The 115343-nt window shown below is 57.6% G+C and carries 88 protein-coding genes and 6 pseudogenes (2 of these 94 running past the window's edge); 61 read left to right on the forward strand and 33 right to left on the reverse strand.

Features of this window, described 5'->3' with window-relative positions; genetic code table 11:
* Positions 1-1594, reverse strand: the 5' end (the start) of a protein-coding gene (locus ACR3E4_RS21030) for a PA14 domain-containing protein (protein WP_480531361.1). 3218 nt of this gene lie to the left of the window's left edge; the window shows 1594 of its 4812 coding nt (coding positions 1-1594); its start codon is at positions 1592-1594; the stop codon falls past the left edge of the window.
* Positions 1595-2326: 732 nt separating this feature from the next.
* Between ACR3E4_RS21030 and ACR3E4_RS21035 the strand changes: the two genes are divergently transcribed.
* Positions 2327-3118, forward strand: a complete 792-nt coding sequence (locus tag ACR3E4_RS21035) for a WecB/TagA/CpsF family glycosyltransferase (protein WP_480531363.1) — start codon at positions 2327-2329, stop codon at positions 3116-3118.
* Between the two features lie 67 nt (positions 3119-3185).
* On the opposite strand, the gene ACR3E4_RS21040 is transcribed toward ACR3E4_RS21035, so the two are convergent.
* The 3 genes from ACR3E4_RS21040 to ACR3E4_RS21050 all read right to left on the reverse strand — a co-directional run bounded on the left by ACR3E4_RS21040 (position 3186) and on the right by ACR3E4_RS21050 (position 6517).
* Entirely contained in the window at positions 3186-3908 is a 723-nt protein-coding gene (locus ACR3E4_RS21040; protein ID WP_480531365.1) for a CpsD/CapB family tyrosine-protein kinase, read from the reverse strand.
* A gap of 129 nt (positions 3909-4037) precedes the next feature.
* Positions 4038-5594 carry a GumC family protein gene (locus ACR3E4_RS21045; RefSeq protein ID WP_480531367.1) on the reverse strand — a complete coding sequence of 519 codons (1557 nt, stop codon included), beginning with the start codon at positions 5592-5594 and terminating at the stop codon, positions 4038-4040.
* Complete coding sequence (locus tag ACR3E4_RS21050; protein WP_480531369.1) at positions 5591-6517, reverse strand: ExeA family protein; 927 nt, start codon at positions 6515-6517, stop codon at positions 5591-5593. The genes ACR3E4_RS21045 and ACR3E4_RS21050 overlap by 4 nt, the downstream gene beginning before the upstream one ends.
* An 829-nt stretch (positions 6518-7346) precedes the next feature.
* Here ACR3E4_RS21050 and ACR3E4_RS21055 point away from each other — a divergent pair.
* From ACR3E4_RS21055 to ACR3E4_RS21160, 22 genes and pseudogenes are all read left to right on the forward strand, one after another.
* Positions 7347-8312, forward strand: coding sequence for an NAD-dependent epimerase/dehydratase family protein (locus ACR3E4_RS21055; RefSeq protein ID WP_480531371.1), 966 nt, complete (start codon positions 7347-7349; stop codon positions 8310-8312).
* A gap of 3 nt (positions 8313-8315) precedes the next feature.
* Positions 8316-9158 (forward strand): sugar phosphate isomerase/epimerase family protein, encoded by an 843-nt coding sequence (locus tag ACR3E4_RS21060; protein WP_480531373.1) that lies wholly within the window; start codon positions 8316-8318, stop codon positions 9156-9158.
* The gene (locus ACR3E4_RS21065) at positions 9155-10207 is read left to right on the forward strand and encodes a hypothetical protein (RefSeq protein WP_480531375.1); all 1053 of its coding nucleotides are present in this window, start codon (positions 9155-9157) and stop codon (positions 10205-10207) included. The genes ACR3E4_RS21060 and ACR3E4_RS21065 overlap by 4 nt, the downstream gene beginning before the upstream one ends.
* Positions 10204-11379, forward strand: coding sequence for an FAD-dependent oxidoreductase (locus ACR3E4_RS21070; protein ID WP_480531377.1), 1176 nt, complete (start codon positions 10204-10206; stop codon positions 11377-11379). The genes ACR3E4_RS21065 and ACR3E4_RS21070 overlap by 4 nt, the downstream gene beginning before the upstream one ends.
* Positions 11360-11779 carry a GtrA family protein gene (locus tag ACR3E4_RS21075; RefSeq protein WP_480531379.1) on the forward strand — a complete coding sequence of 140 codons (420 nt, stop codon included), beginning with the start codon at positions 11360-11362 and terminating at the stop codon, positions 11777-11779. The genes ACR3E4_RS21070 and ACR3E4_RS21075 overlap by 20 nt, the downstream gene beginning before the upstream one ends.
* A 4-nt stretch (positions 11780-11783) precedes the next feature.
* Positions 11784-12620: a glycosyltransferase family 2 protein gene (locus ACR3E4_RS21080; protein ID WP_480531381.1), complete on the forward strand. Its 837-nt coding sequence runs from the start codon at positions 11784-11786 to the stop codon at positions 12618-12620.
* Between the two features lie 185 nt (positions 12621-12805).
* Complete coding sequence (gene xrtD / locus ACR3E4_RS21085; protein WP_480531383.1) at positions 12806-14458, forward strand: VPLPA-CTERM-specific exosortase XrtD; 1653 nt, start codon at positions 12806-12808, stop codon at positions 14456-14458.
* 82 nt (positions 14459-14540) lie between these two features.
* Positions 14541-15107: a dTDP-4-dehydrorhamnose 3,5-epimerase gene (gene rfbC / locus ACR3E4_RS21090; RefSeq protein WP_480531385.1), complete on the forward strand. Its 567-nt coding sequence runs from the start codon at positions 14541-14543 to the stop codon at positions 15105-15107.
* The gene (rfbB, locus tag ACR3E4_RS21095; RefSeq protein ID WP_480531387.1) at positions 15107-16147 is read left to right on the forward strand and encodes a dTDP-glucose 4,6-dehydratase; all 1041 of its coding nucleotides are present in this window, start codon (positions 15107-15109) and stop codon (positions 16145-16147) included. Before rfbC ends, rfbB begins: the two co-directional genes overlap by 1 nt.
* Positions 16144-17007 carry a dTDP-4-dehydrorhamnose reductase gene (rfbD, locus tag ACR3E4_RS21100; RefSeq protein ID WP_480531389.1) on the forward strand — a complete coding sequence of 288 codons (864 nt, stop codon included), beginning with the start codon at positions 16144-16146 and terminating at the stop codon, positions 17005-17007. Before rfbB ends, rfbD begins: the two co-directional genes overlap by 4 nt.
* Before the next feature lie 18 nt (positions 17008-17025).
* The gene (gene rfbA / locus ACR3E4_RS21105) at positions 17026-17892 is read left to right on the forward strand and encodes a glucose-1-phosphate thymidylyltransferase RfbA (RefSeq protein ID WP_480531391.1); all 867 of its coding nucleotides are present in this window, start codon (positions 17026-17028) and stop codon (positions 17890-17892) included.
* A gap of 248 nt (positions 17893-18140) precedes the next feature.
* A complete protein-coding gene (locus tag ACR3E4_RS21110) occupies positions 18141-18779 on the forward strand; it encodes a hypothetical protein (protein ID WP_480531393.1) in 639 nt (212 codons plus the stop codon).
* A 535-nt stretch (positions 18780-19314) separates the two neighbouring features.
* Positions 19315-19905, forward strand: coding sequence for a sugar transferase (locus ACR3E4_RS21115; RefSeq protein ID WP_480567221.1), 591 nt, complete (start codon positions 19315-19317; stop codon positions 19903-19905).
* Positions 19906-20199: 294 nt separating this feature from the next.
* The gene (locus ACR3E4_RS21120) at positions 20200-26646 is read left to right on the forward strand and encodes a type I polyketide synthase (protein WP_480531395.1); all 6447 of its coding nucleotides are present in this window, start codon (positions 20200-20202) and stop codon (positions 26644-26646) included.
* Between the two features lie 2 nt (positions 26647-26648).
* On the forward strand, positions 26649-27659 hold the full coding sequence (locus tag ACR3E4_RS21125) for a glycosyltransferase family 2 protein (RefSeq protein ID WP_480531397.1): 1011 nt from the start codon (positions 26649-26651) through the stop codon (positions 27657-27659).
* A 2-nt stretch (positions 27660-27661) separates the two neighbouring features.
* The gene (locus tag ACR3E4_RS21130) at positions 27662-32278 is read left to right on the forward strand and encodes a MupA/Atu3671 family FMN-dependent luciferase-like monooxygenase (protein WP_480531399.1); all 4617 of its coding nucleotides are present in this window, start codon (positions 27662-27664) and stop codon (positions 32276-32278) included.
* Positions 32279-32340: 62 nt separating this feature from the next.
* Positions 32341-32979, forward strand: coding sequence for a 4'-phosphopantetheinyl transferase family protein (locus tag ACR3E4_RS21135; protein WP_480531401.1), 639 nt, complete (start codon positions 32341-32343; stop codon positions 32977-32979).
* A complete protein-coding gene (locus ACR3E4_RS21140) occupies positions 32976-33908 on the forward strand; it encodes a hypothetical protein (protein ID WP_480531403.1) in 933 nt (310 codons plus the stop codon). The genes ACR3E4_RS21135 and ACR3E4_RS21140 overlap by 4 nt, the downstream gene beginning before the upstream one ends.
* A gap of 139 nt (positions 33909-34047) precedes the next feature.
* Positions 34048-35526: a hypothetical protein gene (locus tag ACR3E4_RS21145; RefSeq protein ID WP_480531405.1), complete on the forward strand. Its 1479-nt coding sequence runs from the start codon at positions 34048-34050 to the stop codon at positions 35524-35526.
* A 145-nt stretch (positions 35527-35671) separates the two neighbouring features.
* The gene (locus tag ACR3E4_RS21150) at positions 35672-37024 is read left to right on the forward strand and encodes an ISNCY family transposase (RefSeq protein WP_480536674.1); all 1353 of its coding nucleotides are present in this window, start codon (positions 35672-35674) and stop codon (positions 37022-37024) included.
* 575 nt (positions 37025-37599) lie between these two features.
* Positions 37600-38357, forward strand: a protein-coding gene (locus ACR3E4_RS21155) for an IS5 family transposase (RefSeq protein WP_480536684.1) whose coding sequence is annotated in 2 segments (ribosomal slippage) — positions 37600-37924 and positions 37924-38357 — 759 coding nt in all. Because the reading frame shifts where the segments join, the coding sequence is not laid out codon by codon here.
* A 13-nt stretch (positions 38358-38370) separates the two neighbouring features.
* Positions 38371-39468, forward strand: a pseudogene (locus ACR3E4_RS21160) (IS3 family transposase).
* Positions 39469-39752: 284 nt separating this feature from the next.
* Here the strand turns inward: ACR3E4_RS21160 and ACR3E4_RS21165 are convergent.
* Complete coding sequence (locus tag ACR3E4_RS21165; RefSeq protein WP_480536435.1) at positions 39753-40592, reverse strand: 2OG-Fe(II) oxygenase; 840 nt, start codon at positions 40590-40592, stop codon at positions 39753-39755.
* 390 nt (positions 40593-40982) lie between these two features.
* On the opposite strand from ACR3E4_RS21165, the gene ACR3E4_RS21170 reads away from it, so the two are divergent.
* The 4 genes from ACR3E4_RS21170 to ACR3E4_RS21185 all read left to right on the forward strand — a co-directional run bounded on the left by ACR3E4_RS21170 (position 40983) and on the right by ACR3E4_RS21185 (position 45413).
* Positions 40983-42119: a Gfo/Idh/MocA family protein gene (locus ACR3E4_RS21170; RefSeq protein ID WP_480536436.1), complete on the forward strand. Its 1137-nt coding sequence runs from the start codon at positions 40983-40985 to the stop codon at positions 42117-42119.
* A 3-nt stretch (positions 42120-42122) separates the two neighbouring features.
* Complete coding sequence (locus tag ACR3E4_RS21175; protein WP_480536438.1) at positions 42123-42947, forward strand: glycosyltransferase family 2 protein; 825 nt, start codon at positions 42123-42125, stop codon at positions 42945-42947.
* Positions 42948-43041: 94 nt separating this feature from the next.
* Positions 43042-44643 (forward strand): GMC oxidoreductase, encoded by a 1602-nt coding sequence (locus ACR3E4_RS21180; RefSeq protein WP_480536439.1) that lies wholly within the window; start codon positions 43042-43044, stop codon positions 44641-44643.
* On the forward strand, positions 44640-45413 hold the full coding sequence (locus tag ACR3E4_RS21185; RefSeq protein ID WP_480536441.1) for an SDR family oxidoreductase: 774 nt from the start codon (positions 44640-44642) through the stop codon (positions 45411-45413). The genes ACR3E4_RS21180 and ACR3E4_RS21185 overlap by 4 nt, the downstream gene beginning before the upstream one ends.
* Before the next feature lie 53 nt (positions 45414-45466).
* Here ACR3E4_RS21185 and ACR3E4_RS21190 read toward each other — a convergent pair whose 3' ends face one another.
* Together ACR3E4_RS21190 and ACR3E4_RS21195 are read right to left on the reverse strand one after the other, a co-directional pair.
* Positions 45467-46708 carry a glycosyltransferase family 4 protein gene (locus tag ACR3E4_RS21190; protein WP_480536443.1) on the reverse strand — a complete coding sequence of 414 codons (1242 nt, stop codon included), beginning with the start codon at positions 46706-46708 and terminating at the stop codon, positions 45467-45469.
* Positions 46701-46847, reverse strand: a complete 147-nt coding sequence (locus ACR3E4_RS21195; RefSeq protein ID WP_480536444.1) for a hypothetical protein — start codon at positions 46845-46847, stop codon at positions 46701-46703. Before ACR3E4_RS21195 ends, ACR3E4_RS21190 begins: the two co-directional genes overlap by 8 nt.
* Before the next feature lie 212 nt (positions 46848-47059).
* Between ACR3E4_RS21195 and galE the strand changes: the two genes are divergently transcribed.
* Positions 47060-48061, forward strand: a complete 1002-nt coding sequence (gene galE / locus ACR3E4_RS21200; RefSeq protein ID WP_480536446.1) for a UDP-glucose 4-epimerase GalE — start codon at positions 47060-47062, stop codon at positions 48059-48061.
* A gap of 47 nt (positions 48062-48108) precedes the next feature.
* Here the strand turns inward: galE and ACR3E4_RS21205 are convergent, their stop codons facing one another.
* From ACR3E4_RS21205 to ACR3E4_RS21225, 5 genes are read right to left on the reverse strand one after another with little or no spacing between them, the layout of a single operon-like run.
* A complete protein-coding gene (locus ACR3E4_RS21205; RefSeq protein ID WP_480536447.1) occupies positions 48109-49509 on the reverse strand; it encodes an oligosaccharide flippase family protein in 1401 nt (466 codons plus the stop codon).
* Positions 49510-49542: 33 nt separating this feature from the next.
* The gene (locus ACR3E4_RS21210; protein ID WP_480536448.1) at positions 49543-51651 is read right to left on the reverse strand and encodes an NAD-dependent epimerase/dehydratase family protein; all 2109 of its coding nucleotides are present in this window, start codon (positions 51649-51651) and stop codon (positions 49543-49545) included.
* Positions 51652-51671: 20 nt separating this feature from the next.
* Positions 51672-52661 carry a glycosyltransferase family 2 protein gene (locus tag ACR3E4_RS21215; RefSeq protein ID WP_480536449.1) on the reverse strand — a complete coding sequence of 330 codons (990 nt, stop codon included), beginning with the start codon at positions 52659-52661 and terminating at the stop codon, positions 51672-51674.
* The gene (locus ACR3E4_RS21220; RefSeq protein ID WP_480536450.1) at positions 52651-53892 is read right to left on the reverse strand and encodes a glycosyltransferase; all 1242 of its coding nucleotides are present in this window, start codon (positions 53890-53892) and stop codon (positions 52651-52653) included. The genes ACR3E4_RS21215 and ACR3E4_RS21220 overlap by 11 nt, the downstream gene beginning before the upstream one ends.
* Entirely contained in the window at positions 53889-54893 is a 1005-nt protein-coding gene (locus ACR3E4_RS21225) for an NAD-dependent epimerase/dehydratase family protein (protein WP_480536451.1), read from the reverse strand. Before ACR3E4_RS21225 ends, ACR3E4_RS21220 begins: the two co-directional genes overlap by 4 nt.
* Before the next feature lie 364 nt (positions 54894-55257).
* Here ACR3E4_RS21225 and ACR3E4_RS21230 point away from each other — a divergent pair, with 364 nt between their 5' ends.
* A complete protein-coding gene (locus ACR3E4_RS21230) occupies positions 55258-57687 on the forward strand; it encodes a tetratricopeptide repeat protein (protein ID WP_480536452.1) in 2430 nt (809 codons plus the stop codon).
* An 18-nt stretch (positions 57688-57705) separates the two neighbouring features.
* Here ACR3E4_RS21230 and ACR3E4_RS21235 read toward each other — a convergent pair whose 3' ends face one another.
* Entirely contained in the window at positions 57706-57918 is a 213-nt protein-coding gene (locus ACR3E4_RS21235; RefSeq protein WP_480536453.1) for a hypothetical protein, read from the reverse strand.
* Positions 57919-58202: 284 nt separating this feature from the next.
* On the opposite strand from ACR3E4_RS21235, the gene ACR3E4_RS21240 reads away from it, so the two are divergent.
* Genes ACR3E4_RS21240 through ACR3E4_RS21250 form a run of 3 tightly spaced genes read left to right on the forward strand, consistent with a single transcriptional unit; the run spans position 58203 to position 61422 of the window.
* Positions 58203-58802 (forward strand): polysaccharide biosynthesis/export family protein, encoded by a 600-nt coding sequence (locus tag ACR3E4_RS21240; RefSeq protein ID WP_480536454.1) that lies wholly within the window; start codon positions 58203-58205, stop codon positions 58800-58802.
* A 19-nt stretch (positions 58803-58821) separates the two neighbouring features.
* The gene (locus tag ACR3E4_RS21245; protein ID WP_480536455.1) at positions 58822-60234 is read left to right on the forward strand and encodes a porin family protein; all 1413 of its coding nucleotides are present in this window, start codon (positions 58822-58824) and stop codon (positions 60232-60234) included.
* 30 nt (positions 60235-60264) lie between these two features.
* Positions 60265-61422: a hypothetical protein gene (locus tag ACR3E4_RS21250; RefSeq protein WP_480536456.1), complete on the forward strand. Its 1158-nt coding sequence runs from the start codon at positions 60265-60267 to the stop codon at positions 61420-61422.
* Between the two features lie 106 nt (positions 61423-61528).
* Here the strand turns inward: ACR3E4_RS21250 and ACR3E4_RS21255 are convergent, their stop codons facing one another.
* The 3 genes and pseudogenes from ACR3E4_RS21255 to ACR3E4_RS21265 form a co-directional block, all read right to left on the reverse strand.
* Positions 61529-62374, reverse strand: coding sequence for a hypothetical protein (locus ACR3E4_RS21255; protein ID WP_480536457.1), 846 nt, complete (start codon positions 62372-62374; stop codon positions 61529-61531).
* Between the two features lie 318 nt (positions 62375-62692).
* A pseudogene (locus tag ACR3E4_RS21260) lies at positions 62693-63792 on the reverse strand (IS3 family transposase).
* A 359-nt stretch (positions 63793-64151) separates the two neighbouring features.
* On the reverse strand, positions 64152-65837 hold the full coding sequence (locus tag ACR3E4_RS21265; RefSeq protein WP_480536664.1) for a hypothetical protein: 1686 nt from the start codon (positions 65835-65837) through the stop codon (positions 64152-64154).
* A gap of 525 nt (positions 65838-66362) precedes the next feature.
* On the opposite strand from ACR3E4_RS21265, the pseudogene ACR3E4_RS21270 reads away from it, so the two are divergent.
* From ACR3E4_RS21270 to ACR3E4_RS21290, 5 genes and pseudogenes are all read left to right on the forward strand, one after another.
* Positions 66363-67462, forward strand: a pseudogene (locus ACR3E4_RS21270) (IS3 family transposase).
* A 190-nt stretch (positions 67463-67652) separates the two neighbouring features.
* The gene (locus tag ACR3E4_RS21275) at positions 67653-69083 is read left to right on the forward strand and encodes a UbiA family prenyltransferase (RefSeq protein ID WP_480536030.1); all 1431 of its coding nucleotides are present in this window, start codon (positions 67653-67655) and stop codon (positions 69081-69083) included.
* A complete protein-coding gene (locus ACR3E4_RS21280) occupies positions 69080-69508 on the forward strand; it encodes a GtrA family protein (RefSeq protein ID WP_480536029.1) in 429 nt (142 codons plus the stop codon). The genes ACR3E4_RS21275 and ACR3E4_RS21280 overlap by 4 nt, the downstream gene beginning before the upstream one ends.
* Entirely contained in the window at positions 69505-70830 is a 1326-nt protein-coding gene (locus ACR3E4_RS21285; protein WP_480536028.1) for an FAD-binding oxidoreductase, read from the forward strand. Before ACR3E4_RS21280 ends, ACR3E4_RS21285 begins: the two co-directional genes overlap by 4 nt.
* The gene (locus ACR3E4_RS21290; protein ID WP_480536026.1) at positions 70827-71564 is read left to right on the forward strand and encodes an SDR family oxidoreductase; all 738 of its coding nucleotides are present in this window, start codon (positions 70827-70829) and stop codon (positions 71562-71564) included. The genes ACR3E4_RS21285 and ACR3E4_RS21290 overlap by 4 nt, the downstream gene beginning before the upstream one ends.
* 18 nt (positions 71565-71582) lie before the next feature.
* Here the strand turns inward: ACR3E4_RS21290 and ACR3E4_RS21295 are convergent, their stop codons facing one another.
* The 3 genes from ACR3E4_RS21295 to ACR3E4_RS21305 all read right to left on the reverse strand — a co-directional run bounded on the left by ACR3E4_RS21295 (position 71583) and on the right by ACR3E4_RS21305 (position 75512).
* Positions 71583-73220 carry a hypothetical protein gene (locus ACR3E4_RS21295; protein WP_480536025.1) on the reverse strand — a complete coding sequence of 546 codons (1638 nt, stop codon included), beginning with the start codon at positions 73218-73220 and terminating at the stop codon, positions 71583-71585.
* 115 nt (positions 73221-73335) lie between these two features.
* Positions 73336-74778, reverse strand: coding sequence for a sensor histidine kinase (locus ACR3E4_RS21300; RefSeq protein ID WP_480536023.1), 1443 nt, complete (start codon positions 74776-74778; stop codon positions 73336-73338).
* A complete protein-coding gene (locus ACR3E4_RS21305; RefSeq protein WP_480536021.1) occupies positions 74775-75512 on the reverse strand; it encodes a response regulator transcription factor in 738 nt (245 codons plus the stop codon). Before ACR3E4_RS21305 ends, ACR3E4_RS21300 begins: the two co-directional genes overlap by 4 nt.
* 219 nt (positions 75513-75731) lie before the next feature.
* On the opposite strand from ACR3E4_RS21305, the gene ACR3E4_RS21310 reads away from it, so the two are divergent.
* The 4 genes from ACR3E4_RS21310 to ACR3E4_RS21325 are packed head-to-tail and all read left to right on the forward strand — an operon-like array spanning position 75732 to position 79901.
* Positions 75732-76976: an ABC transporter substrate-binding protein gene (locus tag ACR3E4_RS21310; protein WP_480536020.1), complete on the forward strand. Its 1245-nt coding sequence runs from the start codon at positions 75732-75734 to the stop codon at positions 76974-76976.
* A 57-nt stretch (positions 76977-77033) separates the two neighbouring features.
* On the forward strand, positions 77034-77906 hold the full coding sequence (locus ACR3E4_RS21315) for a carbohydrate ABC transporter permease (protein WP_170622510.1): 873 nt from the start codon (positions 77034-77036) through the stop codon (positions 77904-77906).
* The gene (locus ACR3E4_RS21320) at positions 77899-78798 is read left to right on the forward strand and encodes a carbohydrate ABC transporter permease (RefSeq protein WP_480536019.1); all 900 of its coding nucleotides are present in this window, start codon (positions 77899-77901) and stop codon (positions 78796-78798) included. Before ACR3E4_RS21315 ends, ACR3E4_RS21320 begins: the two co-directional genes overlap by 8 nt.
* Positions 78799-78803: 5 nt before the next feature.
* The gene (locus ACR3E4_RS21325; RefSeq protein WP_480536018.1) at positions 78804-79901 is read left to right on the forward strand and encodes an ABC transporter ATP-binding protein; all 1098 of its coding nucleotides are present in this window, start codon (positions 78804-78806) and stop codon (positions 79899-79901) included.
* Positions 79902-80051: 150 nt separating this feature from the next.
* Here ACR3E4_RS21325 and ACR3E4_RS21330 read toward each other — a convergent pair whose 3' ends face one another.
* On the reverse strand, positions 80052-82841 hold the full coding sequence (locus ACR3E4_RS21330; protein WP_480536017.1) for a bifunctional aconitate hydratase 2/2-methylisocitrate dehydratase: 2790 nt from the start codon (positions 82839-82841) through the stop codon (positions 80052-80054).
* A gap of 343 nt (positions 82842-83184) precedes the next feature.
* On the opposite strand from ACR3E4_RS21330, the gene nadA reads away from it, so the two are divergent.
* The 3 genes from nadA to nadC are packed head-to-tail and all read left to right on the forward strand — an operon-like array spanning position 83185 to position 86656.
* Complete coding sequence (gene nadA / locus ACR3E4_RS21335; RefSeq protein ID WP_480536016.1) at positions 83185-84237, forward strand: quinolinate synthase NadA; 1053 nt, start codon at positions 83185-83187, stop codon at positions 84235-84237.
* 8 nt (positions 84238-84245) lie between these two features.
* On the forward strand, positions 84246-85811 hold the full coding sequence (locus tag ACR3E4_RS21340) for an L-aspartate oxidase (protein WP_480536014.1): 1566 nt from the start codon (positions 84246-84248) through the stop codon (positions 85809-85811).
* Entirely contained in the window at positions 85808-86656 is an 849-nt protein-coding gene (gene nadC, locus ACR3E4_RS21345; RefSeq protein WP_480536013.1) for a carboxylating nicotinate-nucleotide diphosphorylase, read from the forward strand. Before ACR3E4_RS21340 ends, nadC begins: the two co-directional genes overlap by 4 nt.
* 85 nt (positions 86657-86741) lie before the next feature.
* On the opposite strand, the gene ACR3E4_RS21350 is transcribed toward nadC, so the two are convergent.
* From ACR3E4_RS21350 to ACR3E4_RS21410, 13 genes and pseudogenes are all read right to left on the reverse strand, one after another.
* Positions 86742-87995, reverse strand: a complete 1254-nt coding sequence (locus tag ACR3E4_RS21350; protein WP_480536012.1) for an NAD(P)/FAD-dependent oxidoreductase — start codon at positions 87993-87995, stop codon at positions 86742-86744.
* Positions 87996-88065: 70 nt separating this feature from the next.
* A complete protein-coding gene (locus ACR3E4_RS21355) occupies positions 88066-88827 on the reverse strand; it encodes an ABC transporter substrate-binding protein (protein ID WP_480567229.1) in 762 nt (253 codons plus the stop codon).
* Positions 88737-89297, reverse strand: a complete 561-nt coding sequence (locus tag ACR3E4_RS21360) for an ABC transporter substrate-binding protein (RefSeq protein ID WP_480567231.1) — start codon at positions 89295-89297, stop codon at positions 88737-88739. Before ACR3E4_RS21360 ends, ACR3E4_RS21355 begins: the two co-directional genes overlap by 91 nt.
* 22 nt (positions 89298-89319) lie before the next feature.
* Complete coding sequence (locus ACR3E4_RS21365; protein ID WP_480536009.1) at positions 89320-89871, reverse strand: carboxymuconolactone decarboxylase family protein; 552 nt, start codon at positions 89869-89871, stop codon at positions 89320-89322.
* Positions 89868-90776 carry a branched-chain amino acid ABC transporter permease gene (locus ACR3E4_RS21370; protein ID WP_480536007.1) on the reverse strand — a complete coding sequence of 303 codons (909 nt, stop codon included), beginning with the start codon at positions 90774-90776 and terminating at the stop codon, positions 89868-89870. Before ACR3E4_RS21370 ends, ACR3E4_RS21365 begins: the two co-directional genes overlap by 4 nt.
* Positions 90773-91633 carry a branched-chain amino acid ABC transporter permease gene (locus tag ACR3E4_RS21375; protein ID WP_480536006.1) on the reverse strand — a complete coding sequence of 287 codons (861 nt, stop codon included), beginning with the start codon at positions 91631-91633 and terminating at the stop codon, positions 90773-90775. Before ACR3E4_RS21375 ends, ACR3E4_RS21370 begins: the two co-directional genes overlap by 4 nt.
* Complete coding sequence (locus ACR3E4_RS21380; RefSeq protein ID WP_480567233.1) at positions 91633-91848, reverse strand: hypothetical protein; 216 nt, start codon at positions 91846-91848, stop codon at positions 91633-91635. The genes ACR3E4_RS21375 and ACR3E4_RS21380 overlap by 1 nt, the downstream gene beginning before the upstream one ends.
* Positions 91833-92381 (reverse strand): ABC transporter ATP-binding protein, encoded by a 549-nt coding sequence (locus tag ACR3E4_RS21385; RefSeq protein WP_480567235.1) that lies wholly within the window; start codon positions 92379-92381, stop codon positions 91833-91835. Before ACR3E4_RS21385 ends, ACR3E4_RS21380 begins: the two co-directional genes overlap by 16 nt.
* Positions 92381-93208: an ABC transporter ATP-binding protein gene (locus ACR3E4_RS21390; RefSeq protein ID WP_480567261.1), complete on the reverse strand. Its 828-nt coding sequence runs from the start codon at positions 93206-93208 to the stop codon at positions 92381-92383. Before ACR3E4_RS21390 ends, ACR3E4_RS21385 begins: the two co-directional genes overlap by 1 nt.
* Complete coding sequence (locus ACR3E4_RS21395) at positions 93130-94677, reverse strand: sulfatase-like hydrolase/transferase (RefSeq protein ID WP_480536004.1); 1548 nt, start codon at positions 94675-94677, stop codon at positions 93130-93132. The genes ACR3E4_RS21390 and ACR3E4_RS21395 overlap by 79 nt, the downstream gene beginning before the upstream one ends.
* Positions 94678-94694: 17 nt before the next feature.
* Positions 94695-95312, reverse strand: coding sequence for a TetR/AcrR family transcriptional regulator (locus ACR3E4_RS21400; protein ID WP_480567237.1), 618 nt, complete (start codon positions 95310-95312; stop codon positions 94695-94697).
* Between the two features lie 237 nt (positions 95313-95549).
* Positions 95550-96266 carry a LysR substrate-binding domain-containing protein gene (locus tag ACR3E4_RS21405; protein ID WP_480567238.1) on the reverse strand — a complete coding sequence of 239 codons (717 nt, stop codon included), beginning with the start codon at positions 96264-96266 and terminating at the stop codon, positions 95550-95552.
* A 9-nt stretch (positions 96267-96275) separates the two neighbouring features.
* Positions 96276-96332 (reverse strand): annotated as a pseudogene (locus tag ACR3E4_RS21410) (hypothetical protein); the annotation flags it as partial.
* 185 nt (positions 96333-96517) lie between these two features.
* On the opposite strand from ACR3E4_RS21410, the pseudogene ACR3E4_RS21415 reads away from it, so the two are divergent.
* The 17 genes and pseudogenes from ACR3E4_RS21415 to ACR3E4_RS21495 form a co-directional block, all read left to right on the forward strand.
* A pseudogene (locus tag ACR3E4_RS21415) lies at positions 96518-98061 on the forward strand (trimethylamine methyltransferase family protein).
* Positions 98058-99347, forward strand: coding sequence for an aspartate aminotransferase family protein (locus tag ACR3E4_RS21420; RefSeq protein WP_480535998.1), 1290 nt, complete (start codon positions 98058-98060; stop codon positions 99345-99347). The pseudogene ACR3E4_RS21415 and the gene ACR3E4_RS21420 overlap by 4 nt, the downstream one beginning before the upstream one ends.
* Positions 99344-101743 (forward strand): GcvT family protein, encoded by a 2400-nt coding sequence (locus ACR3E4_RS21425; protein ID WP_480535997.1) that lies wholly within the window; start codon positions 99344-99346, stop codon positions 101741-101743. Before ACR3E4_RS21420 ends, ACR3E4_RS21425 begins: the two co-directional genes overlap by 4 nt.
* Complete coding sequence (locus tag ACR3E4_RS21430; RefSeq protein ID WP_480567241.1) at positions 101743-102396, forward strand: NAD(P)/FAD-dependent oxidoreductase; 654 nt, start codon at positions 101743-101745, stop codon at positions 102394-102396. Before ACR3E4_RS21425 ends, ACR3E4_RS21430 begins: the two co-directional genes overlap by 1 nt.
* 11 nt (positions 102397-102407) lie before the next feature.
* On the forward strand, positions 102408-104153 hold the full coding sequence (locus tag ACR3E4_RS21435) for a glycine cleavage T C-terminal barrel domain-containing protein (RefSeq protein ID WP_480567243.1): 1746 nt from the start codon (positions 102408-102410) through the stop codon (positions 104151-104153).
* Between the two features lie 4 nt (positions 104154-104157).
* Positions 104158-105831, forward strand: a complete 1674-nt coding sequence (locus ACR3E4_RS21440; RefSeq protein WP_480535994.1) for a thiamine pyrophosphate-binding protein — start codon at positions 104158-104160, stop codon at positions 105829-105831.
* Positions 105832-105922: 91 nt separating this feature from the next.
* A complete protein-coding gene (gene tcuA / locus ACR3E4_RS21445) occupies positions 105923-107308 on the forward strand; it encodes an FAD-dependent tricarballylate dehydrogenase TcuA (RefSeq protein ID WP_480567275.1) in 1386 nt (461 codons plus the stop codon).
* Positions 107309-107510: 202 nt separating this feature from the next.
* Entirely contained in the window at positions 107511-108347 is an 837-nt protein-coding gene (locus ACR3E4_RS21450; RefSeq protein ID WP_480535991.1) for a transporter substrate-binding domain-containing protein, read from the forward strand.
* A gap of 52 nt (positions 108348-108399) precedes the next feature.
* The gene (locus tag ACR3E4_RS21455; protein ID WP_480535989.1) at positions 108400-109371 is read left to right on the forward strand and encodes an amino acid ABC transporter permease; all 972 of its coding nucleotides are present in this window, start codon (positions 108400-108402) and stop codon (positions 109369-109371) included.
* Positions 109372-109383: 12 nt separating this feature from the next.
* Positions 109384-110122, forward strand: a pseudogene (locus tag ACR3E4_RS21460) (amino acid ABC transporter ATP-binding protein).
* Positions 110123-110126: 4 nt separating this feature from the next.
* Complete coding sequence (gene dapF, locus ACR3E4_RS21465; RefSeq protein WP_480535986.1) at positions 110127-110972, forward strand: diaminopimelate epimerase; 846 nt, start codon at positions 110127-110129, stop codon at positions 110970-110972.
* A 65-nt stretch (positions 110973-111037) separates the two neighbouring features.
* Positions 111038-112678, forward strand: a complete 1641-nt coding sequence (locus tag ACR3E4_RS21470; RefSeq protein ID WP_480535984.1) for a thiamine pyrophosphate-dependent enzyme — start codon at positions 111038-111040, stop codon at positions 112676-112678.
* Positions 112678-113019 carry an aminotransferase class I/II-fold pyridoxal phosphate-dependent enzyme gene (locus ACR3E4_RS21475; RefSeq protein ID WP_480567245.1) on the forward strand — a complete coding sequence of 114 codons (342 nt, stop codon included), beginning with the start codon at positions 112678-112680 and terminating at the stop codon, positions 113017-113019. Before ACR3E4_RS21470 ends, ACR3E4_RS21475 begins: the two co-directional genes overlap by 1 nt.
* Positions 112925-113866 carry an aminotransferase class I/II-fold pyridoxal phosphate-dependent enzyme gene (locus ACR3E4_RS21480; protein ID WP_480567247.1) on the forward strand — a complete coding sequence of 314 codons (942 nt, stop codon included), beginning with the start codon at positions 112925-112927 and terminating at the stop codon, positions 113864-113866. Before ACR3E4_RS21475 ends, ACR3E4_RS21480 begins: the two co-directional genes overlap by 95 nt.
* Positions 113866-114444, forward strand: coding sequence for an MmgE/PrpD family protein (locus ACR3E4_RS21485; protein ID WP_480567248.1), 579 nt, complete (start codon positions 113866-113868; stop codon positions 114442-114444). Before ACR3E4_RS21480 ends, ACR3E4_RS21485 begins: the two co-directional genes overlap by 1 nt.
* Positions 114444-115208 carry an MmgE/PrpD family protein gene (locus ACR3E4_RS21490; protein WP_480567250.1) on the forward strand — a complete coding sequence of 255 codons (765 nt, stop codon included), beginning with the start codon at positions 114444-114446 and terminating at the stop codon, positions 115206-115208. The genes ACR3E4_RS21485 and ACR3E4_RS21490 overlap by 1 nt, the downstream gene beginning before the upstream one ends.
* A gap of 70 nt (positions 115209-115278) precedes the next feature.
* Positions 115279-115343, forward strand: the 5' portion of a protein-coding gene (locus ACR3E4_RS21495) for a LysR family transcriptional regulator (protein ID WP_480567252.1). Its footprint extends 421 nt past the window's final position; the window shows 65 of its 486 coding nt (coding positions 1-65); its start codon is at positions 115279-115281; its stop codon lies off the right edge, out of view.

The raw sequence follows: 115343 nt of genomic DNA on the forward strand, positions 1-115343 counted from the left end.
CCGGGACGGTTACGCCAGCATGGGCGCCGTCATTGTTGATAACCTGCTCACCATTCAGATAAAGCGCAGAGCCATCATCAGACGTCAGATAAATCGTGTAAGTTCCGGCCGCTGCCACATTCAGTGTGCCAAAATAACGCGCCGCGAACTCATCCTGCACACCGCTCTCCCAGAAGGGATCATTGGAGCTTTGGAAGTTCAGTTCTGATACAGAACCTGTTGCGTCTGGCGTCGCATCAAAATCGATATCCGCGAGGCTCCATGCCGCGGTAGGCAATACGAAATACTGCGCGGCAAGGCCTCGGCTTTGAGATGCCTGATCATCTGTGGTGTCAGTACCGTCGTTGCCACCATGATCCGTCCCGTCCGTAGTATCGGTGTCATCCGTGGTGTCACCGCCGTCGTGCCCACCTTGATCCGTATTATCTGTGGTATCGGTTCCGTCCGTCGTGTCAGTACCGTCCTGGCCGCCTTGATCTGTATCGTCTGTGGTATCGGTGTCGTCCGTGGCGTCGGTACCGTCCTGATCGCCTGTAGTATCAGTAGCTGGCTCGCCATGGCTCAGGCTGTCGCCCCGAATTATGCGTTTGTCTCCATCGGTATCCGGACCGCTCCAGAACAGCCTGAGCGTCTGTGCACCTGTGTATTCGAAATACAAAAGCTCAAGATCATGCGAACCCTCGGACAAATACACAGTCTGCTGGATTTCTGTGGTCCCGTGACGTCCGTCATTGTCGATGATCTGTTCGCCATCAAGATACAAAGCAGAACCATCATCCGATTTCAGGTAAATCGTGTATTCACCCGCAGTTTCGACGTTTAGCTGGCCCGTTATCTCAGCAGCGAAGCGGCTGCGTGGACCATCGTCCCACCACGCCTCTTTGCCCTTTTTAAAGTTCACCTCGGTCAGGATCTGTTCCGATATCATATCAGCATCAAAATTGATCTGATCCAGACTTGTATCCCCACGCTGGATCCGAACAAATCTGGCTTCGAGGCCCTGATTGATCGTCGCTTCAGCCGAGGCTTCAGGCGCAGATTCTGCGCTGGCTAAGACCTCGCCGGCGCCTTCTTCAGACCCTTCAGTCTCCGCCGAAGAGGAATAGTCCACAACACTCGAATCGATCAGCCGAAGTTCATTGTCAGTATCGGGCCCTGACCACTCCAGCTTCAGCGTTTGCGCACCGCCACTCTCAAAATAGCGGATTTCAATCTCATGGGCACCCGCGCTCAGGTTCAGCGTGACCGGAATCAATTGGGCACCATGATTGCCGTCGTTGTTGATGACCAATTCACCATCGATATAGAGAGCCGAACCGTCGTCTGACGTCAGATGGATTGTGTAAAGACCACTCTCTATCACATTGAGGTTGCCGGTATATCGCGCGGCAAAGGAATCCTCAGGGCCGCCTTCCCAAAAGGCATCTTCAGACCATTCGGTATTCAGCTCTGTCGAAATCTCCACCGCATCGGGTGCTCTTTCGAAGTCGATTTCACTCAAGCTGGAAACCCACTCCGGCAAAATGTAATATTCCGAGACGAAACCCATACCCTGATTTGGGATCCCGAAGCTCCGAAGATCGATACTGCTCATGACGTTATCCTTGGTGCAGGTAACTAAAGCCGAATTTGGCTCCAATTGATGTGGTGGCGATTTACGGGGTACGGAGACACAAAGGCGAAAGTGCGGCGGGACTCTGGCAAATGAACATATCCACGGCGGAATTGTGTCCATTCTGAGTACTCTTTTGATAAGAAATAGCTAATAACTGCGGAATCGCAGTCATTGTTTTGGAGGCCGGTGCCCAGCTGCAAGCCATCTCTCACACATAGTCCTGTTGTGCCCAGTGGTCTGTAACCCCCGAGAATCATGGTCGTTTAAACGCAACGAAGTACTAGTTCACCATCCCTGAACAATGGCATACTCAGGGGGCAAATTGCCCACAACCCAGAAATACTGAAAGCTATTCACGCAAGCGGGACATTGCCGAGAGCGCCCAATTTTCCGCCGAGATTATGCTCAAAATGACCGATTTTCTGCGCGCACAGGCCAATTGACGCCCAATGTCGCCCAATTTTCATTAATTTTTTCATAGATTCTTCATGTAAATTGGCGGCAATACATTGTTCATCACGAGAAATCTGTCTCGGATTTTCAATTGCTGGTTATATTAGCGCCCACTGCGTGGCAATTTGGAATCGCTTTGCAAAAACCGCCGGGACAATAAACGCATCTTTGGCCGACCCGGTAAAAGCCAGCAACTAACAATAGACAACAACTCATTGCTGAGCCATCAAAGGCCATTGGTTCAATAAGAGTGGAATAGTGTTTGTGAATTCCGAAACTGACATTGCGACGCAACAATCAGCGCAGGGCCCGGAGTTTCTGTCGCTGATCAGTCAGCCCACAAGAACCGGACTATTCGAAAGTATCGTCAGTTGCTGGGATCGGAGGCAGGGCTTTACGCTGGCCACATTGAATCTGGATCACATCGTGAAGATGCGTCAGATGCCCGAATTTCGATCAGCCTATATTGCGCACAGTCACATCGTCGCCGATGGCAATCCCATTGTGTGGCTGTCACGTTTGGCAGGGCGACCCATCGAACTGATGCCCGGTTCGGATCTGATCGCCCCGCTTGCGCGGCTGGCAACCGAACATGACATACCCGTCGCGCTGCTCGGCGCGACCCAGGACACGTTGGATCGTGCAGCGGAGCAATTGGAGAAGGACAATCCCGGGCTACACGTGGTGACAAAGATCGCGCCTCCTTTTGGGCTTGACCCCAACGGACCCGAAGTTGCCACTTACCTTGAAACCATCCATGCAGAAGGTTCGCGCCTGTGTTTTCTGGCCCTTGGCGCACCAAAGCAGGAAATGCTTGCGGCACGTGGTGCGCTGCTCGCCCCGACCTGTGGCTTTGTCTCGATTGGGGCTGGGCTTGATTTCATTGCAGGCAGCCAGACGCGGGCCCCGTCCTGGGTTCGCAAACTGGCCCTGGAATGGGTCTGGCGCATGGTCAGCAATCCGGGCCGTCTTGCGGCACGCTATGGACGGTGCATAGCCATATTGCCAAAACTAGTTGCACAGGCCCTGCGGGCGCGCTTGGCGCGGTGAATATCGCGCCAAATGACATGTTGCCTTGCGCAGGCCGGGCCTGCGCCGGAATCTGCAGGCAAATTCGTCAGTAGCCGTATTTGTCCAGTTTCTCGAGATAGCGGCATTTATTCAACACCACTCCCAAGAGGTTGCAGCGCGCCGAAATCTCTTCCTTGCACTTCTCCAGCTCGTCCGCTGTGGTGCCCTCAGAGGCGGCTACCAGAAGCACGCAGTCAATTTGATCGAGAAAAGCATATGTATCGTCGCAAGCCAGCATGGGTGGCGTGTCGAACAGCATAATGTCGGGCTGATACCGTTCCTCCATCCGGTCAATGACATGAGCCGCATCTTTATCCTGAAGCAGCTCGGCAGAGTCCGGGACCGGGTGGCTGTTCAACGCAAAAGCCAGCTTTTCCTGATAACAGATCATATGATCTTCGGGCTGGCTTTCTTCTTCCAACGCGTTAGCAAAGTGATATTCACCCGCCTGCAACAATTTGTGGATTGATGGGCGACGCAAGTCGAGATCAATCAGCATCGACCGCGCATTCCGTTGTCGCGCTATACTAAAGGCCAGATTCAGGCACAGCGTTGTCTTGCCGCAGGCAGAACCGGGCGAAGTAATCGCGACCCGGCGCCAGTTATTGCTTTGCAGCTGATGCATCATACGCGTACGCAAAACATCAAAGGGTGCAGAGTCTGTGGTTGCCTCGTGACCATATATTCGCGCGCGCTTCAACTGCTTCGGCTTCAACTCGTATTTCGGCAGGTCTGCCCACAGCTTTTCCTTGAACAAAGCAGAGGGCATCTCGGTCTTTAAAGCTTCCACCGGGACAGGCGCAGGCGTCTGCGCCTTCTCATCTGAATCCGAGACCCGTCGCGCTTCTCGGGCTTTCTGAATGGCGGTTTGAATACGTTCCATAACCTTCGCGTCCCGTTATCCCAGATTCAACCGATCAAGCAAATCTGTCGCGCCAAGCTTTTCAGCGACGTTTTCGAGAACAAGATCAAGTGGCAAGTAGTATAGGTGAATGAAGTACATAGCCGCAACTACCCCCGCGATCGGAAGACACAGCCCAGCAACAATCTTGCCGCGTCGGATAGCTATTTCGCGTCTCGTCCACATATAGGGCACCGTTCCAAATACAGGCACCCCGAGACGCGCGGATATATCTACTGGTCTGCGCACCGTCGAATTGAGGACCTCAAGCAATACAAACAGCCCACCAGCCAGCGCCAAACCAGCGGCCATGCCAGCAGCCGCAACCTTTTTTCGGCTGGGTTCGGCCGGGAACGTCGGCACCACCGCGTGCTCGGTCACTGTGATGCGCTGCCCACGGGACTGCGCCTCGATCTGATCACCGGTACGCGCCTCGGCAAGGCTGGCCGTCGCCTGCGTGTATTGCAGTCGCAGATTATCATAATCCCGCTCAAGCGTGCCCAGGGCAATCGCATTGGTCGGCGTTGCTTCGATGGATCGGGCCAGAGCTTCCAACTCGGCATTGATGTCGGTCTTCTGCGCCTCGATGAAATCGATCTGACCATCGATATCAGAGACCTGGAGTTCGAAGGCCGTGAAATTGGGCGCTGTTTCCGTGCCGAGACCAAGTTGGATATTCGCCGCCTCCAAAGCTGCAATCTGACCGTCCAGAGATCGAATGCGCGGATGATCCGGAGAATAGATGACCAAAGCCGAGGCACGTTCATCCTGCAACTGCCGCAGGCGACGCTGTTCCGGTGTCAGGCTCTCTCCGGCCAGATCCGAGCGCCCGGTCCGTTCGTAAATTTCCACAAGCCGGGAGCGGCGGTCGCGCAGGCCCGACAATTCGCGATCCAATTGCAATATCCGTTCCTGCAACGATGACTGCCGTTCTCGGCTATAGGTGAGACTGTCCGGCAAAGCGTCTTTATGTGCCTCCTTGAATTCAAGGATCTTGCTGCCCTGCTCTGCCAACTCACCATCCAGACGGGCGACTTCCTGCACAAAGAAGTCAAGAGTCTGCGCTGCAACACCTGTGCGCATCGCCACATTTTCCTGCAGAATCTGCGTAACCAGTTCATTGGTGACCTGAGCCGATACTTCTGCATCCGATGCCGCAAATGACACCGTTACCAATGCAGCCTGATTTCGCGTATCGAAGGGCAACTGAAGCTCAATCCGCTCCTCCATGTCCCAGACGATTTCGTCTGACGTCATATCTGGCTGATCGGAATGAACTGCAAAACGGCTCGACAAATCCAACAGATTGGACCGCGCCATCACCCGTTGCTGGATGACCTGAAGGATCTCAATGACACTGGCCTGTACGGTTGTCGAAGCCAGATCACCGGGGATCTGTGCAGATTCTACAACCAACCGGGACTGAGCTTTGTAAACCGGTGGCAAAGTGAACGCTGTATAGATGCCACCAAGCGTGCAGAGCACAACAATCGGGACAATGAAATAGAGCCTGCGCCAAACCAAAGATAGGTAGAACCGAATATCGTTCATCATGATGTCAGACCGTCATTATCCGAATTCAAACTGGCGGCGAAAAAAGCGCCATCGCTCAGGACCATTTCCACCGTATGCCGCACCACGCGTTTGCGACCGCGGGTAAAGGCATAGACCATAGACAGATCGCAAAGCTGATTGACCAGACGCGGTACGCCCTTTGTCGACTCGTAGATCAGATCCGTCGCGGCCGGGCTGAAAAAGTTGCGCTCGGCCCCGGCCACTTCCAGCCTGTGCGCCACGTATTTGCGCACTGTTTTCCGGTCCATCGCTTTCAAATGGAAACTCGACGCCACGCGTTGTGCAAACTGGCGCATCTCTGGCTGTCGGATGATTTCCTGAAGCTCGGGCTGTCCAACCAGAACCAATTGCAGCAATTCGTCCTTGTTCGAATTGATGTTGGTGAACATCCGGAGCTCTTCCAGAGATTCCGAGGTCAGATTTTGCGCCTCGTCAAAAATCAGGATCACCCGGTGCCCCTTGGCATATTCCTCGATCAGATGAGCCTGGAACTTGGCAAAGAGATCAACATAGGTGTCATCCGCAGGCGCAGGCTGATCCAGCGCCATCAAAACCCAGCGCAACAACTCACCACGATCTCCATGGGCGTTCGAGATCAGGCCGATCTTCACATCGCTTCCGACGCTTTTCAGAAGATGGTGCAGCAGCGTTGTCTTGCCGGCCCCCACATCACCGGTAATCAGGGTGATCGGCGCGCGTGTCAGGATGCCATATTCCAGCATCGTGTAGGCCTGCAGATGGGCCTGTGACCAGAAAATGAAATCCGGATCGGGCAGCAAGGAAAAAGGCCGCTCGGTCAACCCGAAATGAGCGGTATAAATATCAAGCGAACTTGAGGTGTCGCTTGGTGTGTGGGTGGGACGAATATTCAAATCCTCGTACTCATTTACTTGCACCGACATGTCTGAACCCTTGGGTAGCCCCAGCATGGTTCGGGAATTCAGGCCTGTTAGCGCTGCACTCTAAACTACTACTACACTTTATTTACACCCTGTCGTAGCAAACGCATGTGATTTAGGCCACAACTTAAGCGGTTTTACGAGCAACGCTTTCAAGATCTGCCATCCTAAGGAGATTGGGTTGCAGATCACCAACCCGAATCCCCCGGCCAGCGTCTCAAAATTCCGTCACCTCACATCATAGCACAACGCGGGCTTGAGCAAAGCGAACGTTATCTAATTATTGCAGGGTTTTGGTGTGAAAAATACACTGATCGGCCCCCCCGGGCGAAGCGAGGCCTTCACTTGATAAAGACGGGCTCTCTGTCACCCTCAGCAGGAAGTATCGCCTGAGATAATAGCCGGTTTGAAGCCTGCATTGCGGGCAGAGCCGCTGGAAAATATTCAAAATCAATTATGACTGATCAATGAGAAACGGAAACAATAATGCCCGCAACCCGCGATTGTGAAGAGATAGTGCTGTTAATGAGTCGGGGCGCATTCAGTGTGAACGCCGCCAAGGCCAAAATTCTTACTTAGCCAGCCTGGCCGAAACCCTAATAAAACACCGATTGGACGGGTTTGTTGCCCTGTTCTTTCTCTTTGACAGAACCGGAACCGGGGCTTACTCCACTTGTGACGATGCCCGATTGTTTCGGCATCATCGTCAGCGGGACCCAAAAGACAGCCGGCAGGCTGGTCCGAGATTACCGGGTCCTGATGTATTATGTGTCACCGCGGTTCGCCCGCAGTGTAAGTTATGAGTATGAAGCCGATTGGAGACCAACTGGCCATGGCGTTACAATCTGATATCGGCATTCTGGGGCATTCGGGCTTTGTCGGATCAACCCTCGCGCGGGCACTGCCGGACGCGCGTGGTTTCAACTCTCGCACCGTGCAGAACGCCGAAGATCAGCGCTTTGATACGCTTTATTGCGCCGCGGCGCCCGGCTCGATGTTTGAGGCCAACAGATATCCGGACCGCGACGCGCAACGCATCGACGCCCTGATCGCGTCGCTTTCACGGATGCGGGCCCGCAGATTCGTACTGATCTCGACGATTGCAGTGCTGGACCGCTTCGATGGCGGCTATTCCGAGGCCAATGCGAAATATCAGGAAAGCGTTGCCTATGGCGTTAATCGCAGAAGGCTGGAACAAGCCTGCCAGGCCCATTTCCAACAATGCCTGATCGTCCGCTTGCCTGCCCTGTTCGGGCCCGGTCTGATGAAGAACTTTATCTTCGACCTGATGAATCCCTTACCAACCATGTTGAACCCGGCCGCTTATGAAAAGCTGGAAACCCAGCTTCCAACCTCGCTGGTGTCACCGCTCAGCGCCATCTATTCCGCTGATGATACGCTTGGCATGTACGTGATCGACCGCGCAGCATTGGCGGAACTGCCAGATCGGGCAGCGCTGACGGCGGAAGCGGATAAACTCGGCATCAACGCCGTCATGTTCCACAATCGCCAAACCACTTATCAGTTCTATGAAATGGCGCGGCTGAAAACAGATATCGATCGTGCGCTGGATGCCGGTCTGGACGTTCTGCATCTTGCACCAGAGCCGCTTATGGCGTCCGAAGTGCACCGCGCCCTCGTCGGGCGGGACATGCCCGAAACTGCCGGGAAACTTCACCGGGAAGACATGCACACCCTGCACGCCGAGCTTTTCGGTCAATCCGGCCCATACAATCGCACCGGCGATAACGTACTGACGGCACTGACCAGCTTCTTCTCAGCCGCGATGGAGGGCTGAGCGATGCAATATGCCGTATCAAATATCGCCTGGGCTGCAGATGATCGTCGGGACGCCTATGCCCGGCTTCAGGCAGCGGGCATTACGGGTCTCGAAGTTGCGCCCGGCCTGCTGTTCGCCACGGCAGATGACCCGTTCGAGCCAACCGATGCCGAGATCGCGTCAGTCCGGACAGAACTCAACGAGTTCGGGCTGACACTTGTTTCGATGCAATCTCTGCTTTTCGGCGTCGAAGGTGCTGATTTATTCGGCGAAGATACTGGACGGGTGGCCTTTGAACGGGGGTTGAAACGCGCAATCACTTTGGCAGGACGGCTCGAAATCCCCAATCTAGTAATGGGCTCACCGAAACAACGCCAGCGACCGCCGGAAATGCAACCGGACGCTGCTGTCGACAGGGCCATCGAAATTCTGACACCGCTCGCTGACGTCGCCGCAAATGCAGGCACAAAAATAGCGATGGAGTGCAACCCCACCGAATATGGCACCAATTTCCTGACAATGCCTGATGAAACGCTTGATTTCGTGAAACGGGCTGATCATGCTGCAATCATGCTGAATTTCGACGTTGGTGCGACGCTGCTGACCGGCACATTTGATCGGGTCAAGGATCAGTTGACTGCGGCGGGCCCGATGCTCAGCCATGTCCATATCAGCGAACCGTTTCTCGCCCCCGCACCTGCAAGCCCGGAAGATGCGGCGCAGGTGCTGCACACCCTGCACACAGTTGGATACCAGCGCGCGGTTTCGATCGAGATGCGCCGGCCCGAAGATGGGCTTACCGGTCTGGATGCGGCACTTAGCAACCTGTCTGCAGCACGTCATCTCAGCGGAGGTGACCCATGAGCGGACCGAAGCTGCGCGACGACATCCTGATATCTGTATGTTTCACAGACGCCTACGCCCCCGACATTGCGGTTTCGCAAATCGCGGCGACTGCGGAAATGTTGAAGAGCAACTACCGCTATTGGGAAATACTCGTCGTCAACGAAACCGGATACGATACCACCTTGGAAGAGGCGTTGGTCACGGTCCCGAACGTGCGCTATCTATCGGTGGTACGCGGGTTGGACAACAGTCAACGCCGAGTGATTGCCGCCTCGGAGGCAATCGGAGACTTTGTGATCATCACATCGGTGAACGAGGTGAACAGCTTCGATATTCCCGCAATGATCGACGAAGCACAGGACCGCAACGCTGTTGTCTTGGGTCAGCGCAAGGCCATGATGATGGCCGAACCTTTCATCGCAATTCTTGGCCGTGCCAGCGGATTTCAGGCCAGCACCCGCGACATGCAGACCATCACGATACCGCGTACGGCCCTGAATCGCCTGCTTAACGATGCTAACCCCGTGCTGGCCCTGCGCTTCCCGCCTCGCGACAACTCACTGACGGTGCTTCGGCGCGCGCCCGACGTCATAGATGCCGTAACAGTTCACGAATCCACCTGGACGGCGCGCATGACCAGCCGGTCTGACCTGCTTCTGCGAATGGTGACCGAAGCGGGCCCCTCGCTGTTAAGCGCGGTGGCCCTGTTTTCTGCCTTCATGTTTGTCAGCGCAGTGTTTTTTGCGATCTATGTGGTGGTCATATACCTGACCAAAACGGATATCGCAGAAGGCTGGACCACCTTGTCGCTGTCGATTTCGGGTATGCTCTCTTTTCTGGGGGCCGCTCTGTTTGCGATTTGCATCACCTTGCGCAAAGCGATGGAAATCATACGCGGTCGTACAATCGATTATCTGGTGGCCGAGCGGAGCTCGGTTGATCTGTTTGAAAGCGTGTCGAATGCGCTCAATGTCGATACCGATGGCACCGAAGAGCTTGAGGATCGGCAAGACGCCCTCGCTCCCACCCCGTTGATACAGAAGCGTTCGGCGGGTGGTGCGTCGTGACATCGCCGCGACGTGTCAAGTATCTGGTGATTGGCGGCGGATTCTACGGCTGTTGTCTGGCCCTGTTCCTACGCTCGACAACGCGGGATGTCGTGCTGGTCGAGGCGGGATCCAAGATCATGACGCGCGCATCGCGGGTCAATCAGGCGCGCTTGCACTCGGGTTTTCATTACCCCCGCTCGATGCTGACCGCGTTGAAATCGCGCAAGCTGTGCCATCGTTTCGCAAGTGATTTCCCCGATGCGATCGTATCCGACTTCCAGATGCTCTATGCCGTGGCGCGTCAACGTTCGAAAGTGTCCGCCAATCGCTTTCGCAAAATGTTCGAGAATATGAAGGCCCCGATTGCATTGGCATCCCGTCAGGAAACAGCAATGTTCGATGACGACCGGATCGAGGCGGTGTTTCGCGCGGATGAGTTTGCCTTTGACTACTCTGTCCTGGCCAATCAACTGGCGTCCCGGATGGATGCGCTCAATCTCGATTTGCGGCTTGGGACCGAGGTCTTGTCCATCGACGACAACTCAGATGCACAAGCGGCGGTCGTTCATTTGTCGGATGGCAGCGAAATTCTTGCAGACCACGTCTTCAACGTTACCTATGCCCAGATCAACCATGTGCTCCGTCAATCCGGTCTGCCTCAGGCGCGTCTTAAACACGAAATGACAGAGCTTGCCCTCGTTGATCCGCCCGACGAGATGCAGGGCTATGCGGTCACGGTGATGGATGGGCCGTTCTTTTCGCTCATGCCCTATCCAGCGGCAGGAAAGTATTCGCTGACCCATGTGCGTTACACTCCGCATGTCAGTTGGACGGATCAATCAAGACCGGTTTCACCCTACGACGCTTTCGCCCGGCTTGAGCCTGAAAGTCGCCTTCGACACATGGTTCTGGACGCGTCCCGGTATCTGCCTTGCGTTGGGGGCATTACGGGCGGAGAGTCGATCTATGATGTCAAAACGGTTCTGGTAAAGAACGAAGTTGACGACGGACGCCCAATTCTTGTCCACGAAGAACCACGCGGCGGTCGGGTCACGTCTGTGCTGGGTGGCAAGATCGACAATATTTATGATCTGTTTTCCCATCTGCGCACGCAGCACGATGCGCTGAAACAAGCGGACTTTCGATATATCCTTGCGGACAGAAACGGCCATGTCACGGAATCGGCATGAGTTCCTGCGATACGGCGCCACTGTGGCGCTTGGTCTGATCGTCGATCTGGCCGCCGCGCGCAGCGTGTTGGCGATTGGTGTCCCGATTGAACTGGCCGCCGTGATCGGTGTGGCCTGCGGTGCGATCTTCAACTTTGTCGTTCTCGATCTTTGGGCCTTTGCCGGGCAAAAGGCGAAAGGCGCCGGCTCGCGGCGATTGCGCTATCTGGGCGCGCTAGGCGTCACTATGGCGGTCCGGGCCGCGGCGGTCTGGGCATTGGCCGCCCTGCTTCCCGCACAGACGGCGCCTATGGTGATCTTGTGCCTGGCGGTTGGCGTGTCTTTCACCGCCAATTTTTTGCTTTCAAAACACTGGGTTTTTCAGCGCGACGATCAGCCCCAATCAACATCTGGAGAATGATTGGATGTCCCCCAATACCGACACCGAATATCAGGACGCTGCGCCATCGCTTGCCACCGTTGACGACGCGAGCTGGCAGGTGCCGGACTTCGATAGCCTAGAGTTGAGCCCGAAACAGCATGATGCTGTGCTGGTGATACCTGTCTTGAACGAGGGCGAGCGGATTCAAGGGCAGTTGCGCAATCTTGCCGCGCTAAACCACGCGATTGATATCATTATTGCCGATGGCGGATCTACCGACGGCTCGCTGGAAGAGGATTTCCTGCGGGACGTAGGCGTACGCGCAAGATTGACCAAAACCGGGCCCGGAAAACTCAGCGCTCAACTTCGCATGGCTTATGCGTGGGCGTTGAAGCAAGGGTACCAAAGCATCGTGACCGTGGATGGGAACGGGAAGGACGGCATGGATGCGGTTCCCTTGTTCCTGCAGAAAATGTCGGAGGGGTACGACTATGTTCAGGGCTCGCGCTATCATCCGGATGGCGCCCATGCAAACACGCCGCTTGAACGCACGATGGCAAATCGCATGATCCACGCGCCGATGCTGAGTCTGGCATCGGGTTCGAAGCTGACCGACACAACAAACGGCTATCGCGCCTATTCCGCGCGCTATCTGCTCAATCCAGCCGTGCAGCCGTTCCGTGATGTGTTCAACGCTTATGAGCTATTATTCTACCTCAGTGTGCGCGCCGGGCAGCTAGGGCTGCGTGTCACCGAGGTTCCGGTGTCACGCAGCTATCCCAAGAGCGGCAAAACCCCGACCAAGATCGCGGGGATTTCCGGCAAGTTGAAGATCCTGCAACAAACACTGGCTGCCGCGTTAGGGCGGTTTTCACCTTAAAGCTGATCCGGCGATGGTCGGAATAAACTGTCCGGGTTTTGGCTCATCTGGCAAACACTTCGCACCAGAACTCACCATGAGGTGAGCACCGCCAGACAAAAGCGCGTGGCTTTTTCAGCCGTTTTCGCTACACTGCGCCCGCAGGTTTAATCAGTTGTTTGTTTCATCACAGAGGCCCCAGAGCATTGGAGAAAGTATCGGTTCCCCAATCAACCAACGGCATCAGCACGGGCCTTTCGTCCCTGTCGGGCTGGGGTATGTTCTGGCTGATCGTGATGACGGTTGCCTCATTCATCCTGTTTCAGGACGGCATCGATGAACTGTTCGAGGCCTGGAGCCTGCCCGAATACAGCCATGGACCGCTCATCCCGGTATTGTCTGCGCTGCTGTTTCTGAGGCAGCTCAAAACGGTGCCGGTCATCACAGGCCTGCTACCCGACCGCAAACCGGGTGTGATCCTATTTGTGTTTTCCCTGTGCCTGGCAATTGCAGGAAAGCTGATCCAGATCGGCGATATCGTCGCCTATGCGATGATCTTGTGGGTCGGAGCCATATTGCTGATCAGCTTTGGATGGCGGCGCGGGCGCAACTTCTGGCCGCCGGTCGTGCATCTGATTTATATGCTGCCTCTGCCCGTCGGCCTTTATTACGGGGTTTCAACATATTTGCAGGGGGTTTCGTCGGAACTCGGCGTATTTTTTCTGCGGCTCCTACACGTGCCGGTGTTTCTTGAAGGCAACATCATTGATCTCGGGGTCTACAAGCTGCACGTGGCCGAGGCCTGTTCCGGGCTGCGGTATCTGTTTCCGATCCTGAGCTTTTCCTACATTTTTGCGGTGCTGTATCGGGGGCCGACCTGGCACAAGGCCGTGCTGTTACTGGCCGCCGCGCCGATCACGGTTTTCATGAACTCGGTCCGCATCGCCTTGGCCGGGCTGATCGTAAACACGTATGGCATAGAGTATGTCGAAGGGTTTTCTCATTTCTTCGAAGGCTGGGTGATCTTCGTCGCCTGCATCCTGCTACTGTTCGCACTGGCGTGGTTGATGCTGTTTCTGCGGCGTGACAAGATGGGTTTGGTCGAAGCGCTGGATCTGGACACAAACGGGCTGCTGCCGCAGGCGGCCCGGATACGACATATTCAGCCCTCAGCCGCGCTGATTGGGTGCGCGGCGATGTCTGTGGCAGTGGCGATCCTCTGGTCAGCCCTCCCTTCGCGCGACACCACGACCCCCATTGCGCGCGACCCATTTGCGCTGTTCCCAGACCGTATCAATGACTGGCAGAGCGGCCCGGCCCGCGTTCTCGATCCAGCAGTCGCACAGGTTCTCGCCGCCGATGATTATTACTCGGCAGAGTTGCGGCGACCGGGAGATCTGAATCCGGTCGATCTGTTCATGGCGTGGTACGCGGATCAGAGCCAGGGAGGCGTTCACTCTCCCGAGGTCTGCTTGCCGGGTGGCGGTTGGGAGATTGCCCAACTGGAACAGATCGATGCGCTGATCGCCGGCGATCAGACCTTTACCTTGAATCAGGCGATCATCCAGCAGGGCGAGACCCGCATGCTTGTCTATTACTGGTTCGAACAACAAGGCCAGCGCACGGCATCCGGCTTTCGAGCGAAACTGCAGCTGCTGAAGGGCAAAGTTCTCAACCGGCGCAACGACAGCGCCCTGATCCGCCTGATCACACCGATTGAGGGCACCGGGCGCGAGGCCATGGCACAAGCCAAAGCGCGCCTTGACGCAGCCACCCGGGACATTTTACCGGAATTGCCCCGATTTGTTCCGCCGCCGCCAGGCGCTACGGCAGCCGGCACATCACCTTTAAGTCATTGACAAAAACCCGGACGGTACAAACAACTGTCTCTGCAATACTGAGTGGCGACCTTCAGAACCGTGGAACGAGAAGTTTGGAATAATGGACATAAAACCTCTTGATATCCCCGAGATTCAACTGATCACGCCCCGGCGTTTTGGCGATCATCGTGGTTTTTTTGAAGAAACCTATAACCGCGACAGCTTTGTCGGCCATGGCATCGAAACGGTGTTCGTACAGGACAACCATTCGCTGTCCGGTACCGCAGGTACGGTGCGGGGCCTGCACTTTCAGGCCCCGCCGCGCGCGCAGGCCAAACTGGTGCGCTGCGGTCGCGGGCGGCTTTTTGACGTGGCCGTCGATATTCGCAAGGGGTCGCCGAGTTTTGGTCGTTGGGTCGGCGCAGAACTCAGCTTTGAAAACGGCCGGATGCTGCTGGTTCCCGCAGGCTTCGCACATGGTTTCATGACATTGGAGCCGGATACAGAGATCGTTTATAAATGTTCGGACACTTACGCGCCGGAAACAGAAGGCGCCATTCGGTGGGATGATCCCGATATTGGAATTAATTGGCCCCTCGACATGGCCGAACCCAAAATATCAGATAAAGATAATGCGGCCCCATTTTTAAGAGACATTGAGTCCCCGTTTACGATTGAGGATGGTTAATGAAGATTTTGGTCACGGGCGGCGCGGGCTTTATCGGCTCTGCTGTTATTCGACGCGCGATTGCCGATGGGCATTCGATCGTGAATGTCGACGCCCTCACCTACGCGGCCTGTCTGGACAACGTCGCTTCCGTATCAGAGTCGCCTGACTACGTGTTTGAACATGCGGATATCCGGGATGCCGCAGCGATGTCCGAAATCCTGCGCAAACATCAGCCCGACGCGATCATGCATCTAGCCGCCGAAAGCCATGTTGACCGGTCGATCGACGGCCCTGCGGCCTTTATCGACACCAATGTGACCGGGACATATGTGTTGCTGGAAGCGGCCCGCGCCTATTGGATGGATGCAGGCCGCCCCGAGACCTTCCGGTTTCACCATATCTCAACCGACGAAGTCTTTGGCTCTTTGGGCGAGGCCGGATTTTTCACCGAAGACAGCCCCTATCAGCCCAACTCGCCCTATTCGGCGTCAAAGGCGGGCTCGGATCATCTGGTCCGGGCCTGGCGCGAGACCTACGGTCTGCCTGTCGTGCTGACCAATTGCTCGAACAATTATGGCCCCTATCAGTTTCCGGAAAAATTGATCCCCGTGGTGATCCTGAATGCACTGTCCGGCAAACCGATCCCGATTTACGGGGCGGGTGACAACATTCGCGACTGGCTGCATGTCGAAGACCATGCCGAGGCGCTGTTGTTGGTGCTGGAAAAAGGCGAACTGGGCCGCAGTTACAATATCGGCGGTGAGAATGAGATGACAAATCTCGATCTGGTCCGGATGCTCTGCGCCATTCTGGACCGGTTGAAACCGGGCCATGCACCATATGCCGATCTGATCACTTTCGTCACTGACCGCCCCGGTCACGACCGCCGCTATGCCATTGATCCGACACGCATTCGGGAAGAGCTGAACTGGCGCCCTTCCTACACGCCCGAGACAGGTCTTGAGCAGACCGTGCAGTGGTATCTGGACAACGACGCATGGCTCAATGCCTTGCTATCCCGCAGCGGCGTGGGCGAACGGCTCGGGATGGCGCGATGAAGGCACTCGTCTTCGGCTATAACGGTCAAGTGGCATCTGAGCTGCGCAGACGGTCGCACGCCCATGGTATTACACTGGAAGCGTTGGATCGGTCCGGGGCTGATTTGTCCGACCCAAAGGGCTGTGCCGAAACGATTTTCTCTACAGACGCAGACGTGATCATCAATGCTGCCGCCTATACGGCGGTCGATCAGGCCGAAGACGAACCCGACCTGGCTCAACTGGTCAATGGGGATGCGCCGGGGGCCATGGCACGGGCTGCAGCAACACGTGGCCTGCCTTTCCTGCACATCTCGACCGACTATGTATTCGACGGATCAGGTGATGCTCCGCGCGCCATCGAAGACCGGACCGGCCCATTGGGGATATATGGCCGCACCAAACTCGACGGGGAACGCCAGATCGCCGAAGCCGGAGGTTGGCACGCCATTCTACGTACAAGCTGGGTGTTTTCCGCTCATGGGAAGAACTTTGTGAAAACCATCCTGCGGTTGGCGAAAACCCGGGACACGCTGACCATCGTGGCAGACCAGATCGGGGGCCCGACACCCGCCGCCGACATCGCCGAGACGCTATTGGCGATAGCCAAGGCCGGCCCCGCGACCGAAGTCGGCGTGTTTCAATACGCGGGCGCGCCAAATGTCAGTTGGGCTGATTTCGCGCGTGAGATTGTGTCGCAAGCGGGCCTGGCCACTCAGATCGAAGATATCCCGACCACAGATTACCCGACCCCGGCGGCAAGGCCGCTGAATTCGCGGCTCGATTGTTCGCGGCTGATGGATATTCATAAGATCTCGCGCCCCAACTGGAAAGCTGGCCTAAACAATGTTCTGGCCGAACTGAAGTCCGCAGGGGGCTGAATTTTGAGAGGATAAGCTATGCAGCGCAAAGGTATTATTCTTGCCGGTGGATCCGGCACACGGCTTTACCCGATCACCATGGCGGTCTCAAAGCAATTGCTGCCGATCTATGACAAGCCGATGATCTTCTATCCGCTCAGTGTCCTGATGCTGTCCGATATCCGCGAGATCGCGATCATTACCACGCCTCAGGATCAGGATCAGTTTCATCGTCTGCTGGGCGATGGCAGTCAATATGGCCTGTCCCTGACCTGGATAACGCAGCCCTCTCCAGATGGTCTGGCGCAAGCCTATGTTCTGGCCGAAGAGTTTCTGGCCGGTGCGCCATCCGCGATGATCTTGGGTGACAATATCTTCTTCGGTCATGGCCTGCCCGACCTTTTGCGTCTTGCCGATGCGCAGGATCAGGGCGGCACGGTATTCGCTTATCGCGTGGCTGATCCCGAACGCTATGGCGTTGTCGATTTCGACGGAAACAAAGCGCGCGCCATTATCGAAAAACCCAAGGTGCCGCCGTCGCATTATGCGGTTACCGGATTGTATTTTCTGGATGCGGATGCACCTGCGCGCGCCCGACAAGTTCAACCCTCCGCGCGCGGTGAGCTTGAGATTACTTCGCTGCTCGAAACCTATCTGGCCGAGGGGCGGCTGGACGTTCAGACCATGGGTAGGGGCTTTGCGTGGCTGGATACCGGAACGCATGGATCACTGCTGGATGCCAGCAATTTTGTACGCACCCTGACCGACCGGCAAGGCATGCAAACCGGGAGCCTCGATGAGATTGCCTGGGCCAATGGCTGGATTGATGACGAGGCCCTGGCCGAGCGCGCGCAACTGTTCGCAAAATCCACCTATGGCGAATATCTTGAGCTTCTTCTGAAATAACGGCCGAAAAGACATGAGGTCATCCGGGTGCGGCAATCCTATTGGATATGCTCGCCGTCATCCAACCATTGGGGCGCTTTCCGAAACAATACGGCAACAAAGGCTGTGATCGTACACTCAATATGCGATGCGTCATACCCAAGGACACTTTTTTGTCAAAATTCAAAGTTTTGGTTGGTAACTGAGACTACTTTCTGACAAGTTCGGGCCAGTGTTATCGATTTACCTGGTTTAGGTCAGTGCCCGCCATGCTTAGAAAGCTTCTAGCAATTGCATCTTCCGTCGCGTGTATCGCGACCGCATCGAATGCCACTCCTGTAACTCTGGACTTTGCGGGCGCCAACGGTGGCGACCTCGACCGTGTAGGCTCACGCGCTGCAACTTTCGATGAAGGTGGCGTTTCGGGTTCTGTCTGGTCTGGCTCAACCGTCTACGGTGGTCTGTTCTCGACCATCACGGGGCATCGTAACGGGATTGGCGTTGATAACGGCTCGCTCGATGACAACACACGGCTTGATGGTCTTTATGGCGATGACTGGCTGACATTCACCTTCGATTCCGCGGTTGAGCTGGTGTCGGTCACATTCGCCAGTTTCACAGCCTATCGGGTGGACAGGTCGGGGTGGCGACGCGATGACGATGACGCCTGGATTGATGTGCGCGGAGATGGTCGTGACGGTGAATATACCAATGCCAGAACGTTCTTTTTCGGCGACAACACAATCGCCCGCAGATTTTCCGTTGCGGCATTCGGCAAAAATGATGATTTCGTGGTCTCAAGCGTAACAGTTGCTGCGGTCCCGCTGCCCCCAACAGCCCTGTTGCTGATTGGCGGCTTGGTAGGGCTTGGCCTGATGCGTCAACGCCAGCGTCGGCACCTCGCCTAGCATAAAATCACCTCACGATCGGTGCAGAGCCTGCCAGAATTGGTAGGCTTTCGTCGCGCGACAACCAACAACGCGAATCAGCCTGCAACGGCTGATTCGATCCCGGAGCTAGAGAGCAATTTTTTTGTTGAGTGATTGCGCATAGGCAGAGCAAAGAACTGAACCTCAACTCAGAATTGTTTACGTAAAGGCTGCAAGGAACAATGGCAGAGAAAGTACTCAATTGTGCTGCAAATAAGGCGAAAAAATGTCATTCGGACCAGATTCACACTTTGAGATGCAGCTAAAAACTGTATAAACTTGTTCACGTACTTGAGGCACAGTTTCGTAGTATATCGTGTCTGTGGCAGTCCGAATTGTACGGGAATATTTTTCGCCCCACGGATTGCAGCGTAATAGTGAAGCCAGTTTTGGCTTAAGGTTAAAGGTTGATATGTCTATTCAAGATACGAACATTCGCGCCGATGCCAGGACCTGTAGTTCTGTTATTCAGACCGGTCGAACAGCCAACACTACCACACAGATCTATCGCAGCGTGTTCAAACGTTTGTTTGACCTGGTGATCGTCCTGATGGCCCTGCCAATTGTGGCCCCTGTCGTCCTGGTGCTGGCACTTCTCATCGCACGCGATGGATCGAACCCGTTTTATGCGCAATCCCGCGTCGGCCGCGACGGTCGGATTTTCAAGATGTGGAAACTGCGCTCGATGGTTCCGAATGCGCAGTTGATGCTGGAAGATTATCTGACTGACAACCCAGCAGCGCGCCGCGAATGGGACGAAACGCAAAAGCTGAGGAGCGATCCCCGGATCACACCATTTGGCCATGCACTTCGCAAGACCTCTCTGGATGAACTGCCGCAGCTGTGGAATGTTCTGATCGGAGAAATGAGCCTGGTCGGGCCGCGCCCGATGCTTCCCGAACAGCAGAAGCTGTATCCGGGCGAGGCGTATTTCTCGCTGCGTCCCGGCATGACCGGTTCCTGGCAAGTTTCCGAACGCAATGCCAGTTCCTTTGCGAGCCGCGCCGAATTCGACACTTCTTACGCCAGAAATTTGAATCTCAAAACCGATCTGGGCATTCTGTATTCGACAGTTGGCGTAGTCGTTCGGGCCACTGGCATCTAAGCGGACACTCCCAACTTTAGCGCGGTTGCACCGCGCCAGTCTACGGCCATTCCGGACTGGCGCAATACGCTTTCCTACCTCAGATTGTAGAGCATTTGGAAACCATCAATGAGTGCTCGCCAATCCTGAAATTTCTGGACCCGAGGTTCAAACTCAGCATTTTCTTAGTGTTATAAAGCCCATGCACCACAATGATGGGGACCGCGTGCAGCAGAGGCCCGAAAATTCCGCACAAGCGTACCACTTTCGTTTGGCAATCCCCACAGCGGGTCATAAACTCAAACCGGTTTATTAATGGATGGTTCTACAGTGAGTATTTCTGCCAGGGACGGCGACATCGCAATCGTTGGCATGGCCGCACATCTGCCCGGCGCGTCTTCGATTGAAACCTATTGGTCCAATCTGCGCGAGGGGGTGGAATCGATCCGCCAGCTCAGCAGAGAGCAGCTTCTTGCCAATGGCGAAACACCGCATGTGCTTGAGCGGCCGGACTATGTTCCCTTCGCCGCGCCCTTAGATCGGTTCGAAGAGTTCGACGCCGAGTTTTTCGGGCTGTCGCCCAAAGAAGCCGCCATCATGGATCCGCAGCACCGCCAATTTCTGGAGGTGGCCTGGGAGGCGCTAGAAAACGCTGGCCATCCGCCTGAATGCTTTTCCGGCCCCATCGGCGTCTTTGCCGGATGCGGTATGGGCAGCTATTTCTATTTTAACGTCTGTTCGAACCGGGATCTGGTCGACGATGTGGGCATGTTCCTGCTGCGCCATACCGGAAATGACAAGGACTTCCTGTCGACCCGCCTGAGCCATATCCTCGACCTCAAAGGGCCGAGCGTGAATGTGCAAACCGCGTGTTCGACCTCGTTGGTTGCAACCCATTATGCAACGCAGGCCTTGCTTACCGGCGAGTGCGACATGGCAATTGCCGGAGGGGTCACGATCGAGCTGCCCCACAACAGGGGTTATGTCTATAAAGAGGGCGAAGTGCTGTCGCCGGATGGTCACTGCCATGCTTTCGACCATCGGGCGCAAGGCACCGTGTTTGGATCGGGCGCGGGCGCCGTTGTCCTGCGCCGTTTGTCTGACGCGATTGAGGATGGGGATCATATCTGGGGTGTGATCCGCGGCACGGCGATCAACAATGACGGTGCTGCCAAAGCCGGATATTTAGCGCCGTCTGTCGATGGCCAAGCCGCGGCGATTTCCGAAGCTCATGTCATGGCCGATGTACAGGCCGACACGGTGGACTATATCGAATGCCACGGCACAGGCACCTATCTGGGTGACCCAATCGAAGTGGCCGCCCTGACGCAGGCGTTTTCGGAAACCACGGAAGAGACCGGTTTCTGCCGGTTGGGTTCGGTCAAGACCAATATCGGCCATCTGGATACTGCCGCCGGGGTCGCCAGCCTGATCAAAACCTCGCTGGCACTGCATCACAGGCAGATTCCGCCCAGCCTCGGGTACGAAAAGCCGAACCCCGCGATTGATTTCGAAAACAGCCCGTTCCGGGTGAATGACACGCTGACCGATTGGGTGTCTCATAAGGGCCCGCGCCGTGCAGGGGTCAATTCTCTGGGCGTTGGGGGGACCAATGCACATGCCATTTTGGAAGAAGCGCCCGTGCGGGCTGCATCCGAGCCTTCGGACTGGCCGTTTCAAATCCTCACGCTCTCTGCGCGTGGCAAGAAAGCGCTGGATGCCAATAGCGCGGCGCTGGCCGAACATCTGCGGAGCAATTCCGATCAGGATCTGGCAGACATCGCCTGGACACTGAAGAACGGGCGGCGCGGGTTTGAAAAGCGTCGTGTTATCGTCGCTGAAACCCACGCCGAGGCTGCGGCCATTCTGGAGGAAAACGATCCGCGCCGGGTGTTCACCCATACGGTGATCTCGGACGCGCCCGAGCATGTTTTCATGTTCCCTGGCGGTGGGGCGCAGTATGCCGGAATGGCACGGGACCTCTATGAAACTGAGCCGGTCTTTGCCGACTGGATGGACCGCGGTCTGGATATTCTGCAGGCCAAGCTTGACTATGACATTCGTGCGATCTGGTTGCCAGAACAGGGTCAGGAAGAGGCGGCAGATGAGCGGCTGAAAACACCCTCGGTGCAGCTGCCGCTGATCATGATCACAGAATATGCGCTGGCGCAGCTTTGGATGGAATGGGGCGTCACCCCCACCGCGCTGGTCGGCCATTCGATGGGTGAAAACACTGCCGCTTGTGTCGCCGGTGTGATGTCGTTCGAGGATTGCATCGGTCTGGTGCATCTGCGCGGGTGCCTGTTCGATACGGTTCCTGCTGGCGGCATGCTGAGCGTCCCCCTGCCCGCCGACGATCTGAGGCCGCTTCTGGGCGATGACCTTGATCTGGGCGCTGTCAATGCCCCCAGCCTCAGCGTTGCCACCGGACCTCAAGCCGCTCTGGATGATCTGGAGGAGCGCCTGCGCAATCAGGGTGTCGATTGTCAGCGTATCCCAATCGATATCGCCGCGCATTCGAGGATGCTTGAGCCGATCCTGCAGGAATTCGGCGACTATCTGCGCTCGATTGAGTTGAAGGCGCCGCAGATCCCCTTCCCTTCAAACCGCAGTGGTGACTGGATCACCGAGGCCGAAGCCACGGATCCCGAATACTGGGTCGGCCACCTGCGCAACACAGTACATTTTGCCGACTGCATCACCACGCTGTCCGAAAACCCCGAGCGTATCTTCATCGAGGTCGGCCCGGGCAAGGCACTGGCATCGCTGACCGGCCAACATGACAAGGTGGACGCCAATCAGGTAATCAGCAGCCTGCGGCATCCGAATGATGATGTGGCTGACGATGCCTATTTCATGGCCATGCTGGGCCGGATCTGGGCTTTGGGCGGCACGTTTGACTGGGAACAGATCTGGGGTGAGGCGCGCCGCAACCGGGTGCCTCTGCCCACGTATACATTCCAGCGCTCACCCTATTTCATCGAACCCGGTAAGACACAGGCCGATACGGCCAGCCAATGGCTGATGCGGACCGAAGACAGCGCCGATTGGGGATACCGCGTTGCGTGGACACCGAAATACGCGGCCTGCGACGTCGATGTTACCGGTGATCTGTCGGATGCCGCGCAGGAAAGTTGGCTGATCTTTGCGGATGAGGCCGGGCTTTGTGCCGATCTGATTGCGCGCTTGCGACAGGCAGGACATAAGGTTGTCTCGGTCACGACCGGTGATGCTTTTGCACGCATCAGCGAGGATCACTATCAACTTGCCCCGGAACGCGGACGCGAAAGCTATGATGCGCTGATCCGCGATCTGGTCGCGCAGGAACGCATCCCGACCCGGATTGTGCATGGCTGGCTTCTGACACAGGCCGAGACCTTCCGCCCCGGTGGCAGCTTCTTTCACCGCAATCTGGAGCAAGGTTTCTACAGCCTGTTCTTCCTGGCGCAGGCCATCGGGGATGAAGACCTGCCGATGCCTTTGCATCTCCATGTCCTCAGCTCGGGCGCATTACAGGTCCGTGATGAGGCGCTGCCTTATCCGGAAAAAGCAACTGTCACCGGCCCGACTCGCGTGATCCCGCGTGAATTCCCTGGCCTGACCTGTGCGCTGTTGGATATCGATTTGCCGCAAAACGCGGGCAAACGACGCGCCCCTGCATTGCCGGATGGCCTGACGGATCAGGTGCTGGAAGACCTGCTGGCCCCGCCCGCCTCGTTCACAGCGGCGATACGTGCGGGCAAGCGGTTTGAACAGGGGTATCGCCCGCAGGCTCTGGCAGAGCCGTCTCTGGACGACCTGCCCCTGCGCGATGGTGGCACCTATCTGGTCACCGGCGGTTTTGGCGGCATCGGCCTGACGCTTGCCGAGGCGCTGATTACGAAGGTGAATGCAAATATCGTCCTGCTTGCGCGCGGTGAATTGCCGCCACGGGACCAATGGGCCAACGTGCTGAACAACTCGGCCCCACAGGACAAGACCGCCCGTCGTATCCGCGCCATCGAAAAGCTGGAAGCGACCGGCGGTAAAGTGCTTTCGATGTCGGTCGATGTCAGCAATGTGGAAGAGATGCGCCGTTGCGTGGAATGCGCTACACAGGAATTTGGCCAGATCAACGGTGTGATCCATGCGGCGGGTCTGATTGATGACGCTCCGATCATGACCAAAACCATGATGGAGATAGAAGACGTCTTTACGCCCAAGATCCATGGCACGCAGGTTATCGACAAGATTTTCCCGGACGGCGCCCTTGATTGGCTTGTTCTGTTCTCGTCCAGTTCAACTGCGACGGCGCCTGTAGGTCAGGTCGATTATGTGGCCGCCAATGACTATCTGAATGCCTATGCCCGCGCCCGCGCGGGTGACAAAACGCGGGTTCTGTCCGTCAACTGGGGCATCTGGGCCGATGTTGGCATGGCCGCCGACGCGATGGAGGCCCGAACCGGATCCGCTGAACCCGCACCTGTCACCTCGGCGGATGTCCCTATGCTGGATCAGGCAAGCTTTGATGACGCGGGCAACCGACTGCTGAGCGCGACCTATAATGCCCATGAACGCTGGTTCCTGAATGATCACCGGACCAAGGCGGGACATGCGCTGGTCCCCGGCACCGGGTATCTGGAACTGGCGTCCGAGGCATTGCGGGTGCAAGGTGAAACCGGTCCGTTTGAAATCCGCGATCTGTATTTCCTGCGCCCCCTTGCGGTGTCGGACAGTGAAGATCAGCAAGTTCGTCTGCGCCTGCCGCGCAGCGACGTGGGCTATGATCTGACGGTCGAAAGCGGATCGAATGATGCGTTTGAACTGAATGCTCAGGCCAGCCTGTCGCTGCTGCCGTTGATCACGCCTGCACGGCTGGATGTGGATGCTATTGCCGCCCGTTGTGGCCCGGCCCATCAGGCCGAAGGCACGGGTCGCTTGCGGTCCCTGCAGGAAGCACATCTGAATTTCGGCCCGCGCTGGCGGGTTTTGACCTCGACGGCTCTGGGGCAGGATGAAGGTCTGGCTCATCTGGCTTTGCCCGAGGGACTGCAGACGGATATCGACGCGGGCTATCACCTGCATCCGGCGTTGATGGATCTGGCCACAGGCTGGGCGATGCAGTTGATCACGGGATATCAGGCCTCGCATTTATGGGTGCCGGTGTCATATCGATCCGTGCGCGTGTTCGCACCGCTACCCGCGCAGATCGTCAGTTGGGTCCGCAATGCGGGCGACAACCGGGCCGAAGGCGAAACCGCCAGCTTTGATGTCACCATTACCGCCCCGGACGGCACGATCTGTATCGAGGTTGAGGGCTTCTCGATCCGCCGGATGGAGGACGCGGTGGATTTCGCCTTCACCGAAAGCGCCACTGTGGTCACATCCGAGGTCGACGCCCCGCCACCGCTGTCTCCAGCCGAAGAGCGGCTGCGGCACAACCTGTCTCAGGGTATTCCAGCGAAGGAAGGGCCCGGTCTGTTCTTCAAAGCGCTGGCCAGCGGACAATGTCAGATCATCCTGTCCTCTCTGGATCTGGAGGGGCTGATCGCGCAGGCCGCCGACAGCGGGGCATCCACCGAAAGCGCAGATCAGAAATTCCAACGGCCCGAGCTGGATTCGGATTATGTTGCACCGGAAAATGACATCGAGCGCCGTCTGGCCGGATTCTGGCAAGAGCTTCTGGGCGTCGACGAGATCGGCGTCGAAGACAGTTTCTTCGACCTGGGCGGTCATTCCCTGATCGCGGTGCGCCTGTTTGCGCAAATCCGCAAAGCCTATAACGTTGATTTCCCGATCTCTGTCCTGTTCGAGGCACCCACCATCCGCACATGCGCCGACCTGATCGCCGCCCGTGGTGTGCCGAAGGATGGAGGCGAAGGCGATGCGCCGACAACAGCAACTCCGGCCACACCGGAACGTCGCTTTACCCATCTGGTTCCGATGCATTCCGGCGAAGGTGGTCCGAAGACACCGTTCTTCCTGGTGGCGGGCATGTTCGGCAATGTCCTGAACCTGCGCCATCTGGCGCATCTGGTGGGTACCGACCGTCCCTTCTATGGGCTGCAGGCACGCGGTCTTTATGGGGATGAAGAACCGCACCGTGATCTGCGCGAAGCGGCCAGAGACTACATCGCCGAGATGCGGCAGGTACAACCGACCGGTCCCTATATGCTGGGCGGCTTCTCGGGCGGTGGTATCACCGCCTACGAGATCGCGCGTCAGTTGACCGAAGCCGGTGAAGAGATTGCAGCGCTGGTGATGCTGGACACTCCCTTGCCCGTTCGCCACCCGCTGACGCGACGGGATCGTCTGGTAATCCAGTTGCAGGAGCTGAAGAACAAAGGCGCAAGCTATCCGATTCAATGGGCAAAAAACCGGATCGCCTGGGAAATACAAAAGCGTCAGCCCAAGGATGAGATCGCCGAAACCGGCCAACAGTTCCACGATACCGAGATCGAAGCTGCGTTTATGGAAAGCGTGAACAGCTATCCCCTGAATGCCTGGGACGGCCCACTGACCCTGTTCAGGCCACCGCTGGTCGGAAAATGGGAGGTTGCGCCCGGGAAGCTGGTTCACCACGAACGCTACTATCTGACCCATGACAATGACTGGACACCCTGGGCCCCGAATATCGAGGTGTTCGAGGTGCCCGGAGATCACGACTCGATGGTGCTGGAGCCGAATGTGCGGGTGCTGGCAGCGCAGATGAAAACCTGCCTTGAAAACGCAGAGCGCCAGATCCTGCGCCCGCGACCCACTCTGCAAGAGGCGGCGGAATAGCCATGCCTGATCCCGTACTTCTAACCGTAATTCTGAACTATAAAACAGCGGATATGACGTTGCGGTCGGTCGAGGCGGCAAAAAAGGCCATGGAGGGGATCCCCGGAGAGATCATCGTTGTAGACAATGACTCGCAGGATGGATCATTCGAAGCCATCGCGGCGCGCGTTCAGGAACGAGGCTGGGATCAGGACAATCGCGTTCGGGTCATTCAGTCAGGGCATAACGGCGGCTTTGGCGCTGGCAACAATGTAGGTATGCGCGCGGGGCTTTCGGACGGAACGCGGCCCGATTACGTCTATATCCTGAATTCTGATGCCTTCCCCGCCCCGGATGCCATTCGCATTTTGCTGGAGCATCTTGAAACCACACCCGAAGCCGGGTTTGCGGGCAGCTACATATTCGGCGACGACGACGAGCCCCACCTGACCAGTTTCCGCTTTCCTTCGGTTGCAAGCGAGTTTGAAAGCAGCATCAACTTTGGCCCCGTCACCCGGTTGTTCAAAAACCGGATCGTACCCATTCCGATCCCGTCCGAGACGCGACCCGTTGACTGGCTGGCCGGTGCCAGCCTGATGATGCGGCAACGCGTTCTGGATGAGATCGGTCTCTTTGATGAGACGTTTTTTCTGTATTTCGAAGAAACCGATCTCTGCCTGCGCGCGGCGCGCGCGGGGTATCGCACCGATTATGTACGCGTCAGCGAGGTGATGCATATCGGGTCTGTTTCAACCGGTATGAAGAACTGGAACCGGGTGCCGACTTATTGGTTTGACTCGCGCCTGTACTATTTCGTTAAAAACCATGGCGCCTTTTACGCCGCCTGCGCCACCTGCGTACATTTGACAGGTGGCTTTCTGCACTGGCTGCGCTGCTTAATAACACGCAGGCGCACCGGTGTGCCGCCCCATTTTTTGCGTACTCTTGCCTGGCATGACCTGTCCGCATGTATGCGCGCGCCGTGGCGCAAGCGCAATCCGGACCACCAGGCCAGGCCCGTTATTGGAGAATGAAGATGCCTTTCAGCACTTTTCTTGTCGGCCATGAATCCCTTGTCATTCAGTGCGGGGAAATGCTGCTGGAGGCGGGGCACAGCATTCAGGGCGTAGCCACGCGGAATTCCGATGTGGAAGCCTGGGCCAAGACTCACTCCTTGCCTCTTCATGCACCTGGCGCGGGATTGTCAGACCGGGTTGAAGGGGTTTCGTTTGATTGGCTGCTGAGCATCGCAAATCTCGATCTGCTACCAGAAGCGTTGCTGAACAAAGCTGCCAAAGGCGCCGTCAATTTCCACGATGGCCCGCTTCCGCGCTATGCAGGGCTTAACGCGCCGGTATGGGCCATTCTGAATGGGGAGACACAACACGGGATCACCTGGCACATGATCTCGGGCGGGGTGGACGAAGGTGGAATCGTCGCTCAAAATCTGTTCGACGTCAGCGACAATGAAACCGCCCTGACCCTGAATACCAAATGCTATGGCGCAGCCATCGAAAGCTTTGGCGAAGTCATCCGGGCGCTGGAAGCAGATCAGCCTCCTGCCCCACAGGATCTGTCGCAGCGCAGCTATTTTGCTAAGAACGACCGCCCTGAGACGGCGGCCCGGCTGGATTTCGCAAAACCGGCGCATGAATTGGCCGCTTTGGTGCGTGCATTGGATCATGGAGACTATTGGAACCCGTTGTGTCGCCCGAAGGTTGAACGCGATGGTCAGCTCTGGCTGGTCGGCGCGGCCAAGGTGAGTGAACAGCCAACCGATGCTGTGCCGGGCACCATTCTGGCCAGCAGCGCAGAAAGTGTGACCGTCGCCACCGGTGAGGGCGCGATTGAGATCAGCGATCTGCGAAATGGCATGGGCGCAGCTGTGCCGACCGATGGTATTTTGAATGGCGGCAGCGCACTGCCTGCATTGACCGCAGAACAGGCGACCGCGATCAATCAATCAATTGCTGAAACGATTGCCTCCGAACCACAATGGCGGGCCCGCCTGGAATCGCTGCAAGAGGTCGACATTTCGCTGATCAATGCGGCGATGCCGTCCGGTGCCCCCCGGTCGCAAGCGCTGCATGCGCCGGATGGGCTTGAAGATGTGACAGCCAAGGCAGCATTAGCGGCTCTGATGGCACGCCTTGGGGATGCTTTCACCCTCGATCTGGCGCTCCGTCTGAACAGCGCATCCCCCTATCTCAACGGCTGGGTTCCGGTGCGCTTTGCTGCGGACAAGACATTCTCAGCGGCGCAGGACGAGTTTGATCAGACAATCACACAAGCTCAGGCGCTTGGTCCGTTCGCCCATGATCTGCCAGCACGCCTGCCCGGTGCGGCAGCACTGCAAACACCTGTGATCGGGCTGTCTGATGATGTTTCGGAAGGTCTTGTTCCAGGCACAAGCCTGACGCTGGCCACGTCTGATGGACAGGCAGTGCTGTTTGCCGACAGTGGACATGTCTCCGAAGCTGCGCTGCGCTTGTTTGCAGCCCGTATCGAGAATCTGCTTGTGTCGTTGACAGATCCGGCCAATACGAGCCTGCCAATTGCCGAGCTTCCCATTCTGCCCGATACGGAACGCGCACAAATCCTGCAGGATTGGAACAATACATCTAACACCTATGATGACGTCGCCTGCGTTCACCAGCAATTCGAAGCCCAGGTTGAACGCACTCCCGATGCGCCAGCACTGGTCTTTGAAAACCTCAGCTTCACTTACGCCGAACTGAATGCACGGGCCAACCAGGTCGCACATATTCTGCGTGAGATGGGGGTTGGTCCGGACACGCTCGTGGGCCTACATGTCAAACGCTCTCCACTGCTGTTGATCGGCGCATTGGGTATCCTGAAGGCAGGCGGGGCTTATGTGCCGATGGATCCGGCCTATCCCGCCGATCGAACCGCGCTCTATCTTGAAGACAGCGGCGCGAAGGTATTGTTGACCGAATCCGCCTTGGCACCCGAGTTACCGGAACACACCGCACAGGCTCTGCTGCTGGATACGGACCCGCGGCTGGGAACGGCTGCGACCGACAATGTCGCCAGCGGTGTGACTTCAGACAACCTCGCCTATCTGATCTACACCTCTGGTTCGACCGGGCGGCCCAAGGGCGTGATGGTAGAACATCGCAATGTGTCGAACTTCTTCACCGGTATGGACGACCGCATCAGCCATGATCCGGTCGGGGTTTGGCTGGCGGTGACCAGCCTGTCCTTCGATATTTCGGTACTCGAGTTGTTCTGGACCCTCGCGCGCGGCTTCAAGATCGTTCTCAGCGATGATGAAAACCGCGCCTTGGTCGCAGGCGACTCGGCCCCCGGAAAATCCATCACCGGCAAAGGGATGGAGTTCAGCCTGTTCTACTGGGGCAATGACGATGGTGTTGGGCGCGACAAGTACAAATTACTGCTGGAAGGCGCGAAATTCGGGGATCAGAACGGGTTCTGCGCTGTCTGGACGCCCGAACGTCATTTCCACGCCTTTGGCGGCCCCTACCCCAACCCGTCGGTCACAGGCGCAGCCGTTGCTGCTGTGACCGAAAATATTGGCGTGCGCGCGGGCAGCTGTGTCGCTCCGCTCCACCACACGGCGCGCATTGCCGAGGAATGGGCGGTGATCGACAACTTGACCAACGGGCGCGCGGGCCTTGCCATCGCCTCTGGCTGGCAGCCGGACGATTTCGTTCTGCGGCCCGAAAATACACCGCCCGAAAACAAACCTGCCATGCTGGAGGCAATCGGAACGCTGCGCCAGCTCTGGGCCGGGGAAACAGTTGAATTTCCAACCAAATCCGGCGACATGCATGGCGTCGTGACGCAGCCGCGCCCGGTCTCCAAAAAACTGCCGATCTGGGTCACCACTGCTGGCAACCCGGATACCTGGCGCGAAGCCGGGGCCATCGGGGCCAACGTGCTGACCCACCTGCTGGGCCAAAGCGTGCAGGAAGTCGCCGACAAGATCGGCATCTATCATGCCGCGTTGCGTGAAGCGGGACATGACCCTGATGATCACAAAGTAACCCTGATGTTGCATACCTATGTGGGTCAGGACCGGGAAGAAGTGCGCGAAGTCGCCCGCGAGCCGATGAAGGATTACCTGCGCTCGGCCGCCGGGCTGATCAAGCAATATGCCTGGGCGTTCCCGGCCTTCAAGAAACCGAAAGGTGTGTCGAACCCGTTCCAACTGGATCTGGGCAGCCTGTCCGACGAGGAACTGGAAGGCATCCTCGATTTCGCCTTTCTGCGCTACTTCGAGGATTCCGGCCTGTTCGGCACCGTCGGGGATTGCCTGAACCGGGTCGAAGAGCTGAAGCGGATCGGCGTCGATGAGATCGCCTGCCTGATCGACTATGGCATCTCGGTGGATCAGGTCATGGAAGGGCTGAAGCCATTGGCTGAAGTCCTTCGCATGTCAAATCGGGATACGGAATTGGCCGAGGATGACTTTTCCATCGCCGCCCAGATCATTCGCCACAAGGTCAGCCATCTGCAATGTACCCCCAGCATGGCGCAGATGATACTGATGAGCGACGAGGCACGGTTTGCCCTGTCCAAAATCAAGCACATGATGATCGGCGGTGAGGCCCTGCCCGGCTCGCTGGTCAAGCAGATCAACAAACTGTCCCCTGCACATATCGAAAACATGTACGGGCCCACGGAAACAACGATCTGGTCGACAACCGAGACCGCAACCGCTGCGGACGGCGTGATCAATGTCGGAACCCCAATTGCAAACACACAAGTCTATGTACTGGACGAAAGCGACCGTCCCGCCCCCATCGGCGTGGCCGGAGAGCTGTATATCGGTGGCGCGGGTGTGACACGCGGCTATTGGCAGCGCGAAGACCTGACGGCCGACCGCTTCGTGCCCGATCCATTCTCGGGCACACCCGGGGCGCGGCTCTATCGCACCGGCGATCTGGTGCGCTGGCGGACGGACGGACGGCTCGATTTCCTGGGCCGCGCGGATCACCAGATCAAGCTGCGTGGATATCGTATCGAGTTGGGCGAGATCGAAAGCCTGCTGGACGCGCAAACCGGTGTACGGCAGTCGGTTGTCATCGCGCGCGAGGATACGCCCAATCTGGTGCAGCTCGCGGCTTATTTGACCGTCGATCACGCTGTGGATGAAAAGGCATTGCGTCAGGCGCTGGCGGGGCAACTGCCGGACTACATGGTACCAACGCATTTTGTGACGCTGGACAGCTTCCCGCTGACACCTAACCGGAAAGTAGATCGCAAGGCCCTGCCTGCACCTGCAGCACAGAAACCGCGCACCGAACCCACCGTATCTGAGCCGGCCTCGGGCGGTTCTGCCACACAGAAAATTGCGGCGATCTGGTCACGGATTCTGGGTGTTTCAGACATCAGCGGGCGGGACAACTTCTTCGATCTGGGCGGGCATTCCTTGCTGGCGGTACAGGCGCACCGTGAAATTCGTACGGAACTGAATGTGCCAGGACTCAGCATTACGGATATCTTCCGATGCCCGACGCTGGCCGCCCTTGCCGAAACAGTCGAAAAGAAATCAGGCTCCAAACCTGCCGAAGCAAGCCCGACGCAGCCGTCTCCAGAAAAAGCCAGCAGCCGCAGCGATGCTATGGCGCGCAGACGCGAGATGCGGGCGCGCAGACGGTCGGCGTGAACAGGTTTACAGCGATAAAGGCCGAGCTTCGCAAGCTGCTCGGCCCGGAGATAGGTATCGGGGTGACCGATCCCAAAGCTTCGGGTGCTGCATTATTGCCCGGGGAAATTCCCGCAATGAAACGCGCGGTCGAAACGCGTCGATTGGAATTCGCGGCCGGACGCAGCGCTGCGCGACAGGCGATGAGAGAACTAAGCCTCGACCCCATCGCTATCCCGATGGCTGAGGATCGCAGCCCGGTTTGGCCCGACGGCGTAATCGGCTCGATCACCCATTGCAACGATATCTGTATCGCAATCGTTGCTCATAAGGGCTCTGAACATGGTATCGGTATTGATATCGAGCCTGACGGGCCGTTGGACCCCGACCTTGAGGCGGTGATCTGTACACCTTCTGAAAGAGAATGGCTGGATACCCAGAACACTGAGCGACGTGGACATCTGGCAAAACAGATTTTTTGCATGAAAGAGAGCATCTACAAAGCGATCTACCCGCTGATTGGACAAATGATCGAATTCCAGGACGTCGAAACCCTGCACCCTTTGCGGCCCAACAGCCCCATTGCGCTGACAATTGGTGATCGTACAACCAGGCTGGAGCTCAGTCTAATGAGCCAGACTCTCGGTGATAAATTCTTCAGTTTTGCCGCACTCGACAACATGTCAGCCGTATCTTTGCTCAGCCCAGAGAGCGTGTCGTGATCAAGCGATATATGCCAGGCCGTATCCGGGTGGCCATAGCCGCCTTAGCCGGTGTTTTGCGCCTAAATGGCGCAAGGCCAATCGACACCGCCACTTTTGATGCGTTATATGACAATCCCGGCCCTATGCCCGCCATTCCGCAGAAGGTTTTCCATCTGGGGCACAGTCTGGTCGGACCGGATATCCCTGAGATGCTGAAACAGCTGGCGGGTAAAGGGCACGATTACAGCTGCCAATTGGGCTGGGGCACACCGCTGCGGGCCCACTGGGACCCAGAAGAAACCATCAATGGGTTCGAGTTGAGAAACACCCCACCTGAATATGAGGATGCTAAACAGGCCCTCTCGTCCGGTGAATACAACTCACTGGTCCTGACCGAGATGGTCGAAATCCGGGCCGCCATCAAATATTTCAACAGCGCAAAATACCTGCACAAATGGATTCATCTTGGCCGCCAGTTCAATCCAGACATGCGCATCTTCTTTTATGAGACATGGCACAATCTGGACGACACGGAAGGCTGGCTGGAGAGGATCGACAAGGATCTTGAGCGCTATTGGCTCAATGGCATCCTTCGGGTTGCTTTGGGTTATGAGGAAACACCGGCCCCGGTCTATGTCATCCCTGCCGGGCAAGTCATGGCGCGTTTCGTGCGTGAAGTTGAGCACCGTCGCGGCGTCGGACCGATTGCCGACCGAAGCGATCTGTTCACCGACACGATCCACCTGAGCGATCATGGCGCCTATCTGATCGCACTGACCCATTACGCGGTGTTGTACCAAACCTCGCCGATCGGATTGCCGCATGTATTGATCAAAGCCGACGGTACATTTTCTGCAGATCCAGGACCCGAAGCCGCACATCTAATGCAAGAGATTGTCCGGGATGTAGTTACCAATTGTCTGCATGCTGGCCTGGGTCAGCCCTGATCATTGGACGCGTCGCACCCCTGGGACGCATAGCTGATGCTGGAACAAACAACCGTCTTGCCGGTTCTGAACGCTCAGGACAAGATAATAGTCAACGTGATGCCCAACCGAATACACTTCTGAGACCGTGACCTGATCAATGCCCAATACATTTGCCTATGTGATGCTAACGGTCTGGCCGATCGTTATGATCATCCTGTTCAAAAAACTATCTCTTCAGCGCGCATTGATCGTCTCATTTCTTGGTGGTTACGCAGTGTTACCCCCAAACACTTATTTTGATCTGCCAATGATCCCAACGTTGGACAAGTACTCTGTCCCTAGTGTGGCCGCCTTAGTTCTCTGCCTAACCATGGTTGAGCAGAAGATACGGTTATTCCCAAAGTCACGGTTGGTATCAATTTTGATGGTAGGGTACCTTGTGAGCCCTTTTGTCACAATGGCAGCCAACACTGAACCGGTTTTTGCCGGACCTGTGATACTGCCAGGAATATCCATCCGAGATGCAATCTCTGAGTTTCTTAAGCATGTTATTATCTTGATTCCATTTGTTCTGAGCTTCAATTTTCTGTCGACTAACTCTAGCAGGCGGGAGTTTCTGACGCTCTACATGGTGGCCGGACTGATCTATTCGATCCCTATCTTGCTAGAAGTTCGACTAAGTCCGCAGTTAAACAACTGGGTTTATGGCTTTTACCCTCAGCTTTTCGCGCAGCAGATCCGATTTGGTGGATTTCGGGCGACAGTGTTCCTTGGCCACGGGCTAGCAGTGAGTTTTTTTGTGATGATGTCGCTCATTGCAACAGCAGCGTTATGGCGAAGTTCACTCAGCAAAGATCGTGGAACTAAGTTTGCTGTCCTCAGCTACCTGTTTGTCATCCTCATTCTATGTAAATCGGTGGGTCCAGCTCTGCACTTCATCATTTTTGCGCCAGTCATAATGTTTGCCGGTCCACGAGTTCAGCGATGGACCATGTTGGTTTGCGTCACTTTTTTGTTTACCTACCCAGTCTTGCGGGCGACTGATACATTACCTGTCGATCAGATCCTCGATTTCGCTGGCTTGATTCAAGAAGAACGCGCTCAATCTCTAGGCTTCCGATTCGATAACGAGAGAATGCTATTGGAGCGAGCAGCGGAAAAACCTCTCACCGGCTGGGGGTTCTGGAACCGCAACAGGAACCTAGATCCCGAAACCGGACGCATTTTGACTGTTCCGGACGGATACTGGATTATCGTCATCGGAGTCCTTGGATGGTTTGGATACATCTGTATTTTTGGTTTGCTATCGTACCCGCTCGTCCGATTATGGGTTAAACGTAAAGAGTGCATTGGATCGCCGGACGAGTTTGTGACACACGGCGTGACAATCATGTTGGGTATCTACTTATTGGAAGCCATTCCCAATGCCTCCGTAACGCATTTTACTTGGATTTTAGCTGGAATGTTAGTAGCGAACCCAAGTGTATTAGCGCAGGAAAAAGTCGAGGATACGGTTGAAGCGCGTCTCGATACTAGTCCTACCCAACCTAGCCATAAACGCGCCAAACGAGGTCAAATTCAAAAATTCGACCCGAAGCAGCGGGAAAACCACCGTAAAAAACGTCATCCCAGATAGAATAAAGTGCGCTTTTAGTCGCTCGATAAACTTCACATAATTTGATTTGACTTCAACATCGCGTGTGGCGGCAAAGCTAAAATGTCACCCATGAGCAAAGCAGAAGTGTCACTCTACCCTCAAAAATCATTGAGGGCGAGCGGACATGGGTTGGGTGATGATGAGCGAGCGCGAGTTGAACCGCGTAGAGGTGTTGGCGCAGGTCGACGATGGTCTGCTGACCGTCGACAATGCGGCGAACATGTTGGACCTGACGCGTCGGCAGATTTTCCGCCTGTTGAAACGCTATCGTCGGGATGGAGCATCGGCGATCCGGCACAAGGCGCGCGGCAAGCCTCCGAACAACCGGATTCACAAAGCCAAGCGCGACTATGCGTTGGCGTTGATCAAAGAAAACTACGCGGATTTCGGGCCGACACTGGCCGCTGAGATGTTGGCTGAGCATCATGGGTTGAAGGTGTCTCGCGAGACGGTTCGTAAGTGGATGCAGGAAGACGGGATTTGGCTGTCGCGCAAACAGCGACGGACCTTCCATCAGCCGCGTCTACGCCGTGAATGCTATGGTGAGTTGATCCAGATTGATGGTTCGGATCACCGATGGTTCGAGGACCGAAGCGACCCCTGCACCCTGCTCGTCTTCATTGATGACGCTACCAGCACGTTGATGGAGTTGCGGTTTGTGACTTCCGAAAGCACGTTCAGCTACTTCGAAGCCTTGGAGCGCTACCTGCTTAAGCATGGCCGTCCCGTCGCTTTCTACAGTGACAAACACACCGTCTTTCGAGTTCCCAAGCCCAACAAACATATGACTGGCATGACACAATTCGGCCGCGCACTGGCGGAACTGAACGTCGAGATCATCTGCGCCAATTCCTCTCAAGCCAAAGGTCGGGTCGAGCGTGCAAACCGGACGCTACAAGATCGGTTGGTCAAAGAACTGCGCATTGCGGGCATCTCAAACATAGATGATGGTAACGTGTTCCTAACCGACTTTGTCGAGCGCTATAACGCCAGGTTCGCCAAAGCTCCGGCTAAGCCAGACAACCTGCACCGCGCTTTGAACATTGAACCGGATCGCCTCGCCGAAGTCTTCTGTCTGCGCGACAAACGCTATGTGACCAGAGACTTGACGCTGAAGTACGACCGCAAGCGCATCAGATTGGAGGTCAATGATCTCTCGCGCGGCCTGGTCGGCAAATATGTCGATACCTACGAGTTCGCAGATGGCCGAATCCAAGTGCGCGCAAAAGGCGTTGCCCTGCCCTGCAGCATCTTCGATCCGCACCAGCAGCGCGTCACCCATGCCGCAATCACGGAAAACAAGCGCCTCGGCGCTGTCCTCGCCCATATCAAGGAAGAACAGGAAAGAGGCCCAATCAAAACCACAGTCAAACCAGAAAGCAATCGCAATGGATATCGCAAGAACGGGCGCAGAAACAACGGTTGGAACACACTCGCGGACAGAAAACGCAAAGCCAGCCAGGGCTGCGATATATGAAGTCTCCGCCCTGTCAGGCTTTGCTACCGTAGCGCACTATGGTGACATTCCTGCTTTGCGAACCCGGTGACATTTCTACTTGGTTGCAACATCGCGGGTGGCGATGTCGTTAACTCAGACCGCACTTTGATCTCTCAAATTTACAAACCCGTGATCTTGGCCTTACTCATAAATCCACTTGCGCCAAGGAGATGATTGAAACTCCCGTAGCACAATAAAAAATCATGCAGTTAAACCCGATCCGGCTAAGGGATAGACGATGATACCAGTAAACGGCAGCTACCGAAGGCCGACTCTGATATCGGCATTTTTATGAAGCCCGGACAGTGTGATCACCGGCCAGAGCCGGTGCACAAGAGCCCAGTATTTGCTGAACACTGAGCTACTCCCTGAAATTAGGACACTGACGTAAGCTATGATTTGTTGTCTGCTGGTCTTCGACGAAAAGGAGATCATAGATGTCGAAGCGGAAGAGCCATTCGCCGGAGTTCAAAGCGAAGGTGGCGCATTAGGGTCAGGATGCATTGATTTCCCGAGCGCTGCGTGATTCACGGCTCCGAAAACAGAGCGGTGACATGAGCAATCTTTTCTGGCTGACCGACGCACAGATGGCGCGTCTGAAACCCTACTTTCCAAAGTCGCACGGTAAGCCAAGGGTCGACGACAGGCGGATTCTGAGCGGGATAATTTTCATCAACCGCAATGGGTTAAGGTGGCGCGACGCTCCTGAAGCCTATGGCCCACACAAGACGCTTTATAGCCGTTGGAAGCGCTGGAGCGAAAAGGGCATATTCGCGCGGATGATGGTGGGGCTAGCTGCCGAGCACGGCGAACAGAAGACAGTCATGATCGACGCGACCTACCTGAAGGCACATCGAACAGCGACCAGCATGGCCGCTAAAAAGGGGGGCGCGGTCGCCTGATTGGCCGGACCAAAGGTGGTATGAACACCAAGCTTCACGCCATTTGCTACAGCCAGGGACGACCGCTCGACCTCTTCATCACCGCCGGACAGGTCAGTGACTATATCGGCGCACGGGCATTGCTGGGCGGTTTGCCAAAGGTCGAATGGCTGCTCGGAGACCGAGGCTACGACGCCGACTGGTTCAGAGATGCGTTGAAAGACAAAGGGATACGCGCCTGCATCCCTGGACGAAAACAGCGCAAGAAGACCGTGAAATACGACAAGCGCCGATACAAACGGCGCAACCGCATTGAGATCATGTTCGGCAGGCTCAAAGACTGGAGACGCGTGGCAACCCGCTACGACAGGTGTCCCAAGGTCTTCCTCTCGGCCATCGCGCTCGCAGCCGTCGTCATCTACTGGTTATGAATCCTGACCCTAGGTGCTGAAGGGTGAACAGACGGTCGCTGAGTTGGCGAGCCAGTTTAGCGTTCACCCGACGATGATCCACAGTTGCAAGCGGGCGCTCTTGGAAGGTGCGTCCGGCGTATTTGAGCGCGGCGGCAAGAAAGCCCCTGAGATTGACGAGGAGCAGGTCAAGGAACTGTACGCGAAGATCGGGGAGTTGGCCGTAGCCAACGATTTTTGTCACGAAAGCTCAAGCCGTGGATCGGCAAGTGAGGCGCAAGATGGTTGAGCCGACCAATCCGGACCTGCCCATCGGCAAGTAATGCAAGCCGCTGTCGATCTTGCGGTCGTCATTCTATTACACGCCCAAGGGCGAGACGGCGCTGAATCTGATGCTGATGTGTCAGATTGATGAGCAGTTCCTGGAAGCGCCGTTCTTTGGCGTGCGGCCGATGACCTGGCATCTGCGCAACGAAAGCCATCTGGTGTACGAAAAACACTTACGCCGCCTGATGCGGCTGATGGGCCTCATGCCGATCTATCAAAAGCTCAATACCAGCAAGGCGGCGGAGGGGCACAAAACCTACCCCTACTTGTTACGCGGCTTGCGAGTGACCCCGCCCAATCAGGTCTGGGTCGCAGACATCACCTATCTGCAAATGCGTAAGGGGTTCTTGTATCTGGTGGCGATAATGGACTGGCACACCCGCAAGGTGCTCGCCTGGCGTATCTCAAACACGCTGGAGGCTGACTTTTGCGTCGAAGCGCTGAATGAGGCGATCCACAAGTTCGGCCCGCCTGAGATCATGAACACCGACCAAGGATCGCAGTACTCGTCCTTTGCCTGGATCAATCGGCTGCGGCGATCAGCTGTCCGTATCTCGATGGACGGCAAGGGTCGGGTCCTCGACAACATCTTCGTCAAGCGGCTGTGGCGATCCCTGAAATATGAGTGTGTCTATTTGCATGCCTGGGAAACCGGATCAGAGGTAAAAGCCGACGTCGGGAAGTGGGTCGAGTTCTATAACCTAAAACACCCCATCCCGCACTTGGCGGCAAACCCCCAGCTGTGATCTATTGGCTGAGAAAGGATGAAACACAACCCGATCAGCAGAAGCAGAGAGTAGCTTAAACGACGCCAAAACCTGTCCAAACATTGGAGAGTAGCTCACACCCACCGATTGGGCCACCCCGTGCTTTGGCTGCCTGATACCGCCGTATCGCGCGCAAAAGCTTGTAGCCAGGACCCCAGAATTGCCGCACTTCTTCGCGGGACCAGTCCTGTACTGTCGCTGAGATCACAAGCGGCTGCTCAGGCTCGACGAGTGACGTTTCCTGGATATTGCCTTGCATGGATCCGATCTTTTCAACCTGTCGCGCGCCCGAGCTGTTGGCATCGGGCGCGATTGGTGTTCCTCAGAATCCCAAACGTGCCAGACGGGGATAAACCCTGCGGTAGACAACCGGCGGTAACCAGTTCTCAAGAACTTCCTGCCGGCGCGATTGGCGATCAAACTGGTCTTCAGTGCCGGGGCGCGGCTTGAAAATTGTCGAATGCGCCTTGCGGCTGGGATCCCAGGTCGCGGTGTAATAATAGAGCGCGATGGACTGACGCGGCTCACCGTTGGGGTGATTCACTTTTTCAGGGTTTCCGTGGAACGTGTTCGATCCGGTCGAGAAGCAGCACATGCGGTTGAAGGTTGGTGCAAAGCTCTTGACCTTGGTGCTCATATCGTTGCTCCAGATCTCGAACGAGCCACCCCATTCCGCGCGCCAGTCGTCATTCAGATAAATCAACACGTTCAGACGCCGTTCGACGACCATCTGCTTGTGCAGATTGAAATCCGCATGGATATCCAGATGGCCGCCGTTTTTTACTCGGTGAATACCTGCTCCGATATAGTAGGGATCGGGGATCAACCCTTTGATACCAGTCATTTCCTCGAGAAACAGGATAAACGGGCGGGAGTTGAAGGCGTGGAACAGCTCGCGCGAATAGACCGGCAGTCTTTCGGGATTGTACTGGGTTTTCAGGTTCTCTTGCGCCCGCTCGAACGTGTCACTGTCTTCGCTTTCTTCAAGCGTGGCCACGTCTTTCTGGACCCGGCGCAGTACCTCTTCGGGAAGAAAATTATCAATACAAATATGATTGTAGGGTTCGCCGCTCTGATATTCCTCGGCAAATGGGGCCGCCGCCGCGCGGGCGTTTTCGACACTGATACTCAGACGCTCGGGATCAATTTGATAGATCGCCATCTTCTTTTCCTATCTTAACAATAACGCAACTCGAATTACCGGCCAGCTTCTGCAGCGGCAGAGCAAGGTGGGGATCAAGATCTTCTAACAGAAAAATGGGGGTATTCTCCCCATTTCACAATGTGACATATCCAACCACGCCTGACAAACACATGATTGGGATCAATTGGATCGCTTCAACCGGAAAGTCTCATATTTTGCGACAATGAAACTTGGCGTACTACGGGGTGAATTCACTGAGTCTCCGGTCAGAACAGGGTCATCCTGCGCAATGCCTGAACGATTTGCAGGGCATCGGCCAATTTACAGTGGCACATCCGCAATTCTGCCCATATTACAGTATTCGTTGTTTATGAGTTCCCGCCCGTCGAATAAGAGACCATTCTCTTTATGCCCAGGTTGTTGATTATTGGTACCGGATATGTCGCGGATTTGTATCTGCGCTCCCTCAAGCTCTATCCTGAAATCGAGATTGCCGGGTGCTATGATCGCAATCCCGAGCGGCTGTCCCAGTTCTGTACCTACTGGTCACTGCCCGCGGCGGACAGTTTTGAGGCATTGCTGAATCTGGCGAAACCAGATGATATTCTGCTCAACCTGACCAATCCGTCCGCGCATTACGATATTTCGCGCAAGGGCCTGGAAGCCGGGCTTCACGTCTATTCCGAAAAGCCGCTGGCGATGGAGATGGACCAGGCCCAGATGCTGGCTGATCTTGCCGCTGAGCGCGGGCTGCGCCTTGCCTCGGCGCCCTGCAGCTTTCTTGGCGAAGCCCCGCAAACGATCTGGGCCGGATTGCGTGCCGGTGTAATCGGCAAAACCCGTCTGATCTATGCCGAGATGGATGACGATTTTATCTCGCAGGCCCCCTATCAAAAATGGTTCTCGGAAAGCGGCGCGCCGTGGCCGGCCAAAGACGAGTTCGAAGTGGGATGTACCCTGGAACATGCGGGCTATTACCTGGCGTGGTTATTGCCCATGTTCGGCCCGGTCCGCACGGTTGTCGCGGCTTCGGCGGCGCTGGCAGATGTGACCGATGTGACCGCCGGGGCAGCACCGGATTTTTCGGTCGGGACGCTCTTTTTCGAAAGCGGCGTGGTGGCACGGCTCACCTGTTCCATATTGGCCAGACATAACCACGAACTTCGGATCATCGGCGATACGGGTGTGATCGAGATGGATGAGTGCTGGAACAACGCCGCACCGGTCCGCTTGCGCCGACGCTTTTCGATGCGCCGCAGGCTGGTCAATGCACCACTGGCCCGGCGTCTTAAACTCAAGGGGTCGACCCACGAAAAACTTGGGCGCAAGGGGGCTGCGTCAATGAATTTTGCCCTGGGCGTGGTCGAGATGCGGGATGCAATCCGCGAAGACCGGCCCTGCCGTCTGTCCCCCGACCTGTCACTGCATATGAACGAAGTCACGCTGGCCTTGCAAAATGCCGAAGAATTCGGCGGCGCAGCTAAAATGCAAACCCGCTTCGATCCTGTTGCGCCCATGCCCTGGGCCGAAAATCTGGCACGTTGAACCATGTATGAGATTTCGGTCATCATTCCTGCGAACAACGAAGAAGCCTATATCGGCCCTTGCCTCGAAGCCGTATTGGCACAGGTCACCGCACGCCGGGCCGAGGTGATCGTGTCGGCCAATGCCTGCACAGACAGGACAGCAGATATTGCCCGCAGCTATGCGCAGCGTTTTGCGCAGCGGGATTGGTATCTGGTGGTTCTGGATTCAGAGGAAGGTGGCAAACCCGCGGCGCTCAACCGCGCCGACGCTGTGGCGACGGGTGGCACGCGGGTTTATCTGGATGCGGATGTCGTCATGTCACCATTGTTGTTGGACGCGCTGGCGAAGGTACTGGACCGGCCTATGCCCACCTATGCCAGCGGAGATCTGAAGGTCAGCCCGGCGCAAAGCTGGATTACACGGGCCTATGGCAGGATCTGGACCAGATTGCCCTTTATGACAGAGGGCGTGCCCGGTGCCGGGCTGTTTGCTGTCAATGCGGCGGGCCGCGCACGTTGGGAGGATTTTCCGCAGATCATCTCGGACGACACCTTTGTACGACTGCAATTTACGCCAGATGAACGACTGCCGGTTGCGGCCCCATACTCCTGGCCGCTGGTCGAAGGATTTCAGGCACTTGTGCGCGTTCGGCGCAGGCAAGACGCGGGCGTGGCCGAGCTTGCGCGTCTATATCCAGGCATTCTGGACCGGGAAGGCAAAGCCCCACTTACAGCTGGGCATCTGTTGCGCCTTGTCGTGACAGACCCGGTTGGTTTCGTGGTCTATGTCGTGGTCAGCCTGTCCGTCCGCACCCGTAGAGACTCCGCCTGGAGCCGGGGTCGATAATGTGGTGCAAGGTGGAGATATATTTGACTGGAAGCATCATGCGTCAATCATGCAAACCTCAGGCCCTTAGCAACACGGCGAAAGGAGGGTTCGGGTGATAACTCCGGCAGAAGCGCAGTCGCAATCGTGGGATGTGATCGTCATCGGTGCCGGTATGGGGGGTGGCATGGCCGGACGGCGTCTGACAGAGCGCGGACTGTCGGTTCTGTTTCTGGAGAAAGGCGTGGCGGGTTATCGGAGCGAGCGTCAGTCCTATACTCCCGATATTGTCGACCCGTTTGCGCGCCGTCTGCGGGGATTCTGGCCGAAACCGGTTGAAGCACATGATGGCGGTACAATTACGCGCTATTTTGCGCCATTGGGCAGCGGGGTTGGCGGCTCATCCGTTTTTTATGCGGCGGCACTGGAGCGTCCCGAACCGCACGATCTGGACGAAGCACCCGGCATTGCGCACCCCACCGGCGGTTGGCCCGTTGGGTTTGACGCCTTTCTTCCCTATTTCGATCAGGCCGAGGACCTACTCTATGTGCATGGCGGCGACGATCCGCTCTCGGACATACCGTCGGACAAACTGCGCCCACCGCCTGAATTCACTCCCGAAGAAGCAGCGATGATGAGCGATTTCCGTGATCGGGGTCTGCACCCGTATTACTCGCATATCGCACGGAAAGGGCTCGAGAGGTGTACCAACTGCCTTGGCGGCAAATGCCCGCGCGCCTGCAAGATGGATGGCCGCTCAGCCGGGGTTGAACCGGCGCTGGCCAGCGGCCGCGCCGCATTGATCACCGAATGCGATGTCGAAGCGCTGGCAGAAGATCAGCCCGGACAGATCACCGGCGTCCGGGTGCGCCATGGTGATGTGTCACACACTCTGCGCGCCCGGACCTACGTTTTGGCTGCAGGCTCATTCGGCTCACCCACGCTGTTGCTGCGGTCCACCGACCAATCGGCAACAGGATGTGCCAATTCAAGCGATTGGGTCGGGCGCGGTTTGATGTTCCATATCGATAATTTCTTTGCTGTCTGGCCGCGACGCGGAGCAAAGCCCATCGGCAGAAGCCGGGCGGTATCTACCCGAGATTTTTATGTCGTCAAAGGCGAGCGCATGGGCCTGACGCAATCCATGGGATACGAGGCGGATTACGGGACGATCCTGCGTTTTTTGCTCATGCAGCTCGAACGCTCACGCTTTGCCAAATACACAAAGCTGCGGCGCCTTCTGAACATTCCCGCCCTTTTGGCCGCCAAGATGTTCGGGAACGCCGATGTGTTCGTCGCCCAGATGGAGGACTTCCCCGTCCGCGAAAACCGGGTGCTGTTGAATCAGGAAGACCCCGAAGTCTTTACATTCAAATATACAGTCGCACGCGACGTTTTCACCCGTCAAACCGGACTGCGGCGGGCCATCCGGCGTGCAATCGGCCGGTGGCGGATGATGTTTCTGTCAATCAAGCCTATCGTCAATGTAGGTCATCCGTTGGGGACATTGCGCTTTGGAAGCGATCCCGCCACGTCAGTGCTCGACCCCGATTGCAAGGCACATGATTTACAGAACCTCTATGTCGCCGATGGCTCATTCATGCCGACATCCATGGGGGTCAATCCAAGCCTGACCATCGCCGCCAATGCATTGCGGGTCGCAGATATCATCGCTGATCGGACAAGCCAGTCTAAACAACACACGGAGGCGTCATGACAGATACAAGCCAGCGAATTCGCGAAGGTATTGCCGTCGTCACAGGAGCCGGCGCGGGATTGGGACGAGAACTGTGTCGCACCCTGATTGCAGAAAACACCCGTGTCGCGGGCATCGGTCGCAACCCCGAACAGTTGTCGGCCCTTGCGTCCGAGTTGGGGGATGGGTTCATGCCCGTCACGGCCGATGTTTCAGACCCAGAGGCCGTCGCACGGGCATTCGAAGAAATCACAGCCGCCTCAGGCGTACCTACCATCCTGATCAACAACGCAGCTGTTTATCCGCGCCGGGACATCCTTGATGAAACTCCGGAAAGCTTCATGCAATCGGTCAACATCAATCTGGGTGGCGTTTTCTATTGCTGCCACGCAGTCCTGCCCGGCATGGTCGAGCGTGGCTATGGCCGGATCGTCAACCTCAGCACCTTTGCCCATATCGCACCAGCGCCTACAGCCGCGGCCTATTCGGTAACCAAAGGGGCCGCGCAAACATTGACCAAATCACTGGTGGCCGATCTTGCCGATCGTTTTCCGGATATCGTCATCAATGACTGGATCCCCGGCGCGCTGAAAACCCGGATGGGCATACCCGATGGCATCGAACCGGCACAGGCCGCCAAATGGGGCGTGCAACTGGCATTGTGGCATGATCCGATGCTCACCGGACGCCTGTTTGATCAGGACACCGAGTTTCTGGAGCCAATCTCTTTGAAACGAAAGATATTGAACAAGATCACCGGGAAAAAACGCATCCCGCTGCGCCTATCTTGAAAACAAACTGCACGCGATTCCTTCTCTGACTAGGAGTACTGGAATCCTCCACGTCAGCTAGGGTGTTGCCGTTTGAATCCATCTATCGCCGCCCTGTACCCCTCCAGGGTTTTGGATGCTACGACGCTTGAATTGTAGAGTTTGCTGCAGTCTCTCCATGCCTGCAGTCCAAGGCGCGCTGCAAATTCCGGATTGTCGTACAATCTTTGACACGCTTCTACTAGCCCCTCAATGTCTTCATTCGGGACGATTAGGCCACTGTGCTCATTCTTAATGACCTCGGGGACGCCGCCAACTGCCGTGCTTACCAATGGGCAGCCTAGTGACATTGGCTCCAACAACATATAGCCCATCGTGTCGTAACGAGCCGCAGTGATTGTCAAATAGTGATTTGTGCGCAGCGCCATAAGATCTGCGTGGCTCATTTCTCCGCGGAAATCGACTCTTTCACGCAAATCAGACGTAAAGTGTTCTTTGCAATAGTCTTCAAAGTAAATAATACCATGTTTGGATTGAATGCCCTGATCCGGCCCGATGAAAGTCAGCGTCAATTGCTGATTTGTTTCGGCAAGTTTCGCGAACACCTGTAGAACCAAATCCCCACCTTTGAGGCTGTCAAACCGGCCAACAAAGAGCATTTTGGTTCTGTCACACTCGTCAACATTCCATATCTCATTTTCACGTGCTGCCACAATCGGCGTTGGTATGATGGTACTGTTCTCAAGATCAAGATCGTACTGCTTCCTTACCGCGTCCAAGGTATAATTGCAGATTGCTGAAATATAATGGGCTGATTTGATAGCGAGTTCTTCGCGTTCGGAGCGCCCGTCGTTGATGGGCAATGCCGAGAGGGCGTCGTCGAATCCGCCGGTCAGAAAAAAAGGACCGTGCATACGAACCGAAACGGGCACGATATTCATCAACGCAATCTCAGCGCCCATTCCAAACGATTCCTCGATTTCGAAGACTTCAATTCCTTCTTCTTCGACAAGTTTGCGAGCGGCCAATGTGATTTTGGCCGAATTCCGTATCGCGTCATATGAACTTGAAGAAAATTTAGCCTTCAGTCTCAACCAAACCCTAGTAAGTAAAGGTAACCGCACCTCGCTAAGATCAAAGGTATAGGAGTCTTTCTCACCCGCATCCGGCGTCAAAATGTAGACTTCGTGACCAAATTCCCGAAGAGAAGAAACAAGTTGCGAAGCATAAGTTACAATTCCGGACGCAACACGCCCGGGCGGCCAAGATGAGACGTAAATCGCGATCTTCATCGGTTGGTCGGTTTCTTCATTCATGTTCAAAAATCTGGGCAAACGGTTCTCTGCCCATCTCCTTCTCGGGGCCGAAATCAAAATCTCTTAAAGATGGAACAACTGCCACCGGACGGCGCGGGTTGTGTACGTAAATGACTCGTAGCAGGGACTTGGTGTCCATGCTAGATTCCTGTTGCAGTTGTCGTTACCTGTGGCACAGTGTCCACGCTGGATTCTAGCTGTAGTTGCAATGACATGCGTGGTTCTTCCACCCAAAGAAGACACTACGAGACTGAGGACAATCGGATAGGATACAAATTATTGTTGCGAAGGTTGATATGGGAAATTGCGATGACTGGTTCTCTCGCACTGTTCCTGCAAAAATAGCGGATCATGACAAAGCACATACTTCTCACCGGCGGCGCCGGGTTCATCGGCTCGCACACCTATGCAGCCCTTGTGGATGCCGGTTACGCGGTCACCATATTGGATAATTTCGAGAACGCCCGCCGTGACGTGCCGGACCGGCTGTCCCAAATCACCGGCAAAACCGTGCCGGTCATCGAAGCAGATATTCGCGACCGAGACGCCATCAATACCGCGTTTGATAGCAACGATTTCGATGCCGTAGTGCACTTCGCCGCACTGAAATCCGTCCCAGACAGCGAGTCCGATCCCGTCGGCTATTACAACTCAAATTGCTCGGGCCTGATCAATATCGTTGACGCCATGCAGACCAGCGGCGTCGAAAATATCGTCTTCTCGTCGTCGGCTGCGGTCTATGGCAGCGCCGCGCAAATGCCCTTGACCGAAATCAGCCCCTGCACACCGGACAGTTGTTATGGTGCAACCAAGCTGTTCGGAGAGGAGTTTTTAATCCGCGTCGCCGAGGCACACCCAAATGTCAAAACCGGAATATTGCGGTATTTCAACCCCGTCGGGGCCCACCCATCCGGGCTGATCGGGGAAGACCCATCGCAGCCACCCGGCAATCTGGTTCCGGTGATCGCCCGTGTCGCGCGCGGCGAAATCGAGGCTCTTTCCATCTTCGGCGGCGACTACGACACCCCCGACGGCACTTGTATCCGCGACTATATCCACGTCCTTGATCTGGCCCGCGGTCACGTGCTGAGCCTTGATGCACTTCTGAATCAGAAAGAAAACCATCTCGTCAATCTCGGCACCGGGCGCGGAAACTCGGTCCTTGAGGTGCTGAACACCTATTCGGACGTGATCAATCGCGAAATTTCCAATCGCATCGTGGATCGTCGCCCCGGCGACCCGCCAATTTCCTATGCAGCAACAGATCGGGCGCGCGAGGTCCTTGGATTCGAGGCGAAACATAACCTCAGAGACATGTGCGAAAGCAATTGGGCATTTTCAGGGGACAAGTGACGACCGCGCCTAAGGTATTGACCAGTGATCAATGCCTTCGGCCAACACTACGTGACTGCGGCCCAAAGCTCGGCCATACCCCAGCCCACCGCTGCTCCGACAAGCACCAATGGCATCAGCCGGACTTCATGCAGCAGGGATACCCAGCCTTCCCGGCGGCCCATAACCAAAATCATAGCGACCTCAGGAATGCGGTGTAGCGCAACAACGAACAAAGCCAGCGTCGTCGATCCAAAACCCCAAATCGCGATAAACAGCCCGATCCAGATCGTTGCGGCACTCACGAGGCTGAGGACTGTCATTTCGCGGAATCGCCGTTGCGCGCTATAGGCCTCGCGCAACAGGCGCGGGCCGATCAGGATCAGACCCACGGCCAGTATCTGGATCATACCCGCCACATCCGCGTAACGGTCATCATAAATAATACCCACCAATGTCGGAGCAAAAGTCATCAGGGCTCCGGCTCCAAACATCGCCAGACTATCAAACAGAATGCGGTAGCGATAATATTGGCGACGCAGAGAACCCTCTGCTCCGTCTTTGTGCAACTCGGTGAACACTTGCAGCCCCATCTGAGCGTGTACGGTGTTCAGGAACGTCTCGACTAAATCCACAATCTGACGGGCGATATAATAGAATCCAAACGAGCTTGCCGACATCGCAAAGCCTAATACAAAGCGGTCAGCCATCAGAGTTACGGCAGACAGCGCAGAATGCCCAATGATCCACTTGCCACGCTCAATGATCACCTTGAAATCATCAACGCTCCAGCTCAGTCGCATCGCAGGACCGGCAAACATCGCATAGCTAAGCGTAACCATGATAACGGCGCCTGCGAGATTGCCCAGGACCAGCGCCCAGATGTTGCGCAACCAGAAGGCCAAACCTATTGTTATGACCGTTGTCAGAACCACTCTGATCAGCGTCTCTTTGCTGACCTGACGGAACTTCATTTCGCGTTCATAGACAAACTTGGCTGGTGAGGCAAAACCGCTAATGATGGAGAACCCACCGATGGCAGCGATTGCAAATGGAAGCGTCGGGTCACCATAGCTTGACTTTGGATCGAACCACTCTGCTCCCTGCCCCCACGATATGCCAAACGCCAGCAGGATACAGACCAGCAGGATCAGAACTCCGCGCAGGATCTGTGCCGTCCAGCAGGAGCGCAGAAACCCGTCATCCAATTCGCCCTCGCGGGTCAGGATCAGCGAACGCACGCCCAGATCAGAAAACATCTCAAGCACGAAGATGAAGGTCATGACGACGGCGAAGACCCCGAATATCTCGGGCGTCAGAATGCGGGTCAGCACGATGGTTGAGACGATCCGCGCCATTACCTGCATCACGAAGACCATTGTCGACAAAGCTGCCGACGCCATGATCTTGCGCCGCAGACTGTCGCGGTCGGACATCAGCCCGGATATGCGCTGGCTTATGAACTTCATGCCGGTTCAGCCATGGTCTGACTCCACCACATCCTAAAAGCCGAACAGATTGGCCTGGGTGATGCCCTTGCGGACAAATTCATCCCGATCCGCTTCGGGCTTCCAACCCAGAACCTCTTTGGTGCGGGCATTGCTGAAAGGTGACAGATGGCCCCGGGATTTCCAATCGCTATAGGACTGGTTCTTCAAATCACGCAGCCCGACGACGTAGCGTTTGAGCAGGTATTTGATGCTGCCCGACAGGTAGAAGGTCCAGAAAGCGCCCTTTTTGACCTCGGTCCGGGCGTCCAAAGCTTCATGTATCGCGTCAAAATAATCCCGCGCGCTCATCATCGGCTCGCCGATCAGATTAAATGACTGTCCCACGGCAGCGTCATTGTCGATCATTGCGATCAGAGCATCCGAGATATCTTCGATCAGAACAAAGGGCAGGATGTTGTTCCCGTCTCCCCAGATCCGCACCGCCCCGGCCCCATGCCAGCGCCCGATGCCCCAATGTTGAAGCGGCCCGCCCTCACCGATGACAATGCCGGGCCGCGCAATTACCAGAGGCAAGCCCTGAGTCCGGTGCATTTCAAGCAGTCGCTTCTCGCATTCCGCCTTTGAGCGGGCATAGAGGTTGCGGTCGCTCATATCCTCGCCAAATCCGGTGTCTTCTGTGATCGTGCGCGCTGGATCGGACATGTCATATGAGGCGATGGTTCCGGTGTAGATCAACCGCTTGACCCCGGCCTCTTGCGCCGCCTCCGCCACGCGCACAGCCCCGCCGACGTCGTTTTCAAGGCACCCTTCCCAGGTACTGTCCATGGATTTGGCCAGGTTATAGACGACCTCAATCCCTTCCATGGCAGCGGTCAGCGCCTCCTTGTCCCGCAACGAAACAGCAACAGTTTCAACCTGATCGGCAATGTCGGCGAAAGGTCCATGCCGCCCACGGCTGAGGACCCGCACCTGACGCCCACTTTTGACCAAAGCGCGTGTCAGATGACGACCGATGAAACCAGTGCCCCCAATCACCATAACCGTAGGCTTCAAAGCTGCGGCAGGCACGACCGGATCAGGCATCGCGGTGAATTCATCCGGTATCAATTCGGCAGTTTGTTCAATGGCTCCGATGACGGCCCCGGCAGCAGCGGCTGAAAAACGGTCGTCCACCGGGCTGTTGGTGCGGATCGCATCGTAAAACGCACCAAACGCTCCCAGAAAACTCAGCGCATAAGGGGATTTGCGGTTCAACGATGTCAGTTGTCTCGCACCGTTGACCACGCCCTCGCGCAGATGCTGACCTGCCAGCCCCATCTGTTGACGGAATGGGTTTACGACGATGTCGGAAGTGTTCTCGTGCCTGATCGTCAGCGTGTCTGCAGCATAATCCAGCCGCGCCATCGCCGAGGATCCATGCACTACGACAGACCGGTCATCCATTGTTTCAACCAATTCGAGATTGAACGTCAGATCGACATGACCGGCCCGCGCCCGGATCTGCCAGCTTTGCGGTCGGACCTGCCCCCCTTGCAGAGTGACGGGCTTGCCTGCTTCCAGTCTGAAATCGCTGAGTTCACCAAACAGATCCACGGCAAAGGCGTAAAGATGCGGCCCCAGTTCAAAAAGCAGATTGCGTGCCTCTTGTAACATCCACAGGCCATAGGGACCGGATCGCAGGGGCGCCAAAGGAAAGCGCCAGTTAAACTCGGCGCTGTTGATCCGGCCCAACGCGCCTGACCGGCAGGCTTGTTTCAGCCGCTCGTATGACGGAACACCCAGAAAGTTGTGGCAGACGGCAACCTGCCGCCCAGCCTCTTCTGCTGCAGCCGCGACAGCACTGCAATCGGCATGCGACAACGCAAAGGGTTTCTCCACCATCACATGGAAGCCCGCCCGCAGGCAGCGCTGTGCCAGATCGGCATGGATATGCGGTGGGGTCAGGATATGGACCGCGTCGCAGATATTGGCCGCCGCCATCTCTTCGATCGAGGTGAAGGACTGAATTCCATAGGTTCCGGCGAAATCCGACGCCGCCGCGGGCGACACATCGCAGATTGCGGTCAGGTCAACGCCTTTGCTGGCCCGTAGCGCGTTTGCGTGCCAGGTTGCGATATATCCGGCTCCGATCAGGCCGACGCGAATTGGGTTCTGAGACATATTCTTTTCAACACGAATGACTATTTATACTCGATGATTTTCATCGGCGCCGCTCGCTTGCGGCGCCACAGGTATGTCAGCATACCGATAACGTTGGGAAGTTTGGACAGGGTCAGCAACACGGCCTGCCGCATCGCTGAAGGACGTGGCAGGCCATCCCGCATAAGCCCCTGCGCGGTCCGCAGATAGGACATCGCGTAGACGCCCAGAACGGCCAGAATGATCCATGGAGATACGATCAACCCGATGACCACGACAATCGGCAAGACCGCACCATAGAACCAGGCCCGTTTGCGCTCTCGCGTGAAATAGTCGGCATGTAGATCGCCAACCTGGGCAAACCCGTGCCCGGTGCGAACGGCCCGCTTCCACCATTGAGAAAAGCGGGTCATGGCTGCATCGTGTTGGGTCATGTCCAGGGGCAGGCGTTCGATTTTCCAACCCGCTTGGCGAATGCGCACGCAGAATTCGTCATCTTCGGCTGCGATGACGGTGTCGTCAAAGCCGCCGACCCCGTCAAAGGCCGGAACCCGCACCATCATGTCGCCGCCGCAGGTCAGGATCGAACCCGCCGGGCGGTGCCATTCGAAATCGCAAAGCGCATTATAGACGCTTGCATCAGGGTGAATCTCAGCCCTCCAACCTGTCACGATGCCAAGCCCGGGATCGGCGGCCAGCGCCTCAGACGCGGCAGCGACCCAGCCATCGACGATGGCGCAATCGCCATCAACAAACTGAACAAAGTCCAGTGGCACACCCATCGCCTTTAATGCAGCATATCCGGCATTGCGTGCCCGCGCTGCGGTGAACGGGCGGGACAGGTCCAGCTCAACCACATGTGCCCCGGCATTGCGGGCCTGCTGTACGCTGTCATCGGAAGAGTTCGAATCCACGTAGACCACGGCGGACACTTCATCGGGAATCGAAGCCAGGCAACGGACCAGACGCTCACCTTCGTTTCGGCCAATCAGGACCAGACCGATTGCCGGGATCAGGGTATCATTCGGCATTCCGCACCCCCTGACACTCTGGCTGGATAAGTTGCGCCAGACGCTCCGCTTCGGTTTTCTGGTTGAATTCGGCGGTGACCTTGGCCCGGCCCGCCTGACCCATACGGGCGCGCAAATCGGGATTGCTCAGCAAATCACGCAGGCGTTCGGTCAGCACATCGACATTTCCCGGCGGCACCAGATAGCCGCTGACGCCATCTTCGACCAATTCCGAAATGCCGCCAACGCGGGTCGCCAGAACTGGCAGTCCACTGGCCATCGCCTCCATCAGCGTCACCGGGACACCTTCGGCAAAACTGGGCAGGACCAGCGCGTCGGCCCCGGCCAAGATCTCCGCCACCTCGCTTTGGGATTTATACCCGGCGAAATGCACCACCCCATCCAGTTTCAAACGCTTCGCCTGATCTTCAAGATCTGCCCGTTCTGGCCCATCCCCGATCAGCATCGCTCGCAATCCGGGCATATCCTGTTCAAGCCGCGACAGTGCCTCAAGCAGGATCGGCACGCCCTTGACCCCCGCCAGCCGACCGACAAAGACCAGATGGGGCCTTTCAGGATCAGCGGTGCTGGTCGCTTGATACTTCTCGGGATCGATACCGCAATGAATGATATTGAGCTTCTTCCAATGCTGGGGATCCGAAAAGATCATGCACTGGCTGCGGCAGAAATCACTGATACAGGCCACAAACCGGGCTTCCGCGATCTTGGTATCAATGCGCCAGTGTTTCGGTTCGAAAAAGATATCCGGCCCGTGGATTGTGAAACTGAAAGGAATACCGCTGATCCGGCTGGTCAGCATTGCGACCGTACAGGTGGCCGTTGCGATATGATTGTGAAGATGGCGCACTTTGCGCTGGCGCAAATGCTCGGCCAGCACCGCAGCCTCTGCAAAATAGAACAGTTGATACAGCAATCCCTTCGACCCTGCCGGACGGGTCTTCAACGCCAGCTCAAAGGCCGAGAAGTATCGACCTGGCGCCCGCATCAGTGCCTTCAGGTGGCATTGGATCAGGTGCAGTGGAGATTTCGCCGCGGCGATCACATAGAAGGTCTTCTGGAATTCCTGCTGTTGTTCGGGCCCCACATGGTGTTCGGCGCCCGTTTTACGGATCGAACAGGTCTCGACCTCAATCCCCTGCGCACGCAGGGCAAAGATTTCGCGCTGGATAAATGTGTCTGTGGCGCGGGGGTATTCCCCGGTCAGATACGCAATTGGTGCTGGTTGGCTCATGTCGAATGACCTTCGATTTGGGCCTGATGCATAACTTCGGAAAAGGACAGTTGCGGTGGGATATCCAGCCGCGCATGAAGCCGAGTGGTGTCAAAGCGCAGGGGTTTCATCCGGGCCTGTAACGTGGCCGGGCGCAACAGACCCGGTAACTTGTCAGCCAAACCCGGTATCTTGCTCAAGACGGCACCGATGAAGCTGAACAAACGCCAGTTGACGGGAATAACCACGCGTGGCCACCCGGACTGGCGCAACTCTGCGACATAGGTGGCGCGATCCGGACGGTCATCATCGAAAACATTGATCGCTTCGATCCCATTGGCCGAAGTCTGTGCAGCCTGCACAAGCGCCTGCGCCGTGTGCACGACATAGCTGACCGGGACCTCCCCGGCACTCTCCATCGCAATCAGCAGCGGCCCGACGGGATGTCCCAAATGCGCATTCCACAAACGGTCCGGTCCAAACACCGCCCCGGGCCGCATGATCCAGAGATCGAAACCCTGAGCTTCGGCCGCGGCGCGGGATTGCCGCTCCTGTATCAGTTTGGCCTGACAATAGGCATCACGCATCTGAGGCGAGGGTTCGAGCGGGCAATCCTCAGTCAGCAATGCACCGGCTTTCACCGCACAGCCATCATAGACGGACAGAGAACTGACCAATACCAACCGAGGCGCAGACGAGCAGATCTGAATAGCATCAAGGACGGTTTCAGTTGCCGCCTGTGTATCGCGAATCTGACGATCGGCTGCACCGCTCATTATTGCCGCAGCGTGAATAATCGCATCCACATCAGATAATCGTTTCGCCAACCTGTTTTTTGCATCCGGTTCCGTCAAATCAACCGCAACTACGGAAATACCGAAATCAGCAGCCCACGCGGCAGGCGCAGCTGCTTCGGAGCGCACCAGCGCCACCACCTCATGACCTGCGCCCCGTGCCGCATCGACTGCGTAGCGTCCGATGAACCCGCTGGCGCCAGTGATCAATATCTTCAACCCAGCCATGACGTTAACACAATCCGGGCGTCCTATGGTACTTGATTTTCAAACGAATTCTTAACCGCACAACATCAACAAACCTGACAACAAAGAAACCAAATCAACCCCCTGCGTATACCGGGATTTTGTCAATTTCGAGGGTTTTATAAAGTAAGTGGTGATAAATACGAATGGGACCTCCCGTTTTTTTGTCCGGAAAGGGAAAAATCCACGCCGCAGCTATGGAGTGACGGAGGACAAACCTCGCGCGCTCAACATCAAAAAGCACCAAGCTGTGAATTTACGCGAACATTAAGCGCAACCAAAGCGCTGGTAACATCATCTGCTATTGGGCAGTATCGCATTGATCGAATTCTCAACCCGAAAAGCAATGTTCAGACATCTGTTTCATCCGCCCCTCATCGCGCTTTGCGCGGCCCTTTTTCTGGCTGGATGCGAGTCCTCAGAAGAACGGGCCGAACGGCATTACAATTCGGCGCTTCAGCTTCTGGATGCGGACGACCCGGAACGGGCGCTGCTTGAGCTGCGCAATGTACTGAAGCTCGACAGCTCTCATACGCAGGGGCGTCTCCTATTTGCGCAGACTCTGGCACAGCAAGGTGAGAGCGGCGAAGCGCTGAACCAATATCTGCGCGTGGTCGAGCAGGAGCCGGCCCGGCTGGACGCCAGACTCATTGTGACCAGAATGTCATTGGACCAGAACCGATGGGAAGATGCTTTGCGCCATGGTCGTGCTGCGCGCGATCTGGTTGCGGAGAATGCTGAAGTCCGCTTTCTGAACGCGGTACTTGACTATCGCGAGGGGATCGAGGCCGATGATATTGCTGCGCTGGACACACCATTGCAGGTCGCCCAGAACAGGCTGGTGAATCACCCCACCGATCGTCTGGCCCAGCGATTGATCATCGATCATGCGGTAACGACCGGGAAGCCAGATCTGGCCCTGCATCGCATCGAAACAGCGTTGACGTATCTTCCCGATGAGTACGACTTCCATCTGGCCCGACTGCGAATTCTGTCCGACCGACAGGACATGGCGGCTGTGGGGGAGGCGTTGCGGGACTTGACCGATCACTTTCCCGACCAGCGACTGGCACGCAACATGCGATTGGCCTGGCACATGGAACATGAGGATATCGCAGGCGGCGAAAAATTCCTGCGTCAACTTGCAAATGCGCCCGATGCAGGCGTGGACGAACATCTGCAAGTGGTCGACTTTCTCAAACGCACCCGGGGTACGGAGGCCGCGCGTTCGGAGCTGAACAGTCTGATTTCGACGCAACCCAAAAACAAAAGCTATCAAGCCACATTGGCGGCACTGAACTACGAGGCGGGCCAAACCGCAGCCGCCATCGAAATGATGCACGAGTTGCTGGCGGATGCGCAGGCAACGGAAGAGACGGCAAATCTGAAGATCAATCTGGCGCGCATGCTGATCAGCGGCGGAGAAGTACCTGCCGCCGAAGCGCTGGTTGATGAGGTATTGGCAGAAACTCCGGACCACACCGAGGCGCTGAAAATGCACGCGGCCTGGCTGATCCGCGACGATCATCCTGAAGAGGCAATTCTGACACTACGCACCGCTCAGGCCGGAGCACCGCGCGATCCCGACATTCTGATCCTGATGGGTCAGGCCCATGAACGCGCCGGCGCACGGGAACTGGCGGGTGAGCGCTATGCCCTGGCGGTTGAAGCTGCCGGTCGTGCACCGGACGTGTCCTTGCGCTATGCTGCGTTCCTGCTGAAGGATGACAGGCTGAACATTGCCGCAACCGTTCTGGCGGATGCACTTGGTATCGCGCCCGGCAATATCGAATTGCTGACCGCGATGGCCGAACTTCAATTGCGACAGAAGAATTGGGTTCGGGTGAAGCGCCTTATCTGGCGCCTCCGGGCCCAGGACGTCCCCTCCGCGCTGGCGGCGGCGGATCAAATCGAAGCAGCAGCGCTGGTACAACAGAGCCGCACCGACGAGGCCATCAGATTTCTGGGCGACCTGAGCGCTGCAGAACCGGCCGACCTCAATGTTTTGAACAACTTGATTAGAACCTTGGTTCAAAGCGGGAAAACCGATGCGGCTGTTGCCCTGATCGAAAGCCGGTTACAGGGTGCATCCGACGACGCGGTATTGCGCTATCTACGTGCCGGGCTGCACCAGGCCGAGGGTCAGGATGACGAGGCCGAAACCATCTATCGCGCTTTGTTGACACAAGACCCGACAGATCTTCGATCCGTGCGCCAACTGGCCCGACTTCTGACCCGGCAGCAGCGCGAGGCAGAGCTTACGGAGCTGCTCGATACTGCGTCGGACGCCAATCCCAATGCGATGTTGCCGCAGGCGCTGCGGGCTGAACAGCTTGAACGTCAAATGGATTTCGACGGAGCTATTGCAGCTTATGATGCGCTTTATACGTCAAACTCTGACGTCGAAATATTTGCCAACAATCTGGCCAGCCTGATCAGCATCCATCGCGATGACGCCGAAAGCCTGTCGCGTGCCTTTGCGGTCGCCCGCCGGTTTCAGCGTTCAGACGTACCTGCCTTTCGAGACACCTATGGCTGGATTGCATTTCGAAAGGGCGAACTGGATGAAGCGATAAGCCATCTCGAAGCTGCGGCGCAGGGATTGCCCGACGATCCGACGGTTCAATATCATCTGGGTGAGGCTTATGCCGCAGCAGGGCGTGGGGAGGATGCACAAAGTGTTTTGAATCGGGCTATCGCGCTTTCAGCGCAGCACGACTTCTCTCAGTTGCAAAGAACGCAGGAATTGTTGCAGCAATTGTCTGTCACCCGGTGACCGACGCGCGGACCATTGTCAATTCACCTGCTGGGCCGGAACGCGTTCGACACGGTTCTCTTCGACAAGCAGGGCGCGGTACATGAGGATGGCGCAGAAAACCAGACCGACTATACCGCCGGTCGCTGCGTAGATCAGGATCGCAGTGCCCAATGAGGCGCCTGAAATCAGCGCACCGACGCTCAACGCGCCCCCGGCCATCATTCCAAGCAAGATCAATCCGATTATCATTTCACACTTCATCCCCTGAGGTGTCCCGGCGCGCGGTTGTCCGGGCACCACGCCAGCAAATAATACAATTGTGTCACAATAATGTCTTCACCCAGCGCACGAGGGCAGCGGTCATTCGCCGATCAGGTTAGGAAGATCCGGTTAACAAAGGGTAACGACGTCACAGTCTGCAAGAAATCACGAAAACTGACTTGAAAGCTGGGCAAGATATCGCCGAAACAGGATAGAGAGTATTCGGCCCGGCGCCGAGCGATACTGCAATGCAGGGATGGAAGAGTTTGGACATGAGATCAATTTTCACATTGCTTATTTCGGCATTGATCAGCGTTCTGGCGCTGCCGGCGCTGGCGCAGGGCTATCGGATTCAGTCAGGCGATACGCTGCGTGTCGAAGTGCTTGAAGATGAGAGCCTCAACCGCGACATTCTTGTGGCCCCTGACGGTCAGATAAACGTACCGCTCGCGGGCACCATCAGGGCCGGAGGGCGCACAGTTGAGCAGGTCAGGTCCGATCTGACCGAACTGCTTGCTCCCAACTTCGCTTCTACGCCCAACGTGTTTGTATCGCTGGGCGCGTTGAACGTACCGATTCCGCCGCTTCCCGACGAAACGATCAATGTATATGTGATTGGAGAAGCGGGCTCGCCCGGGCGTCATGCGCCAGTGCGCGGGACCACGTTGATGCAGTTCTTCGGTGAGATGGGAGGGTTCTCGCGCTTTGCCGCCACCAAACGGGTCATGCTGCGCCGAACCGACAGATCTGGCAAGGAAAGCGTCTATCAGTTCAACTATGATGCGATGCTGGATGGCACCGGTACCGGAGGCAGCACAAAGCTGATCGATGGCGACGTGATCGTGATCCCGCAGCGTCGTCTGTTTGAATAATCAAGAAAGTGGCCGGGACGTGAAACTCAACCCTGTCCGATTTGCGGTATTTATTGGTGCCGTGTGTATAGCGACAACAGCGGGTCATCACGCCGAGGCGCAGCGCGCACCGTTGGACACCAGTGGCACGATTTACACCTTCGGCATTGGTCAAAGGATCGAATCCGGTCGCAATCTCGGGCTCGATTTCCCGGAAGAAGGCCATGGCACGATCATCTCAACCCCGCTGTCCTTTGGCATCTCGAGCGAAACCCCGATTCAAAGCTTTAGTTTGGACGCAGTGACAGCGTTACGCTGGTCCAACCTGCCAGATCGAGGCAGCGAATTCGATATTGGGGATTCGATATTCGATCTCGACTACAGCCGTGAAAGTGCAAATGCCGGTCTGACGCTAGGGGCAGATTTCTTAAGTTACGATATCGGTTTTCTGCGCTCGTTGCGGGACTTTATCGATGAGGAAGGTGTCGTTGATCTGCCGCCGGATTTCGACGACCTGACCGGTGAAGGGACGCGGCGCGAATACGGGCTCTCGTTCCAGATGGATTTCGGGCGTCAGGATCTGGTGAACTATTTCTTTCAGGTCGAATCATACAATCTCGATTATATCGACCAGACAAACCCCGACCTGTTTGATGAACAAACCGTCAGCGCGACAGCAGGGATCGGCTTTATCCTATCGCCGCGAACAATTGCAAGCATTGAGGTCTTTGCAGAACAATATGATGAGGATGATCCCGATCAAACGGACCGCCGGACCAAAGAGATCAATTTCGGCCTGACACAAGAATTGTCCGCAGACACCCGCATTGATCTGGTACTGGGCTACACCGATATTGACGAACAACGCGACATATTGGGGGATATTCTGACCAAAGGCGTTATCGGCAGTATCGACGCCGAGCGCGATCTGCCCAACGGTGATGTTTTCTTTTCGGCCGAATCCGAGCTCGATACCGCAGGGCGCCTCAACCGCCTGCGTCTGGGCCGAAATCTCGTCGTCGCAAATGGCGACTTTTCGGCCAACCTTGGCTTTGCCTACACCAGCGACGACGACATAGAACCCATTGGAACACTGATCTATTCGCAGGAATTTGGCGCTAACGAACTACAGGTGTTCTTCGATCGTAACATCGTCGCAACCGAAGATGACGTCTTTCAGACAGCGTATATTTTTGATGTCGGCTATATCTTCGGGCTAGGCCCCTCTTCTCGGCTGGGTCTTGGTGCGACACACATCCTGACAGAAGCCACTGCTGTCGACCCTCGCGTCGAGCGCACCGACCTGAACGCCGTGTACAGCTACGAATTGGAAACCGAATGGATTGTCAACGCCGGGCTGAATTACCGAGTCCGTGACGAAGAAGGTCTGGGGCGGGCCGATAGCCCACTGGCGTTTTTGTCGATCGGGCGGGAATTCGTTTGGCGTCCATAACCGACTTCTGTTCTATTGGGCCCGTTGCTCTTGCAAAGATACATTTATTCAGTTCCCAAATTCCTGATATGGGCTTTTGCAATTTATATTGCCGTGCTTGCCTATCAGGATTTCCTTCTGGGCGGAAACTCCTGGAAACAGGGTGACTGGCTGATCAACAGTATGGAAGCGCCGATCCGTCGGGGCATTATGGGATCTCTGCTTTTAAGGGTCTCTCAAGGGCTGTCCATCGACCTCGTGCTTTTGGTCGTGCTGTTACAAATCTCGCTTTTGGTGGCAACAGTAGGCCTGATTACCCTGTCGGTCAGAAAATCCGACACGCCAGCAACACTCTGGCTTCTTATCCTGTCACCCGGTTTTTTCATCAGTTTCTGGTCGCTTGACGATCAAGGAGGGCTGCGCAAGGAACTGATCGCGTTTCTTGCTTTCGCTTTGTTGCTTTTTGCCTCCAGTCGTCCGGTTCCCGGGCGTCTCGCGATCTATTCCTCGGCCATTGTGTTTGGCTTTGCTGTCCTGTGCCACGAAGGCAACCTGTTCTTCGCGCCCTTTTTCGCCTTCGGCTACTATCTGCTGTTTTCGAAATCTGCGATGTCTCGCGGGGACTTCGTTGCACTACTGGTGATCCTTGCAGGGTCCTGCATCGCTTCCGTCGTCATCGCAATCAGCTTCGATACCGTGACCGACTATAGGACGGTCTGCCGACCTGTATTGGCAGCCGGCGTTGACGCCGAGATTTGCGCCGGAGCGATCAAAGCGCTTGAAATTCCACTCGGGGAATATGTGACAGCAACGTTCTGGATGTTTTTCTCACCCCTCGTTCTATCCTTCGTATTCTTATACGCGATAACCGCGGTTCCGATACTTCTCATCGGCAGGCACTTGATGGATGGCCGAATATTCACCCGGGCCTACGTGGCCTCGGCCTTCCTGTTTCTGCCTCTTTACGTCGTCGCTGTAGACTGGGGCCGGTGGGTCAGTTTCCACACCACAGCCGCTATCTTTACACTGCTGATCGCCCTCAGCCTCGGCTACGCGAAAAGCGACCCGGGCGGCGAGCTTCCGCCTCGGTTATTCAACATATTGCTCGGTTTCTTCCTGATCGTGGGCTTCTCACATTTCGTCGACGTGCTGTGGGGCGGCATGGCCTGGAAAGCAGTAAATGGCATACTTTACCCAGCCGCAGGATGATAAGAGTCACCCGCGCCTCACAAATCTGATTTGTACCCCTGAAAATTCGCCAAAGGTGATCCCGTTGCGAGATTACCTTTGGCTCTGACAAAACGAAGTAAAGGCGTCAGGACGGAATATATGGGCGCACAGCCTCAAACACATACGCAGAGATTTCTTCGTAGTTGTCCATGAAGACGCTATGAATGTTCTTCGTCGATACATCCGGTTTTGGCGCCTCCTGTTCGAACATCGCCGAATAAACGATCATTGCCACCAACAGGTGCAACGTGTCGTTCCCGTGCGGTGCATCGTCGATAAACCAATCACCGGCCTTCAGTGCCGAAGCCGGTGTGTTTTCCATGACCGAGACCATTGTACGGGCGACCGGGATCATCCGAATGCGAGAGGCCACTTCGGGATGACTTTCTCTGGCATGCTCCAGCAGATTGTCGAACCAGCCTGTGTAATCATATTGCGAAGTTGTTCTTTCGCGCCAACGCGCAAAGTCGCGGTTTGATCCGGAACCAGAGCTTTCGTCCAGAATTTTTCCGGCATCTGCCCAGCCTTCATAAATCCAGTAGATCGGTGCGTCGGTGACGTTCTCTTCATGGGCTTTGATGATATCGGTGACTTCATCACCCCAGGTAAGCGCCTTGCCTTCTACTGGAGGTCTGGGGATCGGACCACCGGCCACCGGGTCAGGGTTGGATCCCTGCGATCCGTATACAGGAGGGCCTGAGAAGTTATCCGTGACGATGATGACGTCTGTTATGTTTGAACGTTCGAGTGATTGCCAAGACTGGGTGGCCCCTGGCGATTGAACACCAAGTCGAAGCCAGTTCTGCTTCCAATTTGGTGGAGCCAAAGGCGGCTCAATACCGTAGCTGCCTTGAGCGCCAAAAAACTGTTCGCCATTCGCCTCAACCAACAACTTCATCATCGGGGGAACAAGATCATAGAGGCTGTTCATATACGCGCCAGTCGCCCTCCTCTGTAATACCTCACCCCGCACCAAGCTCGGCACCGAAGAAACAATGACCAGCGAAACTAGGGCTGCACTTAAAAATCGCACTTCACAAACTCCAGAAATATTTGTCTTGTCGGATAAAGATTATAGCGCATGATTGCAAAATACATCTCTAATTTATAACTTTAAACACTTGTTCGATTATTCGCTCCACTTGAACGTAATGCTGATGTCGCCCTCGGGTCATGACCCATTGATTTTCATGTTGGCGCATGGATCACCTGAGCTACTCTCCAATGTTTGGACAGGTTTTGGCGTCGTTTAAGCTACTCTCTGCTTCTGCTGATCGGGTTGTGTTTCGTCCTTTCTCAGCCAATAGATCACAGCTGGGGGTTTGCCGCCAAGTGCGGGATGGGGGCGTTTTCGGTTATAGAACTCGATCCACTTCCCGACGTCGGCTTTTACCTCCGATCCGGTATCCCAGGCATGCAAATAGACACACTCATATTTCAGGGATCGCCACAGCCGCTTGACGAAGATGTTGTCGAGGACCCGACCCTTGCCGTCCATCGAGATACGGACAGCTGATCGCCGCAGCCGATTGATCCAGGCAATGGACGAGTACTGCGATCCTTGGTCGGTGTTCATGATCTCAGGCGGGCCGAACTTGTGGATCGCCTCATTCAGCGCTTCGACGCAAAAGTCAGCCTCCAGCGTGTTTGAGATACGCCAGGCGAGCACCTTGCGGGTGTGCCAGTCCATAATCGCCACCAGATACAAGAACCCCTTACGCATTTGCAGATAGGTGATGTCTGCGACCCAGACCTGATTGGGCGAGGTCACTCGCAAGCCGCGTAACAAGTAGGGGTAGGTTTTGTGCCCCTCCGCCGCCTTGCTGGTATTGAGCTTTTGATAGATCGGCATGAGGCCCATCAGCCGCATCAGGGGGCGTAAGTGTTTTTCGTACACCAGATGGCTTTCGTTGCGCAGATGCCAGGTCATCGGCCGCACGCCAAAGAACGGCGCTTCCAGGAACTGCTCATCAATCTGACACATCAGCATCAGATTCAGCGCCGTCTCGCCCTTGGGCGTGTAATAGAATGACGACCGCAAGATCGACAGCGGCTTGCATTACTTGCCGATGGGCAGGTCCGGATTGGTTGGCTCAACCATCTTGCGCTTCACTTGCCGATCCACGGCTTGAGCTTTCGTGACAAAAAATCGTTGGCTACGGCCAACTCCCCGATCTTCGCGTACAGTTCCTTGACCTGCTCCTCGTCAATCTCAGGGGCTTTCTTGCCGCCGCGCTCAAATACGCCGGACGCACCTTCCAAGAGCGCCCGCTTGCAACTGTGGATCATCGTCGGGTGAACGCCAAACTGGCTCGCCAACTCAGCGACCGTCTGTTCACCCCTCAGCACCTAATGCGCCACCTTCGCATTGAACTCCGGCGAATGGCTCTTCCGCTTCGACATCTATGATCTCCTTCTCGTCGAAGACCAGCAGGCAACAAATCATAGCTTACGTCAGTGTCCTAATTTCAGGGAGTAGCCCAGTGTTCAAAGGCAAAGGGATGCGTGCGTGCATCCCAGTCCGTAAACGGCGAAAGACAGTCTACGATACGACAAGCATCGCAATAAGCCATGGACTAGTATAAACATCGCGCCCAACTGGCGCAAGGACTGGCGGCGCACGGTAACACGAAAAGTCAGGTCTCCGGTGGTTTTCCTATCTGCTATCACCCTCACTTCTCTTGTCAATTTCTGATTTGAGCCTTGAGCTAAGCGTCTCTTTCCGCCGCAACGATACTATAAACCTTTTGAAAGGTGGATACAAAACTCTGATCATCTGGGTTTTGAATGTACCGAGCAAGGCCCCAGTCAATCGACGATGTGTCGATAACATCTACAAGGTCGCGATTAACCAGGTCTTGGATTATGTCAGTACGCGCATAAAACAATGTATTCGCGAAGAACAAAGGTCTATAGCTCTCTAAAAAATGGGGCGAATGATAAATTCCTGAACTCTCTGACCAAATACCATGGATTTGTATAAAGTGAGGAGATTCTTTTAGAAGTTGTTCCTCGAGAAAACCATAGCCATATTTTGCAAGTTCTGGATTTGTTAAAAGCGCCAAATCCACTACAGATATCTCACTGCAACAGAGCCCCAGACCCCCAACATCCGGAGCAGCAAATTTTAGATCTCTCAGATTGGAAATGGCGGCCAAGCTCTGGACCGCTTCACCTGTCAATTTATAGTTTTCTGGAGTAATCCCATAATCGCCATAAGAAAATGGGTCTGCAGAATTCAGATTCGACACGTCTTCGCCTCTCATTTTCTGCAGTTCGTAAGCTTCAGAAAGATCTCTCATCAAAGAAAAACTCGAATGGAATGAAGCAATAACGTATCCCCCTATGGTAAGAGCGAGGATTCCAGCTACCACGCGCCTATTGTAAAAGTTTTTAAACAAATGCTCCTTACCGACCTCTAAAAAATACAGAATTGTGAACAAAAAGATTGGCAACATGGCCAACGTCATTCGCTCCGTGTAACCCCAATTTGTACCAGCAATAGCGTTAAACAGGAAGAATGAGAGAATTATAGAGACACCGGGAATTATAATTCTCTTGGGATTTACAAAAATAATCAACATAATCAAAATAGTAACTGGAACAGCGTATAACTTCAAGGCATCGACAAGCGCCGTAACTTTTCTGAACAAATCTCCGACGCCTTCAGAGCTATACGGGGGATTCATCTTCGCAGTAACAGTATTTGGAAAAAAAGATTCAAAATACAAGACTCTAAAAATCTGAAGAACTGTTAGCACAAAAACAGTAACCAATATATGTAAAAAATATCTCCGCCTCTCGGCATGATCCGAGAAAACAAATGCCAACGTTAAAGCGGTCAACAAATAAAAACCACCTTCAATTCTCGAAATAACGATAAGCGGCAAAACAAGTAGCGCAAAATTCTTGCCGCGACTTGTCAAATACACATACAAAAGAAGCAAAAAGGCGAGAGCGTGCATCTCCATGCCGTTGTAGACTTCATAATAGTTTACTGGAATAGCAAGATAAAGAGCAGCTAAAATAAAACCAAAAGCCCGCCCCACAGCCGGTCGAACCACTAAATAGATTAGAAAGGACGTACCCCAAAGAAAAATTGCCGTCAAATATCTCGACGCCTCAATAGATTGATAAAAATCTAATTCTAAATAGTAAATTATCGCACCCATCATAAAGGTGTACAGAATACTCGAACTACCCTCAACAATAGGGCTGCTTTCGGTCAAAGAAAAAGTACCATATTCAAAAATAGATCGCCCGAAGGCAAGCGTAATCGTTCCATCATCCCATGAAAATGGGCCGCCAAAATAATTGATGGCATAAGTTGCCACAATTGTTATGAAAAACAAAATAACTGGGAATAAAATATTGATAACTCGAAATTCTTTCATTATTATGTTCTCTTAAAGGCGGCTTTTGAGGTACTTTGATTGTTTTCAATGATGCTCTGCACAGGCTGCAGGAACAGTAGCCGTCCGTTTAGTTCGCCCCATCATGTTTATCGACTTGCCGGTATGCAGTTACTCTAGCGTAGCCGCAAGCACGCTGCTCGTCCAGACGGGCGACTTCGTGTTTTGCAATTCTGACGAGTATCCACCTGGGCGCGACGGGCTTGACCAGATGAATGTCGGCGTGACCTTCGGGGTCTTATCTTTTCTTTCTTGAAGGCATCGCCATCGCTTCGCTGTCAGAGGACCAGTTCTAATTCGTTTGACACACCATGTTCCCATGCGACTTTATCAAACCGCGTGGGAATGGCCGACCGCAAAAACAACGTGGCAGACTGCAGATCCAGCTATACAGAAGTAAGCTGCTGGAATTGTTTGAAACAAACGTGCTCTGAGACGCGATTTTCTGGCCATTTGTGATTAGGGTTTTCCGCGACGAATTCCTGGCTGGGAGGAGGAACGGAAGCGATGAAAGCAGCGAGATTTACGGACGCGCAGAAAGCGTTTGTTTTGAAGTAGGTTGAAGAAGATAAGACAGTTGCTGAAGTCTGCCGTGAGGCCGGGAACAGCTCGGCGACATATTTCAATTGGAAGAAGAAGTATTCGGGTATGTTGCCCCCTGACATGCGTCGTCTGCGCGAGTTGGCAGACGAGAACAGTCGCTTGAAAAGGATTGTGGCCGATTTGACGCTGGACCGGGAGATGTAGCAGGACGTCATCAAGCGAACGCTCTGAGGTCGGATCGGAAGCGCGAGCTTATTGACGGTGTCCGGGAAGTCTGGCGGGTGTCTGTCAGGCGCGCCTGCAAGGTGTTGCGGTTCGACAGATCGACCTACCAGTATGCTTCCCGCTGCACTGATCCGACCGTCCTGACACGGCGCATCAAAGAGATCTGTGAGACCCGTGTCCGTTATGGATACAGGCGCGTGTACTATGTGTTGCGCCGCGAGGGTTTACCGGTCAACGTCAAGAAAGTTTACAGGATTTACCGCGAGATGGGGCTGCAATTACGGAACAAATCGCCAAAACGGCGGGTGAAGGCCAAGCTGAGGGAGGATCGCTCGGATGCCGCGAGGCCCAATAATGTGTAGGCAATGGACTTCGCTCATGATCAGCTTGCGACTGGCCGTAAACTGCGCGTCCTGACTGTGGTCGATACATTCTCGCGCGTCTCACCCGTCATCAACCTGAAGTTCAGTTACAAGGGCGAGGATGTTGTCGCTACGCTGGATCGAGTGTGTCTGCAGATCGGCTTCCCGGCGACGATACGGGTGGATAATGGAAGCGAGTTCATCTCTCGGGATATGGACTTATGGGCCTATCAAAATGGCGTCACGCTCGACTTCTCACGCCCGGGCAAACCAACCGATAACGCCTTCGTCGAAGCATTTAACTCCAAGTTCAAAGCAGAGTGTCTGAACATGCATTGGTTCCTGTCGCTGGCAGATGCTTGCGAAAAGATGGAGGAGCGGCGTAGATACTACAACAAAGAAAGACCGCACAGCGCCATCGGGAACATCCCACCGGCAATGCTGGCAAACTCACATGACGATACCAGCAAGTCATGATGAGAAAAGGCGGAAAACTCTACGCCCAGGTGGCAGAAGGTTGGGCAGCAGAGCAGAGGCACACTAAAGGAGATTGTATAAAATTGCGCCTCGCAAGACATACATCCGCCATTTTATTTCCATAGCCATGCAAATATATATACTTGGATTATCTGACTAGCAGCTTGAGGGGCTTCGGCCATTTGTTCATATGACGAGTGAAACACCTTTACCAGTTCTGGTAGTGGATCTGGACGGAACGCTGCTGCGCTCCGACATTTTATTTGAGACTTTTTGGAGCGCATTGGGAAAAAACTGGCGGACGCCAATTCAGGCTGTCGGCGCATTGATGCAAAGCAAGGCAAAGCTGAAGCAGGACCTCGCCCAATCCGGTCCACTGGATGTGGCGACACTGCCCTACGACCCAGAGGTCATAACCTATGTAAAAAATTGGCGTGCCCGGGGCGGTCAGACGGCGCTGGTAACAGCCAGTGACGAAAACATCGCCCGGTGTGTCTTCGACCATCTGGGAATTTTCGACGAGATCTATGGATCGGACGGGGTACGCAACCTTAAAGGCCCTGCAAAAGCTTCGTTTCTGAAGAATCACTTCGAGGGCGGCTTCGCCTATATGGGCGATGCCCATGCCGATATTCCTGTATGGTCACAGGCCGAACGTGCGATCACCGTCAACGCCCCTGCTTCGCTGCGCAAAACTGTGGACAATCTGGGCCCACAGGTTGATCATCTTCAAACTCAACCCAACTCTATCAAGCCGTACATTAAAGCAATTCGTCCGCATCAGTGGCTCAAGAACATATTGGTATTTCTGCCGATGCTGGCGGCCCATCAATATGACTGGGGTACGTTTTTCGCAGCTCTGATGGCGTTCATCTCCTTTTCGATGGTCGCATCTAGCGCCTATGTCACAAATGATCTTCTGGATCTCGCTGCCGACCGGGCCCACCCGCGCAAATGCAAACGACCTTTTGCGTCAGGGGCGATTCCGATCGCACATGGCACTTGGATGGCAATTGGGATGCTGGCGCTTGGCATCGTCATCGCCGCAAGTGTCAATCTCGCCCTATTGGGGGCGATGGTCTTCTATTATGTCGCGACGACCGCCTATTCGTTGAACATCAAACGCCGGATCGTGATCGACATCATGATGCTGGCCGGATTGTACACGACACGCATCATCGCCGGTGGATACGCGACTGAAACACCACTGTCGGTCTGGCTGTTGGCGTTTTCGGTGTTTTTCTTCCTGTCATTGGCCTCGGTCAAGCGTCAGGCCGAACTGATAGACACCGCCAAACGTGGCGCGATGGAGGCTGCGGGCCGCGGATATCAGGTCGACGATCTGCCGCTGATCAGTCAGGTGGCAATCTCATCGGGTTATGTGTCTGTGCTGGTGATGGCGCTCTATATCAACTCCCCCATTGTGGTAGAGCTCTACCGGTCACCTACTGCGCTTTGGGTGGTATGCTTGATCCTGCTCTATTGGCTGACCCGCATTATCATGATCACCCATCGCGGACATATGCATGACGACCCGGTCGTGTTTGCCGCCAAGGACCGTACCAGCCAACTGTGTTTTCTGGGCATTCTGTTCTGCGCCGTCTGGGGTGCGCTGCTATGACATTGGGGGGGCTGGTCCTGCGTTATGGCGCGTTTGCAGTCGTTGCGACGATTGCAAACCTGACGACCCAACGGCTGGTTTTGCTTTGGGGCGAAAGTTTGGGCCACTTCGTAATTGCCATGGGCGCAGGTACATTCGTAGGTCTGGTTATTAAGTACCTTCTGGACAAACGCTGGATCTTCTATGATCTGTCCTCGGGCGCGGCAGCGCATGGCAAGAAATTCACGCTTTATACCATCATGGGGCTGGTCACGACCACAATCTTCTGGGGTTCCGAGACGGCCTGCTGGCTGATCTGGAAAACCGAACTTGCACGAGAGATTGGTGCCGTAATCGGCCTGACCATCGGCTATGTGGTGAAATACAATCTGGACCGGCGCTACGTGTTCACTGACGCGATGCTGTCGCTGGGGCGTGCCACATGATGCTCAGCGGCTGGGGGCGGTTTCCAGTCATCTTTGCACCGGTCGTTGACAGGCCGCGTTCCGAGGCCGACCTGACCGCGGCTTTGACCAAAGGCGGCGTCATCGCGCGCGGGAACGGGCGTGCATATGGCGACTGCGCCATCAGTCGTCGTGGCACAATCGACATGCGTCACTTCAACCGCATGATCTCGTTCGATGCGGAAACCGGCATTCTGGTTGCAGAGGCTGGTGTGTTGCTGGCGGATGTCATCACCTCTTTCCTGCCGCGCGGTTGGTTCCCTCTGATCACGCCGGGTACCAAATTCGTGACCTTGGGCGGCATGATCGCCGCCGATGTGCATGGCAAGAACCATCATCGTGACGGCTCAATGGCGGCGGCCCTTGAATGGGTCGATGTCATGGATGCCTCCGGTCAGGTGCACCGGGCATCCCGTACGGAAAACCCTGATCTGTTTGACTGGGTACCCGGCAGTATGGGGCTGACCGGAATTATCCTGCGGGCCGCCATTCAGCTTCAACCGGTCGAGACCGGCTGGATCAGGCAAACCACGATCCCGGCCCGGAACCTGTCTGAAGCGATGGAGATTTTCGAGACCTCCAACGCAAGCCCGTATTCAGTCGCATGGATCGATTGTCTCAAAGGCGGCGCAAACCGGGGCCGGTCTTTGGTTATGTTGGGCGAACACGCCCCGCGCGACATGCTGGGTGCCCGGGAAAATGTTGACCGGTACGCGCTGCGTCCCAAACGAAAAAAGAGTGTGTCCTTCGACTTTCCAGGTTTTGCCATGTCCGGCCCCGCGGTGAAGGCGTTCAACGCGCTCTACTACCGCGCTGGATTGCGCAAGGCCGGCGACAGCCTGGTGGATTGGGACAGCTATTTTTATCCTCTGGATGCGATTTTGAACTGGAACCGGATCTATGGGCGAAAAGGGTTTCTGCAATTCCAATGCGCTTTGCCGCTTGAGGCATCCAAAGCAGGTCTCGAAGCTCTGCTTGAGGCTATTTCCGAGGCTGGCGCCGGGTCATTTCTGGCTGTTCTGAAACGGTTTGGCGAACAATCCAGCAAGTTTTCGTTCCCCATGCTCGGTTACACACTGGCACTGGACTTTCCTGCCACCACCAAAAACCTCAGGTTGCTGGAACGGCTCGACCAAATTTCCATCGCCCATGGGGGCCGCTTCTATCTGGCCAAGGATGCCCGGATGACCGCACAGACATTGATCAAGAGTGATCCGCGTGTAGCGCGGTTCGTGGCACAACGTCAGGACAGCGGTGCCTCTGATACTTTTCAATCCTCCCAATCCGAAAGGCTCGTGCTATGAGCAAAGATTCCGTTCTCATTCTTGGTGCGCGCTCGGACATCGGCCTCGCGGTGGCGCATAAGTTCGCAAGCCTCGGCCATCCGATCCAGCTAGCGGCGCGCAATGTCGAAACTCTGGAACCCAATCGCGCCGACATCACGACGCGCTACAACGTCGACGTTACACTTCATACGTTCGACGCGCTGCAGCCCGATGGTTTTGCAGACTTCGTTGACGGCCTGCCAGACCTGCCAACGATCGCGGTTTGCGCCGTCGGGTTCATGGGTGAGCAATCGCAGAACGAACAGAATCTAGCAGCCTCCCGCCTTGTCATGCGTTCGAATTACGAAGGTCCGGCGGGCATTCTGGCGGAACTCGCCAACCGGTTCGAGACGCGTGGTTCCGGCACGCTGGTCGGTATCAGTTCGGTCGCCGGTCTGCGCGGGCGCGCCACAAACTATATCTATGGCTCGGCCAAAGCAGGGTTTACCGCCTTCCTGTCTGGTCTGAGGAACCGGCTGGCAAAGAAGGGTGTGCATGTGGTGACGGTGCTGCCCGGTTTTGTCGCCACGCAGATGACGGAAAACATGGACTTGCCCGAACGGTTGACGGCACAACCGATGGAGGTTGCCGATAAGATCGCCACAGCTGTCGAACGTGGTAAAAACGTGGTTTATGTCCGTTCGATCTGGTGGCTCATCATGACGATCATCTGCAACATTCCAGAGAATGTGTTCAAGAAACTGAAACTATGAGATCGCTACCCGCTGCGTTCAGGGCCCGGAAGATTCCGGGCATTTGACCTTCAGGACGTAACCGGGACTGAGCAGCGTTTCAAAAACACCAACCGGTTCATAGTCGCAGGACCTTTCGTCAAGCACTTGTCGCAACCCGTGGGTCGCCCGCCCCGGTTCTCCGGGCCAACTTGCATGGATCGAGCTAATATAGAACGTGCTGCCATCGCGGGGCGCCGCATCCAGAACAAACCGCGCCAGCGGGCGAAAATCGCCGCGTAACCGCAGCATGATGTACATTTTCGACCAGGCCGTAGGGTCATTATGCAGCATATCCTTGATCGCTTCGGAATATCGCTCGGCGTCCATCCCGTCCCATTTTGGGTCGAAATAAGACGGATCTATCGCAACGCTCTGGGTCGACAAAGATGGCGCGTAGCTGTGATGCGATATGGGTGCGCCGCGCTCGATCATCAGCGGGATCAGACGAAATGTTCCGAAATAATGCAATACCTGCGATGGCGGCAGGTCCGCCAATGTTTCGATCACCTGACTGCCTGATCCTTCGACAAGACGCGGCGGCCATTTCGTCACCACGCGCATCCCGGTCGCTGCGAAAACGCAGCACAGCACAGCCAACCCCGCAAATGCAAAGGGACGGCGATAGCTTGTGGAGCGTAAAAGGCAATCGACCACCGCCCCGGACAATACGGGGAATATCCCCAACATCCAAACCAGATGGCGCGAACTGACCGCCGGATATTTGCCAATTGCGGCAAGACCCAGAAAGACTGCCGTAATGGTGGTGACAAACAAAACCAGACCCGCTAGCTGCGATTGCTCTGACCCTTTCAAGAACGCAAGTGCGGCCAAAGCGGTCAGACACACCAATAGCAGTATGGCTGCGCCCCTAGTCTGAAACAGCTCCTGCGCGGCGTTGCCGAACCGGTACAACGCCTCCAATCCCAGCCCCCCATAAGCGTCGGGGAACGCGGTGATCTGGATTTTTGTCGCATGACCAATCTGAAGATAGTAGGCCAGAGCCAGCACAATCATCAGGCCAGCCAGCGCGATCTCTCTGACCTCAAGCTGACGCCTGAGCAGCCGTAGGATCAGAAATACACCCACCACGACACAAGAGCCTACAATGGTCGAAACGCCCAGAAGAAGACCCGCCAAAAGGATCGCAATGTCGCAAAAATTGAGTGTCGCACTCCGGTCTTTCGCGTAGATCCAGGCCGCGAAGATGGCGAACCCGGCTGCATCGAAGGCATAGAATTTCAGCATCGAGCCGTTGATCAAAAATGACGGAAGCGACAGCAACACGAACAACCCTGCCGCCAGCGGCAGAGCACGCTTGCCAAAGGCGCCGACAAGTGCCGCCGAGATCACGCACAGCGTCAGCAGGATGATGACCAGTCGCATCGAATGAATTGACAGGCCAGAGATGGAGTGAAGCAGCAGGTTGAACACCGGCGGCCCTGCCTGCTGCGCCTCGGGCAAAGGGCCGAAGGCCTGGGCCAGGTTGTCCAGCGGAAAATTCAGAAGCTGCGAAACTTCATCTATCCAGATACTGCGGTCGGTCCAGAAGTAGATTTGGACGGCCCCGAAAACCAAAACCAGAATTAAAATCAGTAAACCAATCGGGCCGTTGGGCCGGCCAATGTCCCTTTCCATGGCAGTCTCTCTGAATGTGCCTACATGGCAATGAGTAAACGAAACTGGGACAACGGGGCAAGGCGAGCGCATCAGGAGCCAGCGACCTTCTGGTGATGCGGGTCTTGTCGATGAGTTATTGCCGCGTGATCCGCAGACACGCGCGCAGGCCCTGATCTCCGACCTCGAAACTCAGCGCACCTCCGTGTTGTTCGGCAATCGTGGCGGCAATCGTCAGGCCCAGACCGAACCCATCGGAAGACCCTGTGTTCGAACCTCGCCGGAAGGGCGCCATCAGCGCCTCGATATCCGCGACAGACAAATCTGCCCCTTTGTCTTCCACCGTAATGGTCGCAGTGGTGGCGTCGGTTTCCAGTTGGACCTCGGCGCAGCGGCCGTATTTCAGCGCGTTGTCGATCAGGTTGGTCAAGGCCCGCCTGAGCGAGATTGGCCGCCCCACAACAAGCATTCGCCGAGTTTCCGTCAAAGATCCGTGCCCGCGACGGGACATGAAAACCGAAGGCGCGCCCTCAATCTCGACCGGGGCGATTTTCTGCAGCGTGACGGGCTTTTCCATATCCTGATAATCGGCGACAAGCGATTCAACCAAGGCGGTCAGCGAAATCTGTTGCGGTTCCTCAACGCTGAGTTCCGAGCGGGTGTAGGTCAGCACGCTTTCGATCATGCCGGTCATCTGGTCCACATCGGCCTCAAGCTTTTCGCGTAGTTCATCATCTGCGATCAGCGCGGCGCGCAGGCGCACACGGGTCGCTGGCGTGCCCAGATCATGGCTGACGCCCGACAGAACCGTGGCGCGCTTTTCCAGTTGCATCCGTTCGTCATCCAGATGCGCATTCACGGCCAGAACGATCTCGCGCAGTTCCGCAGGGCCGTCCGCCTCATAGCTATTCGGCCCGCCCCGGCGTTTGCGGTCGCGCAGAGCAGTGGCAAAGCGGGTGAAGCTGTCGGACACATTGCCGACCGATCCGAGAATGACCGCCAGCGCCACAACTGCTGCCAGAATGGCGGGCAGGCGCAGATCAGTGGGCGCAGCCCTGCAGCCCCAGACATCGGTGCCATCCACCCGTTGCCAGGGGCTGCGCCCGAATTGCGCGATCAGGATGGGCTCACTGCAGTAGGTTGCCAACAGCCGGGTCAGGTTGCCCAGCTTCTCGGGTCCGGTCTGATCGATGCGCGACATGATATCCGAGACTGGATAGACCAACCGATCAGACATCACCGCAAGCGTCAGTTCGCGCCCAGCCAAAGGCGCAGTGCTGTCCGTGAGGATCGAGAGGTTTGTCACAAAGCTGCGATCCGACAGTCCCGGCAATTGTTCGAATTCCCCGGCATCGGCCAGCCGAGAGATCTCGGGTGGAAGCGGCGTGATTTTGATCCCCGGCGGCGGTGTCTGAGCCACGCGCAGATCCTCATACACGGTGAACCCGGCGACATAGGCGCGAGTCAGGAAGCTATCCCATGCGCGCGCCGAGGCGAACCATAATCCGGCAGCAAGCAGGCCGGTGGTAAAGGCCGCCCCGGTCCAGATCCATCCCAGGCTGCGCAGGCGCGGTGTCATGCGTCCTCTTCCACCGACACCTCGGCGGCAAAGACATAGCCGACCCCGCGTTCCGTGCGCAGCATTTGCGGGTCTTTCGGATTAACCTCGATCTTCGAGCGCAGCCTGCCGACCAGCATATCAATGGCGCGGCCCTGCGCCTCGGGTTTGTCTGCTTCGCCTGTGACATCCAGCGCAGCGGCAATCTCATCCCGGGTTAGCGGGATATGCGGGTTGGCCAGCAAAACCTTAAGCAGCGCGGTTTCCCGTTGCGACAGCGAGACCAGATAACCTTCGGGCGAATGAACCTCGTCGCGTTTGCCATCATAGCTCCAGTCATTGAACCGAAAGCTCTTGGTCCGACGGCGATAGGCCAAAGACGGCGTGCGGCGGGCGCGCTGCATCACCGCGCGGACACGCGCGAGCAAGAGCTGCGGGTTGAACGGCTTGGCAATATAGTCGTCGGCGCCGACTTCATATCCTGCCATCCGTTGATGGTCGGCAGACAGCGCCGAGACAAGAATGATCGGCACATCCTGTTCGGCGCGCAGGCGGGCGCAGATCTCGACACCATTCTCATCGCCCAGCATCACGTCCAGCAGGATCAGATCGATCCGGCCCGCGGTCAGGTGTGACCGGACCTCGGATTCGGTGCTGGCGGGCAAGGCGATGAACCCATTCTGTTGCAGGAATTGGGTCATCATCGACCGCATCTCGGGGTCGTCATCCACCACCAAAAGTCGCGGAATGCTCACGCGGTATGTCCTCCCAATCTTTGCACCTCTGGCATCATCCATTGTAACGAACGGAAACAGATTCAATGTCAACGTAACACGCTGTAACAAAAGCAGTGAAAAACTGGGCCTCGAAAGATGCACAGTACGGATTCCGCGTTGCCAGACGCTGATCTAGTCGCAGTATTGCGGGCATCGCTGCTCCGGCAGTCAAAATACAATCTTGGGAGGAGACAAGATATGAATCGTTTTGCATTTGCCACCGTTTCGACACTGGCCGTTGCGGCCGCGTCGTCCGCTGTGGCCGAGCCGCAGGCTGAAGTTCTGCATTGGTGGACATCGGGTGGTGAAGCCAAATCAGTAGCCGTTCTGCAGGAAGAATTCGCCTCGAACGGTGGCACCTGGACCGATATGCCAGTTGCCGGTGGTGGCGGTGATGCGGCGATGACCGCACTGCGCGCACGTGTTCTGGCCGGTAACGCACCAACTGCCGTTCAGTTGAAAGGCCCCGCCATTCAGGAATGGTATGAAGAAGGCGTTTTGGCCGACATCTCCAGCGTTGCCGAGGCAGAAGGCTGGGCGGACGTACTACCCGCCTCGATTGCTGGCCACATGCAATGCGAAGGTACCTGGTGCGCGGCTCCGGTTAACGTTCACCGCGTCGACTGGATCTGGGCCAACGCCGACGTTCTGGCCGCAAACGGCATCGAGATGCCGACCACATGGGACGAATTCAACGCCGCAGCCGATAAACTGCAAGCCGCTGGTGTGATCCCGCTGGCCCATGGTGGTCAGGCGTGGCAGGACGCAACCGTCTTTGAAACCGTGGTTCTGGGCATTGGCGGACCCGAGTTCTTCCAGAAAGCACTGGTCGATCTGGACCCCGAGGCGCTGACCTCGGACACCATGGTTCAGGTCTTTGACCAGATGCGCACCCTGCGCGGATACGTGGATGAAAACTTCTCGGGCCGCGACTGGAACCTGGCGACCGCGATGGTCATGAACGGCGAAGCGGCGTTCCAGATCATGGGTGACTGGGCCAAGGGTGAATTCCTGGCGGCCGGCAAGAAGCCCGGCGAAGATTTCCTGTGCGCCTCGACCCCCGGTGACGGCTATCTGTACAACGTCGACAGCTTTGCCATGTTTGACGTGGAAGGCGACGACAAGAAAGCCGGTCAGGACCTGCTGGCCAAGCTGATCGTCGCGCCAAACTTCCAGAAAGTGTTCAACCTGAACAAAGGCTCGATCCCTGCGCGGACCGACGTGGCGCTGGATGACTTTGACATCTGCGCAAACCTGTCGGCCGAAGATATGGGGTCAACCTCGGCAGGTGGCTCGCTGCTGCCGTCCTACGCCCATGGCATGGCGCTGCGCGGTGCGCAGTCCGGTGCGATCACCGATGTTGTGACCGCGCATTTCAACTCGGATATGTCCTCGGCTGACGCGGTTCAGCAACTGGCGGACGCGGTAGCGAACAGCTACTGATCCAACACGCTCTGCCCCCTATAATGCGGGGCAGAGCATCTTTCCCCGGAGGCTAAAATGTCCGAATGGCTGGAAAACCACCTGCCCAAGGTGGTGCTGGCACCGTCGTTCATCGCCGTATTGATCTTTGTCTACGGATTTATCGGATGGACCGCATGGGTGTCACTGACCCGATCGAAACTACTGCCGAAATACGAGATCAATGGCTTCATCCAGTATGAACGCCTGTTCGACTCTCCCCGTTGGGATACGGCGATCAACAACCTGTATATCTTTGGCGCGCTGTTCATCGTCATCGCGATGGTACTGGGCCTGTTGCTGGCCATCCTGCTGGATCAGAAGATCCGCGTCGAAGGGGCGATCCGCACGATCTACCTGTACCCCATGGCGCTGTCGATGATCGTGACCGGCACGGCGTGGAAGTGGATTTTGAACCCAGGTCTGGGCATTGAGTCCATGGTGCAGGGCTGGGGCTTTACCAATTTCGAATTCGACTGGCTGGTGAACCCTGACTACGCCATCTACACCATTGTTATGGCCGCGATCTGGCAAAGCTCGGGCTTCGTTATGGCGCTGTTTCTGGCTGGTCTGAGATCGGTGGATGGCGAAATCATCAAGGCCGCGCAGGTCGATGGCATCCCCACCTGGCGCATCTATACGGCGATCATCATCCCCTCGATGGCCCCGATCTTCCTATCGGCCTTCATCGTACTGGCGCACCTCGCAATCAAGAGCTTTGATCTGGTCATCGCCCTAACGGGTGGTGGTCCGGGTTATGCGACCGATCTGCCAGCCACCTACATGTATGCCATGGCTTTTTCGCGCGGCGATATCGGTCAGGCGGCCTCGTCCGCGATGATCATGATGCTGGTCGTCTTTGCCATCGTGGTTCCCTACCTTTACTCAGAGCTGAGGGCGAAAAATGACTGATCTGTCGATGCCCCAAACCCAAACCCGCACCCAAAGCGCCGCCGGCAAGATTGCCCTGCGATGGCTACTGTATGTCCTGCTGGGCCTGTTCGCGCTGTATTACCTGATGCCGCTGTTCGTGATGTTGACCACATCGCTGAAAAGCCTTGAGGAAATCCGTACTGGCAGCCTGATTTCGCTTCCGCGCGAGGTCAGCTTTGTCGCCTGGAAAACCGCATGGTCCGGGGCCTGTACCGGTATCCAGTGCGAAGGTCTGCGCCCTTACTTCTGGAACTCGGTCCTGATCGCGGTGCCTGCGGTCGCCATCTCCACCCTGCTGGGTGCGCTGAATGGCTATGTCGTGGCGCAGTGGCGGTTCAAAGGGGCCAACATCATCTTCTCGCTGATGCTGTTCGGCTGCTTCATCCCGTTTCAGGTTGTTCTGCTGCCGATGGCGCGTCTGTTGGGCATGATGGGGATCGCCGGGACCATTCCGGGCCTGATCTTTGTCCACGTGATCTATGGGCTGGGCTTCACCACGCTGTTCTTCCGCAACTACTATGTCACCATTCCGGCCGAGCTGACCAAGGCGGCCCGTGTCGATGGGGCCGGTTTCCTGCGGATTTTCTGGTCGATCTTCCTGCCGCTATCGCTACCCATCATCGTGGTGACCGTGATCTGGCAGTTCACCCAGATCTGGAACGACTTTCTGTTCGGCGTGTCGTTCAGCCAGGCGGGGACGCAGCCCGTGACCGTAGCGCTCAACAACATCGTAAACTCCACCACCGGCGTCAAAGAGTACAACGTCGACATGGCCGCCGCGATCATCGCGGGGCTGCCGACGCTGCTCGTCTATGTCGTTGCCGGTAAGTATTTCATCCGCGGCCTGACCGCTGGCTCAGTGAAGGGATAAGACCCATGGCTCCCATCCTTGATATCAACAATCTCTATAAGAACTACGGCGCAACCGAGATTCTGAAAGACATCAACATCTCGATTGATCCGGGCGATTTTCTGGTGCTGGTTGGCCCCTCAGGCTGCGGCAAGTCCACTCTGCTGAATTGCATAGCGGGACTGGAACCGATCACAGGCGGCACGCTTTCGATTGGTGGCAACGACATGACACATGTCAGCCCCAAGGATCGCGACATCGCGATGGTGTTCCAATCCTACGCTCTGTACCCGACCATGTCGGTGGCCAAGAACATCACCTTCGGCATGAAGGTGCGTGGTGTGGATCAGGCGACGCAGGAGGCCAAGCTGAACCAGGTCGCCTCACTTCTGCAAATTGAGCAGTTGCTGAACCGCCGACCCAGCCAGTTGTCAGGTGGTCAGCGTCAGCGGGTGGCGATGGGTCGGGCGCTGGTGCGTGACCCCAAGCTGTTCCTGTTTGACGAGCCGCTGTCGAACCTCGACGCCAAGCTGCGGGTCGAAATGCGTACCGAGATCAAGAAGCTGCACCAGACGCTGGATGCTTCAATCGTCTACGTGACCCATGACCAGATCGAGGCGATGACTTTGGCCACCAAGATCGTCGTTCTGAAAGGCGGGATCGTGCAGCAGATCGGTAGCCCGGCCGAGATCTATAACAATCCGGCCAACCTGTTTGTGGCCGATTTCATGGGCTCGCCTGCGATGAATCTGATCCCGGCGCAGGCAAGTCAAAACGGTTCGGCGACGCAGATTGCCATTTCTCGGCCTTCGGGCGAGACTTTGGTATTGAACGACGCCCGCAATCTGTCTCTGCCAAAGGATGTGATCCTGGGCTTGCGCCCAGAAGACATCGCCGAGGCCGGATTCCGTGCCGGAGCCGGTGTACAGGAGGCCGAATGCATGGTCGACATGGTCGAGCCCGCCGGGGCTGATACTTATGTCGTCTCAGAACTGGGCGGCAAACAGGTCACCGCACGGCTGCATGCCGAAACCAGTGCCAAGGCCGGTGAGGTGCTGAATTTTGCCATCGACATGAGCAAAGTATCATATTTCGCGAAGGAAACGGGTGAACGGTTGAACTAGCGCCCGGCACCGACTTCACGCCGGATCGTCTGTTATGTTGGAGCTGTTCAACATTCACTCGATCCGGTCCGTGCAGCGACAATCACTGAAATGCGCAGGCAAGATCGAGCGCGCGGGCCGGTCGTCAGAACGACGACCGGCCCGGCATCTTTAGAAATGCACTGAATTGGAAGTCGCCGGATCGACCGCCGATGGCACGAAGCGAGTCAGGTCAATGCCTTCGACCGCAGCCTTGTATTCTTCTATTTTCGGTGTGCGTCCCAGAATGGCGGACAACACCACAACCGGGGTCGAAGCCAGAAGGCTCTCGCCTTTCTTGTCCGGTGCGTCTGCCACGACGCGGCCCTGGAACAGGCGGGTCGACGTGGCCAGAACCGTATCACCCTTAGCGGCTTTCTCCTGGTTGCCCATGCAGAGATTGCAGCCCGGGCGTTCGAGATACAGGATATTTTCGTACTCGGTACGCGCCTTCTGTTTCGGGAACAGGTCGTCGAATTCGAAGCCCGAGTATCTTTCGAGCACTTCCCAGTCGCCCTCTTCCTTCAATTCGTCGATGATATTGTAGGTCGGCGCCGCGACCACCAGAGGTGCCTTGAACTCGACCTTACCGGTCTCTTTCTCGAGGTTCTTCAGCATCTGAGCGACAATCTTGATGTCTCCCTTATGCACCATGCAAGAGCCGACAAAACCCAGATCCACCTGCTTTTCAGCATTGTAATAAGAGATCGGACGGATCGTGTCATGCGTATATCGCTTGGACACATCGGCGTTGTTGACATCGGGGTCGGCGATCATCGGCTCGTCGATCTGGTCCAGATCAACGACAACCTCTGCGAAGTATGTGGCATTGTCATCCGGACGCAACGCAGGCTTCTCACCCGACTTGATCTCGGCAATGCGTGTATCTGCGATGTCGATCAGCTTTTGCAGCATGCCATTTTCATGCTCCATGCCTTTGTCGATCATGATCTGAATGCGCGATTTGGCCAATTCCAGCGACCCGACCAAAGTCTCGTCATTCGAGATACAGACCGAGGCCTTAGCCTTCATCTCAGCCGTCCAGTCGGTGAAGGTAAAGGCCTGATCCGCCAGCAGCGTTCCGATATGCACTTCGATCACGCGTCCCTGGAACACGTTGTCGCCATGCTGTTCCAGCATCTGCGCCTGTGTGGCATGGACCACATCGCGGAAATCCATGTGCCCGGCCATCTTGCCCTTGAAGGTCACTTTGACCGATTCCGGGATCGGCATCGATGCCTCACCGGTCGCCAGCGCCAATGCCACGGTGCCCGAGTCTGCCCCAAAGGCCACGCCTTTTGACATACGGGTGTGGCTGTCGCCGCCGATGATGACAGACCAGTCATCCACGGTGATGTCGTTCAGCACCTTGTGGATCACATCCGTCATCGAATGATAAACGCCTTTCGGGTCACGTCCGGTGACGAGGCCGAAATCATTCATGAACTTCATCAGGCGCGGCGTGTTGGCCTGCGCCTTGGCATCCCAGACCGATGCTGTGTGACACCCCGACTGATAGGCTCCATCAACACTGGGCGCCACAACTGTCGCGGCCATCGCCTCAAGCTCCTGCATGGTCATCAGGCCAGTGGTATCCTGCGAGCCAACTATATTGACCTTTACACGCACATCAGAACCGGCATGCAGTGTCTTGCCTGGCGTTGTGCCCAAGGCATTTTTGTTGAAGATCTTCTCAACGGCAGTCAGGCCCTGCCCTTCGTGACTGATTTCCTTGGATGGCGCGAAAACCAAAGGCGCTTCAATTCCCAATGTTTCAGCCGCAAATGTCTGGAGTTTCTTGCCGAAGACAATCGCGTACGAACCCCCGGCCTTCATGAACTCCACTTTCTGCGGGGTAAAGGACGAGGATACGTCGACCAGTTCCTCTCCATCTTCGCTCAGCAGCTTGCGGTCTTTGGAGTTGATCTTGAGGACGGTGCCGGTTGCGACCGAATACTTCTCTTCAAGGATCGGGTTGCCATCATTGTTCAGGATCGCTTTGCCATCCTCGTCCACCTTCTTGACCCAGTTTTTCAGATCAAGACCGATGCCACCGGTCACGCCCACGGTGGTCAGGAAGATCGGCGAGATACCGTTGGTGCCCGCAACGATCGGGGCGAAGTTGACGAAGGGCACATAAGGGCTGGCCTGTTTGCCAGTCCACAACGCCACGTTGTTAACGCCGGACATGCGCGACGAGCCCACACCCATGGTCCCCTTTTCCGCAATCAGCATCACATGCTTGCCGGGGTACTGCAACTTCAGCGCCTCAATCTCTTGCTGCGCCTTCTCGGAAATAAAGCACTTGCCGTGCAGTTCCCGGTCTGCACGTGAATGCGCCTGATTGCCCGGCGACAGCAGATCGGTCGAGATGTCACCTTCGGCGGCAACATAGGTCACGACTTCGATCTCTTCATCGATATCCGGCAGCTTGGTGAAGAACTCAGCCTGGGCATAGCTTTCAAGGATTTCGCGCGCCTTGGAATTGCCCGCCTCGAAGGCTTCTTTCAGGCGATCGGTATCAGCGTCGTACAAGAAGACCTGCGTTTTCAGAACCTCTGCCGCCTGCGCTGCGATCTCGGCGTTGTCACTCAAAGCCAGGTCCAGAAGCACCTCAACCGAAGGGCCACCCTTCATGTGCGACAGCAATTCAAAGGCGAAGGCCACCGAAATTTCTTCGACCACCGCATCGCTCAGAACGATCTCCTTCAGGAATCGCGCCTTCTCACCGGCAGCGCTGGTCGTGCCAGGCAGCGTGTTGTAGATGAAATGGTTCAGCGACTCTGCCCGATGCGGATGATCGACATCCTTGATCTGATCAACAAGCTCTCTGACAAGCGCGCCGTCATCAATGGGCTTGGGGTGCAGGCCCTGCGCTTTGCGGGTTTCAATTTCGTCGAGGTATTCTGTGTACAGGCTCATGGCTCATTCCGGCAATTGTGGCTTGCTGGCAGATGCTCAAAGTGTAGCGAACACCTGACCAAATTTATTTGTATGCCGCGGTATACTATAATGAAGCGAGTTGCAAGTGACCTAGCGCCAAGTCTCACTCATTTTTCTACTGCATTTACTAACGCCGTTAGACCGCACGTCACAGCCAAAACCGCATTAACAGCTCTGGTCACCCTGAAATTCAGGTCAAAAAACCCAGTTGTTTCAAACTCGATCCGTACTTTGGGAAATTCGTCCAGGATAGGTGCTGGTCAATTCGCTTCAGAACCCATATTAGGAGTGTCACGCGTTTATCAGGCAGAAAACCAGTCCCGTGTTCGACCTTCCCGCGCAGCGCGCGCACCTCTCCGAAAAGTATGACCTTGCCCCGTCGCCCGAGCTTGCCGCAAGCATGAGCGATATTTATGACCGGATGTCCCGTGTGGTATCTCCGGTGGATTGGGCGGTGTACGCGCCATACGTCAAGGCGATCAACGATCTGAAGACCGAGCGGAATGCGGTCATTCTGGGTCATAATTATATGACGCCCGAGATTTACCACGGCATTTCAGATTTTGGCGGTGACAGTCTGCAACTGGCCATCAAAGCGACCGAGGTCGAGGCGGATGTGATTGTGCAATGCGGTGTGCATTTCATGGCCGAGACATCAAAGATCCTCAGCCCCGGGAAAACCGTGCTGATGCCGGATATGGAGGCCGGATGCTCTCTGGCGGAATCGATCACCGCTGAGGGTATCGCCGAGATGCGCCGCCGCTATCCCGGCGCGCCCGTCGTATCCTATGTAAACACCACCGCCGAGGTCAAAGCGGCCTCGGACATCTGCTGTACCTCGTCCAACGCGGCACAGATCGTGGCGGCGCAGGACAGCCACACTGTCATCATGACCCCCGATCAGTATCTGGCGCAGAACGTCGCGCGCGACGTGCCGCAGAAAAACGTGGTCTGGTGGGAAGGCTCGTGCATTGTGCACGAGCAGTACAGCGCCAATGACCTGCGCGATTTCCGTGAATGGAACCCGGGCACGCGTCTGATCGCGCATCCCGAATGTCCGCCGGATGTTGTGGCCGAGGCCGATTTCTCGGGCTCCACCAGCGGCATCATCAAATATGTCACCGATGAGAAACCGGAAAAGGCGCTGCTGATCACTGAATGTTCGATGGCTTCGAACATTGCCGACGCGCTGCCCGAGGTCGATTTTGTCGGCCCCTGCAACATGTGCCCGTACATGAAGAAGATCACGCTTGAAAAAGTGCTCTACGCACTCGACACCATGACCGGACAGGTCAAGGTGGATGCCGAAATCGCCAGCAAAGCAAGACTGTCGGTGCAGCGTATGATCGATCTGTCGCGCCAACTGGGTATTTGACCGACGACATGCAGACTGTCGAGACGCCACGTGTGGTGATCATCGGGGCCGGGCTGGCGGCGGTTTACGCGGCGCTGAAGTTGGCCCCCTGCCCCGTCGTGATGATCTCGCCCGAACCGCTTGGAATTGGAGCAAGCTCGGCCTGGGCGCAGGGTGGCGTCGCAGCGGCAATGGCGCGCACAGACAGCCCGCAGGCGCACGCAGAGGACACCATGCGCGCCGGGGCTGGTTCGGTTCTGCGCGAAGTGGCCGAGTTTGTGACCAACGCCGCGCCGGAGCATATCCTTGATCTATCCGATCTGGGCACCGGGTTCGACCGCACTGCCGATGGGGGCTTTGTCCAGTCACGTGAGGCAGCGCATTCAGCCGCGCGGGTGGTTCGGGTCAAGGGCGATCAGGCCGGGGCCGAGATCATGCGAGCGCTGATCGTCGCCCTGCGTCAAACTCCGTCTATTCAGGTCGTAGAAGGGGCGCTGGCGGTTGGGCTGGAAAGCGATGGTGAGAAGGTCAGCGGCGTCTATCTGACCAACGCCGAAGCACCGGGTGGACCTCAGGTTCTGTTGCGCGGGTCGGCGCATATCTTGGCAACCGGCGGCTCGGCTGGTCTTTATGCCCAAACCACCAATCCTGCGCGTATTCGGGGTCAGGGCATTGGTATGGCCGCCCGCGCCGGTGCGCGGATTGCGGATGCCGAGTTCATCCAGTTTCACCCCACTGCAATCGACGTCGGTGAAGACCCTACACCGCTGGCGACCGAGGCATTGCGGGGCGAAGGTGCCGTTCTGATCGATAGCAATGGACATCGGTTCATGCCCGATATCCATCCTGACGCTGAACTGGCTCCGCGCGACACTGTTGCGCGTGCCGTCTACCAGCAGACGCAGTTGGGCAATCGTCCCGCTCTGGATACGCGCAAGGCCATCGGCGCCGCGATCGGGGACAACTTTCCGACCGTGACCGAAGCCTGCCTGCGCCATGGTGTGGACCCGGTACACGATCCGATCCCGGTGACGGCCTCGGCGCATTACCACATGGGCGGTGTCGAAACCGATCTGGCCGGCCGAAGCTCATTGAACGGGCTTTGGGCCTGTGGCGAGGCCGCCTCGACCGGGTTGCACGGCGCGAACCGACTGGCGTCGAACGGTTTGCTTGAGGCTTTGGTGTTTGCGCGCGCCTGCGCGCGAGACATTGCGACGGATGTCTCCGAACGGAGCGCGCCGGAAGTCGACATCGCTCTGGTGCCCGATGGTTCTGCCGGGCAACACCCCGATTTGTCCGCTCTGCGCAACACCATGACCAAATTTGTTGGCGTGGTCCGTGATCAGGATGGTCTGCACCATGCCCTGACCGATATCGCAACGCTTGAGGCCCGGCACACGGGCTGCGACCTATTCCTGAACATGACGGCCACCGCCACCCTGATCGCGGCAGCCGCGTTGCTGCGCGAGGAAAGCCGTGGCACGCATTACCGCTCTGATTTTCCTGATCTTATTCCCGGACCCGGCCAACGCTCTGCCCTGATGCTGGGCGATGCTCTGGCCTTGCGGGACCGTATTGCAAAGGACGCAGAATGACCCATCCGGCTTTGCCCGACCTGATCTTGGAACCTTTGGTGCGATCAGCACTGATGGAGGATTTGGGCGCCTATGGCGATATCACCACTCAGACCGTAATCCCCGAGGATGCAACCTATGCCGCCCGACTGAACGCCCGCGCGGATGCCGTGGTCTCGGGAATGCAGGTTGCTGCGTTGGCCTTCCGGCTGGTCGATCCTTCGTTGGAGATCTCGACACACATTGCGGACGGGCAGCGCTGCGCCAGGGGCGACACGCTGATGGAGATCCGGGGCAAAGCGTCCTCGATCCTGTCAGGAGAGCGCGTGGCGTTGAACTTTGCTGGACGGCTGTGCGGTGTGGCCACCGCGACGGCGGCGCTGGTGGCGGAAACCAGGGGCACCAGGGCGCGCATCACCTGCACGCGCAAAACCACACCCGGTCTGCGCATCGTAGAAAAACAGGCCGTTCTGCATGGCGGTGGTTTCAATCATCGGTTTTCCCTGTCCGACGCGATCCTGATCAAAGACAACCATATCGCGGCGGCGGGTGGCGTGCGTGCGGTACTGGAGGCGACGCAGGCTCGCGCCTCGCACATGATGAAGGTCGAGATCGAGGTGGACACGCTGGATCAATTGGCCGAAGTGCTTGAGGTGGGCGGAGCCGATGTCGTCTTGCTGGACAACATGTCGCCCGACATTCTGACCAAAGCGGTTGCGCTGGTCGACGGTCGACTGATCACCGAGGCCTCGGGCAACATCAACATCGACACGGTGGCAGCCGTGGCGGCGACGGGCGTGAATTACATCTCGTCCGGGGCGCTGACCCATTCTTATCCTTGTGTCGATCTTGGGCTGGACTTTTGATGGGAGGGGATACTTAGACGCCCCCACTGATCTCGATTTGCCGCAATGGTTTGCAGATAATCCCTTCCCGGGCGGAATATGTCGCTTACACCCTTTGATACCGGGTGGCCCTAAAGGCCGACAGATCGTGGTTCATCGGTGTACCCGCCGCGATATCCGCAACCAACTCGCCCGTCTTTGGGGCCATCATCAAGCCATAGTGGCTGTGGCCAAACGCTGCGATCAAGCCGGGAAACCCCTCGATCTCGCCAATACAAGGCAGGCTGTCGGGTAAACTGGGCCGCTGACCGGACCATGTGGACATGTTGCTGTCGTCAAGATCGGGCAACAACGCACGAGCCAGTGTAACCAGCCCCTCAAGGCGTTTCGGGTTGTCGGGTGCGTCAAGCCCTGCGAACTCTGCAGTTCCGGCAACGCGCAACCCTTCGGCCATCGAGGAAGCGACAAATTTCATGTCCATATCCATGACCGAATGAGTCAGCGTGACGCCCGGATCGGTGAATGAAACATGATATCCACGCTCGGATTCCATCGGGATTTTTAAGCCCAATCGTCGCAAAAACTCCGCAGACCATACGCCCATTGCAATGACCAGTTTTGCCGCCGTTCTCTGGCCCTGATCGGTGGTGTAAAGCCAATCACCGTTAGGAGTGGGTCCAACACCATGCACAGTTTCGCGCAGAATAGTGCCGCCCAGGGTTTGAAATTTCTCGGCCAGAACAGTGGCGATCCGACCCGGAGACACCGCCCGCGCCTGTCCCTTTATCAGAATAGCAGCTTGAAATTCTGTCGTCAGATGCGGCTCCAATTCGCGAAGCTCGCCTGCGTCTATCCGTTCGATTTCTGCGCCGCGAGACTGGCGCATACTGTAGTCCAGCGTTTCAGGATTGGCAGAGTCGGCGTTTCGAAAGGCGTGCACATAGTAACTGTCCACAATCAGGTCTTCATGACCGGTTCCCGCCAGATGGCGGCGGAATAAACTAATGCAGCCGCCGTTCAGGAAATCCATCGCGTCCGAAATCGGACCAATTCGGTCGGGATGCCCTTCTCGCAAGAACCTCAGGCCCCAGGGAAGCAATCGGGGCAGGTAAGAAGGCTTCACCGTCAAAGGCCCATCGGGATCAAGCAGACAGCCGGGCACTTTTTTCCACATACCTGGAAGAGGCTGTGGAATGCTGGACCATGGTGAGATGATCCCCGCATTTCCGGCGGATGTGGCCTGCCCGGGCGCCGCCCGATCTATCAGCGTGACTGCGAAGCCGCGTTGAACAAGGGACAGAGCACAGCATATCCCCACGATCCCGGCCCCCAGAACCGTGATGTTATCATTTTCAGCCATTTGGAACGCTTAATTCGGTGTTGCTTGATAGACAGCCCCGACATTTGGGGCTGCCGTGCTTCAGACCGGTTCAGATCGTGCCCAGCTCGACGTCCTTACCATCCTTGATGACAAAGTGCGCGAAAGGCCGGTCTTTCAGATTGCCATCCGGGTGGAAGGCTACGTCCATGCCGTAGCCGGTATAGTTGACCGGATTGCCGGTCCGAACAGCTTCGAGCAACGGAACCGCTCCGCCGACATCTGATCCACCGCCATTGGTGATGTTCAGGATTTCCTTGGTATAGACCGTCGCGTCCGGCGTGCCTGCCTTTTCCATTGCGGCGGCGTGCACGGCCATCGAATCCGCGCACAGGGCCGAGAAAGGCAGGAAGGTGCCGGGTTCGACACCCATCAGACCCTCGAACTCTTTGTAAGCAGCGGAAGAACTGTCATTGGTGGCCTGCAGGTGGTTGATACCCTCGCCGACCTCGGTGCCGACGGCTTCGATGAACTTGCCGCCGCCGTTCACACCGGCGCTGGCGGCGATGGTCAGAGTGTAAAGCTCGGCCTCATAACCGCCCCGGAACCATTCCTTGGCGATCGAGGTGAACTGGGTGACATAGGCGGGCAGGAAGACGGCGGTGACGTCCTCGCTCATGACCTTGTCGACTTCGGCGCGGAAGCTGGGCTGATCGGGCTTTACCTCGGCCTGCACCACCACTTCGCCGCCACCGGCCTCGATGGTCTCGATGAAGGGGCCGATCATCGACTGGGTGAACGCGGTCTGCACCGCAAGGATACCGACCTTTTTGTGGCCTGCCGCCAGCATCGCCTTGGCCGGGGTATACCCCACTCGCGGCCCGTGGCCTGAAAGCGCCAGATCAACCCGCCATGGTCGCCCTCGGTGATCGCATCCGCCGCGCCCAGACAGCTGACCGAGACGCCCTTTTCGATGGCCAGCGGCTTGACCGCCAGCGTCGGGCCGGACCCCCACATGCCGACAATGGCGCTGACCTGATCTACGTCCAGCAGCTTGCGCGCGGCGCGCACGGCGGAGGTGGGGTTGGTTTCGCTGTCCTCGGCGATGATCTCGATCTGACGGCCATCCAGAATGCCGCCCGCGTCGTTGATCTGGCCTGCGATCACCTGCGCCGCCTTGACGATGTTGGGCCCGTATGAGGCCCCGCCGCCGGTCAGGGGCGAAATCATGCCAATCTTGACCGGTGCGTTCTGCGCCAGCGCGGGCAGCGGCAGGCTCGTGGCGGCAAGTCCCGCCGCCGTCGTGCCCAGAAACCGCCTGCGGTTCATGATCAGTTTCGTCATCACTCTGTCCTCCTCTGAGTGGTCATGTGCTGGCGGGGACCTCCTCGACCCCTTCCTCCAGCGTCAGTTGCAATGCGTCGTTGAAGCGGTTGAACGCGCCACACAGCGCGATGCGCCAGGTCAGCTCGACGATCTGCGCATCGGTGAAATGGGCGCGCAGGTCAGTGACCTCGGCATCGCGCATCCGGTTTGCGCGGGTGGTGACGGCCACGGTAAAGCGCACCACCATCTTGTCGACCTCGTCCAGTTCCGGGTGATCCTCGACATCTGGCAGACGCGCGATGCCCTCGGCGCTGAGGCCCGCAACCTCCAGCATCGGCGCGTGGTGCGAGATGCAATAGGTGCATTCGTTCAGCTTTGACACGGTCACCAGCGCCAGTTCCAGCGCGCGGCGGGGCAGCACCGCCTCGTCCCGCAGGTCCAGCAACATGCCGAACAGGTGCTTCAGGATCACCGGACGGTGCGCCATCGCGCCGACCAGATTGCCGAACGGGCCATAGCGGTTCATTTCATCAAAGACGGCGCGGGCCTCATCCGGAAGGGAGTCTGCCGAGAGGGGAGAAATCCGGCTCATGACAGATCTCCGTCTTTCGCCTGCAGGCGGTATTCACGCATGAAACCCTGCGGGCGATAGATCAAGAGAAGGATGAGGCCCACACCGATCAGGATCAGACGTAGTGACGCGGCCTGCCCAGCGTCCAGAAACGGCATGAGGTCTTTCAGGAAACGGGTGCCTTCCAGCAGCACCATCACCGATACAGCGCCGATCATCAGGCCGGTGTTCGATCCGCGCCCGCCCGCAATCACGGCCATGAAGGCATAGGCGGTGACAAAAGCGCCGAATTGCGTGGGGTCGATATAGCTGAAGTAAAAGCTGTGCAGGCTGCCCGCCGCGCCGATGATGGCCCCGCCTGCGGCAAAGGTGCGGACGCGGAACGACAGGGTGGTTTTCCCCAGCGTCGCGGCGACCAGATCATCCTCGCGCAGCGCCCGCAGGACGCGCCCGAAGGGCGAGACCGTCAGCAGTTGTGCAAAGACAAAGCACAAGGCGAAGACCGCGACCGAGATGGCAAGGAATATCAGCTCATAGTTCAGGCCCGAGGCAACGCCGGACAGCGGTCGGGGGATGCCGGGCAAGCCGTTGGCACCACCGGTCAGCCAGGTCTCGTTCAGCAGGAACAGGCGGACGGCCTCGGCAAAGGCGAGTGTGGCGATGGCCAGATAATCCTCGCGCAATCGGGCCGAGACCAGCGCCACCAGTGCCGACAGGATCACGGTCACGATCACCGCCAGCACGGCGGCGATCAGCGCGGGCACCCCGGCCAGCGCCGACAGGCCCGCGACATAGGCGGCAACGGCGAAGAAACCGAAGATGCCGAAATTGACCATCCCGGCCTGACCCCATTGCAGGTTCAGCGCCAGCCCGATCAGGGCCGAGATGACGACGAAGATGAGAATTGCGGTGAGATAGCCGATCATCTGCTGATCCTCGCTTTGCCAAACAGTCCGTGCGGGCGCAGCAACAGCACCAGGACGATAATCAGGAAGGCCACTGCCTGACGGTAGGTGGTGGGTAGGATCAGGGTCGACAGCTCTTCGGCCACGCCGATCAGCAGCGCGCCGACAACGGCCCCCAGCGGGTTGCCGATGCCGCCCAGAATGACGGCAGCAAAGACCGGCAGGATATAGTTCCAGCCCATCAGCGGATCGACCACGCCGTCCATGCCCACCAGCACCCCGGCAAAGCCCGCCAACACCCCCGAGATCGCCCAGACCGCCCCGATAACATAGTTGCGGTTGATGCCCCGCACGCCCGCCAGATCAGGGTTGTCCGACACCGCGCGCATGGCGCGGCCCAGCGGGGTACGCATCAGGATGAACCACACTGCGACCATTGCCAGCAGGGAAACGATAACGATGGTAATCTGCTCGTTATTGACGCGCATCCCCATCCAGCGATGCGGGCGCGCCACGGCAATGTCATAGCCGCGAATATCCGACCCCCACAGGAACCGCACCACATTCTCCAGCACGAAATAGACCCCCATCGACGCCACCAGCAGCGTCACATGGTCCGAATTGCGCAGCGGCCTATAGACCAGCCGATCTGTCAGCAGCGCGACCGAGGCCAGCCCGACCGCCCCCAACCCGGCGGCCAGCAGCAGCGGTGCGCCGATATCGACGTTGAAAAACAGCGCGATATAGGCCCCCATCGTAATCATCGAGCCGATGGCGAAATTGGGAAAGTTCAGAACACCGTAAGTCAGCGACAGCGCGATGGCGGGCAGGGCCACCAACAGCCCCGAGACCACGCCGTTCAGCAGGATTTGCAACATCACACAGACTCCGCCGCTGTGACATCCGCCGTGCCCATATAGAGCGCGTGGATATCCGGATGGTTGAGGAAATCGGCGGCGGGCATCTGCGCCCGGACCTGACCCGAGACAAGCACGATGGCGGTTTCCGAGATCACCATCGCCTCTTTCACATTCTGTTCGATCATCAGGATCGACACGCCCGCATCTTTCACGGCCTTCACGGCCTGAAACATCTCGGCCACGTATTTCGGGGATAGCCCGGCGCTTGGTTCATCCAGCAACAGCAGCGAGGGTCGGGCATCAGCGCGCAGCCAAAAGCCAGCATCTGCCGCTGACCGCCGGACAGATTGCCCGCCATGTCGCCTTCGCGATGGGCAAGATCGGGGAAGATGTCGAACACCCGCTCGCGCGCGGCTTTCAGGCCCTTGGTGTCTTTGGCGATGAACTCATAGGCCAGCGTCATGTTCTCGCCGATGGACATGTTGCGGAACACGTTGTGTTCCTGAGGCACGTACCCCAACCCAGCGCGGGCCTTGGACGGCGCGTTCAGCCGGGTCACATCGGCGCCGTTCAGCGTGATCGTGCCCGCGCGCGGCGTCAGCAGGCCAACCAGCGATTTGATCAGCGTCGACTTGCCCGCCCCATTAGGCCCCACGATGGTCGAGATCGCGCCTTCGGACACGGTGAACCCAGCGCCCTTGATGATGTCGCCGCCGCTGCCGTAACCGGCGCGTAAGGAATCGACTGTCAGGATCGGATTGCTCATCACGCCATGCTCCCCAGATAGGCTTCCAGAACGCGTGGGTCGGTGGTGATCTGCGCGAACGAGCCGTGCATCATCTCGCGCCCTTCGGTCATCACGTAGACGCTGTCGCACAGGCGCTCAATCATCTCCATGTCGTGTTCGACGATAGCGAATGTGACGCCTTCGGCCTTGAGCGACAGGATGAAATCGGCCAGCACGCCCTCCATCGTCGGCGCGACACCGGCGGCGGGTTCGTCCAGCAGGATGACCTTGGGCGACAGCATCATGGCGCGCAGTACCTCGAGCAGCTTTTTCTGCCCGCCAGACAGGTTCGCCGCCGACTGATCAGCCAGCCGCCACAGATCGACCCGTTCCAGCAGGGCGCGGGCCTGTTCGATGGCTTTCTCTTCCTCAGCCCGGATACGGGCGCGGGAAAACAGCGAGGCGGCGATGCCTTCGCCCAGTTGTCCGGGGCGTGCCAGCAGCAGGTTTTCCAGAATGGTCAGCGCCCCCAGATCGCGGCTGATCTGGAAGGTGCGCACCAGCCCTTGTTCGGCCAGCTTGTGCGGCGGCAGGCCGGTGATGTCGGCGCCATCTAGAACCACTTGGCCCGCGTCAGGGCGAAAGGCACCGCCGATAGTGTTGAACAAGGTGGTCTTGCCCGCCCCGTTGGGGCCGACAATCCCGGTCACCTGCCCGGTGGGTATGTCGATTTGCCCGACGTTCAGCGCCTGAAAGGCCCCGAATTTCTTGATCAGGCCTGAAATCTTCAGCGCGCGTCCCCTCCCATGTTCCAGATTTTCTGCGCCTTGCCGTCGGTTGCGTAGGGCAACCAGTAATCCGACAATTGCTTGGGTGTGTGTTTGATGCGGTGGCTCAGCAACGCCTGTGCGCAGGCGGCCAGGGCGGCTGCATGGGCCGGATCACCGGCCAGGTTGTCATGACAGTGCGGGTCCGCGTTCAGGTCGTACAGCAACGCGGACTGCGCCGGGAAATGAATGTATAGCCAGTCCCGCGACATCAGCGCGGTAAAACAGCAATCGTCTACGTGATCCGGCAGTAGATGAGCCAAACCCGGGTTCAGGCGCAGCTCGCGGAAATCGGTTTCCCACACCGTATGCCAGCGCCAGTTCTTGGGCGCGCGGCCGCGCAGGAACGGGGTCAGGGCATGACCGTCACAATGCGGCGCAAGCTGGCCCACAGCCTCGGCTATGGTGGGCAGGATGTCGATGGTTTCGGTGAAGGCGTGGCTCTCGGAGCCATGGCTGGCCGGATGGCGTGGATCGCGGATCATGAGCGGCACATGGAACAAGCCCGGGAACGGCCCGCGCCGCCCATAGATCCAGTTGTCGCCCAACTGGTCGGCATGGTCCGAGGTGAAGATGATCAGCGTTTCATCATACCGCCCGCTGGCCTTGAGATCGGCGATCAGCGCGCCGAACTTCTGGTCCACCTCGGCCATGTTGCCGTAATAGGCGGCGCGCATGGCCCGGTCGTGATCGTCGGTCACCTGATCGGGCGCAAGATCAGCGCGGAAATAGCGCTTGGACCCGTAAGCCTCAAGGGACGCGGCCAGAAACGGGTGGCTGTCGGAAACCTGGGCAGGCGTAGCGGGCCGCGCCGGGACTGACAGATCCGCCGAGTCGAACATTCGGTTGAACGGTTCGGGTGCGACCATCGGCGGATGCGGGCGCAGGCAATTGAGGTTCACGAACCACGGCCGCAGCCCCATCTCGGCGATGTAATCCCGCGCCGCGCCGAACATGAAGGCGGTATCGCTGAATTCCGCCGGGTACTGGCAGGGTGCATCCGGTTGCGCCGGATCATAGCCGCCTTTGGGCAGAAAGATACTTTCGGGATCGTCGCCCTGCTCGATCACGACCCCTTGCCCATCCAGCCAATCGCGCCACGCGGCAAAGCCGTCATGGTAGAAGAACCCCGCGCGCGTTTCGAACCCGGGACAGACCCAGGGCTGCAGCTGCGCGGTATTGTCGGGGTCGTTGGGGGTATCGGTATAACCGAACAGAACCGGCGTGCGACCGCTGTCCGCCACCAGATGCGCAAGGGTCGGAACGCTGGCGGGCAGTGGAGTTTCATTGCTGACCTGCCGGTGGTTCATCAGGTACAGCCCGGTCAGCAGCGAGGCCCGCGACGGCCCGCAGGGCGCGGCCTGCGCGTGATGCCGGCGGAACGACATCGCCTCGGTCGCGAAGGCGTCCAGATGCGGCGTTTTCACGTCCGGATGCCCCCATGCGGCAATAGAATCCCCGCGCCACTGGTCGGCAATGACCAGCAGCACATTCCGAATTGCTGACATATCTCTCCTGTATTTTTCTAGTTTGCGTCCTCGGCCATGGCCTGGATCGCGTGTCTGAAAGCGTTCTTGAGGGACGCCATCATCTCGGTTTCAAATTGCGGACTGTGATAGACCAACGATTGCACTTTGAGCCCACGCAGCGCGCAGAGCACCAGATTGATGCAATCGCGGATGGCACCTTCGTCCCAGCCTTGCGCGGCGAAGGTGTCGTGCAAAATGGCGTAATAGCTGTTGAACAGATCGCGCAGCCCCTTGGCCACGGGTTCGGCCAGTTCATCGTCATTGCGCGCTGCAAGCGTCAACTCCAGTGAAGGCAGAACAACATCATCGGCAAACATGTTCTCCCACGCGCCATCGACAAAGGCGTCGACGTCGAATGCGCCGTCCTTGAGATCAGCAACCAGCCCGCGCAAACGCTCGGGGACCTCCTGCCAGAGATCAAGCGCCGCATCCAGCAGCAGCGCGTTGCGGTTGGGATAGTGGTGAAACATCGCCCCCCGCGAGACACCGGCCTGACGGCAGATTTCCGGCGTCCCGGCATTGCGAAAGCCCTTCTCCATCAGCGTCAGCAAGGTGGCGCGCCGCAATCTGGCACGCATCTCTTCGCTTTTTTGTTGTTGTCTACTCTGGGTCATGGGCCTTCGATCGTCCTCGGTGTCGAGGTTGGTTTACGTTAGGATGACCCGGACGTCCCCGTCAAATAAAAAACATACACGTCTGTTTTTATTTTCTGCAGAAGTAAATATCTTTGAACGAGATCACTCTATCGCCTGCCCATGATCGGCATTGGAGGTCGCTTGCCGAAACACGCATTTTCGCCCGACTAACTCAAAGCTCCTAAAACTCTTTTAATTACAGTCAAATGGGATGCGTCAACTCGTAAGCCATTCCATAACCTGCCGCACCTCTCGTCGCACGGGGCGGCTTCCCCGAACCTCAATGAAATAGCCATGTGTCGGGGGAATGACCTCATCAAACAGCCGAACGACCCGGCCCTCGGCAAGGTCCTGATCGATCAAAGGCAACCAGCCGATCACGATCCCCTGCCCTTGCGCCGCGCCGCGCAACAGAGCGTTTGCGTCCTGAAATATCGCACCGCGCAGCCGGTCTGAAACCGCCACATTCATAGCGGAAAACCAATCCAGCCACCCCCAATGGTTCCTTTGATGCAGCAAAGGCAGGTGCAGCAGATCTTTTGGATCCTCAATCGGTCCATGGGCAGCCAGAAAAGACCGAGAGGCAATGGCAACGGGGCTGAGCTCCAGCAGTTTGATCGCGTCATCCGATGCTTCGGACATGCGGTCCCAACGGATCACGATATCAACGTTTTCATGCGTGCGCGTTCCGGGTTCGAATGATGGCACGACCTCAAGCTCGGTATCGGAGTGGATTTCCCAGAAATCACTGATCCGTGGCATCAGCCAGCGCGCTGTAAGGATCGGACCAGCGGCCAGACGCACCACTTTGCGGGACCGGCGGTGCAGCGTGCGCACCGCGTCATCCAAAATTCCAAAGGCCTGTGCGGTGGCCTCGGCCAGCCTTTCGCCGTCTTCGGTCAGCGTGACATTTCGACCGCTGCGGACAAACAACTGCGTACCGAGCTGATCCTCCAGACCGCGAATATGGTGGCTGATGGCCGTCGGCGTGACTGACAGCGCCTCGGCGCGGCGCGGAAGCTGCCCTGCCGGGCCGCGGTTTCGAAGGCGCGCAAAGCGGGAAGTGAGGGCTTCATCACAGGACTATTGATTAGTTTTTCTCATTGGTTGCTGAGAAAGTTGCTTTTGTAAATGGCAAAGCTCTCTGGAAAACTACAATAACGCATAGCAAAACTCATGAGTTGATGGTCCATTCCAGCCGGCGCCGCGGTCGCAAAGACCGATTGAAAGACACCGCTCAGGACGATGCTGCCCCGCCGGTCTGGCCGGGCGTGGTTGCCGGGCGGTTCAAGCCGCTTGCTCTGGATGAGGTACAGCGGGTCGAGGCTTCTGCATTCTCCCTGCTGGCGGCGCTTGGCCTAAGTCAGGCCACCCCTTCGATGATCGACAAGGTGATCGCGGCGGGTGGCGCGCTGACCGATGACGGGCGGCTGCTGTTTCCCGAAGCGCTGGTCCGCTGGGCGATTGATGGGGCGCAACGCGGTTTTACTCTGTGCGGGCAGCGGCCCGAAAACGACCTGAAGATCGAAGGCGCGCGCGTGCATATGTCGACCGGCGGGGCGGCTCCGGGGTGTTCGATCTTGATACGCATGATTATCGCGATTCCACCCTGCAGGACCTTTATGACGCGGCGCGCATCGTGGATCGGATGGACAATATCCACCATTTCAGCCGGTCGGTGGTGGCGCGCGATATCGAAGATACCGCCACAATGGACCTCAACACCGCTTATGCCTGTCTGACCGGCACGTCCAAACATGTGTCGATTTCGATCACCGAACCGCAGAACGTCGCCCTGATTGCCCAGCTTTGTTATCGCATCGCAGGCGGTGAGGCTGCGTTTCGCGCCCGACCCTTTCTGACGGTCATGGTCTGCCACGTGGTGCCGCCGATGCGCTTTGCCGAAGAGGCCTGCGAAGTGCTGGAACTGGCGATCGGGGCGGGTTTTCCGGTTCAGTTGATCAGCGCCGGTCAGGCCGGGGCGACCAGCCCTGCGACAATTGCGGGCTCGCTGGTGCAGGCGGTGGCCGAAACGCTGGCCGGACTGGTCTTTGCGCGGCTGGTCGATCCCGAAGCACGGGCGATCTTTGCGCCCAAACCGCTGGTGGCCGATCTGCGCACCGGTTCCATGAGCGGCGGCGGCGGCGAACAGGCCATTCTGATGGCGGGCGCCGCGCAGATGGGGCGGCATTGGGATTTGCCCACCAGCTCGATTGCCGGGATCACCGATGCCAAGCGGCTGGATGCGCAATACGGAGCCGAGAAATCGCTGGCCGTGACTATGGCCGCCCATGCCGGGTCGAATATTGTGACGCAAGCGGCGGGCATGATGTCCAGCCTTCTGGGCGTCAGCCATGCTGCCTATGTCAGCGACAATGACCTGTTGGGCAACATTCTGCGCACCATTCGCGGCATCGAGGCGACGCCCGAGAACATCGCCGCCGATATCATCGCGGATGTGTGTCGGGGTGAGGGGCACTATCTGGGTGAGTTGCACACGTTCAGCCGGATGAAATCCGACTATTTCTACCCCGATATCGGTGATCGCCGCGCCCCCCGCGACTGGGAAGAACAAGGTGGGCAGCGGATCGGCGATGTGGCGCGCGAACGGGCGCGCGACATTCTGCAAAGCCACTTCCCCGCGCATATCCCCGATACCATCGACCGCGACCTGCGGGACCACTTCGACATTCGCCTCACACGGGCCCAGATCGGACGACCGGAATGAGACAGTCTGACCTCAATACACGCGCCCGGGCCGTTCTGCCCGGCGGCGTCAGTCACGAACTGCGCTATCGCGACCCGCATCCCGTCTTCATCAACCGCGCGCGAGGGGCCGAGAAATGGGATATCGAGGGGCGGCGGTACATCGATTTCAAGATGGGTAGCGCCAGCCAGATGCTGGGCCATGGCCATCCCGCCATTGTCGAGGCGATCCGAAAACAGGCCGGGCAGGCGATTTTCAGCGCCGATTGTCACGAGGCTGAGATCCAGTGGGCCGAATGGGTCAATCATCTTTATCCCTGCGCCGAGCGCACGCGGTTTACCGCTTCGGGCAGCGAGTCGACCATGTTGGCCTTGCGTCTGGGCCGCGCGCAATCCGGCAAGGACCATGTATTGCGTGTGGACGGGCATTATCACGGCTGGCACGACCATGCGCTGAAAGGGGCCAAACCCGGAACCGATCAAGTCGCGTCGCTGGGCGTCCCGGAGGCGGTGAGTGACCTGATCCATGTCTGCGCGGCGGACCCTGATGCCATGGAATACGCCCTGCAGGATGACCGCATCGGCACAGTCATCATCGAGGCGTCCGGGGCTAATTACGGCTCGGTGACGTTGCCGACAGGGACATTGCAGGCGCTGCACGACGTGGCGCGGGCGGCGGGTGTGGTGCTGATCTTCGATGAGATCATTACCGGGTTCCGCTGGTCACCCGGTGGACGGCAGGCCCGCGATGGTATCGTGCCCGACCTGACCACTCTGGCCAAGATCGTCACCGGCGGTCTGCCCGGCGGCGCGGTCTGTGGCCGGGCCGAGATCATGGAGTTGATGAACAATACAACCGCTCGCGACGGCATTGCGCCAGCGGTCAGCCACAAAGGCACGTTCAATGCCTCGCCTCTGGTCGCGGCGGCGGCCTGCGCCGCGATGCCCGTGCTCGCCAGTGGTGAGGCGCAGACTCAAGCCGATGCAATGGCCGCGCGGATGCGCGACGGCATGAACGCCGCGCTGACCGATCTGGGCGTGCCGGGGCTGGCCTATGGCGAAAGCTCGGTCTTTCATCTGTATCTTGGCGCCAACGGTCTTGATGGCCTTGGCCCCGCGCAGATACGCGGGCTGCCCAAAGCCACGGTCAAAGCTTATCGCGACGGGATGCTGGCGCGCGGGGTGGATATGATGTCCTACACCTCGGGCGTTACATCGGCGGCGCATGAACCAGAACTGATCGACGAAGCGTTGGAAGCGTTTCGCGCGACCCTGTCCGAAATGATCAGTGACAGGGTGCTGCCATGACCCTGCCCTCGCACGCCCGCACGGTCATCATCGGCGGTGGCGTCATCGGCTGTTCCATCGCCTATCATCTGGCGCGTGAGGGGCGGCGGGACATCGTGGTTCTGGAACGCTCGAAATTGACCAGCGGCACCACATGGCACGCCGCCGGGCTGGTGCGCCGCCTGCGACCCTCGGCAACACTGACCAAGCTGATAAACTACTCCATTGATCTCTATGGCGAGTTGGAGCGTGAAACCGGGCAGGCCACCGGCTGGACCCAGACCGGTTCGCTGACACTGGCGACCAACCCCGACCGGCTGACCAATATCAAGCGGCAGGTGTCGCTGGGCCGTGCTTTCGGACTGGAGGCCGAGGTGGTCGATGCCGCCCGCGCGCAGGAGCTGTGGCCACTGATCACGGTGGACGATGTGATCGGTGCGGTCTGGTCGCCTGCGGATGGCCGGGTCAACCCGTCGGACGTGGCGCTGGCCCTGTCCAAGGGCGCAAGAGCGCGCGGGGTCCAGATTTTCGAAGACACCCGCGTTACCGGGCTGCAAAAGAAAGACGGGCGCATTTCCGGGGTTGAGATCGGCAATCATGTGATCGAGGCCGAAGAAGTGGTGATCGCCGCCGGTCTCTGGTCGCGCGAAGTGGCCGAGATGGCCGGGGCGCATATGCCGCTTTATGCCTGCGAACATTTCTACATCCTGACCAAACCGCTGGCCGAGGTGCAGGCGCTTGGCAAGGGCGCTCATCTGCCCACGCTGAACGACCAAGACGCCTATCTCTATGCCCGCGACGATGTCGAGGGGCTGTTGGTCGGCTCGTTCGAACCTCATGCCAAGGGGATTTCGACCCGCGATCTGCCCGCCGATTTCTCATTCGATCTGTTGGATGAAGATTGGGATCACTTCATGCCGATGATGGAAAACGCCCTGCGCCGCATTCCGGCGCTGGAAACCGCCGAGGTGCGGATGCTGCTGAACGGGCCGGAAAGCTTCACGCTCGACAGCCAGTTCATGCTGGGCGAAAGCCCCGAGGTGCCGGGCCTGTTTCTCATGGGCGGCATGAACTCGACCGGTATCGCGTTGGCGGGCGGCGCGGGCAAGGCGATGGCCGAATGGATCATCGCCGGGGAACCGACGATGGAGCTGAACGAGGCCGATATCCGCCGTTTCAGCCCGGAAATGAACGTGATGGGCGCGCTTGAGGCGCGCATCCCCGAAGTGCTGGGCCGCCATTACGACAATCCCTATCCGGGCCGGTCGATGGAGACGGCGCGCGGCCAACGCCGCTCTCCCATCCATGCGGGGCTGGTGGCCGCCGGGGCGCGGTTCGAGGCGCGCGGCGGCTGGGAACGCGCGGTGCATTTCGGAGGGGGCGCCGCGCATCTGCCGCTGACCTTCGGCATCCCCGCATGGCGTGAACAGGTGGCGCAAGAGGTTCAGGCCTGCCGCACCAGCGCCGCCATTCTGGACCAGTCCGCCTTTGGCAAGATCATGGTGCAGGGGCCGGATGCCACGGCCTTTCTCAACCGACTCTGTGCGGCGCAGATGGATATTCCCGTCGGACGCATCGCCTATACGCAAATCCTCAATACGCGAGGTGGCGTGGAAAGCGACCTGACCGTGCAGCGTCATGGGCCGCAGACCTACCTATTGATCGTTGGTGTCGGTGAGGTTGTGCGCGACATGCAGCGGATGCGCGAAACGAAAGGTACCTTCCGCGTCGAATTCACCGATGTGACCAGCGGCTACGCCATTCTGGGGCTGGCAGGGGCCAAAGCGCGCGACGTATTGCAGGCCACCACGAACGTGCCCGTTCCCGATCTGAAACGCTTTCATTTCGCCCCGGTCGAGATCGGTTTGGCGCGTGGCTGGGCCGGGCGGCTGAGTTTCACCGGCGAAGAAGGTTATGAGCTGTATATCCCCGCCGACATGGCGATGACCGCGCATGAGGCGTTGGTCGCTGCGGGTGCGCGCCATGCGGGGCTTTATGCCAACGGCAGCCTGCGCATCGAAAGCGGGTTCCGCGCCTTTGGTCACGAACTGACCCCGGGGACCACGCCGCAAGAGGCCGGGCTGGATGGCTTTTGCGCCTTTGGCACCGGTTTTGTCGGCGAAGAGGCATTGCAAAAAGCGGGCCGCGCGACGCGCCGCATCGTCTCGCTTTTGTTCGATGATCCGAACGCGATCCCGATCCATGACGAACCGGTCTATTATGATGGAAAGGTCGTCGGCCAGATCACCTCGGCTGCGTGGAGCTATCGCTTCGGGCGATCGCTTGCCCTTGCGATGGTCAGCGCTCCGCTTGGGCAATTGGCCAAACAAACAGTTCTGCCCGGTTTCGAAGTTGAAATCGCCTGCGCCCGCTTCGCCACCCGCGCCTCTCTCAAACCCGCGAAGGAGGCGTTCTGATGTCGGACATCCCCCGCACCACCCGCGTCGCCATCATCGGCGGCGGCATCATGGGCGTGGCGACGCAGTTTCAACTGGCCGAAAACGGCTGGACCGACACCATCCTGTTCGAAAAGGCCGAACTGACCAGCGGATCGACCTGGCACGCGGCGGGGCAGATTGCCCATGCGGTGGGCAGCCGGATCGCGGGCTGGATCAACAAAACCTCGATCGAGACCTACAAACGCGTTGAGGCGGAAACCGGTCAAAGCATCGGCTGGCACGAGGTCGGCGGGTTCCGCATTGCCACCACCGACGATGAGGTCGACTGGATGAAGTCGATCATGGGTGTGGGCAAACTGCTGGACCTGCCGATGGATCTGGTGGGGCCCGAGGAGGTTGCTCGCTTAAATCCGTTCTACAGAACCGACGATATCAAGGCGGCGGTGCGCACCTATCAGGACGGGCACATCGATCCCTCGGGCGTCACCATGGCGCTGGCGGCGGCGACCCGTGCGCGCGGGGCCAGAAATGAGCGGCGCAATCAGGTGTTGGGGGCCAGCCGCAAGGGCGATTTGTGGCTGCTGACGACCGAAAAAGGCGATGTGCTGGCCGAACACGTGGTGATCGCCGCCGGGTCCTACGCCAATCAGGTGGGGAATGGTTCGGGCTGAAAATCCCCTCGGTGTCGTGCCTGCACCATTATCTAGTCACCGATACTGTGCCCGAGTTCGAAGGCCGCCCGGAACTGCCGGTGATGCGCGACAATGCCTATGGCGGCTATATCCGGCAGGAACAAAAATCCGGCCTGATTGGCATCTACGAAGGCCATGTCTGCCCCACCGTCTGGGAGATGCCGCAAGGTGCGCCCTGGGCTGCGGAAAATGAGCTGTTCGAGGCCGATTATGACTCGATCGGCGATTTCCTGATGGTGGCCTTTGCCAAAATGCCGGTGCTGGCCGATCTGGGCATCAAGCGTGTGGTGCGCGGGGCGATCACGCATACGCCGGATGGCGGTATGCTGGTCGGGCCATCCGGCGCGCCCAATGTCTGGCTGTCCTGCGGCTCGTCCATCGGTCTCGCTTGGGGTGGCGGGGCTGGCAAGGTGCTGGCCGACTGGATGGTGCATGGCGCGGCCGAAATCAACACGCGCGGGTTCGATCCCCGCCGGTATGGCGATTTCACCACCGATCATTTCATTGTCGAGCGCACCAAGGATGAATTCATGCGCCGCCACGACACGCCCTGCCCCGGCAAACAGTTCGAAAGCCTGCGCCCGCTGAAACGGCATCCGCTCTATGATCGGCTGGCCGCCAAAGGCGCGGTGTTTGGCGAGGTCGCCGGGTGGGAGCGCCCGCGCTATTTCGGCAAAGTGGGCGAGGTTGAGCGGATAGGCTGGGGTCATCAGAACTGGCACGCCAACGCCACGGTCGAGGCCAAGGCCACGCGCACCGCGGCGGGGGTGATCGACCTGTGCGCCTTTGCCCAGTTCGAGATCACCGGCAGAGATGCGGCGGCGCTGCTGGACCGCCTGTCGGCCGACCGCATCCCAAGCAAAGACGGGCGGATCAACCTGAACCACCTGCTGACCGCACAGGGCCGGTTCGAGACCGAGATCACCATCTGGCACATCGCCGAAGATCATTATTTCACCGGCTCGGCGATTGCCCGCGCCGATCCGGATTTCGACTGGATCAGATCCCATATCCGCCCCGGTGAACACGTGCGGATGATCAACCGTAGCGCCGATTGGGGGATGCTGGCGCTGTCCGGCCCTGCCTCGCGTCGTATCTTGTCGCAGCTAACCGATGCGGACCTGTCCAACGCCGCGTTCCCGTGGCTTTCGGGGCAACGGATCATCGTCGCGGGCGTGCCCTGCTATGCCCTGCGTGTGTCTTTCGTGGGCGAGTTGGGGTGGGAACTGCACGCCCCGCTGAACCGTATTGCCGAAGTTTACGACGCGCTGTTCGACGCGGGTGCGGCGCACGGGCTGACCGATCTGGGCTCCTACGCCTTCAACGGCATGCGCATGGAAAAGGCCTATCGTGCCAGCGCTGAGCTGACCACCGATGTCGGGCCGCTGGATGTCGGGCTGGACCGTTTCGTCGCAGCCGAGGGTCGGGAGTTTCTGGGCAAACAAGCTCTGCTGTCCCGTGACCCGGAATGGGAACTGTTCTACGCGGAACTCCACGCCGACGACATCGATATTCATGGCGGTGAACCCGTGCTGCTGAATGGCCAGCCTGTCGGGCTGACCACCTCGGGCGGCTATGGCTATACTGTTGGCAAGTCGCTGGGATGGCTGTTCGTGCGGCGCGGCACACCGCCCGAAGGCCTCAGCGTGCAGATCCTGAACCGAGACATTCCCGTCACCGTCCATCACGACGCCATTTATGACCCGCAAAACCTGCGGCCCCGATCCGAGGATTGAGATCATGACCACAATCAACGGCGGCGAGGCCGTCTATCGTGTGCTGAAAGCCAACGGAATCGATACCGTTTTCGGGCTGCTCGGCGGCTCAATGCTAGAGCTCTACGATGCCATGTATCAGGGCGGCGGCATCGCCTATGTCGGGGCCCGCGATGAACGGGCGGCGGGGCATATGGCCGATTCCTGGGCGCGGATGACCGGCAAACCGGGCGTGGTTCTGGGCGCACAGGCCGGGCCGGGTGTGGTCAACATCGTCACCGCCGTGGCCGAGGCGCATCTGGCCTATTCTCCGATGGTGGTGATCGCCGGGGCGATCACCCGCGCCGATCAATGCAAGGATACGTTTCAAGAGGTCGATCAGGTCGCGCTGTTTGCACCGATCAGCAAACGCTCGGTCATGGTGACCGATCCGTCACGACTGGTGCCGATGTTGGAGGATGCAATCCGGCTGGCCAATACGGGCCGTCGCGGTCCAGTGGTGCTGCATGTTCCGCGCGACCTGTTCGCGGCGGACATCCCGACCATCGCGCCTGAACCCGTCAACATTGCCCGTCCGGGACCCGCCGCCCCGAACGATGTCGCCGCGATTGCCGATCTGCTGGGTACAGCCAAACGCCCGGTCCTCTTCGCAGGCGGCGGCCTCAAATGGAGCGCGGGCCGGGATGCGTTGACCGCGCTGGCCGAAAAGCTTGAAGTGCCGGTGGTGGCCTCGACCGGCCATGCCGATGTCATGCGCCACCGGCATCCATGGTTCGCCGGTCAGGCCGGACCGCGTGGCAACCGGGTGGCCAGCCGTCTGACCAAAGAGGCGGATGTGATGGTTGTGCTGGGCGCACGGCTGGGCTTCAACTCAACCTTTCACAGCAATGATTACGTTGGCTCTGATACACGGATCGCCCATGTGGATGTCGAGGGCGCGGCTATCGGGCGCTACTTCCCGGCCAAGATAGCGGCGCAGGGCGATGCGCGGCTGACCGCCGAGGCATTGACCGAAGCGACCCCGAAACCCGACTGCACACCATGGCGCGATGCCTTCCACGCTGATATGGACAGCCTCTGGGCCGAACGTGCGGAAGAAGCCACCATCGGCACCCTGCCCTTGCACCCGCGCCGCGCCCTGGCCGAGATACGCGATGCCCTGCCCAAAAATGCCATCGTCACGCTGGATACCGGCAACACCTGCCTTCAGGCCGCCGACCGGCTGGCGCATTACGCGCCGATGTCGCTGATCACACCGCTCGATTTTGGGCTGGTCGGCTTTGGCCTGTCCGCCGCAATCGGGGCCAAGGCCGCCGCGCCCGAACGCCCGGTTGTGGCGGTGATGGGCGATGGGGCCGTAGGATACACGATGATCGAGATTCAGACCGCCGTTTCGCACAATCTGCCCATCACCATTGTCGTGCTGGATAACGAGGCCTGGGGGGCCGAGAAAGCCTATCAGCAGGAATTTTACGGCGGACGCCTGCTGGGGGCTGAAATCACGTCGCCGCGCTTTGACAAATTTGCCGAACTTTGCGGCGGCACAGGCATCTGGGTCGACGGACGCGGCGGCATGGGTCCCGCCTTGCGGCAGGCGATTGCGTCCGGACAAACCACCGTCATTCAGGCGAAAATCGATCCCGGCGCGCTGATGACGCTGCGCAAGGATCTGTTCAAGGCACCGCAGGAGGGGAAATAGGCATGGCCACCTGGGACACGATCATCATCGGCGCCGGAAACGCCGCCTTCTGCGCCGCCCATGCCGCGCGGGAAAAGGGGCAAGCGTGCTGATGCTGGAATGCGCGCCTGAGGCGGAGAACGGCGGCAATTCCCGTTTTACCGCCGGTGCCATCCGCTTTGCCTATGACGGGGTCGACGATATCAGGGCGCTTTGCCCTGATTTGTCCGAGGACCAGATCGCCATCACCGATTTCGGCACCTATACCGAAGAGCAGTTCTTTGACGACATGTTCCGCGTCACGCAGTACCGCACCGATCCGGCGCTGTGCGAACGCATCGTGCGCTCTTCGCGCGAAACGATGCACTGGATGCGCGGCAAAGGTATCCGATTCATGCCGATCTATGGCCGTCAGGCATTCAAGGTGGATGGTCGGTTCAAGTTCTGGGGTGGCCTGACGCTTGAAGCCTGGGGCGGTGGCGAAGGTCTGGTGGACGCTCATACCAGCATCGCCCGCAAGAGCGGCATCGAGATCCGGTACCAGACCCGCGCCATCAAACTGCTGACTGACAGTCACGCGGTCACCGGAGTCCGCGTGCGCCACCAAGGTAAGCTTGAGGATATCAGTGCCAGATCTGTGGTCGTGGCCGCCGGCGGCTTTCAGGCCAGTCCGGAAATGCGCACACGTTACCTTGGCCCGGGGTGGGAGATGGCGCGGGTGCGCGGCTCGCGCTTCAACACTGGCGAAGGCCTTAGGATGGCCATGGAGATCGGAGCCTCGACCTATGGCAACTGGTCCGGCTGCCATGCGGTCGGGTGGGATTACAACGCCCCCGAATTCGGCGATCTGGAAGTGGGCGACGGGTTCCAGAAACACTCCTACCCATGGGGCATCATGGTGAACGCGGCGGGTCGTCGGTTCGTGGACGAGGGCGCGGATTTCCGCAATTACACGTACGCCAAATACGGCCGGGTGATCCTGAACCAGCCCGAACAGTTCGCCTGGCAGGTGTTCGATTCCAAGGTCACGCATCTGCTGCGCGACGAATACCGGATCAAACGGGTGACCAAAGTGTCCGCTCCAACCCTTGAGGCGTTGGCCCAAAAGCTGGAAGGCGTTGATCCGCAGGGTTTTCTGGATGAGGTCAAAACTTTTAACGCAGCGGTGGATACGGGCACGGCCTTTAACCCGAACGTCAAAGACGGGCGCAGCACCATAGGTCTGACAGTGCCAAAGTCCAACTGGGCCAACACCATCGATGAAGGCCCGTTCGAGGCCTATCAGGTCGGCTGCGGCATCACATTCACTTTCGGCGGGCTGCGCATCGACCCGGACACGGCGCAGGTGCTGGACAATGATCTTGCCTCGATTCCGGGGCTTTATGCGGCAGGTGAGTTGGTGGGAGGCGTGTTCTTCTTCAACTACCCCGGCGGAACCGGCCTGATCAACGGATGCGTATTCGGACGACTGGCAGGCTCTAACGCGGGCGGCGTGTGATACCGGCGCGGGTCACCTGAAAATCGCTTTATTTAGTAAAATATACCTGTCGCCCGGATAGCGCGCCCAGAGTGCGGCCGGTCGAACAAGTGTGAAACCTCTGATCTGTGAAAAATATTCAAATTGGCAAAAAATAATTCCCTCAGAGGATTTGCGTTCGCAGTGCAGATTTCCCAACGCGTATCCAACTTGGGAGGAATGCATGACACAAACACGACGAATTTTCACCATCGCCACCGCCGTAGCAGCCTTTTGCGCATCCACCGGGATGAGCTTTGCCGGTGACGCTTTGGACCGCATCATGTCGAACAACACGCTCAAAGTCGCGACGGATGCAAACTGGGCCCCGCAAAGCTTTCTGAATGACAACAACGAAATGGATGGCTTTGATGTCGATGTCGCACGCGAGATCGCCAAGCGCTTGGGCGTCGAAGTCGAGTTTGTGACACCCGCCTGGGATATCATCACAGCAGGCAACTGGAACGGGCGCTGGGATGTATCGGTGGGCTCGATGACACCGACAAAAGCGCGGGCCGAAGTGCTGAGCTTTCCGGCCGTCTACTATTATACCCCGGCAGCTGTCGCGGTGCACAATGACAGCTCGGTCACGTCGGTTGACGAGCTCAATGGCAAAGTCATGGGGGCCTGCACCAGTTGCACATTCGAACTGTACCTGCAGCATGATCTGACAATTGATGCCGAAGGTGTCCCAGCTTTTGACTACAAAGTCGAACCGGGCGAAATCCGATCCTACAAGGACTCGACCGCTGTGATGGACGATCTGCGGTTGGGTGATGGCACCCGTCTGGATGGTATGGTCGGTTCCTTGCCAGCCATTCTGGAAGGCATCAAAAACAACTATCCCTTCAAGGTGATCGGTGACCCGGTATTCTATGAGCCGCTGGCCATCGCCATCGATCGTGGCGACCAGGAGCTTAACGACAAGCTCGCCGGTATCGTGGCGGAAATGCGGTCGGATGGCACGCTAACCAAACTCAGCGAGAAGTGGTACGGCGTCGACTATACCTCTACTAAATAACGATAAAACAGGTTGGCCCGCACCCGTGCGGGCCACCTGCAGGAGGCAGGTCATGCTTTACGCTGATACGGTGGTCAACGATCCGCTGGTCCACAAACCCAAAGTAATCGCAATCATGCTGGTGGTCGCAACGGCATTCTTTGCGCTGATCGACACCACGGGATCAATCATCGGCGAGCTTATGCGCCCGGTAATCGGTGAACCCGCCGATTCCGGGTTCTATGGGCGCTTTGCCACCGGACTGGTGCTGGGCATTCTGTTCGTGCTGAACATCGTTCTGATCGGATTTCTCAAGTTCCGGCTTCAGGTCGCCATCGTCTGGCTGCAGTTGCTGGCCCTGTTCCTTGCCTTCTTCTATGGCTTCGATCTGGATTTCGTCTTCATCCGGTCGAAGGTCTGGTTCATGGTCAGCCAGGGCGTCTTCACGACGCTTTATGTCTCGGCCATTTCTATCACCTTGGCGTCTATACTGGCGATCATCGGAGCCGTAGCCAAACTGTCATCAAACGGCTTCGCCTTTGCGATCGCCAGTTTTTACACCTCATTCTTCCGGGGCCTGCCGCTGCTGATGCAGGTCTATCTGATCTATCTGGGCTTGCCCCAGCTGGGTTATGTGATCGACGCCGTGCCCGCAGGTATTCTGGCGCTGACCCTGTGTTATGGCGCTTATATGACAGAGATTTTCCGGGCAGGCATCCAGTCGATCCCGAAAGGCCAGTGGGAAGCCTCGCGCTCGCTGGGGTTCAGGTTCGGCCTGACCATGCGCCGTATCATCCTGCCGCAATCGCTGCCGCTGATCATCCCGCCCACCGGCAATCAGTTCATCGCGATGCTGAAAGACAGCTCTCTGGTGTCGGTCATCGGTGTATGGGAGCTGATGTTCCTGGCCCGCACCTTGGGCACCAAGACCTTCCAGCATATGGAGATGCTGATCACCGCGGCGCTGATCTATTGGATGCTGTCGATGTGCCTTGAGCTGATTCAGGGCCGGATCGAACGTCATTTCCGCACCAAAAGCCATTAAGGAGACCGCGTCATGGCTGAACCGATCATCGAAATGCGCGGCGTCAACAAATGGTATGGCAGTTATCACGCGCTGCGCGATATCAACTTCACCGTCAACAAAGGCGACAAGATCGTTGTCTGCGGGCCCTCCGGGTCAGGCAAATCCACCATGATCCGCACCCTCAACTGGCTTGAAGCGCATCAGGAGGGCGAGATCATTGTCGACGGGCTGCACCTGCACGCCAAAATGAAAGATATCGACAAGGTGCGGATGGAAGTTGGCATGGTCTTCCAGCACTTCAACCTGTTTCCACACCTGACCGTTCTGCAAAACCTGACGGCTGCGCCCATGTGGGTGCGCGGCGTGCCAGGCCGAGGCGCGCGCGACAGCGATGAAATATCTCGAACGGGTGCGCATCCCCGAACAGGCCGACAAATATCCCGGCCAATTGTCGGGTGGCAAACAGCAGCGTGTTGCCATTGCTCGATCCCTATGCATGAACCCCAAGGTGATGCTGTTTGACGAGCCGACATCGGCGCTTGATCCTGAAATGGTGTCCGAGGTTCTGGACACAATGGTCGGTCTGGCCCGCGACGGGATGACGATGGTTTGCGTCACCCATGAGATGGGCTTTGCCAAAGCCGTGGCCGACCGAGTGATTTTCATGGACGAAGGACAAATCATCGAAGAAAACGACCCGGTGAGCTTCTTTGACAATCCGCAAAGCGACCGCACCAAATTGTTCCTGAGCCAAATCCTGCAGCACTAGTTTCATGCCAGACTTCTTAAAGATGCAGGGTCTGCACAATCACTTCGTGATTGTTGACGCCCGAAACGCTCCCTACTGCCCGTCACCAGAGGAAATCATCTGGGTGTGTGACCCAAAGGTTGGTGTTGGCGCGGATGAGTTGGTCGTGCTGGAACCTTCGGACCTGCCCGATGTGCGTGCCAGACTGCGTATTTATAACATTGACGGGACCGAGGTGCAGGCCTGCGGCAACGCAACACGCTGCGTGGCCTGGATGTTGCTGGAAGAGGCTGCGGCGGATGAGATCACCCTGCAAACACAAGTCGGCCCCCTGCGCGCCGAACGCCGTGGCGACCATCTGGTTCAGGTGGAAATGGGCGTGCTGACACAGGACTGGCAAGCCATGCCTTTGTCCGGACAGCAGGATATGATGGCGCTGCCGGTTGGCAATGCGGCGTTGCAAAATCCGATAGGTGTCAGCATCGGCAATCCTCATGCGGTGTATTTCACCAACGATCTGGACAGCGTGGACCTGCCCGCATTGGCCCCGAAAATCATGGCGGATCCGCTTTTTGTCGAAGGCGTCAATGTGGGTGTCGTCCAGATGTTGTCCGCGACCGAGATGCGGCTTTCCGTCTATGAACGCCCGGGTGTTCTGACCACGGCCTGTGGCTCGGGCGCCTGTGCCGCGGTGCAGGCGGCGCGCCTGTCGAGACGGACCGATCAGGCTGAGATGCGGGTGCACATGCCAGCGGGAGAAGTGACCATCCGTATCCGGCCCGATGATGTGGCCGAGATGACCGGCCCGGTCGCACATTGCTTTGCCGGGCATTATCAGTATCCGGGTGAAATCGCTTCAACCCCGGTGTGAGTTTTCAGTTTCCAGCGTCCTTCGCCGGTGGAAAATACGAATACGGAACAAGAGGAGTGATCGGGATGCGGACAGGCGGACAGGTGCTGATCGACATGCTGCGGGTCAACGGGGTCGAGGCCATATTCGGCGTCCCCGGTGAGAGCTATCTGGCGGCGCTGGATGCGTTGCATGATTGCTCGAACACGTTGAAATACTACACCACCCGACAGGAAGGCGGCGCGGCCTTCATGGCGGCGGCCTATTCGGATGCCACAGGCAAACCGGGTGTCTGTTTCGTGACGCGCGGGCCCGGTGTGACCAATGCCTCGATCGGGGTGCATACGGCACAGCAGGGTTCGACCCCGCTGATCCTGCTGATCGGACAGATCCCGCGCGCCCATCGCGACAAAGAGGCGTTTCAGGAGGTCGATTATCGCCGATATCTGGGCCACATGGTCAAATGGGTGGCCGAGATCGACGACCCGGCGCGCATTCCCGAATACCTCAACCGCGCCTTTCGCACCGCCCTGTCGGGACGTCCCGGTCCGGTGGCGTTGGCCTTGCCCGAGGATATGCTGGCCGAGCTGACCGACACACACGATCTGCCTGCCGTCAAACTGACCCCGCCCGCACCAACGCCTGCCGATCTGGAGCAGGTGGCTGAACTGTTGGCTGGGGCCGAACGTCCACTGCTGCTGCTGGGCGGCACCTGCTGGACCGAGGAAGGGCACGCCGCAGCGATCCGTTTTGCCGAGGATCACGGGCTGCCGGTCGCAGTCGGGTTTCGCAGACAGGGGCTGTTCCCGCATGATCACCCGAATTTCATCGGCAATCTGGGCTTTGGCGGCAATCCGATGCCAAATGAATATGCCAAATCCGCCGATCTGGTGATCGCGCTGGGGGCGCGGCTGAATGACGGGACCACGTTGAAATTCAGCTTGCTTCAGGCTCCACAGCCCGCTTGTAAACTGGTCCATATCCTGCCCGGACCCGAAGATCTGGGGCGGCTCTATCAAGCCGATCTGCCCATACTGGCAGACCCGAACGAGGCTGCAAAGTCACTGGCTCTGCTGCCGGTGGCCAAGCGCCATTCGCCCAAAGATGCCCGTGCAGACTATGAAGCGATGCGCGCTTTGCCTGTACAGTCCGGTCCGGTCGATATGGCCGAGGTTATGCGCGTTCTCAACACCACGCTGCCTGCCGGGGCCACCATGACCACGGGCGCAGGCAACGCGGCGGACTGGCCCAATATCCATTTCGACTATCGGCAGTTCCTTGGGGCGCTGGCCCCGATCTCGGGCGCGATGGGTATGGGCGTTCCGGCTGCGGTGGCGGCCAAGGTGGCACGCCCTTATGCCCCCGCCGTCTATATTGCGGGCGATGGCGATTTCCTGATGAACGGGCAGGAGTTGGCCACAGCGGTGCAATACGGGCTCGATCCGATTTTCATCATTATCGACAACGGCATGTACGGCACCATCCGCACCAATCAGGAACGCAAACATCCCGGACGCGTCTCGGGCACCGCGCTGACCAACCCCGATTTCGCGATGGTAGCGCAAGGCTTTGGTGCCCATGGCGAGCGCGTGGAAAACACCGCCGAATTCGCTCCGGCGCTGGAACGTGCGATGGCCTCGGGCAAGGCGGCGGTCATCCATATTCTCGTCGGACCAGGCAGTCTTGGCCCCAACCTGACACTGGCCGATCTGGCAGAGGCGTCCTGATGCTGTCCAACCTCGTGGATGAACTGCCTCCGTCGCCGATCATCGGCGTGTTCAACAAGGCGTTCGAGATGCGGCAGGCGGGCGCGGATCTGATCGACTTTTCCGTGGGCGAACCCGATTTCGACACCCCCGCCCATATCTGCGAGGCTGCCATTGCCGCGATACGCGCGGGCGATACGCGATATACCCCCACCGACGGAACGGGCACAGTCAAGGCAGCGGTGATCGAGAAATTCCGCCGGGACAATGAGTTGGCATTTTCCCCTCGGAATCATCGTCTGTTCCGGGGCCAAGCCTCTGCTGGCCTCGGCGATTCAGGCGGTGCTGAATCCCGGCGATGAGATGATCCTGCCCGTGCCACTGTGGGCGTCGCATCTGGGGATGGTGCAGGCCGTGGGCGGCAGGCCGGTTCTGGTCGACACCGCCGCGACCGCGTTCAGGCTGACGCCCGAGGCGCTGGAGAAAGCCATCACCCCACGCACACGGCTATTGATGCTCTGTTCACCGTCGAACCCAACCGGCGCGGTCTATTCGGCGGCCGAGCTGAAGGCACTGGCAGAGGTGTTGCGGCGGCACTCACAGGTCAACGTGATCTCGGATGATCTGTATGAGCACATCATCTTTGACGGGACTGAATTCGCCACGCTGGCCGCAGTTGTGCCCGATCTGCGTGACCGTATCCTGACTGTGAACGGGGTTTCCAAATCCTATGCCATGACCGGCTGGCGCATCGGCTTTGCTGGCGGGCCGGACTGGTGGACTGGCGGCATTCGCAGCCTGTTCAGCCAGACCAATGGCGGCCCTTGCTCAATCTCTCAGGCCGCAACTGTCGCGGCGCTGACCGGACCGCAGGATTTTCTTGGCGACTGGTGCGCCACCTATCAGCGCCGCCGTGATGTCGCGCTGGCCGGGTTGGCACAGATCGACGGTTTGGAAACCCGGGAACCGGGCGGCGCATTCTATCTGATGCCGGATTGCGGCGCGCTTTTGGGGCGGACCACACCGGACGGGAACAAATTGACCAACTCAACCGATCTGGCCGCTTATCTGATGGATCATGGCGCAGTGGTGGTGCCCGGCCCCGGGTTTTCCTGCGATCCGTTTTTCCGCATGTCGATTGCGACCTCGGAAGGCAATATCATCGAAGGGATAGAGCGCATGAAATCTGCCGTGGAGAAACTGAGCTGATGGCACCGAGATTTGACCAGTTCGCCGCCGATCTGCGCTATGACGACCTGCCCGAGGCCGCGCTGTGGACGCTGCGCCGGTCATTTGTCGACACGATGGGCGTAGCCGCCGTGGGTGCGACAACCGAATTGTCCAAAATTGCGCGCCGCACCGCGCCCTTGATCTTTGGCACAGGTGCTGCGGGCGGCGCGCGGATGCTGATGGACGGGCGCGCGGTCAGCCCCGTGGGCGCGGCCATGGCCGGGGCGTTCACCGTAGACAGCATCGATGCCCATGACGGCACCACCCCCTGCAAGGGGCACGCGGGATCAGCCATCTTTCCGGCGATGATCGCCATGGCACAGGCCAGCGGAGAGAACATCGACGGCAAACGCTTTGCTGAAATCCTCGCCGCCGCCTATGAGATTTCGTACCGTGCGGGGCTGGTGCAGCACGCAACCTGTGCCGATTATCACACTTCGGGCGCGTGGACAGCCGTGGGTGTGGCCGCTGCCGGGGCAAAATTGCTGGGCGGCAGCGCGGAACAGATCGCCACGCGGCGGGCATCGGCGAATATCACGGCCCCCGCAGCCAGATGATGCGCTGCATCGACCATCCGACCATGCTGCGTGATGGCGTGGGCTGGGGCGCGCCCTCGGGTGTGACGGCAGCCTATCTTGCGTCCGAGGGGTTCACCGGCGCGCCGGCTCTGACCTGTGAAGGCGATGAGGGAGCGGAATATTGGGCCGATCTGGGTTCCGGCTGGCGACTGATCGAGCATACGCATTACAAGGCCTATCCGTGCTGTCGCTGGGCGCACCCGTCGCTCGATTCTGTACACGACATGATGCAGCAGCACGGTTTCACCCATGATCAGGTGGACAGCGTGGACATCCGCACCTTCCACTATGCCACCCGTTTGGCCGGGCATGAGCCGCAGAATCTGGATGAGTTCACCTATGCCATCGCCTTCCCCGTGGCAGCGATGATCGTGCGCGGTCAGGTCGGTGTGTCTGAATTGACAGATGACGCGCTATGCGACCCCGATATCCTGCGCATCAGCCGCGCCACCCGGTTGATTGATGATGCGGAAATGACCCGCATCAGCACCGACAAACGCTGGGCACAGGTATCGATAACCCTGAAAGACGGTCGCCGGATCGAGGATGCCCCCCGCACCCCACGCGGAGACGCTGACATGCCGTTGTCCGATGCGCAGATCACCGACAAATTCCACATGCTGGCCGATCCGGTTCTGGGCTCCAAGCGGGCAGAGGACATTCGCCACCTGTCGGAACAATTCGATCACCTGAACGCATCCGAACTTCAGCACCTGTTCGATCTGTGCACGGCAAGTGTCTGACAGGAAAAGGCTGGGACAAACGGGACATTTACCATACTGTCAGCGCGTTGGACTTTCATCGAGTTTTCAGATGTCACGGAAAATCCCACCCTTTGCCGCCATTCGTGCGTTCGAAGCCGTTGTCCGGCTGGGTCG

Source organism: Ruegeria sp. AP11 (assembly GCF_056535865.1).

What these genes read in the sequence shown, in the direction of transcription:
- ACR3E4_RS21340 (WP_480536014.1), top strand. Translation starts at nt 84,246, where the DNA reads ATGCAGACTGTCGAGACGCCACGTGTGGTGATCATCGGGGCCGGGCTG.
- ACR3E4_RS21050 (WP_480531369.1), bottom strand. Translation starts at nt 6,517, where the DNA reads ATGTCGGTGCAAGTAAATGAGTACGAGGATTTGAATATTCGTCCCACC.
- ACR3E4_RS21220 (WP_480536450.1), bottom strand. Translation starts at nt 53,892, where the DNA reads ATGAGCCAACCAGCACCAATTGCGTATCTGACCGGGGAATACCCCCGC.
- ACR3E4_RS21230 (WP_480536452.1), top strand. Translation starts at nt 55,258, where the DNA reads ATGTTCAGACATCTGTTTCATCCGCCCCTCATCGCGCTTTGCGCGGCC.
- ACR3E4_RS21400 (WP_480567237.1), bottom strand. Translation starts at nt 95,312, where the DNA reads ATGACCCAGAGTAGACAACAACAAAAAAGCGAAGAGATGCGTGCCAGA.
- ACR3E4_RS21330 (WP_480536017.1), bottom strand. Translation starts at nt 82,841, where the DNA reads ATGAGCCTGTACACAGAATACCTCGACGAAATTGAAACCCGCAAAGCG.
- ACR3E4_RS21450 (WP_480535991.1), top strand. Translation starts at nt 107,511, where the DNA reads ATGACACAAACACGACGAATTTTCACCATCGCCACCGCCGTAGCAGCC.
- ACR3E4_RS21075 (WP_480531379.1), top strand. Translation starts at nt 11,360, where the DNA reads ATGTCACGGAATCGGCATGAGTTCCTGCGATACGGCGCCACTGTGGCG.
- ACR3E4_RS21320 (WP_480536019.1), top strand. Translation starts at nt 77,899, where the DNA reads ATGACTGATCTGTCGATGCCCCAAACCCAAACCCGCACCCAAAGCGCC.
- ACR3E4_RS21310 (WP_480536020.1), top strand. Translation starts at nt 75,732, where the DNA reads ATGAATCGTTTTGCATTTGCCACCGTTTCGACACTGGCCGTTGCGGCC.
- ACR3E4_RS21240 (WP_480536454.1), top strand. Translation starts at nt 58,203, where the DNA reads ATGAGATCAATTTTCACATTGCTTATTTCGGCATTGATCAGCGTTCTG.
- ACR3E4_RS21440 (WP_480535994.1), top strand. Translation starts at nt 104,158, where the DNA reads ATGACCACAATCAACGGCGGCGAGGCCGTCTATCGTGTGCTGAAAGCC.
- ACR3E4_RS21195 (WP_480536444.1), bottom strand. Translation starts at nt 46,847, where the DNA reads ATGGACACCAAGTCCCTGCTACGAGTCATTTACGTACACAACCCGCGC.
- ACR3E4_RS21215 (WP_480536449.1), bottom strand. Translation starts at nt 52,661, where the DNA reads ATGCCGAATGATACCCTGATCCCGGCAATCGGTCTGGTCCTGATTGGC.
- ACR3E4_RS21225 (WP_480536451.1), bottom strand. Translation starts at nt 54,893, where the DNA reads ATGGCTGGGTTGAAGATATTGATCACTGGCGCCAGCGGGTTCATCGGA.
- ACR3E4_RS21285 (WP_480536028.1), top strand. Translation starts at nt 69,505, where the DNA reads ATGATGCTCAGCGGCTGGGGGCGGTTTCCAGTCATCTTTGCACCGGTC.
- ACR3E4_RS21290 (WP_480536026.1), top strand. Translation starts at nt 70,827, where the DNA reads ATGAGCAAAGATTCCGTTCTCATTCTTGGTGCGCGCTCGGACATCGGC.
- ACR3E4_RS21120 (WP_480531395.1), top strand. Translation starts at nt 20,200, where the DNA reads ATGGATGGTTCTACAGTGAGTATTTCTGCCAGGGACGGCGACATCGCA.
- ACR3E4_RS21255 (WP_480536457.1), bottom strand. Translation starts at nt 62,374, where the DNA reads ATGAACAGCCTCTATGATCTTGTTCCCCCGATGATGAAGTTGTTGGTT.
- ACR3E4_RS21045 (WP_480531367.1), bottom strand. Translation starts at nt 5,594, where the DNA reads ATGATGAACGATATTCGGTTCTACCTATCTTTGGTTTGGCGCAGGCTC.
- ACR3E4_RS21130 (WP_480531399.1), top strand. Translation starts at nt 27,662, where the DNA reads ATGCCTTTCAGCACTTTTCTTGTCGGCCATGAATCCCTTGTCATTCAG.
- ACR3E4_RS21420 (WP_480535998.1), top strand. Translation starts at nt 98,058, where the DNA reads ATGAGACAGTCTGACCTCAATACACGCGCCCGGGCCGTTCTGCCCGGC.
- ACR3E4_RS21280 (WP_480536029.1), top strand. Translation starts at nt 69,080, where the DNA reads ATGACATTGGGGGGGCTGGTCCTGCGTTATGGCGCGTTTGCAGTCGTT.
- rfbD (WP_480531389.1), top strand. Translation starts at nt 16,144, where the DNA reads ATGAAGGCACTCGTCTTCGGCTATAACGGTCAAGTGGCATCTGAGCTG.
- rfbC (WP_480531385.1), top strand. Translation starts at nt 14,541, where the DNA reads ATGGACATAAAACCTCTTGATATCCCCGAGATTCAACTGATCACGCCC.
- ACR3E4_RS21380 (WP_480567233.1), bottom strand. Translation starts at nt 91,848, where the DNA reads ATGTTTCAGGCCGTGAAGGCCGTGAAAGATGCGGGCGTGTCGATCCTG.
- ACR3E4_RS21040 (WP_480531365.1), bottom strand. Translation starts at nt 3,908, where the DNA reads ATGCCCTCTGCTTTGTTCAAGGAAAAGCTGTGGGCAGACCTGCCGAAA.
- ACR3E4_RS21080 (WP_480531381.1), top strand. Translation starts at nt 11,784, where the DNA reads ATGTCCCCCAATACCGACACCGAATATCAGGACGCTGCGCCATCGCTT.
- ACR3E4_RS21185 (WP_480536441.1), top strand. Translation starts at nt 44,640, where the DNA reads ATGACAGATACAAGCCAGCGAATTCGCGAAGGTATTGCCGTCGTCACA.
- ACR3E4_RS21295 (WP_480536025.1), bottom strand. Translation starts at nt 73,220, where the DNA reads ATGGAAAGGGACATTGGCCGGCCCAACGGCCCGATTGGTTTACTGATT.
- ACR3E4_RS21265 (WP_480536664.1), bottom strand. Translation starts at nt 65,837, where the DNA reads ATGAAAGAATTTCGAGTTATCAATATTTTATTCCCAGTTATTTTGTTT.
- ACR3E4_RS21490 (WP_480567250.1), top strand. Translation starts at nt 114,444, where the DNA reads ATGCGCTGCATCGACCATCCGACCATGCTGCGTGATGGCGTGGGCTGG.
- ACR3E4_RS21205 (WP_480536447.1), bottom strand. Translation starts at nt 49,509, where the DNA reads ATGAAGTTCATAAGCCAGCGCATATCCGGGCTGATGTCCGACCGCGAC.
- ACR3E4_RS21370 (WP_480536007.1), bottom strand. Translation starts at nt 90,776, where the DNA reads ATGATCGGCTATCTCACCGCAATTCTCATCTTCGTCGTCATCTCGGCC.
- ACR3E4_RS21375 (WP_480536006.1), bottom strand. Translation starts at nt 91,633, where the DNA reads ATGTTGCAAATCCTGCTGAACGGCGTGGTCTCGGGGCTGTTGGTGGCC.
- ACR3E4_RS21170 (WP_480536436.1), top strand. Translation starts at nt 40,983, where the DNA reads ATGCCCAGGTTGTTGATTATTGGTACCGGATATGTCGCGGATTTGTAT.
- ACR3E4_RS21235 (WP_480536453.1), bottom strand. Translation starts at nt 57,918, where the DNA reads ATGATAATCGGATTGATCTTGCTTGGAATGATGGCCGGGGGCGCGTTG.
- ACR3E4_RS21300 (WP_480536023.1), bottom strand. Translation starts at nt 74,778, where the DNA reads ATGACACCGCGCCTGCGCAGCCTGGGATGGATCTGGACCGGGGCGGCC.
- ACR3E4_RS21190 (WP_480536443.1), bottom strand. Translation starts at nt 46,708, where the DNA reads ATGAATGAAGAAACCGACCAACCGATGAAGATCGCGATTTACGTCTCA.
- rfbB (WP_480531387.1), top strand. Translation starts at nt 15,107, where the DNA reads ATGAAGATTTTGGTCACGGGCGGCGCGGGCTTTATCGGCTCTGCTGTT.
- ACR3E4_RS21055 (WP_480531371.1), top strand. Translation starts at nt 7,347, where the DNA reads ATGGCGTTACAATCTGATATCGGCATTCTGGGGCATTCGGGCTTTGTC.
- ACR3E4_RS21165 (WP_480536435.1), bottom strand. Translation starts at nt 40,592, where the DNA reads ATGGCGATCTATCAAATTGATCCCGAGCGTCTGAGTATCAGTGTCGAA.
- ACR3E4_RS21065 (WP_480531375.1), top strand. Translation starts at nt 9,155, where the DNA reads ATGAGCGGACCGAAGCTGCGCGACGACATCCTGATATCTGTATGTTTC.
- ACR3E4_RS21425 (WP_480535997.1), top strand. Translation starts at nt 99,344, where the DNA reads ATGACCCTGCCCTCGCACGCCCGCACGGTCATCATCGGCGGTGGCGTC.
- ACR3E4_RS21485 (WP_480567248.1), top strand. Translation starts at nt 113,866, where the DNA reads ATGGCACCGAGATTTGACCAGTTCGCCGCCGATCTGCGCTATGACGAC.
- ACR3E4_RS21455 (WP_480535989.1), top strand. Translation starts at nt 108,400, where the DNA reads ATGCTTTACGCTGATACGGTGGTCAACGATCCGCTGGTCCACAAACCC.
- ACR3E4_RS21475 (WP_480567245.1), top strand. Translation starts at nt 112,678, where the DNA reads ATGCTGTCCAACCTCGTGGATGAACTGCCTCCGTCGCCGATCATCGGC.
- ACR3E4_RS21125 (WP_480531397.1), top strand. Translation starts at nt 26,649, where the DNA reads ATGCCTGATCCCGTACTTCTAACCGTAATTCTGAACTATAAAACAGCG.
- dapF (WP_480535986.1), top strand. Translation starts at nt 110,127, where the DNA reads ATGCCAGACTTCTTAAAGATGCAGGGTCTGCACAATCACTTCGTGATT.
- ACR3E4_RS21060 (WP_480531373.1), top strand. Translation starts at nt 8,316, where the DNA reads ATGCAATATGCCGTATCAAATATCGCCTGGGCTGCAGATGATCGTCGG.
- ACR3E4_RS21275 (WP_480536030.1), top strand. Translation starts at nt 67,653, where the DNA reads ATGACGAGTGAAACACCTTTACCAGTTCTGGTAGTGGATCTGGACGGA.
- ACR3E4_RS21210 (WP_480536448.1), bottom strand. Translation starts at nt 51,651, where the DNA reads ATGTCTCAGAACCCAATTCGCGTCGGCCTGATCGGAGCCGGATATATC.
- ACR3E4_RS21145 (WP_480531405.1), top strand. Translation starts at nt 34,048, where the DNA reads ATGCCCAATACATTTGCCTATGTGATGCTAACGGTCTGGCCGATCGTT.
- ACR3E4_RS21150 (WP_480536674.1), top strand. Translation starts at nt 35,672, where the DNA reads ATGGGTTGGGTGATGATGAGCGAGCGCGAGTTGAACCGCGTAGAGGTG.
- ACR3E4_RS21110 (WP_480531393.1), top strand. Translation starts at nt 18,141, where the DNA reads ATGCTTAGAAAGCTTCTAGCAATTGCATCTTCCGTCGCGTGTATCGCG.
- nadC (WP_480536013.1), top strand. Translation starts at nt 85,808, where the DNA reads ATGACCCATCCGGCTTTGCCCGACCTGATCTTGGAACCTTTGGTGCGA.
- ACR3E4_RS21480 (WP_480567247.1), top strand. Translation starts at nt 112,925, where the DNA reads ATGAGTTGGCATTTTCCCCTCGGAATCATCGTCTGTTCCGGGGCCAAG.
- ACR3E4_RS21395 (WP_480536004.1), bottom strand. Translation starts at nt 94,677, where the DNA reads ATGTCAGCAATTCGGAATGTGCTGCTGGTCATTGCCGACCAGTGGCGC.
- rfbA (WP_480531391.1), top strand. Translation starts at nt 17,026, where the DNA reads ATGCAGCGCAAAGGTATTATTCTTGCCGGTGGATCCGGCACACGGCTT.
- ACR3E4_RS21430 (WP_480567241.1), top strand. Translation starts at nt 101,743, where the DNA reads ATGTCGGACATCCCCCGCACCACCCGCGTCGCCATCATCGGCGGCGGC.
- ACR3E4_RS21470 (WP_480535984.1), top strand. Translation starts at nt 111,038, where the DNA reads ATGCGGACAGGCGGACAGGTGCTGATCGACATGCTGCGGGTCAACGGG.
- ACR3E4_RS21385 (WP_480567235.1), bottom strand. Translation starts at nt 92,381, where the DNA reads ATGAGCAATCCGATCCTGACAGTCGATTCCTTACGCGCCGGTTACGGC.
- ACR3E4_RS21175 (WP_480536438.1), top strand. Translation starts at nt 42,123, where the DNA reads ATGTATGAGATTTCGGTCATCATTCCTGCGAACAACGAAGAAGCCTAT.
- ACR3E4_RS21350 (WP_480536012.1), bottom strand. Translation starts at nt 87,995, where the DNA reads ATGGCTGAAAATGATAACATCACGGTTCTGGGGGCCGGGATCGTGGGG.
- tcuA (WP_480567275.1), top strand. Translation starts at nt 105,923, where the DNA reads ATGCTGGAATGCGCGCCTGAGGCGGAGAACGGCGGCAATTCCCGTTTT.
- ACR3E4_RS21315 (WP_170622510.1), top strand. Translation starts at nt 77,034, where the DNA reads ATGTCCGAATGGCTGGAAAACCACCTGCCCAAGGTGGTGCTGGCACCG.
- ACR3E4_RS21365 (WP_480536009.1), bottom strand. Translation starts at nt 89,871, where the DNA reads ATGAGCCGGATTTCTCCCCTCTCGGCAGACTCCCTTCCGGATGAGGCC.
- ACR3E4_RS21360 (WP_480567231.1), bottom strand. Translation starts at nt 89,297, where the DNA reads ATGACGAAACTGATCATGAACCGCAGGCGGTTTCTGGGCACGACGGCG.
- galE (WP_480536446.1), top strand. Translation starts at nt 47,060, where the DNA reads ATGACAAAGCACATACTTCTCACCGGCGGCGCCGGGTTCATCGGCTCG.
- ACR3E4_RS21325 (WP_480536018.1), top strand. Translation starts at nt 78,804, where the DNA reads ATGGCTCCCATCCTTGATATCAACAATCTCTATAAGAACTACGGCGCA.